General features: G+C 43.9%; 107 protein-coding genes. 41 read left to right on the forward strand and 66 right to left on the reverse strand.

All coding sequences use genetic code 11. The features are described from left to right. Window positions 1-210 precede the first annotated feature (210 nt). Window positions 211-1,134 carry a hypothetical protein gene (locus B5F87_RS10890; protein ID WP_087280939.1) on the forward strand — a complete coding sequence of 308 codons (924 nt, stop codon included), beginning with the start codon at window positions 211-213 and terminating at the stop codon, window positions 1,132-1,134. A 14-nt stretch (window positions 1,135-1,148) separates the two neighbouring features. On the opposite strand, the gene dhaS is transcribed toward B5F87_RS10890, so the two are convergent. Further along, a complete protein-coding gene (gene dhaS / locus B5F87_RS10895; protein WP_087280941.1) occupies window positions 1,149-1,700 on the reverse strand; it encodes a dihydroxyacetone kinase transcriptional activator DhaS in 552 nt (183 codons plus the stop codon). Window positions 1,701-1,995: 295 nt separating this feature from the next. Here dhaS and B5F87_RS10900 point away from each other — a divergent pair, with 295 nt between their 5' ends. The 3 genes from B5F87_RS10900 (at window position 1,996) to B5F87_RS10910 (ending at window position 4,821) form a co-directional block, all read left to right on the forward strand. Next, window positions 1,996-3,168, forward strand: coding sequence for a malic enzyme-like NAD(P)-binding protein (locus B5F87_RS10900; protein WP_087280943.1), 1,173 nt, complete (start codon window positions 1,996-1,998; stop codon window positions 3,166-3,168). A 2-nt stretch (window positions 3,169-3,170) separates the two neighbouring features. Beyond that, a complete protein-coding gene (locus B5F87_RS10905; protein ID WP_087280945.1) occupies window positions 3,171-4,172 on the forward strand; it encodes a GTP-binding protein in 1,002 nt (333 codons plus the stop codon). A 97-nt stretch (window positions 4,173-4,269) separates the two neighbouring features. Beyond that, a complete protein-coding gene (locus B5F87_RS10910; protein WP_242964410.1) occupies window positions 4,270-4,821 on the forward strand; it encodes a histidine phosphatase family protein in 552 nt (183 codons plus the stop codon). A gap of 193 nt (window positions 4,822-5,014) precedes the next feature. Here B5F87_RS10910 and B5F87_RS10915 read toward each other — a convergent pair whose 3' ends face one another. Both B5F87_RS10915 and B5F87_RS10920 read right to left on the reverse strand, forming a co-directional pair. Then, window positions 5,015-5,743 carry a TIGR03936 family radical SAM-associated protein gene (locus B5F87_RS10915; RefSeq protein WP_087280949.1) on the reverse strand — a complete coding sequence of 243 codons (729 nt, stop codon included), beginning with the start codon at window positions 5,741-5,743 and terminating at the stop codon, window positions 5,015-5,017. After that, window positions 5,718-7,592: a TIGR03960 family B12-binding radical SAM protein gene (locus B5F87_RS10920; protein ID WP_087280951.1), complete on the reverse strand. Its 1,875-nt coding sequence runs from the start codon at window positions 7,590-7,592 to the stop codon at window positions 5,718-5,720. The genes B5F87_RS10915 and B5F87_RS10920 overlap by 26 nt, the downstream gene beginning before the upstream one ends. 355 nt (window positions 7,593-7,947) lie before the next feature. Here B5F87_RS10920 and B5F87_RS10930 point away from each other — a divergent pair, with 355 nt between their 5' ends. The 13 genes from B5F87_RS10930 (at window position 7,948) to rsfS (ending at window position 19,829) form a co-directional block, all read left to right on the forward strand. Beyond that, window positions 7,948-8,838 carry a Fic family protein gene (locus tag B5F87_RS10930; RefSeq protein ID WP_087280955.1) on the forward strand — a complete coding sequence of 297 codons (891 nt, stop codon included), beginning with the start codon at window positions 7,948-7,950 and terminating at the stop codon, window positions 8,836-8,838. Between the two features lie 199 nt (window positions 8,839-9,037). Next, window positions 9,038-10,621, forward strand: a complete 1,584-nt coding sequence (locus B5F87_RS10935; protein ID WP_087280957.1) for a glucose-6-phosphate isomerase — start codon at window positions 9,038-9,040, stop codon at window positions 10,619-10,621. 159 nt (window positions 10,622-10,780) lie between these two features. Then, window positions 10,781-11,857 carry a DnaJ domain-containing protein gene (locus B5F87_RS10940; RefSeq protein WP_087280959.1) on the forward strand — a complete coding sequence of 359 codons (1,077 nt, stop codon included), beginning with the start codon at window positions 10,781-10,783 and terminating at the stop codon, window positions 11,855-11,857. A 411-nt stretch (window positions 11,858-12,268) separates the two neighbouring features. Further along, window positions 12,269-13,543, forward strand: a complete 1,275-nt coding sequence (locus B5F87_RS10945) for a ribonuclease E/G (RefSeq protein WP_087280961.1) — start codon at window positions 12,269-12,271, stop codon at window positions 13,541-13,543. A 161-nt stretch (window positions 13,544-13,704) separates the two neighbouring features. Next, complete coding sequence (locus tag B5F87_RS10950; RefSeq protein WP_087280963.1) at window positions 13,705-15,408, forward strand: AAA family ATPase; 1,704 nt, start codon at window positions 13,705-13,707, stop codon at window positions 15,406-15,408. 125 nt (window positions 15,409-15,533) lie between these two features. Beyond that, window positions 15,534-15,842: a 50S ribosomal protein L21 gene (gene rplU / locus B5F87_RS10955; RefSeq protein ID WP_087280964.1), complete on the forward strand. Its 309-nt coding sequence runs from the start codon at window positions 15,534-15,536 to the stop codon at window positions 15,840-15,842. Between the two features lie 2 nt (window positions 15,843-15,844). After that, window positions 15,845-16,174: a ribosomal-processing cysteine protease Prp gene (locus tag B5F87_RS10960; protein ID WP_087280966.1), complete on the forward strand. Its 330-nt coding sequence runs from the start codon at window positions 15,845-15,847 to the stop codon at window positions 16,172-16,174. Window positions 16,175-16,179: 5 nt separating this feature from the next. Next, the gene (rpmA, locus tag B5F87_RS10965) at window positions 16,180-16,461 is read left to right on the forward strand and encodes a 50S ribosomal protein L27 (protein ID WP_087280968.1); all 282 of its coding nucleotides are present in this window, start codon (window positions 16,180-16,182) and stop codon (window positions 16,459-16,461) included. 120 nt (window positions 16,462-16,581) lie between these two features. Beyond that, the gene (obgE, locus tag B5F87_RS10970) at window positions 16,582-17,871 is read left to right on the forward strand and encodes a GTPase ObgE (RefSeq protein WP_087280970.1); all 1,290 of its coding nucleotides are present in this window, start codon (window positions 16,582-16,584) and stop codon (window positions 17,869-17,871) included. 11 nt (window positions 17,872-17,882) lie between these two features. Continuing rightward, the gene (gene yhbY / locus B5F87_RS10975; protein WP_087280972.1) at window positions 17,883-18,170 is read left to right on the forward strand and encodes a ribosome assembly RNA-binding protein YhbY; all 288 of its coding nucleotides are present in this window, start codon (window positions 17,883-17,885) and stop codon (window positions 18,168-18,170) included. A 69-nt stretch (window positions 18,171-18,239) separates the two neighbouring features. Further along, window positions 18,240-18,851, forward strand: a complete 612-nt coding sequence (nadD, locus tag B5F87_RS10980) for a nicotinate-nucleotide adenylyltransferase (protein ID WP_087280974.1) — start codon at window positions 18,240-18,242, stop codon at window positions 18,849-18,851. A 19-nt stretch (window positions 18,852-18,870) separates the two neighbouring features. Next, the gene (gene yqeK, locus B5F87_RS10985) at window positions 18,871-19,455 is read left to right on the forward strand and encodes a bis(5'-nucleosyl)-tetraphosphatase (symmetrical) YqeK (protein ID WP_087280975.1); all 585 of its coding nucleotides are present in this window, start codon (window positions 18,871-18,873) and stop codon (window positions 19,453-19,455) included. Between the two features lie 2 nt (window positions 19,456-19,457). Beyond that, on the forward strand, window positions 19,458-19,829 hold the full coding sequence (gene rsfS / locus B5F87_RS10990; RefSeq protein ID WP_087280977.1) for a ribosome silencing factor: 372 nt from the start codon (window positions 19,458-19,460) through the stop codon (window positions 19,827-19,829). A 136-nt stretch (window positions 19,830-19,965) separates the two neighbouring features. Here the strand turns inward: rsfS and B5F87_RS10995 are convergent, their stop codons facing one another. Continuing rightward, complete coding sequence (locus B5F87_RS10995; RefSeq protein ID WP_087280979.1) at window positions 19,966-20,511, reverse strand: TetR/AcrR family transcriptional regulator C-terminal domain-containing protein; 546 nt, start codon at window positions 20,509-20,511, stop codon at window positions 19,966-19,968. A 144-nt stretch (window positions 20,512-20,655) separates the two neighbouring features. On the opposite strand from B5F87_RS10995, the gene B5F87_RS11000 reads away from it, so the two are divergent. Beyond that, a complete protein-coding gene (locus B5F87_RS11000) occupies window positions 20,656-21,279 on the forward strand; it encodes an ATP-dependent metallopeptidase FtsH/Yme1/Tma family protein (RefSeq protein ID WP_087280981.1) in 624 nt (207 codons plus the stop codon). 2 nt (window positions 21,280-21,281) lie between these two features. After that, complete coding sequence (locus B5F87_RS11005) at window positions 21,282-21,989, forward strand: EFR1 family ferrodoxin (protein WP_087280983.1); 708 nt, start codon at window positions 21,282-21,284, stop codon at window positions 21,987-21,989. A 5-nt stretch (window positions 21,990-21,994) separates the two neighbouring features. On the opposite strand, the gene B5F87_RS11010 is transcribed toward B5F87_RS11005, so the two are convergent. Both B5F87_RS11010 and B5F87_RS11015 read right to left on the reverse strand, forming a co-directional pair. Continuing rightward, window positions 21,995-23,047, reverse strand: a complete 1,053-nt coding sequence (locus B5F87_RS11010; RefSeq protein WP_087280984.1) for a HAMP domain-containing sensor histidine kinase — start codon at window positions 23,045-23,047, stop codon at window positions 21,995-21,997. Then, on the reverse strand, window positions 23,031-23,714 hold the full coding sequence (locus tag B5F87_RS11015; RefSeq protein WP_087280986.1) for a response regulator transcription factor: 684 nt from the start codon (window positions 23,712-23,714) through the stop codon (window positions 23,031-23,033). Before B5F87_RS11015 ends, B5F87_RS11010 begins: the two co-directional genes overlap by 17 nt. A gap of 366 nt (window positions 23,715-24,080) precedes the next feature. On the opposite strand from B5F87_RS11015, the gene B5F87_RS11020 reads away from it, so the two are divergent. The 4 genes from B5F87_RS11020 to B5F87_RS11035 all read left to right on the forward strand — a co-directional run bounded on the left by B5F87_RS11020 (window position 24,081) and on the right by B5F87_RS11035 (window position 27,933). Next, window positions 24,081-24,893 (forward strand): DUF5685 family protein, encoded by an 813-nt coding sequence (locus B5F87_RS11020; protein WP_275532337.1) that lies wholly within the window; start codon window positions 24,081-24,083, stop codon window positions 24,891-24,893. Then, window positions 24,886-25,674, forward strand: a complete 789-nt coding sequence (locus B5F87_RS11025) for a J domain-containing protein (protein ID WP_087280989.1) — start codon at window positions 24,886-24,888, stop codon at window positions 25,672-25,674. The genes B5F87_RS11020 and B5F87_RS11025 overlap by 8 nt, the downstream gene beginning before the upstream one ends. Window positions 25,675-25,702: 28 nt before the next feature. Continuing rightward, entirely contained in the window at window positions 25,703-27,469 is a 1,767-nt protein-coding gene (dnaK, locus tag B5F87_RS11030) for a molecular chaperone DnaK (protein ID WP_087280991.1), read from the forward strand. Window positions 27,470-27,582: 113 nt separating this feature from the next. Then, window positions 27,583-27,933: a hypothetical protein gene (locus B5F87_RS11035; RefSeq protein WP_087280993.1), complete on the forward strand. Its 351-nt coding sequence runs from the start codon at window positions 27,583-27,585 to the stop codon at window positions 27,931-27,933. A 152-nt stretch (window positions 27,934-28,085) separates the two neighbouring features. On the opposite strand, the gene lexA is transcribed toward B5F87_RS11035, so the two are convergent. Continuing rightward, the gene (gene lexA, locus B5F87_RS11040) at window positions 28,086-28,712 is read right to left on the reverse strand and encodes a transcriptional repressor LexA (protein ID WP_087280995.1); all 627 of its coding nucleotides are present in this window, start codon (window positions 28,710-28,712) and stop codon (window positions 28,086-28,088) included. Window positions 28,713-28,948: 236 nt separating this feature from the next. On the opposite strand from lexA, the gene B5F87_RS11045 reads away from it, so the two are divergent. The 4 genes from B5F87_RS11045 (at window position 28,949) to B5F87_RS11060 (ending at window position 31,959) form a co-directional block, all read left to right on the forward strand. Then, window positions 28,949-29,422: a LysM peptidoglycan-binding domain-containing protein gene (locus tag B5F87_RS11045; protein ID WP_087280997.1), complete on the forward strand. Its 474-nt coding sequence runs from the start codon at window positions 28,949-28,951 to the stop codon at window positions 29,420-29,422. Window positions 29,423-29,616: 194 nt separating this feature from the next. After that, complete coding sequence (gene trxA / locus B5F87_RS11050) at window positions 29,617-29,922, forward strand: thioredoxin (protein ID WP_087281000.1); 306 nt, start codon at window positions 29,617-29,619, stop codon at window positions 29,920-29,922. A gap of 11 nt (window positions 29,923-29,933) precedes the next feature. After that, complete coding sequence (locus tag B5F87_RS11055) at window positions 29,934-30,254, forward strand: rhodanese-like domain-containing protein (protein WP_087281002.1); 321 nt, start codon at window positions 29,934-29,936, stop codon at window positions 30,252-30,254. Between the two features lies 1 nt (window position 30,255). Next, window positions 30,256-31,959 carry a CoA-disulfide reductase gene (locus B5F87_RS11060; RefSeq protein ID WP_087281004.1) on the forward strand — a complete coding sequence of 568 codons (1,704 nt, stop codon included), beginning with the start codon at window positions 30,256-30,258 and terminating at the stop codon, window positions 31,957-31,959. Here the strand turns inward: B5F87_RS11060 and B5F87_RS11065 are convergent. The 3 genes from B5F87_RS11065 to B5F87_RS11075 all read right to left on the reverse strand — a co-directional run bounded on the left by B5F87_RS11065 (window position 31,956) and on the right by B5F87_RS11075 (window position 34,636). Next, complete coding sequence (locus tag B5F87_RS11065; RefSeq protein ID WP_087281006.1) at window positions 31,956-32,618, reverse strand: Crp/Fnr family transcriptional regulator; 663 nt, start codon at window positions 32,616-32,618, stop codon at window positions 31,956-31,958. The genes B5F87_RS11060 and B5F87_RS11065 overlap by 4 nt on opposite strands. Before the next feature lie 35 nt (window positions 32,619-32,653). Then, a complete protein-coding gene (locus B5F87_RS11070; RefSeq protein ID WP_087281008.1) occupies window positions 32,654-33,706 on the reverse strand; it encodes a tyrosine-type recombinase/integrase in 1,053 nt (350 codons plus the stop codon). 198 nt (window positions 33,707-33,904) lie between these two features. Beyond that, complete coding sequence (locus B5F87_RS11075) at window positions 33,905-34,636, reverse strand: ATP-binding protein (protein WP_087281010.1); 732 nt, start codon at window positions 34,634-34,636, stop codon at window positions 33,905-33,907. Between the two features lie 276 nt (window positions 34,637-34,912). On the opposite strand from B5F87_RS11075, the gene B5F87_RS11080 reads away from it, so the two are divergent. Continuing rightward, complete coding sequence (locus B5F87_RS11080) at window positions 34,913-36,283, forward strand: family 10 glycosylhydrolase (RefSeq protein WP_158097025.1); 1,371 nt, start codon at window positions 34,913-34,915, stop codon at window positions 36,281-36,283. A gap of 162 nt (window positions 36,284-36,445) precedes the next feature. On the opposite strand, the gene B5F87_RS11085 is transcribed toward B5F87_RS11080, so the two are convergent. The 9 genes from B5F87_RS11085 to B5F87_RS11125 form a co-directional block, all read right to left on the reverse strand. Further along, the gene (locus tag B5F87_RS11085; protein ID WP_242964414.1) at window positions 36,446-37,312 is read right to left on the reverse strand and encodes a nitroreductase family protein; all 867 of its coding nucleotides are present in this window, start codon (window positions 37,310-37,312) and stop codon (window positions 36,446-36,448) included. Between the two features lie 88 nt (window positions 37,313-37,400). Beyond that, window positions 37,401-38,999, reverse strand: coding sequence for an AarF/UbiB family protein (locus tag B5F87_RS11090; RefSeq protein ID WP_242964416.1), 1,599 nt, complete (start codon window positions 38,997-38,999; stop codon window positions 37,401-37,403). 24 nt (window positions 39,000-39,023) lie between these two features. Beyond that, window positions 39,024-39,386, reverse strand: coding sequence for a hypothetical protein (locus tag B5F87_RS11095; protein ID WP_087281014.1), 363 nt, complete (start codon window positions 39,384-39,386; stop codon window positions 39,024-39,026). A 28-nt stretch (window positions 39,387-39,414) separates the two neighbouring features. After that, the gene (locus B5F87_RS11100; RefSeq protein ID WP_087281017.1) at window positions 39,415-39,795 is read right to left on the reverse strand and encodes a diacylglycerol kinase family protein; all 381 of its coding nucleotides are present in this window, start codon (window positions 39,793-39,795) and stop codon (window positions 39,415-39,417) included. 236 nt (window positions 39,796-40,031) lie between these two features. Beyond that, window positions 40,032-41,126, reverse strand: coding sequence for an ABC transporter permease (locus tag B5F87_RS11105; RefSeq protein WP_087281019.1), 1,095 nt, complete (start codon window positions 41,124-41,126; stop codon window positions 40,032-40,034). A 1-nt stretch (window position 41,127) separates the two neighbouring features. After that, entirely contained in the window at window positions 41,128-42,663 is a 1,536-nt protein-coding gene (locus tag B5F87_RS11110; protein ID WP_087281021.1) for a biotin/lipoyl-binding protein, read from the reverse strand. 4 nt (window positions 42,664-42,667) lie between these two features. After that, window positions 42,668-43,537 carry a carbohydrate ABC transporter permease gene (locus B5F87_RS11115; RefSeq protein ID WP_242964418.1) on the reverse strand — a complete coding sequence of 290 codons (870 nt, stop codon included), beginning with the start codon at window positions 43,535-43,537 and terminating at the stop codon, window positions 42,668-42,670. Next, on the reverse strand, window positions 43,534-44,382 hold the full coding sequence (locus B5F87_RS11120; protein ID WP_087281023.1) for a sugar ABC transporter permease: 849 nt from the start codon (window positions 44,380-44,382) through the stop codon (window positions 43,534-43,536). Before B5F87_RS11120 ends, B5F87_RS11115 begins: the two co-directional genes overlap by 4 nt. Next, the gene (locus B5F87_RS11125; RefSeq protein ID WP_087281025.1) at window positions 44,379-46,643 is read right to left on the reverse strand and encodes an extracellular solute-binding protein; all 2,265 of its coding nucleotides are present in this window, start codon (window positions 46,641-46,643) and stop codon (window positions 44,379-44,381) included. The genes B5F87_RS11120 and B5F87_RS11125 overlap by 4 nt, the downstream gene beginning before the upstream one ends. Before the next feature lie 161 nt (window positions 46,644-46,804). Here B5F87_RS11125 and B5F87_RS11130 point away from each other — a divergent pair, with 161 nt between their 5' ends. After that, window positions 46,805-47,473 (forward strand): response regulator transcription factor, encoded by a 669-nt coding sequence (locus B5F87_RS11130; RefSeq protein WP_087281027.1) that lies wholly within the window; start codon window positions 46,805-46,807, stop codon window positions 47,471-47,473. A gap of 35 nt (window positions 47,474-47,508) precedes the next feature. Continuing rightward, window positions 47,509-48,828, forward strand: coding sequence for a HAMP domain-containing sensor histidine kinase (locus B5F87_RS11135; RefSeq protein WP_158097026.1), 1,320 nt, complete (start codon window positions 47,509-47,511; stop codon window positions 48,826-48,828). Between the two features lie 17 nt (window positions 48,829-48,845). On the opposite strand, the gene B5F87_RS11140 is transcribed toward B5F87_RS11135, so the two are convergent. From B5F87_RS11140 to B5F87_RS11175, 8 genes are all read right to left on the reverse strand, one after another. Next, window positions 48,846-49,955, reverse strand: coding sequence for a glycoside hydrolase family 172 protein (locus B5F87_RS11140; RefSeq protein WP_343215758.1), 1,110 nt, complete (start codon window positions 49,953-49,955; stop codon window positions 48,846-48,848). Between the two features lie 39 nt (window positions 49,956-49,994). Next, entirely contained in the window at window positions 49,995-53,561 is a 3,567-nt protein-coding gene (locus tag B5F87_RS11145) for an ABC transporter ATP-binding protein/permease (protein WP_087281031.1), read from the reverse strand. Window positions 53,562-53,687: 126 nt separating this feature from the next. Further along, on the reverse strand, window positions 53,688-54,140 hold the full coding sequence (locus B5F87_RS11150; RefSeq protein ID WP_087281033.1) for a low molecular weight protein-tyrosine-phosphatase: 453 nt from the start codon (window positions 54,138-54,140) through the stop codon (window positions 53,688-53,690). 185 nt (window positions 54,141-54,325) lie between these two features. Further along, entirely contained in the window at window positions 54,326-55,546 is a 1,221-nt protein-coding gene (locus B5F87_RS11155) for a tyrosine-type recombinase/integrase (RefSeq protein WP_087281035.1), read from the reverse strand. 108 nt (window positions 55,547-55,654) lie between these two features. Then, window positions 55,655-55,870, reverse strand: a complete 216-nt coding sequence (locus B5F87_RS11160) for an excisionase (RefSeq protein ID WP_087281037.1) — start codon at window positions 55,868-55,870, stop codon at window positions 55,655-55,657. 146 nt (window positions 55,871-56,016) lie between these two features. Next, window positions 56,017-56,271, reverse strand: a complete 255-nt coding sequence (locus B5F87_RS11165) for a hypothetical protein (RefSeq protein WP_087281039.1) — start codon at window positions 56,269-56,271, stop codon at window positions 56,017-56,019. Window positions 56,272-56,282: 11 nt separating this feature from the next. Further along, entirely contained in the window at window positions 56,283-57,194 is a 912-nt protein-coding gene (locus B5F87_RS11170; protein ID WP_087281040.1) for a hypothetical protein, read from the reverse strand. Window positions 57,195-57,304: 110 nt separating this feature from the next. Continuing rightward, window positions 57,305-57,907: a hypothetical protein gene (locus B5F87_RS11175; RefSeq protein WP_087281042.1), complete on the reverse strand. Its 603-nt coding sequence runs from the start codon at window positions 57,905-57,907 to the stop codon at window positions 57,305-57,307. A gap of 119 nt (window positions 57,908-58,026) precedes the next feature. Here B5F87_RS11175 and B5F87_RS11180 point away from each other — a divergent pair, with 119 nt between their 5' ends. Next, complete coding sequence (locus B5F87_RS11180) at window positions 58,027-59,748, forward strand: hypothetical protein (protein ID WP_087281044.1); 1,722 nt, start codon at window positions 58,027-58,029, stop codon at window positions 59,746-59,748. Between the two features lie 30 nt (window positions 59,749-59,778). Here the strand turns inward: B5F87_RS11180 and B5F87_RS11185 are convergent, their stop codons facing one another. The 8 genes from B5F87_RS11185 to ligA form a co-directional block, all read right to left on the reverse strand. Further along, window positions 59,779-60,387, reverse strand: a complete 609-nt coding sequence (locus tag B5F87_RS11185; RefSeq protein ID WP_087281046.1) for a hypothetical protein — start codon at window positions 60,385-60,387, stop codon at window positions 59,779-59,781. 63 nt (window positions 60,388-60,450) lie between these two features. After that, a complete protein-coding gene (locus B5F87_RS11190; RefSeq protein WP_087281047.1) occupies window positions 60,451-61,506 on the reverse strand; it encodes a hypothetical protein in 1,056 nt (351 codons plus the stop codon). A 387-nt stretch (window positions 61,507-61,893) separates the two neighbouring features. Beyond that, a complete protein-coding gene (locus B5F87_RS11195) occupies window positions 61,894-62,313 on the reverse strand; it encodes a hypothetical protein (RefSeq protein WP_087281049.1) in 420 nt (139 codons plus the stop codon). A 43-nt stretch (window positions 62,314-62,356) separates the two neighbouring features. Continuing rightward, window positions 62,357-62,605: a hypothetical protein gene (locus B5F87_RS11200; RefSeq protein ID WP_087281050.1), complete on the reverse strand. Its 249-nt coding sequence runs from the start codon at window positions 62,603-62,605 to the stop codon at window positions 62,357-62,359. A 107-nt stretch (window positions 62,606-62,712) separates the two neighbouring features. Further along, window positions 62,713-63,036, reverse strand: coding sequence for a hypothetical protein (locus B5F87_RS11205; protein ID WP_087281052.1), 324 nt, complete (start codon window positions 63,034-63,036; stop codon window positions 62,713-62,715). A 45-nt stretch (window positions 63,037-63,081) separates the two neighbouring features. Then, on the reverse strand, window positions 63,082-63,387 hold the full coding sequence (locus B5F87_RS11210) for a hypothetical protein (RefSeq protein ID WP_087281053.1): 306 nt from the start codon (window positions 63,385-63,387) through the stop codon (window positions 63,082-63,084). A gap of 55 nt (window positions 63,388-63,442) precedes the next feature. After that, on the reverse strand, window positions 63,443-63,754 hold the full coding sequence (locus tag B5F87_RS11215; protein WP_087281055.1) for a hypothetical protein: 312 nt from the start codon (window positions 63,752-63,754) through the stop codon (window positions 63,443-63,445). Between the two features lie 13 nt (window positions 63,755-63,767). Further along, the gene (gene ligA / locus B5F87_RS11220) at window positions 63,768-65,753 is read right to left on the reverse strand and encodes an NAD-dependent DNA ligase LigA (protein WP_343215759.1); all 1,986 of its coding nucleotides are present in this window, start codon (window positions 65,751-65,753) and stop codon (window positions 63,768-63,770) included. Window positions 65,754-65,877: 124 nt separating this feature from the next. Here ligA and B5F87_RS11225 point away from each other — a divergent pair, with 124 nt between their 5' ends. Continuing rightward, window positions 65,878-66,132 carry a hypothetical protein gene (locus tag B5F87_RS11225; RefSeq protein ID WP_087281057.1) on the forward strand — a complete coding sequence of 85 codons (255 nt, stop codon included), beginning with the start codon at window positions 65,878-65,880 and terminating at the stop codon, window positions 66,130-66,132. Then, window positions 66,119-67,009 (forward strand): hypothetical protein, encoded by an 891-nt coding sequence (locus tag B5F87_RS11230; RefSeq protein ID WP_087281059.1) that lies wholly within the window; start codon window positions 66,119-66,121, stop codon window positions 67,007-67,009. Before B5F87_RS11225 ends, B5F87_RS11230 begins: the two co-directional genes overlap by 14 nt. A gap of 62 nt (window positions 67,010-67,071) precedes the next feature. Here B5F87_RS11230 and B5F87_RS11235 read toward each other — a convergent pair whose 3' ends face one another. From B5F87_RS11235 to B5F87_RS11285, 11 genes are all read right to left on the reverse strand, one after another. Further along, complete coding sequence (locus B5F87_RS11235) at window positions 67,072-67,395, reverse strand: hypothetical protein (RefSeq protein ID WP_087281061.1); 324 nt, start codon at window positions 67,393-67,395, stop codon at window positions 67,072-67,074. A 69-nt stretch (window positions 67,396-67,464) separates the two neighbouring features. Beyond that, window positions 67,465-67,749: a hypothetical protein gene (locus tag B5F87_RS11240; RefSeq protein ID WP_087281062.1), complete on the reverse strand. Its 285-nt coding sequence runs from the start codon at window positions 67,747-67,749 to the stop codon at window positions 67,465-67,467. Window positions 67,750-67,990: 241 nt separating this feature from the next. Next, window positions 67,991-68,287, reverse strand: a complete 297-nt coding sequence (locus tag B5F87_RS11250; protein ID WP_087281065.1) for a hypothetical protein — start codon at window positions 68,285-68,287, stop codon at window positions 67,991-67,993. Window positions 68,288-68,339: 52 nt separating this feature from the next. After that, a complete protein-coding gene (cas7c, locus tag B5F87_RS11255; RefSeq protein WP_087281067.1) occupies window positions 68,340-69,206 on the reverse strand; it encodes a type I-C CRISPR-associated protein Cas7/Csd2 in 867 nt (288 codons plus the stop codon). Window positions 69,207-69,232: 26 nt separating this feature from the next. After that, a complete protein-coding gene (gene cas8c / locus B5F87_RS11260; RefSeq protein ID WP_158097027.1) occupies window positions 69,233-70,879 on the reverse strand; it encodes a type I-C CRISPR-associated protein Cas8c/Csd1 in 1,647 nt (548 codons plus the stop codon). Then, window positions 70,870-71,547 carry a type I-C CRISPR-associated protein Cas5c gene (cas5c, locus tag B5F87_RS11265; protein ID WP_087281071.1) on the reverse strand — a complete coding sequence of 226 codons (678 nt, stop codon included), beginning with the start codon at window positions 71,545-71,547 and terminating at the stop codon, window positions 70,870-70,872. The genes cas8c and cas5c overlap by 10 nt, the downstream gene beginning before the upstream one ends. A gap of 124 nt (window positions 71,548-71,671) precedes the next feature. Then, window positions 71,672-72,403, reverse strand: coding sequence for a Fic family protein (locus B5F87_RS11270; protein WP_087281073.1), 732 nt, complete (start codon window positions 72,401-72,403; stop codon window positions 71,672-71,674). Between the two features lie 108 nt (window positions 72,404-72,511). After that, window positions 72,512-73,087, reverse strand: a complete 576-nt coding sequence (locus tag B5F87_RS11275) for a hypothetical protein (protein WP_087281074.1) — start codon at window positions 73,085-73,087, stop codon at window positions 72,512-72,514. Between the two features lie 35 nt (window positions 73,088-73,122). Next, window positions 73,123-73,284, reverse strand: a complete 162-nt coding sequence (locus B5F87_RS21190) for a hypothetical protein (protein WP_191532269.1) — start codon at window positions 73,282-73,284, stop codon at window positions 73,123-73,125. Beyond that, the gene (locus B5F87_RS11280; RefSeq protein ID WP_087281076.1) at window positions 73,265-73,480 is read right to left on the reverse strand and encodes a hypothetical protein; all 216 of its coding nucleotides are present in this window, start codon (window positions 73,478-73,480) and stop codon (window positions 73,265-73,267) included. The genes B5F87_RS21190 and B5F87_RS11280 overlap by 20 nt, the downstream gene beginning before the upstream one ends. Beyond that, on the reverse strand, window positions 73,452-73,895 hold the full coding sequence (locus B5F87_RS11285) for a hypothetical protein (RefSeq protein ID WP_087281078.1): 444 nt from the start codon (window positions 73,893-73,895) through the stop codon (window positions 73,452-73,454). Before B5F87_RS11285 ends, B5F87_RS11280 begins: the two co-directional genes overlap by 29 nt. Window positions 73,896-74,043: 148 nt before the next feature. On the opposite strand from B5F87_RS11285, the gene B5F87_RS11290 reads away from it, so the two are divergent. Then, complete coding sequence (locus tag B5F87_RS11290) at window positions 74,044-75,276, forward strand: hypothetical protein (protein ID WP_087281080.1); 1,233 nt, start codon at window positions 74,044-74,046, stop codon at window positions 75,274-75,276. A gap of 49 nt (window positions 75,277-75,325) precedes the next feature. On the opposite strand, the gene B5F87_RS11295 is transcribed toward B5F87_RS11290, so the two are convergent. The 4 genes from B5F87_RS11295 to B5F87_RS11310 all read right to left on the reverse strand — a co-directional run bounded on the left by B5F87_RS11295 (window position 75,326) and on the right by B5F87_RS11310 (window position 77,686). Next, entirely contained in the window at window positions 75,326-75,943 is a 618-nt protein-coding gene (locus B5F87_RS11295) for a hypothetical protein (protein WP_087281082.1), read from the reverse strand. Further along, the gene (locus B5F87_RS11300; RefSeq protein WP_087281084.1) at window positions 75,943-76,911 is read right to left on the reverse strand and encodes a TIGR02452 family protein; all 969 of its coding nucleotides are present in this window, start codon (window positions 76,909-76,911) and stop codon (window positions 75,943-75,945) included. Before B5F87_RS11300 ends, B5F87_RS11295 begins: the two co-directional genes overlap by 1 nt. A 78-nt stretch (window positions 76,912-76,989) precedes the next feature. After that, window positions 76,990-77,376 carry a hypothetical protein gene (locus tag B5F87_RS11305; RefSeq protein WP_087281086.1) on the reverse strand — a complete coding sequence of 129 codons (387 nt, stop codon included), beginning with the start codon at window positions 77,374-77,376 and terminating at the stop codon, window positions 76,990-76,992. Between the two features lie 115 nt (window positions 77,377-77,491). Next, window positions 77,492-77,686: a hypothetical protein gene (locus B5F87_RS11310; protein ID WP_087281088.1), complete on the reverse strand. Its 195-nt coding sequence runs from the start codon at window positions 77,684-77,686 to the stop codon at window positions 77,492-77,494. A 126-nt stretch (window positions 77,687-77,812) separates the two neighbouring features. Here B5F87_RS11310 and B5F87_RS21195 point away from each other — a divergent pair, with 126 nt between their 5' ends. Both B5F87_RS21195 and B5F87_RS20990 read left to right on the forward strand, forming a co-directional pair. Next, the gene (locus tag B5F87_RS21195) at window positions 77,813-77,983 is read left to right on the forward strand and encodes a hypothetical protein (RefSeq protein ID WP_191532270.1); all 171 of its coding nucleotides are present in this window, start codon (window positions 77,813-77,815) and stop codon (window positions 77,981-77,983) included. A 68-nt stretch (window positions 77,984-78,051) separates the two neighbouring features. Next, complete coding sequence (locus tag B5F87_RS20990; RefSeq protein WP_158097028.1) at window positions 78,052-78,192, forward strand: hypothetical protein; 141 nt, start codon at window positions 78,052-78,054, stop codon at window positions 78,190-78,192. Between the two features lie 37 nt (window positions 78,193-78,229). On the opposite strand, the gene B5F87_RS20995 is transcribed toward B5F87_RS20990, so the two are convergent. Next, on the reverse strand, window positions 78,230-78,367 hold the full coding sequence (locus B5F87_RS20995) for a hypothetical protein (protein WP_158097029.1): 138 nt from the start codon (window positions 78,365-78,367) through the stop codon (window positions 78,230-78,232). Between the two features lie 99 nt (window positions 78,368-78,466). Beyond that, the gene (gene tnpA, locus B5F87_RS11315) at window positions 78,467-78,892 is read right to left on the reverse strand and encodes an IS200/IS605 family transposase (RefSeq protein ID WP_087281090.1); all 426 of its coding nucleotides are present in this window, start codon (window positions 78,890-78,892) and stop codon (window positions 78,467-78,469) included. Between the two features lie 98 nt (window positions 78,893-78,990). Between tnpA (B5F87_RS11315) and B5F87_RS11320 the strand changes: the two genes are divergently transcribed. Continuing rightward, window positions 78,991-80,256 carry an RNA-guided endonuclease TnpB family protein gene (locus B5F87_RS11320; protein WP_158097030.1) on the forward strand — a complete coding sequence of 422 codons (1,266 nt, stop codon included), beginning with the start codon at window positions 78,991-78,993 and terminating at the stop codon, window positions 80,254-80,256. A 433-nt stretch (window positions 80,257-80,689) separates the two neighbouring features. On the opposite strand, the gene nrdD is transcribed toward B5F87_RS11320, so the two are convergent. The 4 genes from nrdD to B5F87_RS11345 form a co-directional block, all read right to left on the reverse strand. After that, the gene (gene nrdD / locus B5F87_RS11330; RefSeq protein WP_087281096.1) at window positions 80,690-80,848 is read right to left on the reverse strand and encodes an anaerobic ribonucleoside-triphosphate reductase; all 159 of its coding nucleotides are present in this window, start codon (window positions 80,846-80,848) and stop codon (window positions 80,690-80,692) included. Next, window positions 80,845-81,468 carry a hypothetical protein gene (locus tag B5F87_RS11335; protein WP_087281098.1) on the reverse strand — a complete coding sequence of 208 codons (624 nt, stop codon included), beginning with the start codon at window positions 81,466-81,468 and terminating at the stop codon, window positions 80,845-80,847. The genes nrdD and B5F87_RS11335 overlap by 4 nt, the downstream gene beginning before the upstream one ends. A gap of 213 nt (window positions 81,469-81,681) precedes the next feature. Further along, window positions 81,682-81,867, reverse strand: coding sequence for a hypothetical protein (locus tag B5F87_RS11340; protein WP_087281100.1), 186 nt, complete (start codon window positions 81,865-81,867; stop codon window positions 81,682-81,684). A 111-nt stretch (window positions 81,868-81,978) separates the two neighbouring features. Beyond that, on the reverse strand, window positions 81,979-83,310 hold the full coding sequence (locus B5F87_RS11345) for an NlpC/P60 family protein (RefSeq protein ID WP_158097031.1): 1,332 nt from the start codon (window positions 83,308-83,310) through the stop codon (window positions 81,979-81,981). Between the two features lie 1,026 nt (window positions 83,311-84,336). On the opposite strand from B5F87_RS11345, the gene B5F87_RS11350 reads away from it, so the two are divergent. Further along, on the forward strand, window positions 84,337-85,059 hold the full coding sequence (locus B5F87_RS11350) for a hypothetical protein (RefSeq protein WP_143405246.1): 723 nt from the start codon (window positions 84,337-84,339) through the stop codon (window positions 85,057-85,059). Between the two features lie 42 nt (window positions 85,060-85,101). Here the strand turns inward: B5F87_RS11350 and B5F87_RS11355 are convergent, their stop codons facing one another. The 4 genes from B5F87_RS11355 to B5F87_RS11370 all read right to left on the reverse strand — a co-directional run bounded on the left by B5F87_RS11355 (window position 85,102) and on the right by B5F87_RS11370 (window position 89,070). Further along, window positions 85,102-85,311, reverse strand: a complete 210-nt coding sequence (locus tag B5F87_RS11355) for a hypothetical protein (protein ID WP_087281106.1) — start codon at window positions 85,309-85,311, stop codon at window positions 85,102-85,104. 218 nt (window positions 85,312-85,529) lie between these two features. Continuing rightward, on the reverse strand, window positions 85,530-86,909 hold the full coding sequence (locus tag B5F87_RS11360) for a hypothetical protein (protein ID WP_087281108.1): 1,380 nt from the start codon (window positions 86,907-86,909) through the stop codon (window positions 85,530-85,532). Window positions 86,910-87,249: 340 nt separating this feature from the next. Beyond that, window positions 87,250-88,269, reverse strand: coding sequence for a DarT ssDNA thymidine ADP-ribosyltransferase family protein (locus tag B5F87_RS11365; RefSeq protein ID WP_087281110.1), 1,020 nt, complete (start codon window positions 88,267-88,269; stop codon window positions 87,250-87,252). Between the two features lie 12 nt (window positions 88,270-88,281). Beyond that, window positions 88,282-89,070: a macro domain-containing protein gene (locus tag B5F87_RS11370; protein WP_087281112.1), complete on the reverse strand. Its 789-nt coding sequence runs from the start codon at window positions 89,068-89,070 to the stop codon at window positions 88,282-88,284. Between the two features lie 170 nt (window positions 89,071-89,240). On the opposite strand from B5F87_RS11370, the gene tnpA (B5F87_RS11375) reads away from it, so the two are divergent. From tnpA (B5F87_RS11375) to B5F87_RS11390, 3 genes are all read left to right on the forward strand, one after another. Further along, window positions 89,241-89,645 (forward strand): IS200/IS605 family transposase, encoded by a 405-nt coding sequence (gene tnpA, locus B5F87_RS11375; protein ID WP_242964421.1) that lies wholly within the window; start codon window positions 89,241-89,243, stop codon window positions 89,643-89,645. 232 nt (window positions 89,646-89,877) lie between these two features. Next, window positions 89,878-90,264, forward strand: a complete 387-nt coding sequence (locus tag B5F87_RS11385; RefSeq protein WP_143405247.1) for a hypothetical protein — start codon at window positions 89,878-89,880, stop codon at window positions 90,262-90,264. Window position 90,265: 1 nt separating this feature from the next. Further along, the gene (locus tag B5F87_RS11390; protein ID WP_087281117.1) at window positions 90,266-90,577 is read left to right on the forward strand and encodes a transposase; all 312 of its coding nucleotides are present in this window, start codon (window positions 90,266-90,268) and stop codon (window positions 90,575-90,577) included. A gap of 152 nt (window positions 90,578-90,729) precedes the next feature. Here B5F87_RS11390 and B5F87_RS11395 read toward each other — a convergent pair whose 3' ends face one another. From B5F87_RS11395 to B5F87_RS11420, 6 genes are all read right to left on the reverse strand, one after another. Continuing rightward, complete coding sequence (locus B5F87_RS11395; protein ID WP_087281119.1) at window positions 90,730-91,350, reverse strand: hypothetical protein; 621 nt, start codon at window positions 91,348-91,350, stop codon at window positions 90,730-90,732. Window positions 91,351-91,426: 76 nt separating this feature from the next. Then, complete coding sequence (locus B5F87_RS11400; RefSeq protein WP_087281121.1) at window positions 91,427-92,128, reverse strand: hypothetical protein; 702 nt, start codon at window positions 92,126-92,128, stop codon at window positions 91,427-91,429. 105 nt (window positions 92,129-92,233) lie between these two features. After that, window positions 92,234-92,851 carry a hypothetical protein gene (locus B5F87_RS11405; protein WP_087281123.1) on the reverse strand — a complete coding sequence of 206 codons (618 nt, stop codon included), beginning with the start codon at window positions 92,849-92,851 and terminating at the stop codon, window positions 92,234-92,236. 301 nt (window positions 92,852-93,152) lie between these two features. Then, entirely contained in the window at window positions 93,153-93,302 is a 150-nt protein-coding gene (locus tag B5F87_RS21000; RefSeq protein WP_158097032.1) for a hypothetical protein, read from the reverse strand. Between the two features lie 244 nt (window positions 93,303-93,546). Next, window positions 93,547-101,406 (reverse strand): isopeptide-forming domain-containing fimbrial protein, encoded by a 7,860-nt coding sequence (locus B5F87_RS11415; protein ID WP_087281128.1) that lies wholly within the window; start codon window positions 101,404-101,406, stop codon window positions 93,547-93,549. 303 nt (window positions 101,407-101,709) lie between these two features. Continuing rightward, the coding region (locus tag B5F87_RS11420) for a chitobiase/beta-hexosaminidase C-terminal domain-containing protein (RefSeq protein WP_158097033.1) at window positions 101,710-102,201 on the reverse strand (492 nt) is incomplete at its 5' end.

The following is a 102,201-nucleotide window of genomic DNA, read 5'->3' on the forward strand; positions in this document are numbered from 1 at the left end:
GCCAGATCAGTATGAAAAAGAATACTATGCAGCATTAGATGAAAGAGCTGAAGCTTTAGCAGGGTAACTCAACATTAAAAGGGCATATTTAATTTGTACTTTTTCTTGACATAGGACCATATCAGCAGAATATTAATTGAATCTGTAATTAATAAAACATTGAAAGATATTACTGTGTCTCCCCGCAGGACTGCAAGGAATCTCATTGACATGGGGGTAAATTTTTCAAAAGGCCGTTTTCAAAAGCTCTTTCTTTCTTCTGCGCAGGAATTTCTGCAGAATCAGAACAGTGCTTACTATGACTTGATTACCGACGTGAGCGATCATGTGGATAAAAAGATTATCTCTACTTTTGGAATGAATCTTGGTTATAATGGCTGTACAAGAGGAGCAAAAAAGATTCGTGAGATAAAAAAGAACAGACATTTTCATGTTCCATGGTCTCTTTCTCTTGCACTGGATAAAGAAAAAATGGAAGAAGACTGTTCTGTATACAGGAGTATTATCAGTCAGGGAAAAGCGCTTGGCATTTTTGTTTATCTATTGAAAACAGAAGAAGGGCAGCTTGGAATGCTGCTGCCGCTTCTTGAAGAGAATCAGGATTGTGCTTTTGTCCTGTTTTTGGAAAACACGGAATTACCGCAGTATTTTCTGACGGATATACGTAAGATCAGGAATACGATGATATGTGTGAAAGACAGCGAAAAAGCGGCAGATCTATGTCCCAGGCTGAGAGAAGAGCATCTGCTGTACGCTATTTATTCTTACTATTCAGAAGAAAATGAAGAGTCCATCGTCAGCGGTCGGTGGCTGCATGAAATGATGGCGCTGCATCCATATTTTGTCTTGCTGGCGCCGTTTCCGTCGTGCTGTCCGGAAACTTGCAACCGGGTCTATGAATACATTCTTTCCGTGCGTAATGGACAGAAAGATGCAGTTATCGCCATGGATTTATTGCAGGATTCCTGGAAAATCAATGAAATTATTTCGGAAGAAAGCTGCGATGTCGGATTTAATGCAGATGGCAGCGTACGGGTACATAATCGAAATGGTATCGAGAAGATAAACATGCAAAACATTTTTCACTCCAGTGTGGAAGAGATCCTTAAGGCTGCCGTCCCGGGAAGAAGATAATGGTACCGTATGTACTATAGCGTAAATTCCGGATTTTCAGTGACTTCACGGGAAGCCCGCATGACGGCAATCCTGACAAAACGGCAGAATTCATCAGGGAGCATGGCGTCCTTTTTGGAAAGCCATTTTTTGATGGCGCAGACCAGCGCATCTGTGTAGAATTCCGCATAGGGGTCCACAGATGGTTCGTCCTTAAAAATATCGGCCAGATGTGCAGACATAATGGAAAAAATCAGCGAAAAGAAATATTCTGAAAAAGAATTCTGCCCTTCTACCCGAAAGGTTTTATTATAGAAGTCACGATTTTCATAAAAATAGCTGCACATTTCTTCAAAAAGATTCCAGGAAGTGTCAAACTGCTTTTCAATCGCTTTCTCTACAAATTCTGTATAATAGATCCAGTTGATTAATTCATATTTATCTTTGAAATGGTAATAAAAACTTTTGCGGTTTAATCCGCACTGACTGCAGATACTTCCCACGCTGATCTTTTCGATGGGCTGTACCTCCATGAGTTCTTTCAGAGACTGTGCAAGTGCACGTTTGGTGATATTGGAATCTGACAAAATAATCCCCTCCTGATAATTCACACAAAAATATGATAACAAAAAAGAGGCGGAATTTCAAAGTTTTTTTGAAATTTCTATTAATTATATAGGAATATTATGAATATCCATCAATTAACATAAAAACCTGTATAGAAGAACCCTCCTGCTATATAAAACGCTGTAAGAAATAATTTTAATTGGCCAAAAGATAAAAAGACTTCTGGATTTTCTCGCCGTTTTGCTGTATTGTATATGGGGATGCGGGCAGAGAAAGCTGCCCGCCGAGTATTTTGATTTAGGAGGATTGATATCCATGGATTATGCAAAAGAATCATTAAAAATGCATTATGATCTGAAAGGTAAGATTGAAGTGGTGTCCCGTGCAAAGGTGGATTCCAGTGAGGCGTTAAGTCTCGCTTACACCCCGGGTGTTGCTGCTCCTTGCCTGGAGATTCAGAAAGATGTAAATAAAAGTTTTGAACTGACCAGACGCTGGAACACTGTCGCCGTTGTCACAGACGGTTCTGCGGTATTGGGTCTTGGAGATATCGGACCTGAGGCCGGAATGCCGGTGATGGAAGGCAAATGTGTGTTATTTAAGGAGTTTGGCGATGTGGACGCCATTCCGCTCTGCATCAGAAGCCATGATGTGGACGAGATTGTTAATACTGTCCGTCTGCTGGCCGGCAGTTTCGGCGGCGTGAATCTGGAAGATATTTCCGCGCCTCGCTGCTTTGAGATCGAGAGGAAACTGAAAGAGTGCTGCGACATCCCGATTTTCCATGATGATCAGCACGGTACTGCCGTTATCACTATGGCAGGTCTTATCAATGCGCTGAAAATCGTTGGCAAGAAGCTGGCCGATGTAAAAATCGTTACATCCGGCGCGGGGGCTGCCGGTATCGCCATCATCAAGCTGCTTATTTCCATGGGTCTTAAAAATGTTATTATGACAGATCGTCACGGCGCTATCTATGAAGGAAGAGATAATCTGAATGCCGTAAAAGAGGAGATGGCGAAGATAACCAATCAGTCTCATGAAAAAGGAAGTCTTGCCGACGTCATTAAGGGAGCCGATGTTTTCATCGGCGTTTCTGCTCCGGGAACTCTGACAAAGGATATGGTTCGCTCTATGGCTAAGGATCCTGTGATTTTTGCCTGCGCCAATCCGGTGCCGGAAATCTATCCGGATGAGGCGAAAGAAGCGGGAGCAGCCGTGGTATCCACCGGACGTTCCGATTTTCCGAATCAGGTTAATAACGTGCTCTGCTTCCCGGGCATTTTCCGCGGCGCCCTGGACGTCCATGCAGCAGATATTAACGATGAGATGAAGATTGCGGCCGCTTACGCCATCGCCGGCCTTGTCAGCGACGAGGAGCTGAACCCGGATTATATTCTTCCGGCAGCTTTTGATTCCCGGGTAAAAGACGCTGTGGCTGAAGCCACGAGAAAAGCGGCCATTGAGAGCGGCGCGGCACGGATATAGACATGATTAAAGTAGATTTGATTACCGGTTTTCTGGGAGCCGGTAAGACCACATTTATCAAAAAATACGCAAAGTATCTTATGGATCAGGGCCTTACGATCGGAATCCTGGAAAATGACTACGGCGCCGTCAATGTGGACATGATGCTTCTGCAGGAACTGCAGGGAGATCAATGCGACCTGTCCATGGTGGCGGGCGCCTGCGACGCCGACTGTCACCGAAGACGGTTTAAGACCAAGCTCATCGCCATGGGAATGAGCGGCTATGACCGGGTGCTCATTGAACCGTCCGGCATCTTCGATGTGGATGAATTCTACGACGTCCTCTACGAGGAGCCTCTGAACCGCTGGTATGAGACAGGAAATGTGATCGCCATCGTGGACGGCGGCCTGGAAGATAAGCTGTCAGAGCAATCGGAGTTTCTGCTGGCCTCACAGATCGCGGGGGCAGGTACGATTCTTCTCAGCAAGACTGACCAATGCAGCGAGGAAGAGATCAACCGCACCATCCGCCACATGAACTGTGCCATGGAGGAGGTGCACTGCGAACGGAGATTTCAGGATGAGATCATCTGCAAAGACTGGGACAGTCTGACTGACAGCGACTGGGAGAAAATCACCAGCGGCGGCTATGTCCACGCCTCTTATGTAAAAAAACCGCTGGAAGAGGAAAACGCCTATTCCACTCAGTATTACCTTGGCATACACCTTCCTTCGCCGGAGAACGGTCTGGAAACGCTCATCCGGCAGGTTATGGAAGATCCGTCCTGCGGAAATATTTTCCGCATAAAAGGGTTTTTAAAATGGAAATCCGGTGCAGATCAGGATTTATCGGAAGAATTCTCTGCTCAGCCCGAAGATGCATCGCCGGGCTGGCTGGAGATCAACGCTACCCGCAAAAATATCCGTCTCGAACCCATCGCAAAAGGGCAGGAAGTGCTCATTGTCATCGGAGAGAATCTCAATAAAGAGAAGATAGACTCATATTTTGCTGCGTATGTATAGATTTTTATCAATCGCTTTTGGTTAGATTGGTAATTAAACAATTAACGCGGTCAACTGCACGAGTAAATAAACTGAGAAGGAGGAACGGCACGAAGTTTTGTGCCGAAAGTGTATTATGAAGTTTTATGTGACCCGACACGGTGAGGCGGTTTGGAATGTATATAACAAAATTTGTGGAAGAACGGATGTGGAACTGACGGAAAGAGGACGTGCGCAGGCAGAAGAATTGGCTGAACGGGTAAAAGACTATCATATCGACCTGATAATAAGTTCACCCCTGCAGAGGGCTTTTGAGACAGCACGGACGGTAGCAAACAGATACCATATCCCTCTTCAGATTGACGAGCGTCTCATTGAGCAGCACTACGGCATTTATGAAGGAAAGGATCGGAAAGATGAAGGCTTCCTTGCCAACAAGCGCCAGTTTGCCTATCGGTATCCGGAGGGCGGAGAATCCATGATGCAGATGGCGTACCGGGTCTATGGATTCATTGAAGATGTGAAAAAGAATTACCCGGATAAAAATGTGCTGGCTGTCTGCCACGGCGGCGTCTGCCGGATCATCCGTACTTACTTTACCGATATGACCAACGATGAATTTTTCCATTACTATAAAGAAAATTGTCAGATTGAGGAATATAATCTGTAGGAACGGCGTTATATAAAACATTGACACGCCGGGTTGGCAACGTGTTGTGCCGCGTAAGATTTTGAATACATAAACCGTGTTTATAAAAAAAGGAGAGCGGATTGATTTTCCGTTCTCCCTGATTTTTTGCAGATTTTCATTTTGCGGCGACAAATAGCAAGAGTGATATTTTGCCGCGCTGTCAATATGTCACCTACACATTTCTTTCCACATCGTCCGGCAGGATGGCCGCCGGCACATCTCTTCCCACGGCTCCCAGCGGAAGCAGCTCCCCATCCTTTTTTAGATAGGTCTCCAGACGGTGATACTGGAACGCGAACGGATCGTAATCGTAGCCCAGATAATTGCAGAACGCTTCCATCACAAGCTGCGGTTTGAGATTCTCCGCGCTGCCGGTCACAAGGCGCATAAAGATCTGCTCGTCCTGTTCCCGGATGGCAAGGATCATCGGGGAAATGTCCACTTCCTTTTCGCTGCGCTTGGTTTTCTTGAGAATCGGGATTTGTTCCTGGAAATAGAACGGCTCCGTCCGTTTTAAAAATGCGTCGGTGTAATAATAACCTTTCCGGAAATCCACCAGATAATCGGCGGCAGCAGTCACCGCCATGCAATTTTTCTCTTTTTCGTCAATCTGTTTGAACTCCAGAACAGAGATGCCTTCGTTCATGACAGCGTTCATGCGGTCGAGCATCTCCTGACTGGAATAGCACCAGTCAAAAGACACGTCCACGTATTCTCCCTCACTGGTCATGCCGATGCCCAAAGGAGCGGCAAAGCTCATGATCTGGTGAGGGCTCATGCCCTTGGAGAAGGAGACCGGCAGCTCCGCCCGCATCATGGCCTTATGAAAATATCGCTGTACGTCCAGATGTCCGATAAACTTCAGGACGCCGGTTTTACTCCATTTGATTCTTGCCTTCACGACAGACACCTCCTCCAAAACGACTTGCGCCGCAGCCGGAACATTTTTCCCGGCAGTTCGGCGTTACTTTTTCTTCCATGGCGTTCTTCCATTCTCTCTTTAAAAATTCCTTGGTCACGCCGATTTCGATGAAATCCCAAGGGAAGATCTCATCGAGACTTCTTTCTCTCGTAGTATAAAAATGATAATCCAGTCCGTTTTCTTCCATGGCTTCCATCCAGCGGTCATAGTGGAAATATTCTGTCCAGGCGTCGTACAGACAGCCCTTCTTATAAGCGGAATAAATCACATCGGCGATACGGCGGTCGCCCCGGGCAAGGATACCCTCCAGCACTGTGGTCTTGGCATCGTGGTACTTGAAGGACAGGCTGCGGCGGTTATGCTGCGCCTTGAACTCGTCGTTGACCAGATGCGCCCGTCTGGTGTATTCCTCCTCCTCGCACATGGATGCCCACTGGAAAGGCGTGAACGGCTTTGGCACGAAGAAAGAGCAGCTGGCTCCCACCGATACCCGGCCGTTTCTGTACTGGGAATCCAGTTTGTAATAATGCATGGCCACTTTCTCGCAGAGATGGGCGATGCCCTTCATGTCCTCCTCGGTCTCGGTCGGAAGGCCCATCATAAAGTAGAGCTTTACTTTGTTCCAACCGCCCTTGAATGCCTCCTCGGCGCCGTGGAGAATCACTTCTTCCGTCAGTCCTTTGTTGATCACATCACGCATCCGCTGGGTTCCCGCCTCCGGCGCAAAGGTGAGACTGCTCTTGCGCACATCCTGCACCTTGCTCATCACGTCCAGAGAAAATGCGTCGATACGCAGGGACGGCAGAGCGATGTTGATGTTCTTGCTTCGGAAATTATCAATGAGATAATTACACAGTTCCGGCAGATGACGATAATCGCTGGAGCTTAAGGAACTTAAGGATATCTCATCATTTCCCGTTGCCTTTAAAGAATTTTCTGCCACCCGCTCCAGCATGGAGAGACTTCTCTCCCGGAGAGGCCGGTATACCATGCCCGCCTGGCAGAAGCGGCAGCCTCTGGTACAGCCTCTCTGAATCTCCAGCACGCAGCGGTCCTGGGTCACTTTGATATACGGCACCAGCGGTTTTTCCGGATAAAATGTATTATCAAGATCCATCTGCACCTGACGAAGCACGGTCTTCGGCGCCTCCGGGCAGTTTGGTTCCATGGAGGCAATAGTTCCGTCCTCATGATAAGTCACATTATATAAGGAAGGAACATAGATGCCCGGCACCTGCGCTGCCTTTTTCAGGAACTCCTGACGGCTGCCGCCCTGTGCCTTATGTTCTTTGTAAATGTCCATGAGATCATAATAGACCGTCTCGCTCTCTCCGATATAGAACATATCGAAGAACGGCGCCAGCGGTTCCGGGTTATACGTACACGGGCCGCCGCCGATGACAAACGGCGCATCCTCCCGGCGGTCTTTGGCGTAAATGCCGATCTGCGCCAGATCAAGGAGCTGCAAAATGTTTGTGTAACACATTTCATACTGGATGGTAATGGCCAGAAAGTCAAACATGAACACCGGATCCTGGCTTTCCAGAGCAAAAAGAGGAATCTTTTCCTCCCGCATGACCTTGTCAAGATCCACCCACGGAGAGAAAACTCGCTCGCACCAGACATCGTCCCGGCGGTTCATCTGCTCGTAGATGATCTTCATACCCAGATGGGACATGCCAATCTCGTAGACGTCCGGGAATGCCATGGCAAACCGTATATCCACCTTTTCCGGGTCTTTGATCACACTATTCACCTCATGTCCGATGTAGCGGACAGGCTTTTCGATTTTTAGTAATATTTCATCAATTAACGCTAAATTATTCACTGAATCAACACCTTTTCCTTATGCAATAGGGATTATGTTTCTCTGTCCCATACCTTCGCCACAGCAAATGTAAACAGGACAGTATATTTGCAGATTTCACCCGCCCGGCTCCTGTGATCCGGATGGCAGACGGCAAAACACTGCTGTTTATTGTACTAAATGAGGGAATGTATGTCAATCTGGAGATTTTATCTGCCACGGCAATATTTGTAAAATTTTTGGTAATTGAAATTTCCGAAAACAGCAAAAATATATCAAGTGATGCAGGGATTTTCTGTATTTATTGCCGATAATGTGATATACTATACTGTAAATTCGTATAGTATTGGATTCGATTGATAACGGAGGAAGTCAGATGCAATACCTTTCAGTTGCTGAAATAGCAAAAAAATGGAATATATCGGAGCGCAGTGTGAGAAACTATTGTGCTCACGGGCGTGTGCAGGGTGCTTTTCTTACCGGAAAGACCTGGAATATTCCGGAGAATGCTGAAAAACCAGAGCGTTCCAATAAAAAGAAAGAACACCCACCCACACTACTGAATATCTTACAGGAACAAAAAGCAAGTAAATATTCCGGCGGTATTTATCATAAGACGCAGATTGATTTGACGTACAACTCCAACCATATCGAAGGCAGTCGTCTGACCCATGATCAGACCAGATATATTTTTGAAACCAATACCATCGGCGTAGAGAATGAAGTTCTCAACGTAGACGATGTGATTGAAACCGTAAATCATTTTCGATGTATTGATATGATTATCGACCATGCAAAAAATGCTTTGACCGAGAGGTTTATTAAGGAGCTTCATCTGAATTTGAAAAGCGGAACCAGCGATTCCAGAAAAGACTGGTTTGCAGTGGGGGATTATAAGAAATTGCCTAATGAGGTGGGCGGCATGGATACTGCTCTGCCCGAAGAAGTTGCCGGTGAGATGAAAGCATTACTGACAACGTATAACGCAAAAGAAGAAAAGACCTTTGAAGATATTCTTGATTTCCATGTAAAGTTTGAGAGAATCCATCCGTTTCAGGACGGTAACGGTCGTGTGGGCAGGCTGGTTATGTTCAAGGAATGTTTGAAATATAATATTGTTCCATTCATTATTGAGGATAACCTGAAGATGTTTTACTATAGAGGATTGAAGGAGTGGGACAATGAAAAAGGATATCTGACAGATACCTGTCTGACCGCACAGGACCGATATAAAGCGTATTTGGATTATTTCAGAATTCCATATTAAGTAAAATAATTTTCATCATACTACATTCCATGCATTTTTTTCTTTAATTTTACATTTTGCAGGGGTTCACACGTTGAAATCGGATAATATTTTTAGTATAATAATTACAAACCGTTTTGGTGTGGAGGTTCTTTTTATAAAACAATTGTACATTTTTTAAAAGAAGACTCGCAGCAAAGAACATAAAGGAGGATTACTTATGGTTACATGGAACAACATGGACACTCTGGCATCTTACCAGAAGCTCAGCACGATGAAGGATCGTGTAAACATTATTGAAGCAATGTCAGGCGAAGAAGGAGCAGAGCGTGTAAAACGTTACACAACTCCTATGGCTGCAGGTATGTCTTACAATTACGCTGCAAAAGAAGTGGATGACGCCATCCTTGAGCAGCTGGCGGCTCTGGCAGAGGAAGCGCAGCTTGTGGACAAGTTCGAAGAACTTTATAACGGTGCTGTCATCAATACCGGCGAGAATCGTAAAGTTCTTCATCATCTGGCGCGGAGACAGCTTGGCAAAGACGTCATTGATAACGGAGTTAATAAACGTGATTTTTACACAGGCGTACAGGCAAAAGCTGCTGATTTTGCCAACAAGGTACACGCCGGTGAGATTACAAATGCAGCAGGGGAAACATTTACCACAGTCGTTCAGATCGGTATCGGCGGCAGTGACCTGGGTCCTCGCGCATTATATCTGGCTCTTGAGAACTGGGCAAAAACGAATAACACATTGAAGATGGAAGCGAAGTTCATCAGCAATGTAGATCCGGATGATGCGGCTGCAGTATTAAATTCTATCGATGTATCCCGTTCATTATTTATCGTTGTTTCTAAGTCCGGAACAACACTGGAAACATTGACCAACGAAGCTTTCGTAAAGGACGCTTTAGTGAAGGCAGGACTGAATCCATCTAACCATATGCTTGCCGTGACAAGCGAGACTTCTCCGCTGGCACAGGGAGATGATTATCTTGATGCCTTCTTTATGGATGATTATATTGGCGGACGTTTCTCCTCCAGTTCAGCAGTGGGCGGCGTTGTCCTTTCCCTGGCATTCGGCCCGGAAGTATTCGCTGAGATCTTAAACGGAGCTGCTGATGAGGATAAACTTGCCACGAACAGAAACTTATTACAGAACCCGGATATGCTGGACGCCCTGATCGGTATTTACGAGCGGAATGTACAGGGCTATCCTGCCACAGCCGTTCTTCCGTACTCCCAGGCATTAAGCCGTTTCCCTGCACATTTACAGCAGATGGATATGGAGTCCAACGGTAAGTCTGTAAACCGTTTCGGTGAATATGTCAGCTATCCGACCGGACCGATTATTTTCGGTGAGCCGGGAACCAACGGACAGCATTCCTTCTATCAGCTTCTGCATCAGGGCACAGACATTACTCCACTTCAGTTTGTTGGATTTAAACAGAGTCAGATCGGTACAGATGTTGTGATCGAAGGCACCACCAGCCAGCAGAAGTTATGTGCGAACGTAGCTGCACAGATCGTGGCCTTTGCCTGCGGTAAAGACGACGAGAACAGCAATAAGGCATTCAAGGGCGGACGTCCATCCAGCATTATCATCGGTGAACAGCTGACACCGGCTTCCCTTGGCGCACTGCTTGCGCATTTCGAGAACAAGATTATGTTCCAGGGATTTGTATGGAACTTAAACAGCTTTGATCAGGAAGGCGTACAGTTAGGAAAAGTACTGGCAAAACGTGTACTGGCTCACGACACAGACGGTGCGCTGAAGGTTTACAGCGATTTATTGGATATCTAATCTGATTCGACTGTCAGAAACAGGAATAATTGATTCAGATTCAGTAAGCAAAAGATATAGAAGAATCCGGGCAGATAAACATATGTCTGCCCGGATTTTGTGTGATAAGCCCGGAGGACGGCCGCCGTGCTTGCATCATAAAGAAAGGAATGTCTCCCGATGACGAAGAAAGAAGCCTGCCGTATCCTTGGCGTTGCCGCCGATGCGTCCTTACAGGATATCAAAAAGAGATACCGGCATCTGATGACACAGGTGCACCCGGACGTACATGTGTCCGTGCGGAAGCGCTACGCTTACAGCGCCAGAGAAATTAATATTGCTTATTCTGTCCTGCGGCGGGAAAGAGAGGAAGCGCAGTCCACGAGCAGCGGTCGTTCCGATGAGTTTTCTTCCGACGCTTCCTCTGAACCGGCAGATGGTTCCCGGAAGAACCGTGCAGCGGTTTGGGACGCTCCCGTCAATCCGCAGGCCTACATGGAGCGGGATATCTTTCATTATGCCGAGGACTTTGATGGAAGCATCATCGGACATTTCCCCATAGCCAGAGGAAAGTACCTCTGGAAAACCGAAGAAGATTTTCCGTTGTTTCTTCGGAGTATTTACCTGTGCGGGAAACAGCTTCTGGATGAGATTGATGACAGACTCCATCGGCGGGCGCCTGCCGCATCCCGCCTTGATATCCAGGCGGAACTTACGTATCTGCTGGCGCAGCAGTTTATTCATAGCACAGCGCTGCTTCATGAACTGGCAAAGGAGAAAATCACGGCAGAAGATGGCAGCACCATATTCCGGGTTGCGGCCATGCTGGAGACCGGCGGGGACTATGGCGCGCAAAAAAGCGGGACGCCCCTGGATTTACATTTTGTTACAAAGGCTCCTGTCCGGCATTCTTTTTCACTTAAGCCCGGCGACCTGCTTTATCCTGCCGGCATCCGGAAACACAGGCTTTATCTGAAAAATCGCGGGGGACATGAACTGGGCTATCTGTCCTTCCATGATGACCGCATGTATTATATTGTGGTGCCGCTGCTGGAACAGAGGGGTGTGATGGTGAGAGTGGAATCCGCCGGGACTGCTGGAACGAACGGAAGTTCCCCAAACAGAGAAACCGGAAGCCGACGCAGTCATCCGCTTCGTTTATGGCTTAAGCTGCCGCAGGAGGCGGGACATGTCATGCCGGAGAATCTGAATCTGAAGATTGAAAACCTTCTGAATGAATATCAGGGACAAGTATAAATCAGCTCCTTGTTTAGAGATTCTTATTATAGCAAATGCACGGGAAAGTTGACGACAGGCTCGACTTTCCCGGCCTTAGCTTTAGAGATAGTTTAATTATCCTCAATCTCTTTTTGATTTTCCAAAGATTCTCTTAAAAAACTTTTGAATACTGGCATATCTTCGTTCATAGTAACTCCTTTCTCCGCCAGCCCGGGTATTGCCTGAAAAGAGGCAATAATAATATAATATATTTTTATCATTGTTCGATTATAAAAATATATATTTCTTTCTGTAATAACAGTTTCATTATACTACAAATCATCCGTGAAAAAATAAAAAACTCTAAAATATCTCTCTAAAAAGTGATATAATCATCGAAATTGCTTTCACGCAGCCATTGAAGAAAAAAGAAAGGAACGGGGGAACCAAATGAACAATAAACTGATTATCACCGAAACCTCCGGTGTCATCCGCTACGGGTATTTCAGGGACGGTATTCCCGTGGAGCTCTACTGTGAGCAAAAAGAGCAGGAGAGTCTTGTGGGAAATATTTATGCTGCCCGGGTGGAACGGGTGGCCGATGGCATAGACGGAGCCTTTCTGGAAATCGGACAGAACGGCAAATGTTACTATCGTCTGCCGAAAAGCGGACAGCAGCCGGTGAAGCTGTCGCCGGGCCATGAGGACAGGCTGTATGGCGGCGATATTATCCTGGTGCAGATCACCAAAGACGCTGTGAAGACAAAGCTTCCGGTGGCGGATGGCAACGTAAGCCTCACCGGAAAATATTTCGTCCTGACGTTGGGCGACAAGCGTTCCGGCGTATCAAAAAAAATCCGGAACAGCAGAGAGAGGAAACGACTCTCTGCCGTTGCCGATACTTATATAAAGGATGAATATGGCATTGTGGTCCGCACCAACGCCGAGGACGTTGCGGAAGAAGAACTCAATAAAGAACTCACAGAGCTGACAGCCCGATACCAGGCGCTGATGAAAAAGGCTGCGTTCTCGGAAGCAAGGAGTCTTTTGTACCGGGAGCCGCCGTGTTATATCACACTGGGAAAAGAGCTGCCGGCAGCAGAGCTTAATGAGATTGTCACGGACAGTCCGGAAATATACGAGGAGCTGCGGCAATATTACGGCGATGGATGTTACGAATTTTCTGGCGGCAGTGCGCCATTGCCATCCCATAGTAAAAATCCGGCGGCATGTCAGCAGAAATCGTCAAACGGTATCTGCCGGATCACGCTTTATACTGACGCATACCCTCTGGAGAAGCTGTACCGTCTTGACCATTTTTATGAAACCGCCCTTCAAAAAACCGTCTGGCTGCCTTCCGGCGGCAGTCTGGTCATCGAGCCCACGGAAGCCATGGTGGTCATTGATGTCAACAGCGGCAGCGTCACCAAAAAGAAAAAACACGCCGACAAGATTTTTTATGAGATGAACCGGGAGGCGGCCGTGGAAATTGCCAGACAGCTGCGCCTCCGAAACCTGTCCGGCATCATCCTCATTGATTTCATCAATATGGAGAAAAAAGAACAGAGGCAGGAACTCCTGGCCTTTCTGGCGGAAGAATGTAAAAAAGACCGGGTAAACTGCCAAGTTATTGACATAACAGCCCTCGGTCTGGTGGAAATGATCCGCAGCAAAGGAAGGAAACCTCTTCATGAGCAGATGCGGGATGCGAGGAATTCGTGTTAATGCACCTTATTTATATCATTGTGGTAAAAGTATTCCCGGGGCGGGGATTGACTAGCTGAAAGCTACATGATAAAGTGAAAAAAATGATATTTGGTTTGTTTGAAAGTTGACGCGGCGGTTTGGTTAAACACAGCCTTTGCCGGAGAAAGGGGCGTGGGGAGATGAGGAAAAAACTTCCCATCGGGATTGATGGATTTGAAAAAATAAGGACAAATAATTTTTATTATGTTGATAAGACAATGTTCATTGCGGAGTTGCTGCAGAATTGGGGGGAAGTGAATCTGTTCACCAGGCCAAGGCGCTTTGGAAAGACTCTCAACCTGAGCATGCTGAAATGTTTTTTTGAAATTGGCGGCAGACAAGAATTGTTCGATGGACTGAAAATTTCTCAGGAAAAAGAATTGATTGAGGAATATATGGGACAGTTTCCGGTGATATCTGTCAGTCTGAAAAGCGTGGACGGGCTGAGTTTTGAGGCGGCGTCCGCGGCGCTGCGGAATATCGTCGGCAAAGAAGCCTCAAGATTTCAGTTTTTACGGGAAAGTGTGAGATTGTCTGAAAATGAACGGGAAAGATATGAAGCATTGATTCGCGTGGATCAGGGAGTATTTGCCATGAACGATGAATTACTGGTAGACGGCCTGCTGACACTTTCTCAGCTTCTTTCAAAACATTATGACCGAAAAATAATTCTTTTGATTGATGAATATGACGTTCCTCTGGATAAGGCATTCCAGGCCGGATATTATGACAGAATGGTCAGCCTGATCCGAAACATGCTTGGAAATGTACTCAAAACAAACGACGCGCTCTTTTTCGCTGTTCTTACAGGGTGTCTGCGGATTTCGAAGGAAAGTATTTTCACAGGATTGAATAATCTTAAGGTACACACAGTTTCAGACAGCAGATATGATGAGTATTTTGGATTTACCGATGCGGATGTGTCAGATTTGCTGGACTTCTATGATCTGTCGTCTTATAAAGACATAATGAAAGACTGGTACGATGGGTATCTTTTTGGAAAAATAAATGTATATTGCCCGTGGGACGTAATCAATTATTGTGATACCCTGTTATCTGATGAAGATGCGGAACCGGAAAATTACTGGGCGAATACCAGTGGAAATGATATCGTGCGACGTTTGCTCAAAAAGGCAGATCAGACCACAAAAAATGAGGTAGAGCAGCTGTTAAACAATAAATATATTGTAAAATCTGTCCGCCAGGAGCTGACATACAGAGATATCGACAGTTCCGTCGATAATATCTGGAGTGTCCTTTACTCTACCGGTTATCTGACGCAGTGTGGCCGCCTTCCCGGAAAACAGCTGAAACTGATAATTCCTAACAGAGAGGTTCACGAATTATTCACTGATCTGGTGAAGGAATGGTTTCAGGAAAAAACTCTCTCAGATTCTGCAAAGATTCATCGATTCTGCAGAGCATTTCCTGCAGGAGAAGTTGATATGATTCAGAATATGCTCCATGATTACCTGTGGGATTCCATCAGCATCCGGGACACAGCCGTCCGGATGGACAGAAAAGAAAACTTTTATCATGGTATGATTCTGGGGCTTCTGCGGAGCCAGGAAAACTGGTTGATTAAATCCAATGCCGAGACGGGAGAGGGATACAGTGATATATCCATCTATACGCCGGAACATATCGGCATCGTAATTGAGCTAAAATATGCCCATGATGGAAACCTGGAAAAAGCCTGTGCAAAAGCATTACAGCAGATCAGAGAGAAAAAATATGCCGTTGGCCTTAGGCGGAAAGGCATGGAGAGAATCATAACATATGGAATAGCATTTTATGAAAAAGAATGTATGGTGGTCAGTGGTTTGCAGGAAAAAATGTCCTGATCGGCTGATTTTTTTCTTGACTTTCATTGTGCCGTATGCTAACATGGCAAATGTATGCCGCACAGTTAGGTTGAAAGTTCCGTTTGGACACCAAAACTGGCGAGTAATGTTTTAGGAGGTGCCATATGTACGCTATTATTGCAACAGGTGGTAAACAGTATAAAGTAAGCGAAGGCGACGTGATCAGAGTTGAGAAACTGGGCGTTGAGGCCGGCTCTGCTTATACATTTGACCAGGTGTTGATGGTTGGCGGTGACGAAGTAAAGGTTGGAGAACCTTTAGTTGCTGGTGCAACTGTTGAAGCTTCTGTACTGGAAGACGGTAAAGAGAAAAAGATTATCGTTTACAAGTATAAGAGAAAAACAGGCTACCACAAGAAACAGGGTCACAGACAGCCATATACAAAGGTTAAGATCGAAAAGATCAATGCGTAATCATGATTACTGTTACAATTTACAGAAAGCCTGAGAACCAGTTTAAGGGATTTCAGGTGATTGGACATGCCGGAAGCACAGAGGAAGGAGCAGACCTTGTTTGCTGTTCCGTTTCCGTACTTACCATTAATCTCGTGAACAGTCTTGAAAGCTTTACGGATGATGAATTTGAGCTTATCCAGCAGGAAGAGCTCGGTCTGGTACAGCTTACATTTAAAGAAGCGGCGATCAGCGAGAAGGCGGCGCTGCTGATGCAGTCCTTTGATTTGGGAGTACATTCTGTTGCCGAAGAGTATGATACCTGGTTAAAAGTTATAACGAAGGAGGTGTAACGACCATGATGAAAATGAACCTTCAGTTTTTCGCACACAAAAAGGGTGTTGGTTCCACAAAGAACGGACGTGACTCCGAGTCTAAGAGACTGGGTGCGAAGAGAGCAGACGGACAGTTTGTAAAAGCTGGTAATATTCTTTACAGACAGCGCGGTACAAAGATTCATCCAGGCGTTAACGTAGGACGCGGTGGAGATGACACATTATTTGCATTAGTAGATGGTGTTGTTCGTTTTGAAAGAAAAGGCAGAGACAAAAAACAGTGCTCTGTATACCCAGTAGCATAGGGAACTCTTGTTTATCAGCGGCTTCAAAAGTAACGGTTTGAAGCCGCTTTCTTTATGGATATGAGAATCCTTTATGAAAGGATTTTGTCTTATAAAAAACAGAAAGGAAGTGTATCATCAATGTTTGCAGACCGTGCGCGCATTTTTATCCGTTCCGGCAAAGGCGGGGACGGACATGTCAGCTTCCGGAGAGAGCTGTACGTCCCTGACGGCGGTCCTGACGGCGGGGACGGCGGCAAGGGCGGCGATTTGATTTTTGTCGTGGATCCGGGGCTTAATACGCTTGTGGACTACCGCCATAAAAGGAAATATTGTGCCGGAGACGGAAAGGAAGGCTCCAAGCGCCGCTGTACCGGCGCAAGCGGAGAGGATATGATTCTGAAAGTACCGGCGGGAACCGTCATCAAGGACGCGGAGACCGGAAAGGTTATCCTTGATATGGCAAACCGGACGGAACCGGTAGTTTTATTAAAAGGCGGCCGGGGTGGTAAAGGTAACCAGCATTACGCCACTGCCACCATGCAGGCGCCGAAATACGCCCAGCCGGGACAGGAAGCAAAGGAACTCTGGGTGGATCTGGAGCTTAAAGTCATCGCTGACGTGGGGCTGGTTGGATTCCCGAATGTGGGCAAGTCCACGCTGCTTTCCCGTGTCACCAATGCAAAGCCGAAGATTGCCAACTATCATTTCACTACATTGAATCCGAATCTTGGCGTAGTGGATCTGGCGGAAGGAAACGGTTTTGTTATAGCAGATATTCCGGGAATCATTGAAGGGGCTTCTGAGGGCGTCGGCTTAGGTCTTCAGTTTTTAAGACATATCGAGCGGACGAAAGTAATGATTCATATGGTAGATGCTGCCTCTGTGGAAGGGAGAGATCCAATCGCAGATATTAAGGCCATTAATCAGGAGCTGGCTTCTTATAATCCCGAACTGGCGAAGCGGCCTCAGGTTATTGCTGCCAATAAGGTGGATGCCATGAGTAAGGAAGATTGTCAGGTGATCGTAGAAATGCTGGAAGAAGAGTTCGGATCCCAGGGTATCAGGGTCTTTCCGATTTCTGCTGTCAGCGGCAGAGGAGTAAAAGAACTCCTGTGGCACGTGAACTCTTTATTGAAAGAGCTGCCGGACGAACCCGTTGAGTTTGAGCAGGAATATTTCTTTGAACTGCAGCAGGAAGAACCGGCGGAGTCCATCGTGGTCGCCATGGCGGAACCGGGTGTGTTTACTGTGGAAGGACCGAAAGTGGAAAGAATGCTTGGCTACACTAACCTGGAATCTGAGAAAGGTTTTGAATTCTTCCAGAAGTTTATGAAGGAAAACGGCGTTCTTGCACGTTTGGAAGAACTTGGTATTGAGGAAGGCGATACGGTCCGCCTTTATAATCTGGAATTTGATTACTATAAATAAGGAGAGAATAAATGACAAGTAAACAGAGAGCCTATTTAAAAGGCCTTGCCATGACCATAGATCCGATTTTTCAAATCGGTAAAGCGTCCCTGACGCCGGAACTCATCGAGGGTGTCCGGGAAGCCATTGAAAAACGAGAATTGATCAAAATTTCGGTTCTGAAAAATTGTTTTGACGACCCAAAAGAATTGGCGCAGATTCTTGCAGAAAGAACCCGTTCTGAGGTGGTGCAGGTCATCGGCAAAAAAATCGTGCTGTTCAAACAGGCAAAGGAAAAGAGTAAGATTACCCTGCCGTAGATCATAAAAAAATTTTGAAATATGTACGTTTGCGGGGAATCACAGGAGCGATCATGACAGAGGTGCAGTATGAGTAGAAACAGAAAAATCGGTATTATGGGCGGAACATTTAATCCCATCCATTTTGGTCATCTGTTGCTGGCGGAAACAGCGTATCATCAATTTTCGCTGGATGAGATTCTTTTCATGCCTACAAAGAATCCTTATTATAAGAAGCTCGGCAATTCTGTGACAGAAGAAGACAGAGTACAGATGGTGAAGCTCGCTATAAAAGACAACGCCCATTTCACATTTTCCGGGGAGGAACTGAACCGGGAGGGAACCACCTACACGGTGGAGACACTTAAAAACCTGACGCAGAAGAATCCCGACTGTGAATATTATTTTATTATGGGAGCAGATTCCCTTTATCATATCGAATCGTGGAAAGATACAGAGAAAGTGCTCCAAATGGCGGTCATTCTGGTGGCTGGCCGCGGGGATTTGTCCAGTTCCCTGAACAGCCAGATAGAATATATCGAAAATAAGTACGATGCCTCTATTCATTTTCTTAATTCTCCAAGTCTGGAAATATCATCCAATGATATCCGCAGGCGGGTTCAGACGGGGGAAAGCATCCGCTATCTTCTTCCCCGGGAAGTAGCGGACTATATTTATGATCATGGGCTTTATGTGATGTAGGATAGATGGGAGTGGACAAATGACCAGAGAGGAAATCAAAAAAGATCTGAAAAATCTTTTATCGGAGAAACGATTTGAACATACGCTGGGGGTGGAATATACTTCCGCATGTCTTGCCATGCGCTACGGGGCAGATATGGAGAAGGCAAGAATGGCAGGTCTTCTCCATGACTGTGCCAAATACCTCTCAGCGGAAGATAAGATTTCATACAGTAAAAAATATGGAATGCCCATATCCAAGTATGAAAAAAAGAATCCGGAGCTGCTCCATGCCAAGCTGGGAGCCTGTTTCGCCAATGTGAAATACGGCGTTTCGGATCCGGAGATTCTTTCCGCCATCACCTGGCACACCACAGGCAAACCGGATATGTCCCTGTTGGATAAGATTGTCTATGTGGCGGATTACCTTGAGCCTAACCGGAATCAGGCTCCGAATCTTGCCGAGGTCAGAGAGCTGGCTTTCCGGGATCTGGATGAATGTCTGTGCCAGATTCTTGAGGACAGCATAAAATATTTATCCAATAAAAAAAGCACCACGGATCCGATGACGCGCCGGACGTGGGAATATTACAGAATATACAGGATGAGAAATCAGGAGGTGTAACATTGGAAGAATCAAGGAAAATGACAGAACTGGTGATTGACGCACTGGAAGAAAAAAAGGCGGAGGATATTACCATTTTAGATATCAGTGAGATTTCCGTACTGGCTGATTATTTTGTTATTGCCGACGGAAATAACAGAAATCAGGTGCAGGCTATGGCGGACAGTGTGGAAGAAGCCCTTGGAAGAGCCGGTTATGAACCAAAGCAGATTGAAGGCTACCAGACAGCCAACTGGATTCTGATGGATTACAAGGATGTCATCATCCATGTATTCAGTAAAGAAGACAGGGGATTTTACGATCTTGAGAGAATTTGGAGAGACGGGAAACCGGTGACGATCGAGGAAATCCGCCAGGAAAGAGAGGCAGAGTAATCTGCGGTATATTCCAAACATTATGTGAAGCGCAGCTTCGATTTTTATGATAGTTTTGTCTACATCAAATGTGGCAGCCAGAGAAGTCCGATGCGGACACTGGCTGCCATTTTGTCTGCTATTTATCTGTATATTCTTATGAACGTTCCGGGCTCTCCAGAAGCCGCGACAACAGCCGGCAGATCTGTGCGGTGGTCTTCTCCCGGCTTCCCTCCTTATCGATGGCGGGATGATCCAGAAGCAGCCCGAACAGGCCGTAAGTACAGAAGGTAAGGGTCATATCCATATCCGAGTAACTGATGGAGGTATCCGGCAGCTTCAGCCGGAAAAAGTCCTGCAGAAAGTTCTTCAGGGAACTGATCAGCAGGCGGCTGATAATTTCATGGTATTTAGAAGACAGCAGCTTTTGAATAAATGCGCGGTTATCTTCTGAAAAAACAAGAAACATCGTCATGGCCTCTTCTGCACTGTCGCATTGCAGACTTTTTGCGAGCAGATCTTCCATGCGGCGGTGAAAAATCCATTCCACCACTTCCAGTATATCCTGATAGTGATAATAAAAAGTCTGCCTGGAGATCTGGCAGTGTTCCGCCAGATCCTTCACTGAAATCTTATCCACATTTTTTTGTTTTATTAAGGTAAGAAATGCAGCAGCAATTCGGTCTTTTAATTGTCCAGTCATGTTTGTCACCCTTCATTTCTATGTTTATACTGGTGTTTTATGACAGAAAACTATTTTTGTCAAGACATATTTATGAATTTATAAATGATAACTTTTTATGAATTTTGGTAAAGTTAGATTACGAAACAAAATGGAGGTAAATGCATGAATGAAGTAAAAAAACCGAGAAAACCATTGATTTTTTATTACTGCATTGTCTTAATCTGTCTGATTCTGTTTAATTCCATTGCTGTCCCTTGGCTGATGGAAAGACAGGTTAAGGAAGTCGATTATGGAACTTTTATATCCATGACCGAGAAAAAGCAGGTAGACAGAGTCGATCTGGATTCGCAGGAAAATGTGATTTATTTTACAGACAAAGAAGAGCAGATATATAAGACGGCCATGGTGGAGGATGCAGGCCTGACAGATTTCCAGGCACATCAGATGGAGCATCAGCTGGGAGCCCTTACCGACTGCAACCACGGACAGGGACTGGCAGTGATTCATCCGGCCTACTATCGTCATATCCTGAAGGATGCGGAGGCAAAATTTACCCGGTTCGCAAAAGAAGTGTTTGGCGTAGAGACAGCGGAGGAAGGCATCAATGCGCTGGAAGCATTTATTAAGGAATGTGGTCTTCCGACATCCTGGAGCCAGCTTGCATCCAGAGTCGACATCACGCCGGAGCTGCTTCGCCGGGTGGCAGACACCTGCAACCTTATTCCGAGCGGACCACGCGCCCTTGACTGGGATGAAATCTATGAGATCCTCATGGAGTGTATGTAAAAATGAGAAATAGACGCGGCTATCTTCGGGGCAGTATCGATTCTGTCCTTGAAAAAGCTGCTTTTTATAAAATGGAGGTTAAAACAGAGATGTTATTTTACCCCATGGTAAAGGAATTCTTAAAAAAAGCAGACTTTGACACAGAGTATTTCTATATGGTGCTCACCTACGGAAACCGCCACGGCGGCGCTGCGGAGCTTGCCATGGATTACTGTGAATCCTGCGGCATCCATCCGTCCTATATCAACGTCCTTATGATGGTGGATAACTGGCTTCCGAGCTTCGACATGAATGAGCAGAAATGTATCGATAAAAAGGTGGAAGAACATTTGCGGGTCATAAAAGAAGAGATTGACAGCCGCACAGAGCGCATCTCACCGGTGACGGACGCCGACCGTGACGCCCACCAGCAGTTTCTGGCAGGGCAGGCAGCGCTTCCGGAGAATGCCTGGCAGTATATGATTCAGATAAAAGAGGAGTGCATCGGCTGCGGCATCTGCCAGAAAGTCTGTCCGTCCGGTTCCATCCGTATGGAAAACAGTAAAGCTGTGCACATTCCGGGAAACTGCCAGAGTTGTCTTGCCTGCGTGCATCATTGCCCGCAGAAGGCCATCGGTCTCAGCATTCCGGAAAAGAATCCGGACGCCCGGTACAGAAATGAACACATTTCCCTGCAGGAGATTATGGAAGCAAATGGGCAGGGCGCCTGAGTACGCTACTCTTCCGGCGATGGCAGCCGCACAGTAAAGACGCTGCCTTTACCCGGCTCGCTGGACACATGGATATCTCCGCCGCACAGGTCGAGGATGATCCTGCAGATGGCAAGGCCCAAGCCGTTGCCCTGCTCTTTCCGGGAGGAATCTCCCTGATAAAACTTCTCAAAAATGTGTTTCTTAGTCTCCTCCGTCATTCCGATGCCCCGGTCAGAAACAGTGACGGTGATATAGTTGTGGTACTGGCGCAGGGTGATGGCGACGGAGGAGCCGGGATTGGAAAACTTGACAGCGTTGCCGATCAGGTTGGTCCACACCTGGAACAACAGGGCGGACTGCCCGGTGTAGGATAGTTCCATCAGATCCACATCCAGAGTGATATTTTTTTTGCTCCACTTGGGCTCCAAAAGCACGATGGCCTCCCGGATCTGTTCGTCCAGCCGGTAGCGTACCGGTTCACGCAGGGCGTTCTGATTCTCCAGCCGGGATAACTGCAGAATATTGCTGGTCAGGTCGTTTAGCTTTTCAATATTGAAAAACGCCATCTGAATATATTCATTTCTCTCGTTTTCCGATAAATCCGGATCCTGCAGCAGAGTGACATAGCCGGCAATGGAAGAAAGGGGCGTTTTGAATTCGTGAGATACATTTGCTATAAAATCATTTCGCATGATCTCCACAGAATTCAGCTCCCTTGCCATAAAATTAAAATTGTCAATGGTCGTCCGGATTTCATCAATACTGCCCTGATAATCAATCTGCGAGCTGTAATCTCCTCTGGCAATCTGCCGGGAAGCGCGGCTCATCTCTTCCAGAGGATGGAAGACATTCCGCATCAGAAAGAAGGAAATCACATACCCAAGCAGAAAACAGAGAAGTCCGATCAGAACAAATGTGACGGTGATAGGAACAGTTACCGTGCCGACAGATATCCCATTTCTGGCCAGAAAATATAAAACGCCCGGTATCAGAAAGAAAAAGGGCAGAATGATTACAAAAAAGGTCAGTGTGAACCGTTTGCGGATGTTCCATATTTCTTTATTCCACTTCATCATTTTTCACCACCCGATATCCAAGACCACGTATGGTCACGATCTTAAAATCCACATTATCTTTAAAACGCTCCCGCAGACGGCTGATATGAACATCAAGCGTATGGGAATCTTCATAATTATTCATCCCCCAGATATCATCCAGAAGCTGCTGCCTTGTAAAAATCTGCCCCGGATAGGATAACATCTTGTAAAGAAGCTGAAATTCTTTCTGGGGAAGCATTTTTGTCCCTGTGTTATCCGTCACTGTCCATGTGTCATATTCCATACATGTGCCGCCAAAGGTGAGTCTGCGCTCGCTGACACTTTTGACCCGGCGCAAAAGGGCGTTTACCCTGAGCACCATCTCGTGAATGTCGATGGGCTTTACCATATAGTCGTCGGCGCCGGACTGAAAGCCCACCTGCTTATCGAGAATATCACTTTTGGCGGTGATGATCAAAACCGGCAGGTCGATGTTTGCGTCCCGCAGCTGGCGTATAAAAGAAAAACCATCCATGCCTGGCATCATGATATCTGTAATAATCAGATCAATGGTCTCATTGTCCAGAATATTCAGCGCTTCCGAGGCATTTCCCGCCGGGAAGGTATGGAAATTATTTTTTTCCAGAGTCTTACAAAAAAGTCGTTTCAGACTGTTGTCGTCCTCTACTACAAGTATTTTAAACATATCTGTCCTCCTTGCAAACTGTAACAGTTCAGCCATGTCATCCCGCAAAATATGTATTTATTGTGATTTCTGTGGCATTTTTCTTTATTTCCCGTTATTATAGACAGGAAAGCTCAATTTTAGCTCAACTCTTTCGCTGTCGGAGATATTGTATCATTTTTCTTTCCCGGCAAGCGTAACAAAAAAGTAAGAAAATCTCAATGAAAATTGAGGGTGAGTTGAGATAAATTTGAGGTTAGTATTGTTTAATAAGAATCGTTATTTTCCAATGTGCTGCCATGTCTGTTTTTCAGAGAGTCCTTCTCATAATGAAACGGCGGCCGGAATGAAAGAGAGAAAGGAGCGATTGCCACGTTTGGATATATTATCTGCAATAAAAAGGGGTTGTCCGAAGAGGAGCTGCGGAGATATCAGCAGACGTACTGCGGCGTCTGCCGAAGTTTAAAGAACCGATATGGACAGATGGCGCGGTTTTCCCTTAATTTTGACATGACATTTCTTGCGCTTTTTCTGACGGCCCTTTATGAGCCGGAGGAGAAAAAGGCGCTGTATCGCTGTCCTGTGCATCCGCTGAAGGAAAGAACGATTCTTCATAACAAATACATAGATTATGCGGCAGACATGACGATAGCACTTGCCTATTTTAAGTGTCTTGACGACTGGGAGGATGAGAAGAAGCATACCCGCCTTGCCTACAGCAAAATGCTGCAGGAGAAATATCAGGAGGTAGAGGCCCGGTACCCGCGGCAGTGCGGTACGATCAGGAAAAGTCTTGCGCAGCTTGCCGAGGTTGAAAAACATGCGCCGGAGCAGGCGGATATGGCGGTAAACTTATCCGGAAAGATGTTGTCGGAGGTTTTCGTCTTTGACGCCGATGATTTCTGGAGCGGCAGCCTGAGGAAGTTCGGATTCTCCCTGGGGCGTTTTATCTACCTGATGGATGCCGCCATGGATTATAAACAGGATAAAAGAAAAAATAATTATAATCCTCTTTTTTATATGGAAAGGAAGCCGGAGGAGATGGAAGATATACTGACAGACAGTATCAGCCTGGCCGCCGGTGAATTTGAAAAACTGCCTATCGTGACAGATGAACATCTGATTCGCAATGTCCTTTATGGAGGGGTATGGCAGAAATATTATGCGAAGTTCAGAGGAAAGGAGACCAGACATGGTTGATGACCCGTATAAAGTTCTGGGCGTCTCCCGGGACGCCAGCAAGGAGGAAATAAAAAAAGCATATCGGAAAATGGCAAAGAAATATCATCCGGATCTGCATCCCAATGATCCGGAGGCGACGCAGAAAATGAATGAGATCAACGAAGCCTATGATATGATTAACAATCCGGATAAATATCAGAGGCAGGCGCAGCAGAATGCCGGAAGAGGCGCCTATGGCAATACCGGTAATCCCTACGGCAATCCTTACGGAAACCGGCAGGGCTACGGCGGTTACGGCAGTTACGGAAACGGCGGTTATGGCAATGGGAATGGAGGCTATGGCAGCGGCGGTTACGGCGGCTATGGTTCCTTTGATTTTGATGATATTTTCGGAGGATTCGGGCGGGCCAGCTACGGCCCCGCAGGGCCGACGGTACAGCCAGGTGATAGTGATGTGATCCGTCAGGCTGTTCAAAATATCAATGCCCGGCGTTACGCCTACGCTGTGCAGGGGTTAAACACAGTGGTGAGCAGCGGCAGAAACGCCCGATGGTATTATTTAAGCGCTCTGGCCAACTACGGACAGGGCAATACGATTCTTGCCATGGAGCAGATCCAGCGCGCCGTTCAGATGGAACCGGGCAACGGTGTATACCAGCAGGCCATGCAGACCATGCGTCAGTCCGGCAGTACATACAATGAAACCGGACAGGAGTTTCAGAAGTACGCCGAAGGCATGGGACGTTTCTGTACCACATTTATGATGCTGCAGTTCTGCTGTCTGTGCTGCCGATGCTGATTTGTAAATGATAGATGGAGGAATGAAGATGAGCAGAATAATCGGAATCGACCTGGGAACCACCAACAGTTGTGTGGCTGTGGTGGAAAACGGACAGCCGGTCATCGTGCCGAACAGTTCCGGTGCAAGAACTACTCCCAGTGTCGTTGCATTTACTAAAAAGGGAGAACGACTGGTAGGCGATGTGGCAAGGCGGCAGGCGGCCACCAATCCGGACCGTACCATAAGTTCCGTCAAACGAGAGATGGGTACGGACTGGAGCATCCGCATTGACGGGAAGGATTATAAGCCGCAGACCATCAGCGCCATGGTTCTGATGCAGCTGAAGAAGGATGCGGAAGAGTATCTGGGTGAGACAGTGACTGGAGCAGTCATCACTGTCCCTGCCTATTTTAATGATGTGCAGCGGCAGGCGACGAAGGACGCGGGACGGATCGCGGGCCTTGATGTGAAGCGTATCATCAACGAGCCGACCAGCGCCGCTCTGTCCTACGGCCTTGACCACGGGGAAGCACAGAAAGTCATGGTTTACGATTTGGGCGGTGGTACATTTGACGTATCCGTCATCGAGATTGGCGACGACGTCATCGAGGTTCTGGCGACAGCCGGCGACAACCATCTGGGCGGCGACGACTTTGATGAGCGTATTGTCCGCTGGCTGGTAGCGGAGTGTAAGAATCAGAACAACGTAGATCCATCCGGCGATTTCACCGCCATGCAGCGCATCCGTGAGGCGGCGGAACAGGCAAAGAAAGAGCTTTCCACCGCCCAGAGCAGCAATATCGTGCTGCCGTATCTGATGCAGGCAAAGGGAACGCCGATTCATCTGGAGACAACGCTGACCCGGGCCAGATTCCAGGAGCTGATCCAGGATCTGGTGGAGCGGACCGCCGCGCCGGTACAGCAGGCGTTAAATGACGCGGGCATCGCCGCTTCCGAGCTTGGCCGTGTTCTGCTGGTGGGAGGTTCCACACGGATTCCTGCCGTCCAGGAAAAGGTTCGCATGCTGACCGGAAAGGAACCGTCCAGGAATATCAATCCTGACGAATGTGTCGCCATGGGCGCTGCTGTTCTTGGCAATACATTGCAGGGCAGCTCCTTAAGTGTGGCAGGTTCTGATCTGCTTCTCCTCGATGTGACGCCAATGAGCCTTTCCATCGAGACGGTGGGAGGCGTTGCCACCCGTCTGGTGGAGAGAAATACAACGCTCCCGACGAAGTATTCCCGAGTGTTCTCCACCGCCGCCCCGTATCAGCGGGATGTGGAGATTCACGTTCTTCAGGGTGAACGGCCTATGGCGAAGGATAACAAGACCATCGGAAAATTCCGGCTGAAGGGAATCCGCCGGGCTCCAGCCGGAGTGCCGCAGATTGAGGTTACCTTTGATATCGACACCAACGGAATCCTGAAAGTGTCAGCCAGAGATCTGGATACCGGCAAGGAGCAGTCCATTACCATCACCGCCGATGACCGTATGAGCGACGCGGAGATCGAACAGGCCATCCGGGACGCCCAGCAGTACGCCGGCCAGGATAACTTAAGGAAAGAAGCCATTGCTCTCACCGGCGACGCGCAAAAGGTTTTGAGTCAGGCGCAGCGGGCGTTGAAAAACGGCAGCAAACAGATCGACCGTGCCGTGAAAAAACAGGTAAAGGGTGATATTAACGCCCTTTCCAAACTCATGGGCAAGTTCCGCCTTGACCGGATGACGGAGGATGATCTGACAGCTATCCGTCAGGCAAAATACAATCTGGAACGGTCGGCGGGAGAGATTATCGCGCAGTATGGAAACTGAGGAAGAAAAATTTTTATAGAATATTCCTTGGATGAGTAATACATTTTGAAGAAAAGCATGTGTTCAGGAGGTGCAGAACCATAGATAAATTAAGATGGAAGTTATCCAATTTTATGCAGCAGAGAAACGGCAACGACGAGATGTGCCGGACCGTGTTTATCGCCTCGATCGTCGTGTACGTTCTTTCAATCATTTTCAGAAGTTCACTGCTTTATTGGCTGGCGTTTGTGGGAATCATTTATTCACTGTTTCGTATGTTTTCCAGAAATGTGGCGGCAAGACAGAAGGAAAATCAGCAGTTCCTTCAGTTCTTCAGCCTGCAGAAAAAGCGGTTCAATATGCGGAAAGAATACCGGATTTTTACCTGTAAAGGCTGCGGACAGCATATCCGTGTGCCGCGCAAAAAAGGAAAGGTGGAAGTGACCTGCCCGATCTGCGGAAGAAAGGCCATTCACCGAACATGAAAGACCGACAGGATTTCGTTTTCGTTATACGGAGGTTGTCTATAATGGCGTAAGAAAAAGGAAGCTTTCCTGAAAAATAAAAGCTTCCTTTTTGAACAATATGCAAAAAATAATCTTCAAAACCTATTGAAATTCTTATGGATTAAAAAAACTTATTGAAAAATGCGGAACAGGCCGATAACCTTTCCGACAACGGAAAAAGGAGTGGTCTGAGGTACGATAATTGGTTCCATAGCGTCATTTTCCGGCTGCAGGCGGAAATAACCGTCTTCCTTATAAAATCTCTTCACGGTGACAGAATCTTCCACCAGGGCGACGACAATCTCGCCGTCGGAAGCCGTTGGCGATTCCTCAACAAGAATGTAATCTCCGGAAAAAATACCAACATTTATCATACTTTCACCTTTGACCTTGAGCATAAAAGTCTGTTTGTTTTTTAAAAATTCCGGTGAAATCGGAAAATATCCTTCAATATTCTCAACAGCCAGAATCGGTTCGCCGGCTGTTACTGTACCGACAATCGGTACATTGACAAGTTCTCTTCTGGTCAGATTAAAATTATCGTCAATAATCTCGATAGCTCTCGGCTTCGTCGGGTCGCGTCGGATATATCCGTTCTTCTCCATAGTCTCCAGATGGGAATGAACGGAGGAGGTGGACTTCAGATGTACAGCCTCACAAATCTCCCGCACGGCCGGCGGATAGCCCCGGTTTAAAATCGACTCTTTTATAAATTCAAGAATCTCCTGTTGTTTAGGTGTAATCTTGCCATAACTCATATCAGAACTCCTTTTCAGTCAAACGTATGTTTTGTTCTCTACATTTTAACACTTTATACATAAGAAAACAAGTGTTTTCGAATATGTTTTCGGTTTTTCCACGTAAAAGAAAATATGTTCGAAAAAATGTTCGAAACCTGTTGACAAGAGAAAGTATGTTCGGTATAATGCAAACAAATGTACGAAACATATGTTTGCATATTATGAAGAGTTATGTCATACTGGAGGGATAAGAGATGGAAGGAAGAGCAAGAACTTATAATTGGACACCGTATCACAGTAATACAGAGAAGGCGGACAGAGAACGAAGCATTCATAAAGCATCGTCAGACAGATATGGCGTGAACGTCAGAAGATCCGTGAAAGCGCAGTACGCCCGCCGGCAGGCACGCCAGTCTTCCGGAAGCGGCAGCAAGCTGATCTTTCTGATTGCGGTTTCCGCCATGCTGTTGTTTGCGGGCATCGTTTTCTTTTCAGGTATGACGCCATCCGGTATGTCTGTCGTTGAGGCGAACCAGCAGCTTGGAGAGCTTCAGTACAGAATTATCGAGATTCAGAAAGGTGACAGCCTCTGGAGCATCGCAAAAGAGAACATGAATCCGGGATTTAACGATATTTTCGATTATATCCGCGAGGTGAAGCGATGTAACCAGCTTGACTCCGATAAGATTACCGCCGGGAATTATCTGATGATTCCTTATTACGAATAAGCCGTTTTTGTCGTGTGGTTTTATGAAGATTTCCGCATAATATAATTATATTAGTCTGGCACCTGTACTTTCTGATAAACGTTTATAGAGGACAGGTGCCTTCTGTTTTTCGGCCTTTTGTGATAAAATCACAGAAAAGAATCTTTTCCTGTGATAAGCTGGCATCATCAAGATTTGAACAGGAGGAAAAATAAATGTCAGCATTAAATATAACAAAACAGAATTTTCAGGAGGAAGTCCTTAACAGTGATAAGAAGGTGTTGATCGATTTCTGGGCTGCATGGTGCGGTCCGTGCCGCAGAGTCTCTCCGGTTATCGAGGAGATTGCGGAGGAAAGACCGGACGTCAAAGTATGTAAGGTCAATGTAGATGAGCAGCAGGAACTGGCAGCAGAGTTTCAGATTATGAGTATTCCCGCGCTGGTCGTTATGGAACATGGAAAGATTGTGAACCAGTCAGTGGGTGCGCGGCCGAAAGCTCAGATATTAGATTTGTTATAGGGGAGGCGCCAATGAATCTATTCGATTTTTTCAGAACAGAAGATATTAATGAAGGAGTACGTCAGTTTGAACAGACGTCGGAAGCAGTACTTCTGGATGTAAGAACGGCAGAAGAATATCAGGAGGGGCATATCCCGAAAAGTATAAATATTCCCCTCCATGAGATTTTTGAAGTGGCCGAGATTATTTCTAATCATAACATTCCGTTATACGTATACTGTCAGAGCGGGGCAAGAAGCGGCCAGGCAGTGGAGAGCTTGAAGAAAATGGGATATACAGAAGTAAAAAATATTGGTGGAATCAACCAATACAGAGGAAAGGTGGAGAAGTAACATGAGTAAAAAGATTATTATTGTCGGCGGAGTAGCAGGGGGAGCAACAGCCGCAGCACGTATTCGCAGACTTGACGAGCAGGCAGAGATCATCGTCTTCGAACGTTCCGGTTTCGTATCTTATGCCAACTGCGGACTTCCATACTATATTGGAGGAGTGATTCAGGACAAAGAAGAACTGACGCTGCAGACGCCGGAGAATTTCCGGGAGCGTTTTCGGATTGATGTGCGGGTGCGGCATGAAGTCACTGCGATTCATCCTGACAAAAAAACAGTATCTGTGAAGAATTTAAAGACCGGCGAAGAATTCGAAGAAAACTATGACAAGCTTCTGTTATCTCCAGGAGCAAGACCGGTGCAGCCGAATCTGCCGGGAGTCGGCATTGATAATCTTTTTACATTGCGGACTGTGGAAGATACACTTCGTATTCGTGAATTTGTCCTGAAAGAAAAGCCAAAGTCCGCTGTTCTTGCAGGCGGCGGCTATATTGGACTGGAAGTCGCGGAGAATCTTCGGGAAATTGGCATGGATGTGACTATTGTGCAGCGACCAAACCAGGTTTTGAATCCGCTGGATTATGAGATGGCAACCTTTGTTCATGCAAAGATGCGCGAAAAAGGAATTCATTTGATGCTTGGCCATTCCGTAGAAGGGTTTGAACAAAAAGACGGCAAAACTATGGTCATATTAAAAGACGGCGAACCATTGAAGACTGATATGGTCGTTCTGGCCATCGGTGTTGCTCCGGATACCCGCCTCGCCAAAGATGCGGGTATCTCTCTCGGCATCAAAAACAGCATTGTGGTCAATGAACGAATGGAGACTTCCGTGCCGGATATCTACGCGGTTGGCGACGCGGTGGAGGTTCATCACCGGATAACCGGGCAGAAAGCGCTGATTTCTCTGGCAGGACCGGCCAATAAACAGGGACGGATTGCTGCCGATAATATCTGTGGAGGCAACAGTTCCTACAAAGGTTCTCAGGGTTCTTCTGTCATCAAAATATTTGATATGACAGTGGCGACAACAGGTCTGAATGAACAGGCAGCAAAGCAGGCAGGTATTGACTGTGATAAAGTATATTTGTCTCCGTCCAGTCATGCTTCATATTATCCAGGCGGAACAATGATGACAATGAAAGTTCTGTTTGAAAAAGAGACTTACAGACTTCTGGGCGCACAGATCATCGGTTATGATGGTGTGGATAAGAGAATTGATGTTCTTGCCACTGCGATGGCTGCAGGAATGTCTGCCCTGGAGCTTCAGGATCTCGATCTGGCATATGCGCCTCCGTATTCTTCTGCAAAGGATCCGGTAAATATGGCAGGCTTTATGATCGATAACATTGAAACTGGTACTTTAAAACAGTTTTTCTGGGATGAAGTTGGAGAGCTTCCTGACGACGGCAGCGTCGTTTTGCTTGATACCCGGACGACTGAAGAATATGGAAGAGGGCATATCAACGGATTTGTCAATATCCCTCTGGATGAACTCAGGGAGAGAATTGGAGAGATCAGGAGAGGTCTTCCGGTATATGTAATGTGCCAGAGCGGCCTGCGCAGTTATCTTTCCTGCCGTATTCTGGCACAAAATGGATTTGACTGCTATAACTTCTCCGGAGGTTATCGTCTCTATGAGACGATATACCGGGACTGCGTTGCGGCTAAACAGTCTTATCCATGCGGTATGGATAAAATAAATTAGTCTGTTTCTGCCAGGTTCTGTATTCTTTTGTGGTCAATGATTTCGATGGTCCCCCGGCTCAGACGAATGAGTTGTTCATTCTGAAAATAACGGAGCATTCGTGTGACCACTTCCCTGGCAGTTCCAAGATGGTTGGCAATCTTCTCATGGGTGATTTTTATAATATCACTTTCCTCGATATTGCTTTCTTCCATGAGAAAGGCTGCCAGCCGTTTATCGAAACTCTTCCAGAGTACCTGCTCCATGAGCCACATGACTTCAGAGAATCGACCGGCAATCACCTGATTGACGAAATTAGAGACTGGCAGAGATTCATCCATGAGCTTTTTAAATATATCCGGCGGGATGATCCACAGTTCACTGTCTTTTTCTGCTTCGATAGTGATATCAAATTGTAGATTGCGAAGCATGCAGGAGGCGGAAAACATGCAGGTGTCCCGGTCGAACAGGCGATATATAGTAATTTCCCGGCCTTCCTGAGAGAGGATGTAGGCCCGTAGCTGACCTGAAGAGACAAGTAAAAGACCAAGGCAGTCACTGGAACCGTTATGAATAACGGTTCCTTTTTTTACGGTTCTTTTTACTGCAGAAGAAATCAGGAGCTCCTGCTGGTATGGTGTAAGTTCTTCCCAAAAAGGGAAAAAATCAGAAATATTCATGATATTCTCCATTCTGTTACATTTTATAGTGCGCTCTAGGGTTCCCGAAGCTTCACTTTGCCGGCAGCTTTGCGGCGTCGCTCGTCTTCGATGGCGGCATAATGTTTTTTGGTTGTATTGACGTCTTTATGTCCAAGCACATCTGCCACCAGATAAATGTCTCCGGTCTCTTTATAAAGCTGTGTGCCATAGGTACTTCTAAGTTTGTGAGGAGTAATATTTTTTAAAGTTGTCACCGTCCGAGAATATTTTTTTACCAGATTTTCCACCGCACGAACACTGATACGGCTGCGCTGCATGGACAGGAAAAGAGCGTCCTCGGATCCTTCTTTTGCTGTGATCAGCTCTCGCTCGTCAAGATAATCAAGAAGAGCCTCCCTGACTTCATCACCGAAATACAGGATTACTTCCGAACCTCCCTTGCGCAGAATCCTCATGCCGTTGGTGTCAAAATCCAGATCCTGAATATCAAGGCCGACACACTCGGATACACGTATTCCTGTACCGAGAAGAAGGGTCAGCATGGCAAGATCTCTGGTTTTTGTTTTATTGTGGTATTTCTGCTGAGATTTTGTCAGTTTGTCGCCATTCTCCACAGAATCCAGCAGCTTGGCGATTTCATCAACTTCCAGACGAACAATGGCTTGTTCATGCTTTTTGGGCATATTTAAAAGACTGGCCGGATTATTTTGAATCTTTTGTTTGCGGTAGAAAAATTTATAAAAAGATCGGATGCTTGCCGCCTTGCGCATCCTTCCCCGTTCTTCGTTGGTATGTACTTTATTGTCCGGATCTTCATAAAGTTTGATATAATCCAGATATTCTTCCAGTTGTGTGAGAGTTATTTTATCGAGTACACTCAACGGCCACGATTTTACCGGTCCTTCCTCCAGATCCGGGTATTCTTCCTCCAGAAAACGGAAAAATATGCGGAGATCGTATCCGTAGGCAATTCTTGTACGAGAGGAAGTAGTAGGTTCAATTCCGCGGAAAAATTCTTTGCAAAAATCGGGGAGTTCCCGGCAGAGTTTCCGCAGACGCTTCTCGTTTTCAATGTTGATCTGGTCTGAATAACTGGCCCCCTGCACAGCATCCACCTCCTTGTCAGTAAAGCAGAATCAATGATTTATTTTGATTCTGTCCGTATCAAATGCAAATAACTTCATTAAAACATTATTATTATAACACACTTTATCGGAAATAGAATAAATTTTGCAAAAAGAAAGTGTTATTTAATTAAATAACACTTCTAGAAAAATATCTTTACTTTTATAAAAACGAAGAAACTACTTTTCTGAAACCGGCGGACATTTTGGATTTATGAGACCGTTTACGATAGCTCGGAACATCCGTGCCTTTGCTCCCGGGTTCTCGTGATTTAATTGATTGACCAGATTCTTAGCATATTCACGTTTGGTAGTTCCATCTACCGGACACGGGCTTTTTACAACCGGAAGCTGGTTGGCTTCCACAAATCCCTTTACGTCTCCCTCATACAGATACATCAACGGGCGGATCAGAGTGAGCCCGGTCCTGTCCAGGTATGTGACAGGAGAGAAGGTGTGGAGTCTTCCTTCATAGATCAGAGACATCATCATAGTCTCAATGATATCATCTTTGTGATGGGCGTAAGCAACCTTATTACATCCTATTTTTTTTACGGCTTCATTGAGAGCGCCCTTACGCATTTTGGCGCAGAGAGAACAGGGATTGCTTTCGTTACGAACATCAAAGACAATCTCAGCAATATCAGTTTTGATAACTTCATATTCTACTTTTAATGTATCGCAAAGTTCACGGATTTTTTCCAGATTCAGATTCTGAAATCCCAGATCAACAGTGACAGCTACGATATCAAACTTTTTTGGGTAGAAATAGCGAAGGTGGGCGAGAGCATAAAGCAGCGTCAGGCTATCTTTCCCTCCGGAGATTCCCACGGCAATTTTGTCATTTTCCTCAATCATTCCGTATTCATCGATGGCTTTTCTTGTATAGCTTAATAATTGCTGTAATTTCATTTTTATCGGTTCCTTTCTCAATGCGTAACAATCAAAAAATATACCATGAAAGCGCTGCCTGATAATTGGTATCACCTATTTGGCAGAATGCTTCATGGCGAAACTGCTAAGATGATAGCATGTATTTTTTTTAAATTCAATACATAAGATTTTTTAACGGATATTATTTATGGGGAAAGATGGAATTCAATATATGAGGTCTGCTGAAATTTCATTTTTGTTTTTGTATATAAATCATGGTATAATATGCAAAAGAATCAGCATAAAGGAGGAAACATGAAACATTTTGTACAGAATCTGATTCTTGTCATTTTATTGACCATCCTGCTCCTGTTTTCCTATGCATTTGTACAGAAAAAAACGGAGAAGTTCGGATTTTCAGAATTTTATCAATTTTTGATGAATCATGAATCCGGACAGAATAACGAGAGGGCAGGAGAGAAGGAAGACGCACCGGCGGCAGAAAAACAAAACAGTACATACCGGGCGGTATGGCTTAGTTATCTGGAGTTTAACGCTTATCGCCGCTCTGTTGAGCAAAACAACGAGAATAATTTCCGGAAATTTTTCCGCCGGGTATTAAATCGGAGTAAAAAATGTGGTTTAAACAGAGTGATCGTGCAGGTGCGTCCTTTTGGGGATGCGCTGTATGAATCCGGTTACTTTCCATGGGCAGCATGTATCTCTGGAACACAGGGAACTGATCCTGGCTATGACCCGCTGGCGGTGATGGTGGAACTTGCCCATAAGAAAGGCTTTCAGATTGAAGCTTGGATTAACCCTTACCGGGTGTCATCCGGCAGCGATCTTGATGTTCTTTCTACAGATAATCCGGCGAAAGTATGGGCGCTTTCCGATGATAAGACCCGGAATGTACTAAGCTTTGACGGTGCACTGTATTACAATCCGTCCTCGCAGGAGGTACAGGAGCTTATCATAAATGGTGTGAAGGAAATCGTAGAAAACTATGAAGTGGATGGCATTCATATGGATGATTATTTTTATCCGACTTTCACTGAGAGCAACGTAAATTCTGCTTTTGATTCACTGGAATATCAGAAGGGACTGTCTGCGGGAGCTATTGAGAAGACGCTGACACTGGATGACTGGAGACGGCAGAATGTCAATACTCTGGTGTCTGCAATATATCAGGCCATAAAATCTGCTAATGCTGACGTGACTTTCGGCATCAGTCCGGCAGGAAATCTTGATAACCTGAGAAATGATCTGCAGTATTATGTGGATGTCGATACATGGGTGAAGAGCGAAGGCTATATCGATTATGTGATGCCGCAGATCTATTGGGGATATACCAATAAGGAAGCGCCTTTTGATGAGATACTGAAAGAGTGGGTGGAGCTTGCAGAAGGTTCGGATGTGAAGCTTTATGTGGGACTGCAGATGTACCGGCTTGGAACCAGTGATGATGGTCAAAGTGATTATCAGGAACTGCAGGACGGCGCTTTAATTCAAAAAGAAATCACGCAGCTTGAACATACGCCGGCTGTGGGCGGATACTGTCTGTTCAGTTATCAGTATCTCGATGCAGATAATAAAACTTATGACTATGATTCCAATGTATTTGCTGCAAAAAGAAAAAAGATTTTAAAAGAAACTGTAAAACATCTGATGGAAGGACAGAAATAAAATTCTGATCAGAAATTGAGTATTTAACGGATAAAGGTAAAAATACACTTAACTCTGCGTTAAAGTTGTGTTTTGCGAATAGTTGAGCCGGGCTCTCTTTCATATTAAATAAAAAGGAACATCCACCCTTCTGTGCAGATGTTCCTTTTTATATTCTAAAACTTAAGCTTCACAGGAAGCTACAATTACATATTCATCCGGAATTCCGTAAATATTATCTACCGGTCCCAGTTCCCACTGGATCTTACAGAGGGTTTGCCCAATGACATCTTCAAAGTACAGCATTGCTATACCTGCGTCTATCCGTTCTTCATATTCACTGACATCGTTGTCTTTACGCATGAGCAGGACAATTTTTCCACCGTCAATCAAAAATCTCCACGGCTGACGGTTCATGGTAGACGGCGCTTTTCTTACACAGTCCATCGGTTCATACAACGCTCGTTCCAATAATGTATTTACATCGGCGCCTTCTCCCCATTTGTCGATGTAGACCATTTCCTGCAGAGGCAGAACTTTTGACTGACTGCTTTCTTTTTTGCGCATATCTGCCTGGGAATAATTGTCGCCGGTCTTCAAGGCTCCCAGGGTGATCGGTGCCTTCTTTTTGCCGTATCCGATAGTCAGGATACCCACAACCTCTTTATTTGTGACTATATTCAGCCGGTGTATCACTTTTTCGCTGCTTGTAAAAGTAATCCAGCAGGAATCGACGCCCAGCTCTGACGCCTTCATGGAAATGCTCTCTCCAACATATCCTGCATTTTCCAGATAGTGCTCCTTATTTTCGGATAATAAAATAATATAATGCGGCGCATTGATCAAAATGCCATGATAACCGGCAAAACCGTCAAGCTGACGGTAAACCACATCATTGTCCATGATGCGAATATCCATCTCGATATCATCGACCAGTTTCGGGCAGGTGTTTGCATACTGCGAAAGTTCTTTGATAATCTTCGCATCTACTTTCTTTTCCTTATAATCCCTCACAGAATATTTATTTAAAATAATATTTTTGTAATCCATTTACAGATTCCTCCTCTTTCTTTTTAATTGTCATAGCATATAGCGTTTTGATATTCTTCCCTATTATAGCACAAAGAAGTGCAGGTATCTATTTTCTTGAGAAAAAATGTTTGAGAAAAACATACATGACAATCACAAAAGCAATCAGATATCCCAAAGCGCCAAGGGCCGGTATCCCCAATATTTTGGGGGTCATGTCTGTCGTACAGATAATACTGGAACTGATCAGCAGCGCCATGACCCAAAGACCCATGACGATATTGCGGATCAGCCGCCGTAAAAGTTGTGACAGATCATCTGACACATGCAATTCCAGATTAACCTTTGTCTGTCCCTTCATGTGCCCCTGAAGGATATCGGCGGCCAGGGAAGGAATATCTATGGCGCGGCGCAGGGAACGGACAATACTCCTTACAGTTCCCTTCACTTCTTTTTTCAGATTCTCTTCCTGAAAAAACTGGTCTTTTATGCGCGCAGAAGCAATCTGTACCATATTAATATCGGGGCTGATGGAGGCAAGGATACCCTCCACGTGGGTGAGACCTCTGGCAAGCAGCGTCAAACCGTGAGGCATGACAATCTGATTATTTTTCATGGTTTCCATGAGACTTTTTACCAGATCTGCGATATCAATACTCCCCATGTCAGCGGTGCCGTATTTTGCCATCAGTGCCTGCAGATCGTCATAAAGCTGACTCTGATCCAGTTTGCCCCGAAAATCTCCGATAGCAAGGACACAGTCCTGAATCATGCCGATATCGTTTAAGGCGACACCTTCCACAGCCCGGCTGATGAATTCACGGTCGCGGTCTGTAAGGCGTCCCATCATGCCCATGTCCATCCAGACAATTTTCCCGCCGCGGACCATCACATTCCCCGGATGAGGATCTGCGTGAAAAAAGCCATCGTCAATGACCTGTTTGACAAAATTATCGACAAACTTAGTTCCCACTTCGTTTAAATCATATCCGTTTGCCAGCAGATTAGCTTTATCATCAATGGCAAAGCCATTCACATATTCCATCACAAGAACCTGAGTAGTGGTATATTCCCTGTAAAGGCGGGGAACCCCCACAAAAACCACGTCGTCATTTTTATCAGCGAATTCTTCCATATTGGCGGCTTCCATGAGAAAATTCATCTCTTCCTGGGTTACCCGCCAAAGTTCCGTGAGGACTAAATCCAGATCCACCAGATCTTTGATGGCTACCGGAGGCAGAAGTTTGACTGCCCGCCGTAAAAGTCCGATATCTCTGGACATCGTTTCATAAATGCCCTGCCGCTGTACCTTTATGACAACCTCTTCTCCGTTCTTTAACGTGGCACGGTGCACCTGCGCGATGGAAGCGGAACCCAGAGGCATCATCTCAATATCTGAAAAAATCTGACGCCAGGAATAGCCGAAAGAGGCGTTGATGACCTCTTCTACCTGTGAAAACGGCATAGGAGGAACTTCAGAACGAAGTCTCATCAGTTCGTCACAATACTTCTGTGGAAGAATATCGGAACGGCTGGACATAATCTGCCCCAGCTTAATATAAGTCGGTCCCAGATCTTCCAGTATCTGCCGCAGTTTTTCCGGAGTAATACCCCGGGTGATCGAATTCTTCCTAAGCACCGCTGTCATCTCTTTCAGTCTTCCCCGGTAATTGTCAGAAGTACTGTTGTCTGAGGCATTGTTTTCCATAGGATCTGCTGTATTCTCCTGCATCTACTCTTCCACCACATCCTCACTGGATGAGGTATTACAGCCGTCAGAAGAATCCTCATCCATCTCTTCTCCCTCCGCCCTGGCAATCTGTTCTTTTAGCGCAGCCAGCTGTTCCGGCGTCATTTTATCGATCAAATCCTTTAATTCTTCAGGAGAAGAAGGTTTTACAGAAACATTGACATTAGATTTCATTTTTTCGCGAATATCGTGGCGCAGCTCCTGATTGAGAACCTTTCCCTGCTCCACGGTAAGCTCTCCCTTTTTTACCAAATCGTCAAGAATCTCTTTTGATTTTTCCGCAGTCATCGCTGCAGAACCGATACCCGCCAGTAATAATTTTCTGATGTTTTCGCCTAATTCCATAGTAACTCCTCCTTATTATAAAATGAACTTAAAAAATACCGATAAAATCAAGAACCTTTGGAACAAAAATCACACATCCGATGATAGCCGCCATGATGGCGGATATGAGAACCGCCCCTGCCGCCGTATCTTTGGCGACCTTGGCCAGAGGCTTTCTCTCCTCTGTGACCAGATCCACCACAGATTCCACCGCTGTATTGACAAGTTCCAAAGACAGGATCAATCCGAACAGAACGAGACAGATGCACCATTCCGTCACGGATAAATGTAAAACAAGCCCCGCTGCTATGACAAGAAACATGAAGACACAATGTATCTTGATATTTCTTTCTTTTCTTATACATGTAAATATTCCCTCAAATGCATAAGAAAAGCTTTTATAGAGCGGAGCCTTTTTTCTGTCTGACATATGAATCACCTGCTTTGGCGCGGTTTTCAAATCAGTGTGATCTGACCGGATCTTTGAGAAAACCGCACAATTTTTTAATTATTATATTGTATATTGTACCACAAATTAGACAGTTTGTGCACATCTAAAAAACACGTATTTATGCGGAAAATTCAGTATATAAAGCGAAGCAAGATTGCCCAAAATGATACCATTTAGTAACAAATTAGTAACACAATTTTACTTCCTGATTTGGGCTATTTCTTTTTATTTTTTGTACTTTTTTCAGTTATTTTAAAAAACAAAGCACATCTCAAACTGCTGAAAAAATAACAAATGACAGCCCCGCTTCCGGCAGCCGCGGCAGTTCCCATGAGCCTGAGTCGCTGCAGAGCCATAGGGCTTTTTTCTCCTGACAGAAATGTAGTGAAGTTCTCCGTCTGTTTCTCCGCCCATCGGCTCCAGAAGGAGAAGTCCGACCAGCGGGTGGGGATCATATCTTCCGGAATCTGCGGATGAATTCCCGTCAGAAAGAAAAACAGCCACACAAGGCATAACAACAGCAGCGCAGCCAGAAGAACCCGGACCGGATATCGCCGGTTTTTTCTCATCAGAGAAAACGTTTGTCCCAGTAGGCTGCTCCACAGCGCCACCGGCAGCAAAAAACTGAATGCCGCTGCCAGATCGGATATCCCTTTCTGGCGGCTGATCTCTCCCGTAATCCCATGTCGGACCATAAATTCCTCTATTTGACTGGAGCTGCCCTGCTGCTTTTTACCGTTGCTTCCTTCCGATGGAAACCGCAGGGAAATATGATGAAAGGCGACGGCGCTGCTGCCGCCTCCAGCGACTCCATTTTCAAAAGATACTCCATTTCCAGCGGAGTCATGGTCAAAAACGGCCTCCTGCACCACAAGTACCGGCGTATCCTCCGGAAGAATTCCGCGGATGGTGAAAGTCTCTCCATTGTACTGAAGTTCACTGTTGACAACGTTCCGGCTCCCGAACAGGGTTTCCGCTGTGAGAGCGTCAATGAGGCAGCCGCCGGTATCGTCCTTTTTCAGCACCGGTCCGTCAAAAAGCAGATATGAATCTCCATTCAGCAAAAGAACGGATACATTTTCCTGCCGGTCCCACGCTGTATTTTCCACCAGTGCGTCTTTTTCTTCCTCCCAGAGAGTGAAAAGAAGCGGCGAGTCCTGCTGCTTTTCCAGCATCCGCATCTCTTCGGCGGCGTCTCCCGTGACAGTGTCTCCCGCCAGGAGAATCTCTGCATCGGCGGTCAGAGACAGTCCGGCGGCGGCAATTCTTGCCAGGACAAATAAGACGATGGACAGCGCTGTCATAAACATACTACGAAGTCTCTTCTTCCTCCCTGACCCGGTCGCCGTCCTCGACGGATCTGCTGGAAGAAATGATGATGGTACTGTCTGCATTGATGACCCCTTCCTTTATGGCTGCGTAAGTTTCATTTTTATCAAGGACGGTGACTTCTGTCCGCTGGGCAAACCATTCCTCTCCCAGAACAGATTCTCTTTTCTCCACCGTCAGAATATATTCTTTATTATTTTCTTCCCGCAAAGCGGAAAGAGGAATGGTGGAGGCATATTTTTCTGACTTCTGGGTGACAATCATGGTGGCTGTCTGCCCGATAGATAATCCGCTGTTCGTGAGAGCGTCGCCGGTGAGCAGTACTGAAGCGTCCAGAGAATCAGCACCCGCAGTGGTTTCTCCATCCGCTCCGCTTTCCGTCACGGATTCCAGGGACAGCCCCTCTGCTACCGGAGTCTCTCCATCTAAAGACAGGGAGATTTCCGCATTGTCCGTCAGATATTTTTCATCTTCTTTAGAAAACTGAGCCGTAAACCGTATACCGGCACTCAGATCCGCCATGCGCATGACTGCTTCCTCTGTAGTCATACTGCCGGCTGTCACCGCCACATTGGTGATGACTCCGTCATTGTCCGCTTTGATCTGCCCTTTTGCCTCCTTTATTTTATTCAACTTGCTAAGATTTTTTTCATAAGTGTCTATGGACAGATCGTTGATGGCTCCAGTGTTATCCTTTTCCAGCGGCTTTTTTGCCTCGTCGATGGCCTGCTGCGCTTCACTGAGCGCGCTTTTCTGACTATTTTTGGCGTCCTCATAAGCTTGTTCTTTTTGTTCCACCAGGCTTTTCAGGCTCTCAATGTTGCCGGTATCCGATTGTTTTCCTTTTTTATTTGCTTTTTTCTTATCTTTTTTAGCCTGCCGCAAATCCTTTCTGGCCTTTTCCAGTTCTTTCTTTGCCGCCGATACAGCGTCGGAGCCGGCGCTCTTGGCGTCAGCATAGTTTTTCTCTGCCTGACGAATGGATTTGCTTCTGCTGTCTTCCTGCAGATTTCTGTTATAATCCAGAGCGTCATTGCTGAGCTGCAGAGATTTTATCTCCTTTTCTACCTCGTCAATCTTCTCCTGGAGCTGTTCCAGATTAATTTTTAACAGCACGTCATCTTTTTTTACAGTATCTCCCACATTGACATATACAGATTCCACCTGCAATCCGGACTCCACCGACACAGCAGTTTCCCGGTTCTGTATGGCGGTCCCGGCGGCGGAAATTCTATGTTCGATGACCCGGGCCGCCGGCGCGTCCACCTGTACCCTCGGTACTGTGACACTGTCCGCCCAGCGGGATAAAAATGTAAATAATACCATAATGGCAAGGAAAACTGCCAGCAGCCGGATAGCACGGCTGCGCAGGGACTGCTCGGTCTGCCACTGAAATTCCAGAATCGCTTTGAGACGATGCTGTACGCCGGATAAAGATGTTCGGAGATCGCGGCTTTTTTGGATATTCCGGTTCTTTTTCATGATCTTTAGAAATCCCCCTTTTCTATGTTCTGTCATAATTTCATCCTTTCAGACCGGAAGCGGCAATGCCCTGTTCCAGATAATTCTGTCCCGCCAGAAAGACCAGCAGAGCCGGAAGCAGTGTGATGACAGACGCCGTCACCGCCATACCGGCATTGGACAGGGTAATATCCGGCAGAAATAAAGACAACGGCCACAGCCGCTGATCTTTTAAGAATGTCAGCGGCTGTTCCACCAGATTCCAGTATTCCAGAAAACCGAGCACCGCCTGGGAGATAATACCGGCACTGCCCAGGGGAAGACCGAACTGCAAAAAAATCTGCAACTCCCCCGCTCCGTCGATCCTCGCAGATTCCAGAATTTCCACCGGAATGGAGGAGAAAAAACGGTAAAGAAGAAATACCGGAAATGTGGAAAAAATACCCGGCAGAATGATGGAAAGCTGCGTATCCATGAGACCCATTCCGTTCAGAACCAGGTAATTGGACAGCATGGTAACCTGAAAGGGCATCAGCATCAGCACCATATACAGGGTAAAGAGCAGATTATGGCATGGAAACCGGTAGCGGGCAAAGGCCCAGGCCGCCGGAACTCCTACCAGCAGCTGTCCTAAAAGAATCCCTCCGGTAATTTTCACGGAATTCCAGAACATGATGAAAAATTCCGGCGTATCCAGAAGAATTTCAACATATGACCGCAAAGTCGGATATAAAGGAATCAGAACCAGACGGACAAAGCCGGTGCGCTCCCCGAGAATCGCCCCCAGTACCTGTCCGATCTCCGGGTTTCCCATGAGCGAAGCGCCGAACAAAAAAAGAATCGGATAACAGGTGAGCAAAGCAAAGATTCCAAGAAAAAATAAAAGCATATGGCTGCGAATCCAATTTCCCATGGCAATATCCTCCTTCATATATTGTCTTCCTTCTGCAGTCTGTTTTTCAGCAACAGAATCAGTACGAAAATAATGAAAAATACCAGAACCGCCGCTGCGGACAGTTTGTCCAGGGATAAATCCCGGAACCAGTTTTGAAAAACATGCTGCAAAAGATACATGTGCTCTTCCGGGTAGCTGCCGCCGATGAGATATGCCTCCCGGAATACCTTGAAAGAATTCAGCAGAGAAAGCACCGTGATGGTAAAAAAAGACGGCAGCAGATTAGGCAGGGTGATATAAAACAGACATTCCCGCTCACCCGCCCCATCCACACGGGCAGCCTCATAAATACTTTCCGGAATGGCGGAAAGTCCTGCCAGCCACAATATGACATCATATCCGATGTTTTTCCACAGATAAGTAAATACAAGAATCCAAAAAGAATACTGTGTATTCATCCAGTCTGCTCCGGAGATTCCAAAAAGATGAAGAAAACCGTTGAGCAGACCTTGTCCGTGGAAAAAATATTTCCATAAAAGCACAATGGATGATACGGGAATCGCCATGGGAATCAGGTAAATACTTTTGAAGAATCCCCCTCTTTTTCCTATGCGCCGAATCCAGAGACTTAAGGACAGCGAGGACAGCAGGAGCAGAGGAATACAGATGACTGTAAATCGGATGGAATTGCCGGCGGCCTGCCGGAAAGCGTCGTTTGTCAGGACCGACTGAAAATTGGAAATCCCGACAAACTGACCGCCGATGGCGGAAGTAAACGCCCGCCGCAAAACATCCAGAAAAGGAAGCAGTACAAATATGCTGACTCCCGCCATGCTGGGCAGCAGGAAGAAAACGCCCTTCCATACATTTTTTTTCATCATTCGGACAGATACAGCTGTATTTTCTGCATGGCAGTCTGCACCGTATCCTCAAGTCTCTGATTACCATTTAGATAAGCTTCGCCTTGTTCGATGATCTGTTCCCGAACCACTGTATCAGTGACCGCAGCCGTATCCAGCGAGTCAATGATACCGGAGAGGGCTTTGACATCTTCCTCTGTCGGCACGGTCATATCCAGACTGATCATCTCTCCATCCTCATTGGAGAAAGCCATAGCGCCGCTGGCTCCTTCCTCCTGCTGCATGAGCGCCTCAAAAGCGGTACGGTTTACAGGGAGACCGTTTCCAGATACAGAGCCCACTTCCTCAGAAAACATGGTCTTAATAAAGGCTTTCGCCTCCTCAGCATGTGTACTTTTACTGCTGATTCCGGCTGATAAATACGGAATAAAAATCTTCTGCTCCTGATTATTGAAAAGACCATAAGAAAACGTCTTTCCTTTTGTCTGCTGGTTGACTGACAAAATAGCCATCAGATCGGCATCTGAACCTATGGTTCCAAGATTTACGTCTATATCCCCGATGAACAAATCCAGAGTGCCGCTGCTGCCCACATTGGCAATCCCCTGTGTTTCCAGATCCAGAGCATTTTCTTTGTCGCTGTCCGCGTCGTAAATGGTCTTCGCCGCTTCAAAAAATTTCTGAAGACCCGCCTGATCTACTTTTGTCCCGTCAATCCACCCGGCGCTGTCCGCATCGAACAAATAGCCCAGTAATGTCTTCGCCGAAAGATTAATGACCGGGTTATCGTTCCCGTTTTGCGCCAGAGATTGTATATGAGAAGCGAGACCCTCAACCGTTCCGGCGGCGTCCACTGCCTGTTTCTCTCCCTCTACAAATGGCAGAAGGAAACGGGAAGGCAGTCCGTAATATTTTTCATCCTTTTTATAAACTTCACAGAGATTTTCGAAGAGACTGCTGTCTTTTTTTATCTCTTCCGCCACATCGCTGATATCCATGAGCAGGCCCTTCTCAATGTAATTGTCCACCGGCATGCCGTCCAGAATGATCACATCCGGCCCCTCTCCCGCCATGATATCGGAATTCAGGGTCCGCAGAGCATCATCGGCAGTCACAGCATTATCGCCGCTGCGGCCGATTTTCAGATTGACATAAATATCGGCGTGCTCTTTCTGAAAAGCAGAGATAGCATGGCGGATTTCGGAAGAATCTTCCAGCGCATAGACGGTCAGCTCTTTATCCGGCACCGTGGAGGCGTCGGCGGAATAGGCGTATTTTAAAAGCACGTCTCTGTCTGATTCGTCCTTCGCCCACAGAAGAAATGTATCCTCATTGATATGGAACAGTTTCCGGAAACTCGTATTTGGATTGCCAAGGGAATTAAGTTCTCCGTTGACCATCTGCTCACTGACGCTTCCGCCGGTATTATAGTGATAAATACCCTGATGACTGGCATAAAAAATATCATCGCCATCAGAATCAAAGACCATGGTCTTATCTCCCTGTACATAGGAATTGTCCGTATTTTCTTCTACAACGGCGTCCGGCAGCACGCTGTCCGCTCCGTTTTCTTCGGCGTCCGTCCGCAAAACATGTATTTCTCCTTCGGAAAAATAGAACAGACGGTTTCCGGAAGCATTAAATATCCTGGCATCGTCAGATGTTCCGGCCGTACCGGAAACTTCTCCGGTTTCTCCATTGATCCGATAAATATTTTGCTGTAAATCCAGCGCAAACAGGCTGCCGTCCTCCGTGAACTCTCCTTCGGAGACAAAATTACCAACGGATCCATCCCCGGACGATTCGGTGTCCTTCAGGGGAATGTCCAGTTTTCTGCCCTGACCGTCGGCGGCAAAAAGCCAGTTCTCCATAGAGGAACCGTCTGTTCCGAAGCCTCCGTTGACAAAAATCTTTCCGTCGGCGGAGATGGCGGCAGCATAAGTAAACGGGCAGTTTGCGGCGTCAAGCTCTTTTGGAAGAGCAATTTCTTCCCAGGAGCCACCGTTATTTTTGGAAGAGAAAAGTTTTCTCTCTGTTCCATCTCCTGTGAGAGCCATCATCTCCAGGGAACCGTCCGAAAGACGCCCGATGGTCTCGATCATGGTGATATCCTCCGGCAGAGTCAGCTCCTCTTCCAGAAAACGGCCTTTCGCTGTTTCACCTGCTGAAGTACTTCCCTCTGGCGCGGCATTTCCGCAGCCTGTCAGGGATATTATAAGAAGAAGCAGACATAGCAGCCATAAAATCAATCTATGTCCCGAAAATCTACTGGTTACCTGCATGTATAAGCACCTCCTGAAATGTTATGCCGTTATCTTAGCACAGCAGTCTCTATTTTTTCTCTAAAAGAGTCTCTAATTTTTGTCAGGTTTTAGAGATAGTTTAGAGAAAAATGTGGTATCATACCAATGTTTTGTGAAATAAAAACAGAAAGGGAAAAGCTATGAGAATTCTGTTAATTGAAGATGATAAAAATCTCTGTGACACATTGAAATATCAGCTGGAACGGGAAGGCATCCTGGTAGATGCCTGCACCGACGGGATGGATGGGCTGCACTATATGAAAGAAGACGCTCATGATATGGTGCTTCTGGATCGGATGCTTCCCACCATGAACGGCCTGCAGGTACTGAGGCGGGCCAGGGAAGCGCAGATAAAAACACCGGTCATCATGATCACCGCTCTGGGCGAGCTTTATGATAAAGTGGAGGGGCTGGACAGCGGAGCGGACGATTACATCGTAAAGCCCTTTGAATTTCCGGAACTTCTCGCCCGGATTCACTCTCTTTCCCGCCGCAGCGGCCAGTGGGAAGCCGGCGATTGTCTCTCTTATAAAGATATCAGTTATGATGCAGTGCTCCGCAAGCTGCAAAAGGGACGGCAGCAGATTCTTCTTTCCCGGAGAGAAGGCTCACTGCTGGAATTTTTTATCCGCAACGCCGGACAGACTCTGCCACGCAGCCTGCTGCTCTCCCGGGTATGGGGACCGGACGCAGAGGTGGAAGACGGCAATCTCGATAATTATGTACATTTTCTCCGCCGCCGGTTAAAAACTGTAAACAGTGAAGTATCCTTGATCACCGTGCGGGGCGTCGGTTATGTGCTGGAATAAATCAGATATATTCTGGAATGAAAAGAGGAGAATCCATGAAACAGAATAAGGACAGAAAGAAAAATATTTATCAGAAATTTCACTGGAAACTGACGCTTTTTGCCACGGTGGTGACCGGCTGTATCCTCGTGGGCGCCACCCTTCTCTGCCTGTCTCTTTCTGAGCGGGAACTGGAAAGAAATCAATACATTTCTTTCTTAAATAATGTCAATACCACCTTGTCCCACATGGAAAATCAGGCAGTCATCAGCCACCAGTGGCTGTCCCGTCTGGAAGCCAGCTGTCAGTTTATGATTCAGATTTATGATAACGGTACTCCCCTTTATTATCAGCAGCTGCACCATTCCGGAGGAGAGCTTTCTGTGATGGAAAAAGCTTCTGCGCTGGCAAGAGAAGAACATGGTATGGATATTTTTGCCGCGCCTTCTTCCGATAAACTGCTGCATCACGTGGAATACGCCATGGAAGATGCCGGCGTCACCTATTATGCCAGCGCCGCCACTCTTCCCATGGAAAAGGGATATCTTGGGATTCTTCTTCTCCATTCCACGGAAAATCTTCAGAAAGACATGCAGAAACAACGCCTGATTTTCCTGCTGGCTGATTTGGGCGCTGTGGCGGTTCTTTTTCTCTTTTTCTGGTTTTTTACCGGACGGCTGATCCGGCCGCTCATGGAAAGCCGGGCGAGACAAACCCGGTTTATCTCCGCCGCTTCCCACGAGCTTCGGGCGCCTCTGACAGTGATCATGTCCGCTCTGTCAGCCCTCGAGACGGCATCAGGAAACGACAGGCAAAGATTTATTGCCATGATGCAGTCGGAAGGCAAACGAATGTCACGTCTCATTGAGGATATGCTGTTTCTTGCCGGTTCTGACACCAGATCCTGGAGATTCTCCATGGAGGAAACTGAACTTGATACTCTTATCCTTGACGTATTTGAAAAGTATGAGACTGCGGCTGCAAAAACAAAACGGCAGCTCACCGTCCGTCTTCCGGAACAGGAGCTGCCGCCCTGTCTGTGCGATCCACAAAGAATCACGCAGGTACTATCTATACTTATTGATAACGCCCTCTCCTACACGCCGGAGGACAGCCGTATCACCCTTTCTCTGTCTGCATCCGAACACCGGTTTCTGCTGAAAGTCAGCGACAACGGTCCCGGCATCCCTGACGAGAATAAAGAAAAGGTCTTTGAGCGATTCTACCGGGCCGAGGACTCCCGGACCGGCAAAGAACATTTCGGTCTGGGACTCTGCATCGCCAGAGAAATTGTCGAAGCCCACGGCGGGCGCATCCAGGTGACCGACAACGTTCCACAAGGAGCCGTATTCTCGATCATGCTGCCAGACACATGAGAAATATATTCAGCCTATTACCGCGGCCAGCGGTTCCTGGCCACAGGAAACTCAGCAAATGGCTCATGGGGTTCCGTCTGATACCAGTAAGCCACCGTCGCCACATCATCCTGCCGCTCAAAAAGTCCGCCGTGACTAACACCGATCTGCTGCAGAGTTACTTTGAGTTCTTCCTCGAAGCAGATCGGGTCCAGGATGTGCCAGCGGTACAGACCGCGCATCGGCATACAGTCATCATTGTGGTAATCGTTGTGAATCAGATCGTCCTGTCTGGAATAGTAAGGATAGCCCATATACGGCATAGAATAATTCTGTTCTACCGTTTTACCGTTGATCTGGCGGGCAAAACTCCAGGAACCGCCGAAATAATCCTCTGTTCCCGTACCACAGATGGTCGGATATTCTTCATCACCGTCCAGATAGAACTTTACCTCGCCTTCTCCCCACCAGTATCTCTCCAGAGTGGTGAGCGCCAGATAGGTACCGACATAATGTCCGCTGCCACGGACGCCGTCGAGAATCACATAATCCTCCGCTTTTTTTGTGATTTCCTGCCGCCGCCACTGGGCATGAAAATAGCAGATATCCTCCGGAAGTTCTTCGCAGAGACCGTAATCAATCTGATAGAAAAAAGCAGGAATGGCGTTGGCATGCTGATTTTCCAGAGTGATTCTTGCTTTCTTTCCGAAAGGCATTGGAAAATAACAATTGAATCCCCGGTTGGGAGCTACGGCCACAGGAAGGGAATTGACGATGCATTCCCTTCCAAAGCCGCAGCAGAAGAAATCGCCCAGAGGCGTTTCCACCGAAGGCTCTTCTTCTCCGTCCCAGTACATCCGAAGCACCAGATCTCTCAGCACAAAGCAGTCCGCATCGCTGGTTTTGTTATCCACCGTAATCCAGATGTGTTGAATTACACCCGGGCCGTCAATGTCCGCCAAGGTGACCGTCGCCCCGGAAGGAATATCCTTCAGACACGGGCTGCCTTTCCTGGAAGGGCCCAGCGGGCTTGCCGCCCTGCCGCCCTTTCCCTTTTCTCCGGTGGGATTTTCCGCATTGATGGCGCGGCTTTTCATATGTTTCGACAAAGGAAGCGCACCAAGGCCGCCAAAAAAACTGTTCATCATATGTCTTTCCTTCTTCCTTTCTATTTTTTACTATATTCTTTATTCGGTCCGCAGTGCCAGTACCGGATCGCTCTTCGCCGCCTTCTTTGACGGGATCAATCCGCCGAGAAGAGTCAGACCAACACTTAAAAGAATCAGAATAACCGCAGGAACCGGTGACAAAACGGCGTTAATATCGTTGCTGCCTGCCAATTGATGGATAAGCGCATTTCCCGGAATCAGAATGAGCAGCGTAAGTCCAATGCCCATTAAACCGGCGCACAGCCCGATAATAAATGTCTCCGCATTAAATACCTGCGAAATATTTCTTTTGGAAGCACCGATAGCCCGCAGTATACCAATCTCTTTTTTTCGTTCAAGCACACTGATGTAGGTAATGACGCCAATCATGATAGAAGACACAATCAGGGAAATCGCCACAAAGGCAATGAGCACATAGCTGATGATATCCACGATATCCGTCACCGAAGACATGAGCATGCCGACCATATCCGTATAGGTGATGACCTGTTCATCCTTTCCTTCCGATTCCATCTCGCTGTTATAATTGTCCAGAATATCCACCACATGTTCTTTACTTTCAAAATCCACCGGATAAATATCTATACCGCTCGGCTCGGCAAAATCCGCATAACCAAGAGTCCGGAGATTATTTTCATATGTAGCGCTCTGCGCTGCGCTCATGGATGTCATCAGTTCAGAAAATTCATCAAAATCCATATTCATGGAAAAAGCATTGGCAAAAGCGTCGCCGTCAATATTCATCATATCTCCCATACCACTTCCAAGCTGTGACATCATCTGCTGCATGGCATTGCCCATATTAGCGCCAATCTGATTCATAATCTGAGTCATAACGGCGTTCATCAGTGTCTGAATATCATCGGAATATTCGTCTGTCAGGTCATTCGTCGCTTTTTTTACTGCCCTGGTCAGATTCTTCTGCAGCTTTCCGGTATCAATCATATCAAGAAGCCCGGAATTTAACTGCTGCTGTGCATTGTCCGTCCCCAGATAATCTTTAAAATATTTACCGATATCCGCCGGATTCGGCATTCCATTTTGTGAAGCATATGCTTCATATCCGGCTGAAAGATCTTCTGCCAGTGCTCGGAGCTGTTCCTGTGAAACTGTGATATTTCCGTTTTTATCAATGACCTCACTGCCCCAGTCGCTCAATATCCTGCTGCCGGCATCCGTCTGCAGATACTCCAGTAAATATTCGTCAAACTTATCAGGGTCCGTATAGCCTTTGTCCGCAGCATATTTCTGATAACCGGCCAGCACCTCTCTAAATAAGTTTTTCATATCTTCATCTGACACGGAAAATGTACCATTTTGTGCCAGTATATTCATCAAATTCTCATTAATGATCTCTCTGGCGCTGTCCGTACTCAGGTAATTCATGAAATATTGTCCCAGATTGGCGTAATCAGCTTCCGGATGGGAAGAAATGTACTCCAGATAACCCTCCAGGAGCCTGGACGCCAGACCATTGAATTCATCTGTAGAAACCTTCATATCCACACCGTCAAACAAACCGTCCAGATCCAGGTCTTTCATCTCAGGTAGTTTAAAATTCATCTTATTCGGATCCAGCATTTTTGTCAGGTCAATGGAGCCTCCGCTGCTTCCGAACATGTCGGACATATCAAATTCTCCGGCGCCTCCAAACAGGGAATCCATATCAAAATTGAAAATATCTTTAAACGCATCTTCATTGACCGTGAACATGGAATCCATATTAAAATCTTTGTTTTTTCCGGTTTTTCCAAATTTCTTTCCAGTAAATATGTTTTTCTTTTTATGTGCAAGCTGTTCCTTTACAATCTCGCTGCCGGCAGCATTTTCCACCACATGCTTTGTAAGAGACGGCGGGTAGGCGATGCCTGCATTGAGAAGCAGACCTTTGGCATCCTCCGCCGGCTGCACAATGCCGACCACCTGGATATCTTCTCCGTCCGCCACCAGCTTTTTCATATATTTTTTATTATCTGATTTATCTGTCCAGACTTCGTAATCTTCATCATATTCATAAAAGTCCGCACTGTTGACCAGTTTAAACGTTGTCCCCAGAATATCCTTGTAGGAATAGGAACCCATATCTCCCGGCGTCTCCACGGTTTCCTCATCAATAAATTGCTGAATCATATCGTCAAGCTCCACTGCATCACGAAGTCCCAGTGTATAAAGCATAAAATCGCTGATACTTCCATCGGAAGTCAGAACTACAACACATTCATTATAATTTTCCGGCCATCGCCCCGCCTTTACCTCATACTGATTCTCATAAAGGCTGGTATTTTCCGGCATCTCATAAAATACATCGGTTCCCATCATGGAAGACATCATACTGTTGGAGCCCATGGAGGATCCAAAACCCAGCGCCTCAAAAGACTTATCCGGATTCACCTGACGGATCTTTGTCTTTCCGTCTTTCTCCTCCTGACGGAAAATCTGCGGCGCCACATTATAAGAATATTCCACCGCACTGGTATAATCCTCTATGCCGCTTTCTCCGCTGTCCAGATAAGTTTTCAAAGATTTTAAGTCGTTGGAATCCATGGTTGAAAACATATCTGACACCATCTCAATGACATTGACCTCTCCCTGTTCCTCATCTTTCTGCCCGGAATCTGCTCCAGTCATCATCATCGAGGAAAGATCAAAACCCGTGCTCTGAATCGTCAGCGGATACTGCGATAACGTATCCGTCTCCACGCTTTTAATATAATCATTGACACCGGTAGAAAGAGCAAGTATCAGGGAGATGCCTATAATTCCGATGGAACCGGCAAAAGAGGTCAGCAATGTCCGGGCCTTTTTGGTCCGAAGATTATTAAAACTCAGGGACAATGCCGTCAACAAAGACATGGACGACTTCCCCATGTTTTTATGCTTCAGCTCTTCCTGTTTTGTTTCTTCTATTATAAATGGATTACTGTCAGAACGGATTTTTCCATCCCTCAGATTCACAATACGGGTGGCGTACTGTTCCGCCAGCTCCGGATTATGAGTGACCATGACCACCAGACGGTCTTTGGCCACCTCCTGAAGCAGATCCATCACCTGCACACTGGTATTGCTGTCCAGCGCGCCTGTCGGTTCGTCGGCCAGCAAAATATCAGGATCATTGACCAGCGCCCTCGCGATTGCCACACGCTGCATCTGCCCGCCGGAAAGTTGATTAGGCTTCTTATGTACCTGCTCTCCAAGTCCTACTTTTGTGAGAGCCTGAATGGCCCTCTCTCTTCTCTCGCTTTTTCCCACACCGGAGATAGTCAATGCCAGTTCCACATTGGAAAGAATTGTCTGATGTGGTATCAGATTATAACTTTGAAACACAAAACCAATGGTATGATTCCGATAGGAATCCCAGTCTCTGTCCTTATATTTTTTTGTGGAAATCCCATTAATAATCAGATCACCGCTGTCGTACCGGTCAAGACCGCCAATGATATTAAGAAGTGTCGTCTTACCGGAGCCGCTGGGACCCAGGATTGCCACAAACTCATTATCCCGGAGATTTAAATCCACATGATCCAGTGCCTTCTGGACCAGATCTCCTGTCCTGTACTCTTTACAGAGCTGTCTGACTTGAAGCATTCTGCTTAATTCCCCTCTTTCTGTCTTTACATTTTCTGTTATCGGATCACAATCCCTTTCAGGAAAACAAACATTCCATATATATTCGAGCTCTCCGGAAAAAATACATTTCTTCCCGCTGACACCCTAAAAACCCAGATACTGCAGAAAACCAGTGCATCCCCGGATCAGATCCTCATACGTCTCGTCAAAATTACCGGTATACCACGGATCTGCGATCTCCCGCCGCTCTCCGGCGTATTCCAGAAGCATATGAACCTTATTCTCCGGATCCCGTCTGATAATCCTCATGATATTGCGCACATTCCACTCATCCATGCAGATCAGATAATCAAACGCATCGTAATCCTCTCTTGTCAACTGTCTTGCCCAGCGCCGCTCATTGGGAATCCCCATTTCATCCAGCTTTCGTTTGGCGCCCGGGTGCAGGGAGCGGCCGATTTCCTCCGTGCTGGTGGCACAGGATTCAATATAAAACTCATCTTCCAGGCTCTTCTGCCTGATCATATCTTTTAAAATGAATTCGCACATTGGTGATCTGCAGATATTGCCGTGACAAATTGCTAATACTTTGATCATACCTTATAAATTCTCACTTTCTTTTATTATAGCCCGTATTTGTGCAGTGTTTCGCAAGATACAAGTGTAGCATAACTTCGCATAAATTGGTATATTTTTTCCACCGAAAGTGGTAAAATAGTGGTAAAATCAGTGGCAAATTGAAGGGTTTACCACTTCATTTTATGTTAATATATCATGGAAATCTAAACCGAACCTAAACGCATAAGCTCCTCCCGGGCAACTTCTATACCTAAATGTGTATATGTATTCATGGTTACACCGATATCCGCATGTCCCATTAAGTATTGTAGAACTTTTGGGTACATTCCACTCTTGGCCATATTGCTGCAATAGGTATGTCGGCAAATATGCGGTGTTATATGAGGCAGCTGCAGTTTATAAATATTATTGTGTTTTTCTACAGCATTATTAAACCATTTGTTCCATTCATACCCGAGTGTAGGGCGAAGCCCTTTCTTTGCCCTGTAGTTAAGCCAGATAAATCCCGTATATCCATCAACCACAGGTTCTATTGCAGGTTTTATCCTGGAAGAAACAGCATGTTTTAAGCATTGGTAGACTTCTTGGCTCATAGGTAATGTCCGTATCCCGCTTTTTGTTTTTGGAGCTTGAATATATAAAATGCCACCCCGTTTATATTGTAATTGTTTAGTAATCTTGATTTCGCGTTTTTTGAAATTGATATCTGATATTGTCAGGGCACAGAGTTCAGAGATACGTACTCCGGTTTTAAACAAAAAAAACATCCCATCATAATATTGTGAAAAATGCTCGTCTTCTTTCACAAATTTTAGGAATTTTCTCTCCATTTCTCTGGAGATAGCATCCCTAGTATGGCTGTCATCAATTAAAACATTGGCTAAGGGCCAGTCAAAGGGGTTTTTTATGATCAAATCGTCCTCATAAGCCATTTGGAATGCCGGACGTAGAACGCCCCGGAGAATATGGATGGAATGATATTTTTTGCCATTTACTTTTTGTAGTTTAATTAAAAACAGTTTTGCGTCAGATACATGTACATCACGAATTTTTTTGTATCCGAAGGACTCCTTTTTTAATAAATTTAATGCGGTTCGATGGCATGATTTTGTAGTTTCACGGAGTCCTACCAATGTACTGAGGTAGCGCTCACATAACTCTACCACTGTTAAATTTCCGCCATATGGATCGACTCCTTTAAATAACGCTTTTTTAATTTCCTTTTCCATATCCCGCAAAGCGGGCTTATCTTTTTTTCCAGGAGGAGTTTTGTCACTTGCAACTAATCTCCAACTGTAAATAGACCTCTTCTCTCCGCTCATATCGATGTAGCGATATTCATAAGACCCATCTTTTTTTTGTATTTCATTGGTGTCTAAAATACGTCCTTTCTTATCTCTTCGTTTTTTATCGTTTTTCGCCATACTCTTACTCCTTATATAATAGCAAGAGCTAATCTAACTGCTTTTATTATAGCATTGATGAGCTCTTCCTTTATAGAATAAATTTCTGCGGTTCTACAGCAATAAAAATCAAATATCACTAGTGATATTCAAAAATTTTTCAAAGGCTGTCCGATGAATCATCAATTTTACCCCATTATAAGTAAATAGCCCTTCTCCTTTATGCTCTTCAGCAATCTGACGTATCTTTTTTTGTCCAATTCCAAAATATGCAGATGCTTCGGCAACGGTTAAACAATATTTTTCAGCTGGTTTTAAATGAATCGTTGTTTTTTTACCTTCCATAATGTTCCTCCTTATACAACAAAGAAATAATTTCGGAATTAATATAAAAAAAACAAAAAATCATTCGCTGCTCACGCACGATGGATTTAGGGTAAAATAAAAAACTCGTGTGGTTTTCTTATATACCACACGAGTTTTTATCTTTTTTACAAATGAACAACTCCATCAAGTACATCGAAGAGCTGTGCTCTTATGGTTTGTAAAAATGTATCCTCTGTCTGAGTTTGAAGATTCCAATTTAAAGTATATCTGTATGGAATACCGTTAATGATTGCACTGAATTCACAAACCCTAGAATGATTTTCCGAATAGTCAAGTTTGAAATCAAAATCATCTGTAATACATCCCAATATATCTCCAAACTGCTCTTTAATGAGCGAAATTTCTTCGTGTATGTTCATTCCATTTCCTCCTACTCTGTTACTGGGTATAAGACGATATCTGCAGGCTCTATGCCTTCAATTTCAGCGATTTCTTTTCTTATACCCTCAAGACTATAAAAATGGCAATATGTTCTATATCCAGAGATTTCATCTGGACTGGAAGGAATATAATCTTCATCATGGATGATCCATTCAGTCCCCTCGTTGAAATATTCCATAGAGAAGTTTTCTAATGACTTATCCGTCCACTGGTTTACCGGGTAATAGATCGTATTCCAATCAGATTGACCAGATCCACGAATCGTCATGTAATCCCATGGCTCCCCTTCCACGATAGCGAGAAGACTGCAGATGATCTTATCATTATCTGCTCTTGCATAATCGAAAGACCGGATTAAACTTTTAATGGAGTTTAATTCCTCAACGGAGTATGATTCTCCTCCCTTTTTTGGTAAATTGCAGGTAATATCCGTGTATTCCCATAATTCACCATCATCTAAGGCATCTTTTACACGAGAGAAAGAATCCGTCAGGTGTTCCTTGTAATGTGAGTTTCCGGACACGACAATATTGTCTGGAAAGCAGAGTTCATCATAATATAGTGGAGACTCCTGAAGATCCAGTGATACTTGCTTCGCATACACTTTTCCACCATATCCATGTTCTTCTAGCCACAGCTGGAAATCTTCTGCGGATAACAGGAATTTCATATAATCTTTATCCTTGTATTCCGCATCCATAAATTCGTCAAAACAGGCCCACAGGGAACCATTCCAAAAGCCATGCTCTTCCACATATTTTGAAAAAGATTTGTTGTAATCATGGGCCTTATCCCAATCTGCGACTGTTTCTGAAATGTCATCCATGGTAATGCCATGGGTCAACATCCAATGCATTTGGTATCTGAGATAAGCCTTTTCATGTAAATCATTTGCTTTCATAATATTTGCCTCCTTGATTTATGATTTTTTTTATGAACTCAATATGTCTGGAGAAAAATTAATTTATCAAAAAAAAGAGCGCTCAAAAATAAGCGCTCAAAGTTGTCTTATCACATAAACCCATCCATCGTCATTTTGGTTCTGATAGCCTTGATTTCTGACAGAACAGGGAGAATGGATTCATCCTGTTGATCATGTAAGTGTTTTTCAATAGCATTTTTAAAATCATTGATAATGAATGTGATCTCTGAACATATTTTATTTGATACATTTGTTTGCACAGGCTGATTAGTTAACGCAACATATTTTTTCACCAAATCAATGATTTCCGGGACATAACAATCAAGAATCGTTTCATCTGAAGATGTTATATTCGGATATGCAGTATAAATAGCAGCCAGCAAAGAATTGATTTCTTTTATCGTATGTACGAATTCCTCATTCTTGATATTTTCTGTTGGGATAGAATATTCTTGTTCGCATCGCTCTTTAAACCGTTTAGAGATAGCCTCTTCTTTAATTTGTTTGGATAACCTCTTATAATCTTTACTTACATCTTTTCCAGTGATTTTGCTTAAAACAGATATCCATTGACGGTCTGAACCCCAAAAAGGTTCCGAATCCCGAGTAACCTTTATAGCCCAGATAATGCCAAAAACACAAAGTATTATGAGACTAAAGTAACAAATTATAAAAAAAAGTTCAGCGCTCATATAATTATCCTCCTTTTTATTACTGTTTTTTCTTTTCTAATATATAAAAAACAAAAATTATTTTTCTGTTTCCTTACCATATTTTTTATGAAAAAAATCAAAACAAGGAGGATAAAAACATGACAATGGAAAAAGCATTGATACTGAATGGGTATAAAGACCGAAATAAATTCTCTTTATGGTATCTGCTATACGGGAATGATGGATTAGAGGATTACTTCGAGAAGTATCCTATCGAAAAAATATCTAATGGGAACCATAGTCTTTGTCCGTCAAAAATCAAGGATATCCTTTCAGATGATCCTGAAAGTTTCCTGTCGTATCAAACAGTGGAAGAGATTTTGGCAGATAACCCAATTTTAATCCGTTTAATGGATCCCGAAAACGCAGAAAGGTACTGCACGGAAAAAACACTTCCATTTTTAATGACAGTCCCTGATGATTGGTTCGGAGATTATTTGGCAGCAAAAGACCCTTGGCAGATCACAGAAGAGGAATATTTCCGGGCAACAAATGAACAATTAGAAAAATGTTGTAAAGAACACAGTTCTCTTCTGGAACAGATTCCAGAAAAAAGATGGGATGCTGATTTGGTGCATCGTTTAATGGACAAGTTAGAAGCCATAAATATGTCTGTTGATTATGGACTTAAAATTCCAGAGAATCTGAAAACAGAAAAATATTGGCGAACACTTTGTTCTGTTAACGGATACTATTTCAGACTACTTCCGGATGAGTATCACTATATATTGACCGAAGATTTTGTGCTTCATGCTCTACAGAATAACCGATCTTATGTAGGGTATTGCCATCTTTTGGAAGTGATTCCTGATCAATTAAAAACGTGGAAGGTTTGTTTAATTGCGTGTATCATGCATTTCGCTGCGGTGAAATACCTGCCAAAAAGATTTCAAAACGACACTTTTTATGAGGAACTGATAGAACATAGACAATATGATTTTATCAGTTACATCAAGTTGGATACTATTTCAGCTCCTGTGTTTGAAAAAGCTCTATCAAAAATAGATGTAAAAAGCAGTATCTTATTTCACGATATCAAGAAACTACCAAAGCATTTGTTAACCGAAGGAGTCATTTATGAAATGGCAAGACATGGGGAAATGAATCTCATCCCAACTGTGTATAAAGATAGGAACTTTTATTTGACTGCCGTTCGTTACCAAGGCAGTGATTTAGATAAAGTTCCAGAAAAATACATGGATACGGAAATGTGCCTTGCCGCATTAGAATCTAATGCATATGCAGCACAGAAATACATCCCAGACAGAATTAAAACAAGCAATTTCTGGAAGAAAGTTGTAGAAAAAAGATTGTTTTCCAGTCCGGCAGACTTGCCAGAAGAATTCTGTACAGAGGAATTAGTGAAGGAGACGGCACACTATCTGGATGATATTCCAGAAAAATATTTGAGCGATGATACTGTCCTCCCTATTTTGAAACAAAGAAAAATGGTTGCACCCATGGATCTGAAACGGTATCAGTCGCAGGCCGTATATGATTATGTGATGGGAACATGCCAAAAAAGAATGTATGTCTATTATTTAAAGTTATTCAGAAAAGAATTCTGGAAACAGGAGCATATAGACTATGCATTACAGTATGACCCGGAATCGATAACCATACCAGAGTTGGAAGAAAGAGACATTAAAAAGTCTTTGGACTATTATCCGGAAAACATCATTTTTGCCCCAGATGGGGTTATGATACCGGAACAGACTCTCCAAGACAAAGAAATGAATCCTTCTTCTGATAAAGATGATAAAACGATTATGGCTGCGCCATTTGCACAGCTTTCCATTTTTGATTTTTTGACGACATAATGAAAGCTCCGGATGAAACCGGAGCTTTTTTTAGATTGCTTTAACTTCTAAGGTCATGATGCACTCATTCGCGTGAATGGAAGCGTATGTACTCGTATTCTTGTACTGTAAATTTTCCCTCTCTTTTCCTTTTATACAGGAAATTAAAAGATCAAATTCTGCTTGCAATACAAGTATTGCCATTTCATGATCCATGATCGAGTTTCCTGTTGGGCTTTCTAAGAAGGACTTTTCTTTCCTTCCGTCCGGATAGGAAAATGTCCGTACTACCGCAAATTCAACAGATTCTTCCGGTATATGAATCTGTGTGGTGATATAAAAATCAGGAAACTTTTCAAAACCGGCATCATTAAATGCTTGAGCGAAATTAACATCATCTTCTTCCCAGTAAACAGCCATTATCTTAAAGGCATAATCTGGGTCATGTTCTTTCTCTGGCTGTTCATATTGCTTTGTCATTTCCATTATGGAATCTACAAAAGGTTCATCGGAGATTTCCTCATTCCATGATAAAAAAACATCTGTTCCTTTCTGTTTCACGGTCGGTCTGCTAGACTGGCAGTAGTGATTTATGGAATCCAAAATTTCTTTCGCGGCCTTTTTCCCAAAAGCCATTGCTATACATACGGTTTGTTTCATTGCGCGCCTCCTTTATCGATAAAATTTTCCCACGTTTAACCTTTGGCTAAGTGCGGTGTTTTCTTATTTGAGCCGGATATAATAATATCCGGTGCGTTCATCTTTTTCTCTGTATGGATTATAAAAGCCCATCGTGACCATATCTTCCATATTTGAAGGAAGCATCGTTTTGATCGTGTACATCAACGCCCGGGTTTTTTCATGATCAGAGCAAAGGAACTCTTTTCCGTCCGTCCATAAGAGTTGGTTAGGAGTTTTAGGTAAAAAGCCTAACAGTGCATAGAATAAATGCTGTAAAGCTTTTTTGTCACCGTCTTCCCGATCATGATTATGTTTCGTCTGACAGGGCTGAGCTTCACCCTTTTTCTTATATAAGGATCCTTTTGGGTCGATGATGTAAGAACAATCTCCAGACCAGCGGATCAGATTCGCTTTGTCGGAAGGAGATAGTTTGGCGTAATCAGTGTAGCTGTTTAACAGATTTTCTAAGGAATCAACGCCGGTAAGGAAATCCTCTTTAAAAGCATTGATAATCTGTTTATCAGCCTCGTAGTGGAAAAAGTCAGTATAATACCTTTCTGGACAGTCGCTTTCCTTCATACAGGAAGGGATGATCTCTTCTTGCGAAGCGATGATTTCTGTACCATCCATAAAGCGGATTCGCCATTTTGGAATGATATTGGAGTTTATGGTTTTAGGCGCACGCCCACGTCCGACAACACGAAACCTTTTTCCAGTAAACTGTTTATGTGAACGATTGCCCCAGAAAAAATCGGAAAAACCGTCCTTTTCCAGTTCGTTAAATTTGGAATGGAGTTTACGTACAACAGAACTTTGTTGAATAGCATCTGATTTATTTGTGAATACAGATTTTCCAAAGTCATCAGCGCTTTTATATACGGTTGCAGAACTATTATTTTGCAATTGAGAAAACATCAGTGATAATACAATGCGTACCTGTCCGCCCTTGCATAAACGAACTTCGTCCGCGATTGCAGGGATAATATCCGCGTTCTTCCAAAGAAGGTAAACCTTATCCCCTGGTATACATGGCAACGCAGATTTGGATACCACGGTACCCATTTCATTTTTTATGATAATTTCTTTTGTTTGCTTCATAAAAAACAACCTCCTTAGTTTGATTTACTTTGTTTACTGATTTAATATGTTCGCGGATAAGTGAAAAAAATCAGGATACCCAAAATGGGTACCCTGATGCCTGATTAATACGGATATGGTGCCACCGCACCGTATTTCTCGATTATTTCTTCATTCGTTGCGTCCGGCATACCAAAAATATATTTTGGTTCGTCACATCCAGATCGGAAACAATCTGATACCTTTATCATCCCTTCTGGTGTTAAATTTTCACAACCGGGGGAACAAGGAATCCTTGAGTCAATTTTACAGCTTTGGCACCGACCTTCCAGGCCGCAGTTTCCTCCGCACCATCCTTTAATAGCCATTTTTGAGTCACCTCTTCCTATTTTTGAAATACCCGTGACTTTAGTCATGGGTCATTGACACTTGTTTAATCGTTAATTGTGTCCGTGCCAGATTACATTGCACCATAATCCCAGGCAATAGGATATAAGCCCCGTAAATCAGTGCAGATGTTACGGCATGCTCTGCATCCTCTTCCGCAACATGAAATTCGTTGGAGATTACGGAAGCTTGTTTTTCTACATCAATAGAAGAAATAAATTTTTTAATCTTTTGGAAATCATTTTTAACTTCCTTGGAATATCCCGGCATCCCATAGGTTTTTGTTAAATAATCTGCACGGTTTAAGAGTTTCTGGATATTATGAATAACATCCAGATCACTCTCCGCTCCTCGGAAGAGGATATCCACCGGCGTATTTGGATGCAGCCCCATTGCACGGACAACTCTCTTTTTCATTTCCATTTCCACATTTTCTTTCATCAACTTCATTTCCTCCCTTTTCGTTTGATCATTTATTACTTTTTTAATATGGAAACGAAAACAGCGAAAAAATAAAACCCTCCATCACTGAAGGGTTTGAGTCATTTTTTGTAATATTTTTCATACCATCGCTCTTTCCGTACATATGGCTCTTTTTCGATGGGAACAAATTGGTACGAACATTTTTCTTTGTATTTGCATAAGCTGTTTTCTTTTTGAAAATGTGGACAAGAATTGATGTCCGATTCCAATGTGCAGCGCATGGAAATCCCCCTTTCTTATCTGCTTCCATTGTAGCATATTCCATAGAATGACGCAAACATATGTTTTCTTTATAAAAGAAAAAGCAGGGAAACCCCTGCTTTTCCAGCTACCGTGAAATCACAACTCTGTGCTTGTTCATATATCCAAAATCTGGCGGAACCGGTTTTCTTCATCGGTAGTAAACCCACCATCTTTCAAATGAAAAATGGCCTTTTCTCCGTATTTCTCATTCAGATCCTGAATGAAATTATAAAACTCCTCAAATCTTTCTAAGTCCTCGACCCGGAGCAGATACCGTTTTACCTCTTTGTTGGGGAGGTATGGGATAAAATAATCTTCTGCTGTTATAGGATTCGGGAAAAGTCCGGCAACCTGTATTTTGCTCCGTCTATCATCCTGCATGCTGCAATCAATCATATTGACCACAGCATAATTCATAAATTTCGTATAATCTTTCATTCGTCCTCCTTATAAAAATCATTTCTATTTGATAACATCTTTCCCTTATGCTTCTCGACAGATATCCATAATAGTATCCGCAAGGTTTAAATAAGAGTCAACGCTATATCCATGCAGAGCAGCCAGTAGATCGCCCGTCTCTTTATCTCGCAATTCGCAGTAATGTGTCCATTTACCTTCGTCTTTTTCTAAGCTGATATCTAATTCATTCCCAAATTTTGATTGAAAATCATAGGTATGGATCAACGTTGAAACATGGTCCGGTTTTTCTCCTGCGCCATCCCACTGATATGGATTTACGCTGTTAAGAAAGTCAAGCGCGATTTTTTCTGCACCTTTTCTATCAAACATATATTCCCTCCTATTTGAAATACTCTTTGCCTTTCTTATTTATCTTGTATTCTCTTTATATGACAACCTGCAGCACAGAATCGGATAAATACACTTCCTGCCGTTGATCAAAAGGAATTTTCAAAAGTCCTATACACTGGAAAAATATCCCTTTTGTAGTCATCAACCGTTCAAAAATATCACCGATACAATCCGCACCGTTATCACTGGTATGAAATTCTTCCGCCGCCTGTTCCGCAATTTGTCCTATCTCTTCTTTCCGGTTTTCCGGAATCAGGTACACTGCCGGTTCTACGCCGTATCCACCGGATTCTGATGGATTGTTATAGGTGCCATCAAAATCTAATACCATCAAACTATAATACATAAAACAACCCTCCTTATTGAGCGAATAATTCTAAAAACCGGGATTCAGAAATGATTTCAATTCCCAGTTCTTTTGCTTTTTTATTCTTTCCTGACATGGAATCTACGTCATTGTTGATCAGATAACTTGTTTTGCTAGACACGCTGCCAGAAACATTCCCGCCTTTTTCCTCGATAAATGCCTTCATCTCTGCACGGTTTTTAAAGTGGGATACATTTCCCGTGATGACGAAAGTAAGTCCCGTACAACTTTTTTCAGTTTCATTTGTACCGGTATTTACTACACTGTCATCTGTGACAGTAAGCTCCCCAAGTAGAGCCATGTATTCTGCTTCATGCTCGGAAAACCACTGGCGAATCAAGTTCCAGGTTACATCTCCAATTCCGCTTATCTCCGGGAAGGAATCAATTAATTTTAATAATTCCATTGATTTCTTTTGTCCTGGCTGTAAATTAGCATTAAAATACCCATCAAGAAGTTTCGCCACATCATGCCCAGCATTTGGGATTCCCAGTGCGTAAAAAAGGTTCCGGAACGTGGTGTTTCTTGCTGCTTCAATGGCTTCCATGATATTGTCATAAGATCTTTCACCAAAGCCATCCATCTGCATGATCTGTTCACGGTATCGCTCTAAATGGAAAAGGTCTGCCGGCTCAGAGATAAAACCAGCTGACACAAAGGACTGCAAAGTCGCTTTGGAAACACCAGAAACATTCAATCCGTCCCGGTGTACCAGCCGTTCAAACCGTCCGATATGTTTGGCCGGGCAGTCTGGATTTACGCAATATAAGAATTCGGAATCCTTATTTTTGCCGATCCTGCGTTCAGTGGCTCCACCGCAGACCGGACATTTTTCCGGGATATGGATACTGCATGTAACCCCTGTCAGGTTTTCATCTACCTGCGGAATGATCATATTCGCCTTATATATCGTGATGGTATCCCCGATATTTAAACGAAGATCCCGGATATAAGAGATATTATGTAGGCTCGCACGTCTCACTGTCGTCCCTTCCAGCTCTACTGGATCAAAGATTGCTACCGGGTTGAGCAGCCCACTTTTCGATGCAGACCATTTAATAGCCCGCAAGATTGTTTCTGCGGTATTGTCGGCCCATTTAAAGGCCATGGAATAACGAGGATATTTCCCGGTACTGCCCAGCGAACGGTCGATGTCATTATAAGTTAAGACCAGCCCATCTACCGGGTACGGTAACGACTCCACCGCATCAGAGAAGCTGTCCAGCATCACACGAAAGCTTTCTTTGCTGATCAGCGCGTGGGCAACGACATCGAATCCCTGATCTTCCATCCATTTAAAACACTCCTGTTCTGTATTTGGAAAATCAGGATTGTCTTGTACATATGGATTGACCAAGGAAAATGCTTTGAAGCGCAGGCAACGGCCTGCTGTTTTTTTTGTATCCAGTAATCGCACACTGGAAGCAGCCAAGTTTCTTGAATTGGCATACGGTTCTTCCCCAGCATCAATCACCGCCTGATTAATCTTTGCGAAATCCTTATGATAAATTACTGCCTCACCCCGGATAGTAACATTTCCTCCATAAGGGATCGTTGCCGGGACCCCTGCGATGTACGGCGCATTGTGGGTCACATCGTCCCCGACATGACCGTTTCCCCGTGTCACTAAGCTGGAGAGCTTGTGATCAGCATACGTGGCGACGAGTGTAAGCCCGTCCATCTTATATGATAAAACAGCTCTTTTGATTCCCATCCAGTGCAGGATTTTATCGCGGGCTTTTGTTTTATCCAGAGATAAGGCCGGATACCAATGCTGTCTTTTTGGCAGGTCGGATACGACTTCATAGCCCACCCGCCGGGTTGGACTGTTGGTAAGTACAATTCCCCGTTCCTTTTCCAATTCTTCCAGTTCAGCGTAAAGGGCATCATATTCTTTGTCTGACATGATGCTGTATCCTTCTGAGTAATACGACTTAGCTGCTTTGTTTAAACGTTCCACTAATTCTTTCATGTTCATTGTGTTACCTCCTTAGTTTGAAATTTTTTACATAACTAATATGAGCTTGCCATTTTGTTATTTTTTGCAAGAGACAGAGCAATGGGGTTTTTCATATTAAAAGAAAAAAACAGGAGGTATTGAAATGGAAAAAGCAGGATTAACAGGCGATGTATTTGAAATCCATGACCCGGAAGAAAAAGATTCTATTTATTTTCTATTGAAGGACCGAAGTCATGAGTTTACAATAGGTTTATCAGATGTCTTGGAATGCCTGAAATTTGCAGAGGAGAAAGGAGAAGTACCGGAGCTGCCAGAGGAATGGTGGTATATGCTATATGGTATGTATCCACAACTTTCTGTACACCGGGAAATAGAAAAAAACAATGAGGAGGTTTAAATTACATACTGGCTATACGGAATCCTATGAGATTACAAAAGAAAATTATGAACGAGAAGTCCGGGGGCGAAAAGATTTTACCTATATTGGTGTAGATGGGGTACGCCGGAGTTTCGCTATATGTCCTGCCTGTGATAATCCGATTCAATTGATCGGATTGTATAAGAAACTGGAAAACACAGATCGTCCATATGGCAGGCATTATAACAGGGACACAAAGGTTGCAAAACATAATGAACAAACCTATCGGTTTTGTCCATATGCCAGTCACTCTTATCATGTGACAAAAGAATCATTGAAAGAAGAAATAACTGAATATGAGAAATCCATATATGAAGGCGCAAGGGATTATTTCGATCTGGTGGCATATGTGATAAACCAGGATACAGGGATTTATATTTCTAAAAAATTGGCGGCCAGGATACTAGATGGATATCTTGCCGGACAAGGATATATGTATTATTGGGCGACGCAATATAACCTTCCTTGGATGTTGCTGTACTTTATGGGAGAAATTCCCTGTTATGGGCTATTGGTAAAAAAAGGCTGTGATTTGTGGAAATATTTTTCTACCAGGGAAGATGTCCTGTTGCAGCATAGCTATATAGAGGGATATGACAGACTAGATAAAAGGGATCATTTTTTAAACCTTAATTTAGTTTTTTTACTTCATGATCGCAAGGTCATAGATGACCGGGTAGAAGAAACAATTGAACTAAATGTAACTACAGCAGAAAAAAATAAGCGATTGCCTAGAGTAGAATACAAAAAAACTCTTTCAATCAATGAATATAGGTTTCCAAATTTTGTTTGTAAAGCAAAGTATAGGAATACAGGATTGCTCGCACTGGCAAAGGAAAGGCTGCCGGAGCTATGAACTGCGACAGCCCCTTTTTTGAATATTAGTTAGACGAAATAGGTTACTCTGTTGTTCCATTTTTATGAAAAAATTCGAATCGTGCTGAACCTCGAACATGTATATACATGCTCTGTGATCAGAGGAAAATGTAAGTGTTTTGCCAGATATTCCCCGATAGCAACAATATCCAGCCAACGGATGGAATCTGAATCTGTACAATCAAACGACTCCGCAGAAAACAACAAGTCGCTTTCTTTGCATTTTGTTTTATTATCCTGTACATAGTCAATATACACATATTGTCTTTGATTGACTTCACTCAAAGAGCAACGTATTTCTGTCTCTTCCGTAATACGCCTCATATCGATTTTTTTCATGATCTCTTTTTTACATTCATTTGTCATAACGCCGCCTTCCATACTATTGAAATTCAATTGCTTTCTGTTCTGTCATCGTTATTCATCCTTTCTCTTTCATGCTCTTGGCAATTTTTGTATTGCGATCGTCATAGTTTCTAATTTTTTCACCTTTTTTCTCAAACGGATAGCCTCTTCTGTCCGCATTCTCACGGCTTTCTGTTGAGCAGCTTCTAGTGTCTCTTCCACCTCTGATACAGGTAATAAATAGTTACCTATAGCAGTAGAAAGTTCATAACAAACTTGGGATTCTTTTGTATCACTGTCTTTAAGATTGACTTTTGCCAATATTTCCGCTTCTAGGATTCCTTTATCCAAAGCAAATTTTGTGATATATACCATGTATGTTCTCCTCATTTCCAAATATATTTTCTGATAAACAACCAAACGATCCCCATGGTAGAACAGGAAAACCAAAACTCTACAGTTTCCCTGCTGGCGCCGACAGCAGCGGCAAAGCTTGTGATCATGCCTACTTCGCTAATGTAATAGCATACACATGCGAGTCGGCTTTTTCGCCTTCGATACCAGAAAATTGACGAGATAAAAATAATAAGCATGATGATAAATATTAGGATAGCTGTCATTCTTCATCCATCTCCTGATTTTCGTTTATTTCTTTTTCTTCATCTTTCTCAGTTTTTTTGAATATCAATAAAAATGGGAAAACCCATAAGGTAGTCCCGAGAGTAAATAGAAGCATAGAAGTGCGCTGAAGGAGTTTTGTACGATAAATAAATAGTTCAACTGGGAGATTTGGCGCACAAAAAAGACCTAAATCAGCGATTTGCCAACAGCAGAAGGATGCTGCCAAGAAGGCTGAACTACAAAGGAATAGTTTAAAAGCTCGAGATATTCGTGTCTTATCTATCTTATTCATAGATTCCTCCTTTCTGTTTTTAAACCCCTCGAATTCGAGGGGTTTAAGTTCATTATTTAATGATACATTCCACGCCTGCCGGCATGTCTTCTGTATCGATCTTTACTTCATAATCCGAGAATTTTCTTGCAGGGCCTTCAGATACCCGTTTTACAGAAACTCTGTCAAACAGCTTCCAGGCTTTTTCATTCCCAGTCGCACTTTCATGCTTGAAGACGATCAGATTACGCACTGCCATATCCGGTCGTGCGGAAGATGCGTCATCGTCAAACATGTTCAATAAAGCCTCCATGAGAAGCTCATAGTCTTCTTCTGAGAAACCGGTTTTTTTCGCCTTTTCAGCGGAGATATGCCCGCATACAGTATATACTGCGTATGGAACGATCCACTTTCTTCCCATGGTGGAGGATTTCGCCTCCGCTTCTTTTTCAGAAGCGACCGTGATACGGTCGATCGTGATCGACTGCGGGTCGATAGGGTCTACACTTCTTCCAAAACAGAGCTGTACCGGGCCGTTTACCCGGCCATCTCCCAGATTGTTCTTGGAGAGTGATGTGAGAACAGCTCCAAACGTGCGGATATCAGAGAAATTGTCACAAAGGTATTTCTTGACGATCTCACCTGCCTCGTAAGGTTGTTTCTCCTTTGTTTCTTCGCTGGTAGCATCGATCGCTGCTGCCTCCGGACGGTTTGTCGGGATTCCCGCAGTGATATAGATTCCGTATCCGGCTTCCCCTGTTTTACGCTTTGCCACATAATCACGGATTTTCCGTTTTAAGCAGACATCTGTGATCAGCCCATGTCCGGTCTCGATATCTGTTCGTGGAGCGTTATCCATATCCGGATCGCCGTTTGGGTTTCCGTTTGTTACCTCAATGATCATCATAAAATCTACTTTGTTCTTTAATACTTCACTCATAGTCATTCTCCTTTTTATTTCATATTTCATTTTTCTTTGTTTTCAAACCGTTTCTGCCGGGCGTTGAAGTAACCCAACGAAAATAAGCCACGGTCTTCCAATGACAGCTGCATCGGGATATCTCCGATATCCACTGCCAGATCTGTCACAGCCTTATCAAGATTGGTTGCGTATCCCGGCGATACCCGGAATAACTTATTTTTGTGATGGACATTTAACCGGAACATGACCGGGAATACCATCCCTGGCTGTGTCATGGCTCTTCCAAAGAACCGGTCCCGGAAAGACCGCCCCAACGGAGTATTGGTAAGCCGCGCAGCTTCTTCTTGTGTCTGCTCTAATAACGAGAACAGAGTCCCCATTTTATAAGCTTTTTCCTTTTCCATGTTTTCTCCTTCCTTTAAGCAGTTTTTGCTCAGGTACGCCTGGATGAACGAGGCTTTCCTGAAATTGACTGCATTATTTATCCCGATCTGGTTCAGTACCTTCTGGTATATAGGTTCCGGGTATTTTCTGTCATAAAGGATTGCAGTAAGGAATGCTTCTATCTGCTCCTCATTTAATTCGGAAACCTTCGTTCCCGCCCGTTCGATCTCTAGCAAGATCTGTGTGACGGAAGGGATCCGCAGGTCTGAATCCATCTTCATCCGTAAAAGATGGTTGCTGACCCGTTCCATCAACCCGTTTAAGGTGTCCTGATAGAAAAAAGACACGGAGATCCGTCCGGCATTCCCACGCAGACCAGCAATGTAATACCGGTCTGGTAAAGAGGTCCGTGGCATTTTACCCCGTAAGAGCCTGTTCATAATCTGGTACATAGGTTCTTCGGGTTTTGAAAATCCACCGATCATTTCTTTGGCAAATGTCTCCATTTCAGGATCATCCGACCAGAAAACGATAGAACCATTTTTAAAAGTCAGATGATGTGTCTGATCCATCAGAAGATAATTTAACGCGGTAGTATACGCAAACTGTGTATGCTCCGTCATTAAAATATTTTCCCCATTCTTTTTCCCGTAGCTTTGGAAAGCGACAGGCTTGTACGAGATCAAAGATCCGCCCGTAGGCCGTGCGCCCGGTACACCTTTGATCTTTTGATGGACGGGGGCGAATACCCCAGCCTTTCCGGTAATGGCATCCCGGCAGTACATTCTGCCTTCCTGATTTAAGAATATATCTACAGCAATCTGTTCCAGTTCTGGCTGCCGCATGATATATTCGCCGTTATGGACAAATACCATGGATGAAGCCTTTTCCAGTTTCTTATTTAAGTCTTTATCATCCTTAAATTTATCTGGAAGCGGGCATCCGTTTTTATTTTTCTGGAAATACCGGTAAAGGACCTGCCCTGCCGGGCATTTCACACCTTCCAGTTTCTCCAGATGCAGCGTCCTTGCACTGGAAAAATATCCTGGATCTTCTGTGATACCAAGCATATACTTTGGGTTATCACAGAGGAAATACGGCTTTTTCCCATTGCTCCGGGTTGGCTGGTAAGGGACAAGGAGCCTTTCTGCAGGCTCTTTTTTGTCATGGAATTCGATGTCAACGATATCCCCGTCGTCATTTAAGATGATCTTCCCGGATATCTTGACTTCCGTATACCCGTCTTTCGGGACTAACCCGGCGGCCGCCAATTTTTCATAAAGGTCTACCAAAGATTTTATGAACATGCGGACACCTCCTTCTGAAGTTCCAGCCGGAAAGTCTGCACATTCCGCAGATCCAGACATCCGTTGATCATGACAGCATTGAACATGATCGGAGTATTTGTACGATAATCCCGGTCATAGTGCATAAGCCCCAGTTCCGTGATACCTTCAAATGGTGTCTGGATATCTGATATTTTCCCCTCATAGGCCTGGAAGTTCGCGGCGAATTCCTTGAAACCGAAATATGGCTCACTATGGCATCCACCCTGCCTTAACCGCCTATTAAGGATGCTCATGACCTTACCGGCCATATTGACGCCATGATCTACTTCAACTGATGTCGTGAAATGAGCGTCGATAATATAGTGAACATCTTTCAGCAGCAATGTGTTTCTCTGCTGCCGGAAAGCTTCCGGATTCAGGGACAGGTCTGTTCTATGTGACCGGATGGCAGCCTGAATGGAACGGGATGAAATCTTTTCACTGACTTCATTCCGCTTGATGTTTATTTTTTTGATCGGATTTAATACAAAGATCCGGTCAATGATCCACTGGACGTTTGGGTGCCAGTAGATGGATTCTACAATACCCCTGGCAGCAGATGGGGTCATCACGTCATAAGAGACCCGTTCTGCCCCGAATTCCGGGCGGGTGAAGCAAGCCCACTCACCCCATACTTCAATCAGCATTTTTTATCCTCCTTCATTTGATTTTTAAGCAGAATCAATATGAAAGAAACAAAAAATAATTATTCTAGGAAAATAAAAGCGTAAAAAGAAGAACCGCCCAAATGGACGGTTCCAAGAAATTTTTTCATTTGTCGCAAAGGAAATAAGAGATTTTTTCAACATATTTTGATTGTTCTTTAAGAAATAACTCCTGAAGGATAGAAGTTTCACCAATTTCACGGTATTCCCTTAACCCCTCAATGTATTTCATCCGATACCTATCTTCAATAACGACTGGAACGATATCAGCTTTTAAACATTCACGGAATAGAATCAGACGCCCGGTTCTGCCATTTCCATCTTGGAAAGGATGAATGGATTCATACCTAGCGTGGAATTCTGCCATGACAGGAAGTTTTTTGTCTGGTACATCATGATACCACGCAAGAAGCTCTTGCATTTTTTCTGGTACCTCTTTTGGAAGAGCCGTTGTGTACATGCCAACCATATTGGGGCGTTTTTTGTATTCCCCAATCGCATAGCCATTCGCGCGGTCTTCAAATACTCCACTTTTCAGCTCAAAGTGAAATGTTTTGATGAGTTTTTCGCTTAACGGTTCATCCAATGTATCAATCATCTTATTGAACATCAAGAAATGTCCATTGGTTTCCTCCACATCTTTTGCCCGGTAATAATCATCGTTTTGAGGAAGCATACCGATATCAAACAAGGAAGCGGTTTGCTCCTCATTTAACGTAGAGCCTTCAATCTTATTTGAATTATAAGCCAGCGTCCGCTGGGTATAGGCGTAGATTCCGGAACGATCAAATTTTTTCCGCTCAATCTGGAAACGCTGAATTAATTGATCATTTTTCATAAGAACTAACTCCTTAAACTTTTTGAGTATATTGTAGCACAATATAGATATGTTTACATCCTCATTTTTTGTATCCACGCTTCCCACTGGGAAGCGACCAAAAGAAAACTATTCTGCAGAGAGAAGCATCTGGTCAATTTCTGCGACCCTCTTAATAAGGGATTCCCTTTCTTTTTGCAGGGATTCGATATCAACCGTACATAAAGTGATGCCCTCTTTTCCTTTTTCTAATTCGTATGTAGCTGCCGGCACATCGGCTTTCACCACTGTCCCTGTTTCCCATGTAACACATGGATTATTCCTGCTGCCACCGGAAGGACAAAATTCACCATTTACCAAATATGCCCAAGGGGCTAATTTGACATCAGCATCACGGAATCTCCGGGATGCTAAAGGGAACCCTCCGAGGTAGATTTCTGAATCCAGTGTATCATAGAACAGGTCCATGTCTATTTGGACTGTGACGATAGCCGGTTCCTCTTCCCCATCCGTCCCATAAATTTCACGGAGGAGCTCTTTTACTAAGCTTTCTCTGGAATCAGGGAAAGACCATGCCGAGGACTCCCTATCCCATGATCCGCCCAAAAAGCGTGCTTTTTTTACAAAAAGGGTATTATATTCGCTTTTAACGAATATATTTCCGTTATCTTTTTTTACCATAGTCTTTTTCATAATTTGCGCCATGTTCTTTATACCTCCATTTTTACATCTCCGCTTTATCACTCTACTTTAAATGTAACTATATGCCCAGGATTTTCTTCAATCAGCTTCTTTTTCAGATCCTCCACCATCATATGGTTGTCTAACGCTGCCTGAACAACGTCCACAAGTTTTTTGCCATCGAGATAGGCCCACACAGTCTTATTCTTCTTTCTTCGCACAATCTTCCTCCATCAAATCATTGATTTTTTTAATGATAGTTTCCAATTTTTTGATTTTACGACTCATGCGGGGCGCACCGTAATTAAATTCATACACCTCAGTAATAAGCCTTTTTGCTTCTTGCAGCTTCAGCTGATCATATTCGTCAAAAACATCATTCGTCTCCTTAATGCATGATGACACAGTTTCCAACATAATACCTAACCCCCGTTTCTGCCTCGCGGAGCCATCTTTCCAAAGGTAAAAAACAATCTTCTTCCGTATGGACAGCATCCCCGTAAGGGTCCTCGATACAGGAGCGCAGCGTATAAAGGTTTGATGTTGAAAATTCCCGCAGCGTCATGCTGTCAGCAAGTTTTTTGAACTTAGAATAGTTTTCAGAAAATATCTTTTCCTTTACCGTTTCTGTCAAGATAAATGAATTACCAGAGATAGGCGTACCAAACGACCTTAACCATTTTAAAAACGTTTCGGCATCGGATGCTCCTTCGCTCTTCTCTTCGTTTTTGACATAATCGAATTCTATGCCGTTCATTTCGTAGAAATTTGATTCATCCATAAGCCCCAGATTCTCTGGATCTTTGCTGATTTCATAAATAATGCCTCTCATTTTGTTTAACCTCCTTAAGTTTGATGATAATTGTTACAGTCCTAATATGGATAAGCTGCATAGAAAAAGTTCACGGGAAAAATTCGGGGTATGGTTATTTTTCATATTAGGGATGTAACTGATGTGGTAGCGAAGAAAGGAGCTAGATATGTTTGGAAAAGTAAATGACGGAGTGATCCGGGAAGGGTTCATGACAGAAAAAGAAATGAAAAGATTTTCGAAAGGAGCGGATATGGGGAAAAAGATCCTTCTCTCAAAACATCTGCAGCGGATGAAAGACATTTCCCAGAGTAGGATGAACAATTCCTTCTTATTGATTGGGGAACGAGGAGAAACCAGTAAGAATTTCGTAATCCCGAACATCAAGGAACATAATTCCAGTTATGTTGTCATTGACCCGGAAGGGGAAATTTACGGGCAGGTGAAGGATGACCTGGACGGGTACACGGTGAAATGCATGGATCTCTCTTCTGGGATGAAAGATGGTGCCGTGGCATATTATAACCCATTCCATTATGCGAAAGCAAAAAAAGATGTAATGAATATACTAGAATGTTTGTTAGGCGATAACAGCGGGTTTTTCGGAGGAGCTAAAAATGATTTCCTCGCGGCTTGTATTTTCCATTTTCTGGAACACAATGAAGATTTATCTTTTTGTACTCTTTGGGAATTTGTCAGCAACTTCACCGGCAATGAATTTGAAAAAGACGATAAAGATGGGCTGGCAGTAGAATATTATGACCGGTTCTCCCATACCGCAGTAAGACAGACACAGGAATCAGTGATAAAGGGATGCGTTTCCCTTTTGGAACAGTATCTCTATCTCGATGCGAAGGACCAGTTGGGCCTGGATAAGATGCAGGAAGAACATATTGCCCTATTCATCATCCCGCCAAAGGAGACGGATAAGGCAGCGGATAACGTGATCTCACTTCTTTTATCGCAGTTATGCGATATGCACTCCGGGGTATCTCATGCAGAGAATGTACATGTAAAGCCTGACCATACCATCGAATGCATTTTTATGGACATGAAGCATGAAAAAAATTTTGACTTGCCTTATTATTCGGCCGTTATGCACACTGACGAGGTAAACTTTGTCATTTCCATTTCGGCGGTAAGCCAGTTAAAGGATATCTACGATGATAAGTGGAGGGACGTTGCATATAACTTTGAGACTTGGATCTTTTATAGCACATATGCAAAAGACACACTTGACCTTGTTTGTAAAGAGGCTGGCGGTAAAGTCGGCTTCCAGTTTTTCCATCCATTATTGACCTTAGATGAATTGGATGATCTTGCAGGTCAGGGAAAGTGCTTGGTTCTGCAGTGGGGGCAGAAACCAGCTATTGACGATCCTTTGACAGCAGATATTGAATAATAAGAAATGAATTCCCTCTGGTACACATATGCGCCAGAGGGATTTTTTTTCATTGGTCTTTTTTGTAACAGTAATATATATTTTTACTTGGGGAGAATCCCTGGTTCGGGTCATCACCGCTTACAAACCCTAGCTTCTGCCCAATTTCAGACGGTTCTCCAGAAAGCCGGAGCTTCTTTCTGGTAATGAGCAGTGGGATAGGATGGCTCAAAATGGTGTCAATCCAAACCATCTTTTCCTTCTGATTGCCAATTTTTGGTACTTTACATTGGAAAGGTTTTTGTGATTTTTCGAATTTTTTATCGAAAAAATAGGAAATGCCCACTTCTCTGGTTGTTTGGCAGTAGCGCATGGAAGACCTTGCTCTTAACCCAACAATCATTGCCTTGCATGCATTTTTAAAATCATATTGTTCTTCTTTGTCGCGGACATATTCTACATAATGCTTACCCAAGTACGCTTCCAGAGCAAGGATGACGTAAATATCTACAGAAATTGTCTTATGGCCTATTTCACAAGAAAAATTTCCATACTCATCTGCCGTTTGGAAATGTATTGGGTTTGGCAGATTTGCCGCCTTTGCCAAAGCATTGGTGATGTAGATATATCCTTGCCCACCTCGGATATTTTTTCCATTATCCGCATAGGTAAAGTCAAAACAGCCCATTATCCACGCTCCTTTATATTGATTACTTTCCCTTCATAATATGCCCGCAGGATCTGCAAAGCATTGTTGTCGAGGTTTATGTTTTTGGTCTCTGGACTACAAAGCTGGGCATGGAAATACTCATCCTTTGCCATGCAGTTCAACATAATGTCAATCATCTTCACCTTATATGGGTCGGATTTTCCATGGAATGAATTCCGTTTGGAATTAAAAATTTTGTTGAAAGCTTCAAAATTATTGTTCCCGGCCGGAATAGCGAAAATAACCTTTTTGATGTCCCTTTCAGGAAGGTTGTTTTTGAATATTTGGGCAACTTCCTCCGGGTCTTGTCCAAAGACCCCACAACCCCAGGCGCCTAAGATCAAAGTATCTACCTTTTCATGCTCGGCGATATCCAGCAAAAACTGGATACGGCTGTTTAATGCCGCTGTATTTTCCTGCGGTGAGACACCGCAATATTTACGGGCGGTAGACAAATTCGGCGCTGCACAGGTGATGACATCGGCCACATATGTATTCTCACCATGAAAGAAACGGACATTTGGGGAGTACAGAGCCCGGTTTTTGTACAACCCTCTGTTTTTATGCTCATTGTTCCACTGGTAATATCCTTGACATTGTGCAAGGACGTTGTACAGGAAAGAAGAATGGCAAAGAGATTCTTCCTGTGCCATACTACCTTCGATAAATTTTCCGCCTGGTTCTTTGTAAGAGGCGAAATTCAGTACTGCGGTATGCCCGTTCATGTATTTTGCAATCGCATCCACTGTACTAATATCATCGACCACAACATCAGGCGATCCATACGTTATCCCGCTGAATGAGAAAAAGTCTGTCACAGAGTGATACGTTCTTGTATGCGAAACACAATCTGCGATTTCCTTTGCATAAAGTCGCTGCATTGCGTCAGTATGTGTTTTGGCTCTTTCTTCATTTTCTTTTTTATTCATCCAATATTCTTTTACCATATAAACTCCTCTTTCTTTTTACAAATGAGGAGACCATTTTGATCTCCTTATCGATTGGGTAACAAAACCTTCATCGGATCATCTTGTGGTCAACATAGGCGATGACGTTGGAATCCTTTGTTGTCGGGTTATAAATAAGAAAACTTTTACCTGTTTACCTACTTTTGTTTTTTTGGCATAATCAATGACTCGCCCTTTTTCATCAATCCCATATTCCCCATGGGAAATAGAATAGACCTTTTCAACATAGATAACGAGGTCTCTCATACGCCGACGTAATTTCTTTGGTGTAAGATTTTTGCTTTGGATAAATCTTACCGAAAAGTCTGCTTCCTGCAAAAAATTATCGTTCAGGAATTCATACACCACCTCTTTATTTGTCAGAGCTGATGTCTGTACTGGCATAGTTGCCAATGATACGGCCACCAGTGCCATTCCTACATATTTTTTTACTCCTTTTACCATGTTTTTATCCTCCTTGATTTGATTTTTTTACATTGATAATATGTCCGCATTTCTAGTAAAATTTTGAAAAAAGCAGGACATTCGCCCTGCCTTTCGCGTCATCTGCCATTTCTTATTAATTGTTAAAAATTATCTCTTTGTCATCAGTGACAATCACTTTGTATCCAACGTCGTAACCAAATAAATCGAGTAAATACTCGATTTCTTCTTTCGTCAAATCTTTTTTTGCTTCTTCATCTTCCAATACTTCGTCCTCAGCGACTTCTGCTTCCAGGCAGATATCGTACCATTTCTTTACCATTTTATTCATTTTCTTACCTCCTGCATATTTTGAAATTAATTATTGCATCAGTAATATGCTTACCAAGAAAAAACAAAATTCATGGGAATCATTATATTGAAATTATAAGAAATCAAATACAGGAGGAAATGATACATGAATACAACAAAGGAGATAGACCCAAGATGGTCTGAATACGACAAACGGGTGGCGAAATGTCATCTTGCTAATTATGGAGTTATCTTTTTGGACAGATATGGATGTCCAAATGATAACGAATATGAAGTAGAGGAAGCTCAGAAAGATTCAGGAAGGCATTCTCCATGATTATCTTTTGAAGCATAAATCGGAGGTGAAAGATATGGTATTGACTGAATACGATGAAAAAAAAGACTATGGAATTATTAGCAAAGGAAGAACGGGCAGAAGGACGGTTAGAAACCTTTGTTGAATTAGTCAAAGACGGTTTGTTATCCGCCAGCGAAGCAGCCAAAAGACTGTCTATGTCCGAGAAAAAGTTTAAAACATTTCTGTAAACAACAAAAAGCGGAACTGAGTTCCGCTTTTTGCATTTTAGGAGATTTTTTGATTTCCCCATCGGATGACGGTTCCATCTTCTGTCTTCTCTTTGTACATTAAATTTTCCAGCATGGCTGCATCAATACCGAACCTTTCGTATAATTCTTCATCCGTCACTTCCTGATCTTTCATAAAAAGGTTCAGCTTATCTTTCACCAGCACCATTTTCAGTAAATTGCTTTCAATGAAATCCTAGCAGGAATCTCCCGATAGCATCGGGAGAGGAATGCGTCATTTTGTGTTCTGGTTACGGATATACTTCTCTACCACCTCCTTACTCATATTTCCCAGTGTACTCATATAATAGCTATGGCTCCAGAGATGTCCTCCCCAAAACTGACTGTCCCGGATCTCCGGATGGGATTGAAAAAACAGCTTGGCACTATGCCCCTTGAGGTATTTCACGATGCTGGAAGCTGCGTATTTTGGCTTAAAGCTTATCAGTAAATGGATATGTTCCGGCATGACCTGCATCTCTTCGATCTCAATATCCCCTTTCCTGGCAAGATCCCGCAGGATACTTTCCATCTCGGATATTAATGCTCCTGATGTAAATACAGGCTTCCGGTATTTTGTGACCCATATCAGGTGAAAGTGGAAATTGTATACGTAGTTGCGTTCATATTTCGCTCCCTGGATACGTTCCAAGCGTTTCATATGTATCACTCCCTTCTCCTGTATTATAGATGATATCAGGCTTGTTATCAAGCTGCATATGTGTTATGATATAAGCAGGACAGAAAGGGATGATTGTCATGAAGAAGATGAAGGAACTCCCGTACCATATCGGGCTTAAAGTTAAGATCTATCCATCGAACCAGCAGAAGCACATCATTGCAGTCAATGATGGGGCGAAGCGTGCTGTCTACAATCATCTTGTCGCATGCGGGAACGAAAAATACCGCCTGTCAAAAACAGCGGAGTGCGTTCCTGTTTACCGTGACCGTCTGGATTACCTTTCCTCTGTTACCGGAGATGTGAAGAACATCAAGAACGCACTTCCCTATCTCTGGGGAGAGGATGTGGATGAGCAGGCCATCGCCAACGCCAGGCAGAACTACTATACAGCCTGGAAAAACAGGAAGGAGCTGCATCGCGGCGTCCCTGTTTTTAAGAAAAAATCAAACGAACAGTCCTATCAGACCAATGCCCACTATTATGCAAAGGATACGAAGGATGGGCGTAACAGCAACGTCTGGTTTTTAGATCGTCTTCATGTCACCCTTCCGAAACTGGGGAGGATAAGGATCGGTGGTTCCCGCAGGGAGATCAAAGAAGTCATACGGCGCCAGGAAAGACGGGATATCCGGATCGGCACCATTACGATCCACCGTGATGCAGTGGGGGAATACTGGGCATCTTTCCAGATCGCATCAGAGACCCCGTTCCGTAAAACGCTTCCCCAGACTGGTTCCAATCTCGGTATCGACCTTAACCTTCTGGAACTTGTTGTGGATTCCAATGGGGATATCTTAGAAAACCCAAGGTTTTTGATCCAGTCCAAGGATAAACTGGCAAAAGAGCAGCGCAAGCTCAGCCGTATGGCAGAGCGGGCGAAAAAGGAAGGCCGGAAACTATCCGATTGTAAGAACTACCAGAAGCAGCGGAAGAAGGCCGCGTATTTAAACCGCAAAGTAGCACGCCAAAGGGAGGATTATCTTCATGCGTATTCCCGGCATGAGATCGAGAACCAAGATCTGATCGTCGCCGAAGACCTGAAGGCAGGAAACCTGAAGCGGAACCACAAACTGGCGAGGGCGGTCAGTGATGCCGGCTGGCGGAAATTGCTGACCATGCTGCAGTACAAGGCGGAACTTTATGGAAAGATCGTGATCCTGGTGCCGCCAAAAAATACAACACAGACCTGCAGCCATTGCGGGCATATTATGTCTGGAGACGAAAAACTGACATTAGATATCCGGGAATGGGACTGCCCTTCCTGTGGTACGCGTCATCTCCGGGATGTAAATGCAGCTATTAATATCTTGAACCGTGGGTTAAAGGCTGTTTCACAGTCATGACCATATAGCACGATTGAAATACACACCCTGGTATGGCAACTCACCAGGATAACCGTCCTCTAACTGGCGGACCTCCACCTGTCTTCCTGCGGGATGACAGGCGAGCCTGCTGTATCTGGATAAGCTTGCACGCCGATCCATTCGTAGGTTCGGCTATGTAAGCTCCCGACACCGTCGGGAGTAGTTGACGCAAAGCGATCTTACGCTGGGACTCCGATTCTCTTTTTTCTGCAGTTTCTGTCCTCTGTTTCATGCTGCAGCAGAAATCATTTCCGATATTATCTTCAGCAATCTCAAAGCATCCGTCAAAAGCCTCACCGATGTAACTGTTTTCACCAAGTTCATCTACAATTTTCTTAATCTTATTAAGAGCTTTGCGCTCATCTTCCTTGCTTACGCTTATCGTTCTTCCTCCTCGTATTCTACCTTCTGATCACAACCCAGAAGGTATTTCGTGCTTTACCCGGTCCTTTTCTTCCGCTCTTTTTGCATTATTAAAGCGGTCTACACTTCCTACCAGGTATCCAGTGATTCTGCGGATCCGCTCAAACTGGATATCTTGTCCAACTACATCATTGTTTTTTCTCTTCATGGCAATACCTCCATTTCATAACCCAGGAAATTGAACTGTTCTGCCAGTCCGCAGTAAACGGCGACAATTTCTTCATCTTCATCCAAATCATCAAAGTCATCAAAATCAAGAATCTCCATGAATTCATCCAAACCATATTCTTCCATCTGCTGGCGCAGTGACAAGAATTCACTTGGTTCCCATTCTTCCCGGCAAAATGTATTATTCAAGATAAAATACATCCCTTCTGAACAGGAGTACTGTCCTAGAACCACCCTTTGGAGCGGATCAGGAAGCTCCTTGGCAAGAGGCTGTTTTAAAAGACGTTTCACAGATGCATTAATGTCTGGACCTAAATAATCCTCCAATGCTTTGAAAAGATTTTCTCCATAGCAAATATCAAGGTCAATCACTCCCTTATATACTGGCCGTCCGTCCTTAGACATTTCGTATCCAATATAAGTAACTTCTGGATCATTGTAAAAGTCATCATCGAATATCTCAAAAGAATACATAGTTGCTCTCCTCTTTTCAAATAGCGAGGGGATACCCACACCATTCACTAACAAAAGTTTATCCGCATCCGATAGCCGATCCTCTTCTTTTACCTCAAAATTTTTGAATTTTTTAAGCATACTCATTTGTTTAAACCTCCTTAATTTTATTTTTTACATGATCAATCTGGAAAACGGGATAGAATATTTTTTGGTAGAAAAGCACCCTAAAGGGCTGATTTTATGATAAAAAAATAATACAGATGAAAAAAGCCACAATGAGAAATTTGCTGTTCCTCATCGTGGTCAATTATAAAAAAATCCCCAGATTTTTCCGGGGACTTTTCTTTGTATCTTTTCTTAATAATTTCCAAGTGTTTCTTCACCATGCAAGATATTATTCTCAATCACATGTCGATACCGTTTTATCTGCTTCTCATCCTGTACATCACAGATAAACGGCAGGTCATTGAGTTCGTCCTTTGTTTGGGCTGTCCGCTCAATCATTTCTTTAGTCTTTTCATCAATACCAAAACCGATAAACATAAAGAGAACCTCCTCTACTATTTTTTATTATTATATCACACGGAGAAAGAAAAGAATTGATTTCCCTGCAAAAAAGTAACCTGCCAGCTATACATAGCCGGCAGGAAGAGATCAACTCCAGTGATAAGCTTTATCAAAACGGCTGCCTGGAACATCGGTATTTGTCTTAAAATACCCGATCTTAGTCCCGGACTGCTGAGCCTCAAAGCACATACCATCTGAAATGTAGACAGCAACATGTCCCGGGTGCCATAAAATATCCCCTGGGGATAAATTTTCTGTGGTGACTTCTGTCGCATGGCTTTCCAGATAAGATTTCAGGCCATCAGAATTCCGGTACCCGTCTAAGTATCCGATCTGTGTCAGGCAATAACTAATCAGGCCGGCACAGTCAAACCCGCCATCAGATGGGGACTTTCCGCCATAGATGTATGGCAGTCCTTCATATTTTTCAAGTTCTGCGATAAACGCATTCACTGTAGCCCCATTTCCTGTTGCAGCAGATGTAGAGCCTTTACTTACTGTATAGATATCCATAACCCGTTTCGCAAAGTTTGGGGATGGGGAATAGCCATCTCCTTCAGGGATATCTGCAAAATAAGATGGTACTGCATAAGTATCGGAAAAATATCTTGCGCTGTCTTTGGAATAAGCGCCGCCGTCTGAGCTTGTGTAGAAATAGGTGTATGTATTTTCCGGGACCGTCGCATTTTTCATAACGACTCCTTCTAATACAGTCTGCAGATCAATGATATCACTCTCTTCTGTCGGAAAAAGGTATGGTTCACAGACATCCCCTGCTTCTGCAATAGCGTCGGTGATCCCTTCTTTTTTCTTCGTTTTGAAAGCCTGGCATGCCGTCATATATGCGTCGAACAATGCACGGATGCTTCGGTCTTTCGCTCCTGTATCCAGCAAGCCTTTATCAAAATCAGGGTCAACACAATATCCCATGCTGTCAATCCATGACTTTATATTCGCACCGGATCCATCCTCAAAAATACCACAGTCCTCTGCCAATATTTGGATCATAGCAAGCATAAGTTCCACATAATCTTCCATTTCTGATTCCGCCGCTGTTACATAATTTGATGCGGTCAGAACCCTGCGGATATCTGGCTCCAAAGCCCTTACCTCATCATTGACATCGGCGTTGGCATGGGTACCGACATTGACATCCAGAATAAGTTTATTTTGAAACTCAGACCAATCTGTAAACTGCCAGACAGTGATCGCATCGTCTTTTGTGTCATCATCCCATGTAAATTCCGCATCTAAGCGGTCATATATCTGGTCAGTCCCTGTTGAAGTTTCCGGGTCTCCGGCTTCTGTTGTGGCAGTTTCTGGTGCTTTTTCATTTTTTTTCGCAAAAACGGGGAAAGAAGTTCCTGCTATGGTGATTGCTAATAGCAGGGAGAATATTTTTATCTTGTGTTTTGCCATAGTTAGTCCGCCTCCTTTTGGCATCTGTACATTCTTTTTGTGTAGCTGTTTCACAAATTACATACTTAATATGTATTTTCATAGGAATGTATTTTTTATTTTTATCGTCCCCGAAATAACTTCAGTCGCACTTCTTGCGAGGTGCGACTTGGGTAAGAGTAAGAGTTATATCTTGAGGCTCTATTTACATCCACGCACCTCTCGTGAGGTGCGACATTTTAAGAGAAGTCGGCGGCTCATCCTCGGCAATTCAATTGCCGAGTAGTTCACCGTTGATGAGAAAAATAGGCAATCAGTTATTTACATCCACACACCCTTCGCGAGGTGCGACAAACATCCATAAATTTATCCCATTTATCTGCACAATTTACATCCACACACCTCTCACGAGGTGTGACAGTGGCAAGTATGTTAATGTCAGGATTGTCATTTACATCCACGCACCTCTCGCGAGGTGCGACCTCCGCAATCAATTCTTCTTTTGAATATGTATCAATTTACATCCACGCACCTTTCACAAGGTGCGACTTTATCATCAGGAGATGGATTTTATTCCTATCTGCATTTACATCCACGCACCTTTCGCAAGGTGCGACGAGCGGACAATACAACATCCGTCCAACATTTACATCCGCGCACCCGTTGCAAGGTGCGACAGCAAGATATAGTATTTTACACTATCTTTTTGCTATATCCAGTATTAACATATCGACACAAATAGAGTGATTGACTAATAACACGCCATATGTGCCGCTTTTTAATGCGACCTCTCGGGATTTCTTGTTCGCTTTGAGTTCGCACGAGTTTCTCAGATTATAATATCAACCTCCTTTTTTGAATCATGTTGTGTACATTCTTAATATGAAAACTCTTAAAAAAAATTTGAAAGTAGAATGAAGCGCCCCCAAAAAAATAATCATTCTTTTACAATTTTTCTTTTCTTAATTTTTTCTTTTTTATTTCCATAAAGACATCAACGTAATCGATCTGACAATCAGTGAAAAAGGGAATCTGAAACAAAAAGTATTGTTAACTGATTATGGGATGGTATTCATAAATGGTGATTATGACCCAAAAGCAGATTGGCATTGGCAACAGTTTTTAGTCGCAAATGAGTGCCATGCATTGTTCAAAGAGAACCCTTATCTTGGTGATAAGTGTTTTCTTGCCGCTTCTGACGGCTACGGTATTGACTATACCGCTTATGACACGTGGGAAGAAGCGGAAGAGGCAATGAAAAAAGCTTACAACGACTCAAAGCCGTCAAAATGGGACGAAAGTTGCGAAGACATGTCCTATTGTTATGGCGGGTCCGCATTACTGTATGACAATGGGGATACTGTTTATTCCTGGGAAATTATACGGGCAGATCTGAAATGCCGAAAAAAATCGATGGATTCTGATTGTATTGCCATGATGGGTCAGACGCTTCGGGTTTCCAGAGATACTGCAAATCGAATCCAAAAGGATTTATCCTCATGGGCAGATGTCGCCGATCTCCATGATAGATATGGGAAAAACTATACGGAAAGTTACACTGTCACATTTGCTGATGGCATGCAAATGGATGTTAAATTATGTGGCAGTTCAGATGATGGTTCAGGACAAAATCCGCTTTGGACAGAGGCTGTTTTGTTTGATGAAAACGGTAAAGAGGTTGCCTGTACGGACTCGAAGGATTTTTTCTTTGGTACATGGGAACTGGATTATGAAGGTGTTTGCTACCGTGTAGATGTGATTGAAGAATAATACAGAGGATAAAGAAAAGCGGAGATTTTCCCCGCTTTTTCTTTATTTTTTAAGCTTACTATAATAAGAAGAAATCGTTTCATTCCAAAAACCCTTTTTTGTGTTTTTTGCTTTTTTATACGGTGTATCAAACTGCCCGTAATACACCATATCTTTCCGGCGGTTGTCTAAGGAGAACATCTTCGCTTCTGACATTAAAAAATAATCATGATTAATGCCATTCTGATCATTGTCTGCCCATGTTGCATCCATATGGTACCATTTCCCGCCAATGTATACGACATTCCAGGCATGGTTTGCTTTTCTACTGACCATAACACCATTTTTTATCCCAAATTCGTTTAATAATTTTCATAAATCATTCCTCCTATATTTGATTTTTTTGACATCAACAATATGGGAAAAAAGATAGAGAAAAAATATATGAAAACAGAAAAAAGCGGAACTAAGCTCCGCTTTTTCAAAAAAGTTCACTCCCAAAGATGATCGTATTTGTACCACAACTCCTTTATGTCATCCTCTGACAAAGAATCCTCCATTTCTTTTATAAAAGTATAAGTTTCAGGATGCGTGATCTGAAACTGGTATGGCGCCAGGCGGTAATACGCGTAGCTTTCTGCGAAATATTCATTGGGCGCTGTTTTTGGATAATCTTCAAGGAACCCATCTTTTTCTTTTTCATAGATTTTTTTAAAAGCATCCGTGTTGGATACATACCCCTTCAAATGGTTTAGAAAATGCCCAAACTCATGAAGGACAGATATACAGTCTTTGTTATACATCCCTATCTCACGATCAGTGATGCTGAAATACCCGCCATATCCATCTTTTCCAAGCCGATCATACATTTCTTCTTTTGTTTTGGATTTAAACTGAAATCCAAGTTCATTAAACGCCTGATAGAGCATGGTAGGTATATAGGGCTTCGCTTCTTCCAAGGACTTGATTTCAAAATAGACGGGTTTTTTAACACTCGATCCTGATAAAGAGTATTTTACACCTGGCGCTATCACACAGATGCTCCCTTTTTTTACTGTACCGTTGATGGTGACATTGACAGTAGTAAGTCCAGGTTTCTTTCCGATGATATTTCCATGGGTGTCAATTTCTGCGATAGAGGGATCCTCCGTGGAAAAATCCAGATTGTGGGAAGATGCAAATTCACTCGAAATAACATTTTGTGTTGTGTTTTGACATACAGTAGTGGTATACGGAATCACATTCCCTGTATAAATACGGCAGGTATAATCCGTATGCCCGACCGTAGCCGTAACAGTAGTATACCCAGACATACTTATTGGTTCGATTGTTACTTTGTTCCAACTTTTCACTTTTATAGAAAAATCATTGATGTTAGATAAATTCCACTTTATTTTTTGTTTAGTGCCAGATAACTTCAGGGTAATAGGATCATTTGTGACTGCTGTGGTCTTTGATAAGCGAGGGGCTTCGACAATAACTTTATAGCATTTTCCTTTTTTATTTTTGATATATGTTTTTCCTGCTTTTTTTGCAATCAACTTTTTATTTTTCACAGCAGCAATTTGGGTACTGTTCCATTTACCTTTGCCAATTTCTTTGTAATCTCCAACAGCTAAACGGATTTCTTTTGCTTTTTTAACAACAACCGTGATCTCTTTTTTGTTATTTTTTACAACGGTCTTCCCTTTCTTTTTTCCTATCAGCTCCTTTTTCCCTTTGATCTTTGCAATTTTTTTATTCTGGCTGCCCCAAGTTCCTTTAGGAAGTGTAATATGCTCCCCCTTGGCTACATAAATGGTTTTTCCTTGTGCTACTGGACAACAAATAAAAAAAGCTGCCAATGGCAACAGATAAATAATTTTTCTCATTTCCTTTGCCTCCTATCTATTTTGTTAGTTTGAAATAATATGAAAATAGAAAGGGCTTGAAAATAAAAACATCCTCTCCAAAGCTGGCTATCCAGCCAAACACAGCCAATCATTCCGAATCTCCGGGTGGAAGAAAGAATAGATTCTCCTGGAGCGCAAAAAGAAATAATTTCTTTATAAACAAAGAAACCGGTACAGTTGCGTCACACAACTATACCGGCTATACGTCAGTTTACATTCTTACATTAACAATTATTGTGGTTTGATGAAACTATTTCACTTGTATAGATAAGCGCACACCCCGTCTACAATCTTTGATTTAGGCGGGGAGGGTTCACTATTACCAGAATTCACTATATGGTACATAAATTTCGTTTTTATACATTTCACAATCATCGAATGTTACCTTTATACGTATAAAATAAGCTTCTTCTGGAATTTCTAAATTATCAACTTCGCAGCCCCGTATCTTTGTATAATTAAATTGTTCTGAAAGATATACAGTATTTATAATTTTTTTATCATCCGTTAAATAAGAAATTTCAATACTCACGACAAAATCAATGATCTCTTCCTCATGAGTATATCTTTGTTCTGCATCATTAAATATGATATAAAGATCAGAATCATCCATATAAACTTCCTTAATAAAAATACCTGTATGATTACTATTGAAACATTTTAATTTTGGTCGAAAGATAATTTTTTTCTTGTATTTTTCATACAAATTTTTAGAACGTCTTTGAAGCAGATACAATAACATATCTTTTTCTGCCACTGATCTACATAAAATACATTGTAAAAAAGGCTCCAAAGGAAATCCTTTTTTATTAATGATTTCGGATAACCTATAGTATTTAATGTCGTTATCGCAGGAAGAATCATACCAACCATCATGATATATTTTATCAAAATTGAGTTCTGAAAATGCATCAACTCCTGTTTTAATATTATGGCGACCTCCAGCCAATCCTTTTTCCGCAAATTTTGTTCCAGGATAATTTAAAATTTGGGCTGAGTTTAAGCAAAAAAATACAGGAACAGGGCAATCGGCCTCTAATTGTCTTAGTATTTTGGGTTTATAGCCTTCATTATGATACTGTGTTGGCGTAAGTGGGCGAAAATATAATCTGGCATATTTTTTATTTTCATTTATTGTAGCATCGATTACCATTCTACTAGCGTTATCATTAATCATTCTATTTGTGTTTTTTATTTTTTCCCTGCTCATAATCCATCCATCAGATAAAATGTTAACCGCATTATGAATATCAGTAAAATGATAAAAAAAATTAGGCCACCAATTTATAGATTTTGGCAATAATTGAGCTTGCCTTTTCAATATCTCTTCATAAGTCATAACACATCTCCTTTAATCCGCTATATATTGATAAGCATTTGGTTTAGAGCCAAAATGCTTACCATCATTAGAAATGATAACTTTAGCTAAATAGCCCAACTTTCTGGATATTTCTAAAAAAGAATCTGCAAATGTTTGATACTCGGTAGGGATATCTTCTTTAGTAATAATCCCTCCGTCTCTTATAAAATTCCATAAATCACAAATCTGAGAATTATCCATTTCTTTCAATTCTTTAATATCATGAGAATTAATCCAATTAGAAAATCTACATTGAAATTTCTCAAATCCTGTTAAACCGGCCTCTCCATTCAGCCATTGATCTATTTCTGTTTGATTCAAATGTTCTGGCACCGGATCATTATAAATATCAACATAGATATAAATTTGTAAAGGGATACCCCTTAAATATTTTTCCATTAGTGGACGAACATCATCCCAATTTAGATTTCCATTTCCACACCCCAAGCGAGGAAAAGCAATTGAATCGGCCCCTAATCGATCCCAATTATCCCTAAATTTTATTAATCCTTTTTCAATATAATCTAATTTTGAAGGATTTCTCCAATGTTGTTTTGTAGGAAAAAGCAAAACCCATTTTTTATTTTTTTTCCATAAAAATAAAGAACCAACTGTCATTTTTTTTGTATCGCATAAATTCTTATACGCCACAAACATTTCAGGATATCTCTTCTTAAATTCTAAAGCAACTCCTTTACCCATAACACCTACTGTATTAACGGTGTTGACTAGAACTTTTGCAGGGCTTTCAAATAAATCTCCTTTTACATAAGTAATCATAATTCTTCTTCCTTTCTTGTTAAATAGGATACCATATTTTTATCATAGTTCTCAATATTTTTCTTAATTTCTACCCTCCCTGTTTTGATTTTTTGTACATCCAATATGAAATAAATACTTATTATATATTTAAGAATAAGAGCGGGAATTCCCGGTTACTTGTATCCGGGATGAAAGCGACCAGATTCCAGTATCTATATTATAGTTATCCTATGAGTAAATATATTCACGCAAGGATTTGCGTTTACAATCTGAATTACCATATCGTATGGTGTGTCAAATACCGCAGGAAGGTCTTAGATGAGGAAATCAGTTCCCGTCTGTATGGGATCATCCAGGAGATTGCTCAGGAGAAAGGGTTCCACGTTGCCACATGTAAGGTAGGTGATATGGACCATGTACACTGTTTCCTGTCCCTCCCTCCAAAGACGTCTGTGACCCAGGCTGTCAAATACTTAAAGGGGATCAGCGGGAACCGGCTCTTTACCGAGTTCCCTTCCCTCCGGGAACGGCTATGGAAGGGACAGCTGTGGAATGGCAACTATTTTTGCGGAATCCATCGGCTCCACCAGTGAGGAAAACGTCCTGCGGTATATTGAGTGCCAGAAAAATTGCCAGCGGTAGCGTCAGGGACAAGGAGGAGGTTCTTATGGGAAAGAAGTTCGCCGGACAAATGGATAGGGGGAAAGCAGGGGCCGTGGAACAGCCGGCCTATCGGTTTGAGGGCTTCCCATCCCAGGGACAGGTACACCTCCTTTCCCAATTTATAAGCTCTGCCCGGTTCTTATGGAACCGGATACTTGCTGATTGGAAGGGATGGACTCCCTTGCCCTTGCCAATGTACAGCGGAACTTCCAGCGGGTAGTAAAAGAATTCTTTTCCGGAGAAAAAGGATGCCCGAAGTTCGAGAAGAAGCATGCCTACCCGGATACGTACACGACAAACCTCTCCAACCGGAAACAGCCGAACCTGCGGCTCTCCGGCTGCCTGTTAAAACTCCCGAAGGTCAAAGACCCGATGCGCCTGCTGGTCCACCGCAAGGTCCGGAAAGGTGGGCTGTTCAAAAACTGTACCGTGACCCTGGGACCGGACGGCCGGTGGTATTTCTCCCTGCTCTTTGAGTACCCCAAGCAGGAGGTTCCCAAGAAGGCAGCAGGGAAAGGACCAGGGGGGATGGAAAGCCATCGGGCTTGACATGTCCCTGCCGGAACTGTATGTGGATTCGGACAGCAGTACGCCGGCATACCTAAAACCGTACCGGAAGCTGGAACGTAAGATCGCCCAGGAACAACGGAAGCTGTCTCGGATGGAAAAAGATTCCAGGAACTACACGAAGCAGCTCGGGAAAATCGCGAAGCTCCATGCGAAAGCCAAGCACCAGCGGGCCGACTTCCTCCATAAGCTGTTATACCGTCTCACAAGCCATTATGACATCATCTGCATCGAAGACCTTGACATGGCAGCGATGAAAAAAGCCCTCTCTTTTATTGTTGCAGCCATGGCATAATATGTCACCCGGTCAGACAGGAATAACCGAAGATCTCGGATCTGGCTTTCGGGTCGGTGAAGGTTTCGGAAGCTCGGTAACTTGTTGCCGAGTAGTTCACAAAGTTAATTTCACTTTCAAAAATACCTCGCCCATGGTGGACGAGGTAAATGTTACTTTGTATAGTAATTAACAACCTTCTGTATTATTTTCTTATCTTTACACCTTGTATCTTTTGCAATCTGCCGGATCAATTTTTCATCGAATATTTCAAAACTTTCTGCGTAATGGATCCTCCGTTTCCAGGATGGGTGCGTGCAACTATCTCGATCCTTTTTCTTTTGGGATCGTTTAAATTGCATAGCAGTTATAAGACGGGAACGGCTTTGCTCCAACATCTTATCTTCTGCCCCAAAGTCTGCATGTATCTCATTGACCCATGCAATGAACCGTATATTGAGGAAATGTCGGAACGGGCTTATGTCCTTTCCTTCTTGGTGAGTCAGCTCATGTCCGATGGTACACAGAAATGCATTCTTAACATCCGCATTGTCCCCGCGCAGTATAAGATAGGCTGCCCATTCCTGATAGACACGGATTGGGGAGGATTGAAAGAATCCTGCACAGGCATTCAAAATATTGCCGTTATAAGAATCGAACACAAATTTTATGTGAATATTTTTCTGTGAAAATGACCTTTCGATATCAACAAGTCGTTGTTCTGTATCCTCGGGGAATGGGATACCCCATTGGGCGGATCTCTTTTTAATATACTTCACTATTCTTTTATCCATTTTCTCCCTTTCTGTCGCTTTATTTCCTTAATTATGAAACAATTTCCGGAAAAATAGCAAGAGAAAAAAATGTGGATCACATGACAATTACCAATATTAATTCAATCAGGGTAACAAAAACCATCGGCTTCACAACATAATATTCGTCAAAACTACTGTGGAACCGCAGGATACATTCATGGAAATAAGGAAAAAGATTCCATAAATGAAAACCAAGACAAACCACAAGGATAATTCTGAAAACAGCTATGGGTAGGAAAGAAGTTCCCAATAATACCAAAATATGAATGAGGGAACGAATCCATGTCGGGGCAGGTTCACCACCAAACGATTTCTTCTTTACAAAGTTCTCAAACAAGGAAAGAAAAGCAAGGAAAAAACACACAGCAATACAGATACGCATCAGGAACAAGTGACCAGCGGAAGCAAAAAAGCCGGTGAGGATAGCAACTCCAAAAGGGATATTGCCAAATACGGCGGAAAATAAATCCCAAGGCTTCTTTTTCACCATTCCGTAAACAAACCAGACAAGAAACAGGATGAGGTTACAAGTTATTATGGCGAAAAGATATTGAGGAAAAATATTGCGGAAGAAAATGATTCCAGATAAAACCGCTAAACAGTTTCCCAGTAACATCGTCACAGAAAGAGCTGCCGCATATTTTTTGGATTCTTTTTGTCCGTGATAATAATGGTCGCTATTTTCTCCAATATAAAGCAGTCCGAAAATAAACCATAAACACGTCAGGACAAATACTGTAATAAAATACTTCACCATAGTCAGATCATCTCCTATCTCTCAAAAAATACATTGTATGTATTTAATATGATAAGAGAATCTATTGCAAAAAAAATCCCGCCCATTTCGGGCAGGGAGTGAACGTCATTTCGTATAATGATCAATGACTTTCTGTATCAACTTTTTGTTTTTGCACCTGGCGTCTTTTGCAATCTGCCGGATCAATTTTTCATCGAATGTTTCAAAGTTTTCTGCGTAATGGATCCTCCGTTTCCAGGATGGGTGAAGACGGTCATCTTTGTCTTCCCCTTTTTTGGAGCGCTTGAAATTCATGGAATTGAGCAATAATTGGCGATTGCCATGCAAAAATTTATTTTCGGATAAAAAGTCCGCATATACCTCATTGACCCAAGCCACAAATTTAACAGAAAAGAGATGAAGATAAGGCGGTATATATTTTTCTTTGTGGGCTAACTCATGCCCCAAAGCAGCCAAGAATGCATTTGTTACTTCCTCATCATTACGCATGAGCAAATAAGCTATCCATTCTGAAGAAAAAATAACCTTTGAGGAACGGAATAAACCGGCATTGGCATTCAATTTTTCCGGATGTTCAAATCTTTTCGCTGAAAAGCCAATATTTGCGCCTCTTTCCTTGTATTTCTTCTCAATAGCCTTGATAGCCGCTTCTGGGGCAGCTGGCAAATTTATGCCCCATTCCCGTGAACGTTTTTCTAAATGTCGCAGTACTTTTCTTTCCATCAGATAAATAAACTCCCAAGTGAAACAACAAAACTAATATACCTAATCGATAAAGAGAGATTTTTGAAATTATTTCCATTATACTTTTTGTAAAAACAAATAGCAAGGAAAATATTTTCTCTCAAAACCAAGAGATAAATACTGCGACATTTTGTAGAAAAGAAGAATAACAAGAATATAAAGAAAATAATTCATAATTAATCAGAATAAAAATGATAGAATCAAAACAATGATTTCCGATATAGTTATCACAAAATAATACCGCAAATAAGAAAGATTTTCTGGATCATCCGACTTGAGATTAAGGCAGAACCGGAGAAACATATAAGTAAAGTTTGCAATAATACATATCAGTAAAATAATGCGGAAGGGCATGATACCCAAAAAAGTTGCTATCATAAGCAAAAAGAAATTGGAACTCACTGGCGATACCGAACTTCTGATAAGCCATTGAGTTTCCTCTTTACTCTTTTTTGGAAAAAACTTCAATTTTAGTAAATAAATAATGTAGATTGCAAGTAAGACGATAAACAGCACTCTCACAGTAGAAAGATAATCTTTAAACAAAAAATCGAAAAGAGTAATTGAATACATTCTCATTTTAATCCCCTTAATATTTAAAATACCCCGCCCATTCCGGGCGGGGTTCGTATGTTTAGATTGCTGCTTCAGGGAGAAGATTTCCCATTCTGCGTTTACAGTTTCAGTCCGGTGTTGCCTTTAGCCGCTTTTTTCTTATAGAAGTATACGCCGCCGGCAACAACAAAGATGATCACAGCAGCGATCAGGACACCGATCAGGATATCGGAGGTCTGTACACTGCCAGAACCTTTGTTGCTTCCACCGGATGTTCCATTGGATCCACCAGATTTATCAGAGCTGTCTTTCGACTTATCTGTTTTGTCTGTTTTATCTGGTTTATCCGGTTTCGTGATTTTGACAGTATTGGAATCACCTGCCGGGTCTGTGTTATCCGAAGTCACTGTGACAGTGTTCTTCACATCCTCACCGATGAGGGATTTGTCTGTGAATGCCACATCGTAGGTTACTGTCATAGACTGTCCGCCTGCCAGGGATGCACCAGTAGCAATAGTAAATCCGTTGCCGGACTCATTCATGGTGATCGATACCGGGGTGATGGCATTGCCATCCGGTCCAGTCACTTTGATACTGCTCTGGTCGATCGTCATACCCGTTGTATCAAATGCGTCTGTGATAACGACATTTTCAGCCGTGGTATTTTCCCGATCGTTGGTGACAGTGATGGTGTAAGTTCCGGTCTCCTTGCGCTCGTAAGAATCCTTATCAGATGTCTTTTCCACAACAAGGCGGGCTTTTTCACCTTTATCTACATTGACTTCTTTTTCCGTTTCTACCCATGGGTTTAACGGATGGTCGACCTCATTGGTCGGAACAAAGGTGCCCGGATCCCATGTAGATGGATCCTGTGGGTCTTCCTCTCCTGCCGTCTTCACAAGCGCCACGTTCTTGATGGTATCCTCTTCGGCCGCATCTGCATTAACGGTCACCTGGAAGCTGACATCTACTGTCTCGCCTGCCGGGATAAGATCAACGACAAAGGATACATACTGTTTCTCACCAATAGTGACAAGCGTTCCACCGGAGCCGTTCACGTAAGTGGTCAGTGCCGGGATCTCATCCAGTACCAGGACATTGGATCTCTCCTCTGCGCCTGTATTGGTAAGGGCGATATGGTAAGTGATCGTATCGCCAGCTTTTACGACAGTGCCATTAGCTGGATCCGCTGTCTTTAATGCGGTAAGCCCCTCTTCCACGATCACAGGTGTCACTTCGTTATCTGTTTCAGCCTGTGCGTTGTCCGATTTCGCTTTTGCGATATTCTTCACAACCTGTCCTGCGAGGGATTCTGCTTCAAAGAGGACATCGTAAGTCACAGTGATCGACTCATCATAGTTAAGGTCCATGCCGGTTTCGATGTAGTAAGATGTGTCTGTCGCTGTGATAGCAACAGCATCTGTCACATCAGCACCGTCCGGTCCATAAACACGGATAGTATCGGCAAGGATCTTCGCACCTTCGATCTGCAGCTCATCTTTGATGACGATATTTTTTGCAGTCTTATCTGGGCGTGTCTGTTTTGTCGTTACGGTGTAATGTCCCGTTTCCCCAACCGCATAAGTATCTTTATCCGATTCTTTTTCGATTGCCAGGGTCGGGATACCTTCATCAACATCGACCTCGTGCTCATCATCTACCCATGGGTCTAATGGATGTTCTGTTTCATTTGTTGGCACAAACAGATCCGGATCCCAAGGGTTTTCTGGGGTCTCTTCGGTGGACGGCTGTACCAGTGCCACGTTCTTGATGATATCATCTTCGGTCGCCTGGTCAGAAACAGTTACCGTAAAGGAAACAGTTTCGGAAGCGCCAGCAGCAATGGATGGAATCGTAAAGGTCACATAATCGGTACCGTCTACATTCATGATCTCGCCGCCGGAACCTTCTACATAAGTGGTAAGTGCCGGGATTGCATCCATGATATAGACATTTGCCTTATCTTCTGTTCCATTGTTTGTCACAGTGATATGGTAAGTGATGTCCTGTCCTGCTTTTACAACAGCGCCTGAAGCTGGATCTGCGGTTTTTACTGCTGTCAGGTTTTCTCCGACATCAACAGGGATCACTTCATTATCGTCGGTGACAACTGCGTTATCGGATTTCGCCTTTGCTGTATTGATGACGCTTTGTCCAACAAGGGAACTCTCAGTGAACGAAACATCATATGTCACAGTGATCGTCTCACCGTAAGCCAGATCCCGTCCTGTTTCGATGTAATAAGAGGAGTCTGTGTACTCAATCTTCACATCACTGGTAATGTCTGTACCTTCGGTATCCAGTACATGGATGGTATCACCTAACAGTTTGGCCCCTTTATCATCCAGGGAATCCTTGATGACGATGTTCTTTGCGACACGATCCTCGGTTGCCTGTCCGACAACAACGGTATAGTGTCCGGTCTCACCGATCTCATACACATCTTTATCAGATGTCTTATCGATCGTCAGGGTCGGTGCCTGTACCTCTACAATGTTATCATCCTCTACCCAGATGGTCAGTGGATGGGTGATCGTATTGGTCGGAACAAAGGTTTCCGGGTTCCATGTGGTATCAGCAGCCGGGTCATCCCCACCTGCCAGACGTACCAGAGCGGTATTTGCCACCTGTCCGGATGCTGCATCCGTTACTGTCACAGCGAAGGAAATACTCTGTTCCCCGCCTGCCGGCAGTGTATCGATGGTGAAGCATACGTAATTCATGCCGCCGATCTCTTTCAGCTCGCCGCCGGATCCTGCGACATACTCTGTCATAGCCGGAACCTGATCCATCACAAGGATGTTGGAGAGATCTTCTTCCGTCACGTTTTTCGCTGTGATGGTGTAAGTGATCTGCTGTCCTGCTTCTACTACAGTACCCGGAGCCGGGTCAGAATTCTTTACGACCTCAAAGAGGGCATTGCCTTCTTCGTCTGTGTAAGTGACTGGTGTCACGTCGTTTTCTGTTGTAGTCGTCAGGTTATCTGCAGTTGCCTGTGCGACATTGCGTACCGTATCATTTGCGGATTCGGAAGTGAATGTCACATCATAAGTAACGATAAACTTCTCCCCGTAAGCCAGGTTCATACCAGTATTGATCTGGTAGCTGGTCTCGTCGGATGTGATCTCTACCTTATCGGTCAAGTCGTTGCCATCCGCGTCCGCCAGTTTGATGGAACCTTCTACGATAGAAGCACCTTTATCCTCAATAGAGTCCCTGATCACGACATTCATAGCAGTCAGGTCTTCTTTGGTCTCCGTCACTTCTACAGTGTAATGTCCAGTGTCATTCACATCGTAAACTTCCTTATCAGAAACTTTTTCGATGGACAGCTCCGGAGCTTCTACGGTGACGGTATTTGTATCGGAATCACTACCAATATCTGCCGTAACATCAACGGTGTTTGGAACTTCCTGTCCAACTAAGGATTCGTCATCAAAAATCACATCATACGTTACAGTAAATGTATCTTCTTTTGACATATCCATACCAGTTTTAATAGTATATCCAGTCTCATCGGCAGTGATCTCTACCTTATCAGTGATATCATTTCCGTCTGTGTCAACGATCTTGATGGTATCCGGCAGTAACGATGCGCCTGCGATACCCAGTTTATCGGAGATGACGACATTTTTCGCTACAGCATCCTCTGTTGTCTGACGAACGACTACCGTATAGTGAGCAGTTTCGCCTAAGCTGTAGATATGCTTATCAGATGTTTTCTCGCCATCTGGTGTTGGCAGCGGCACTTTTACGGTGTTGTCTGCCTGTACTTCTTCTGCATTATCCGCATGGGATTTTGCGATATTCTGCACATCGTCATGACCGGCCAAAGCGGCATCTTTGAAAAGGACATCATAAGTCACTGTAAAATATTCATTCTGTGCAAGATCGCGGCCCGTATTAATGACATAATTATCACCATTGGCGATAATTTTCACAGATTCCGTGATATCTGTACCTTTTGTATCTGCAATTTTGATATTGCTGATCTCAGTACCGGAGATTGCCATAGCATCCTCGATCACGACATTGCGGGCAACTGCATTATCTGTCATCTGAGTCACCTTAACGTTATAATGTCCGGTATCCCCAACATTATATACCTGTTTGTCAGATTCTTTTGTGATCTCCAGACGGGCATCCGGATCAGTGACGGTTACGGTTTCTGTGGACTGTTTTTCCGGTGCATTGCTGCCCCAGGTTAAAGCAGTATTTGTGATTTCCTGTCCAATCGCATCAGCACGCATGGTAGCAGTATAATCAACCGTGATCTTGTCAGAATCCGTAATGTCCAGGCCGGTTTCGATTGTGAAACCATCCTTCGCTTCTGTGTATGTGATCTTCACCTGATCTGTGATATCCTGATCATTCAGCTTTACAACCATGGAATCCGGATCGATCTCTGCGAAATCTGCCTGAGCAAACTGGTCTTTGATGATGACATCTTCTGCCGTTACGCTCTCCCGGTTCTCTGTGACTTCGATATGGTAGTTGACTTCTTCTCCATAATAATAGGTCTTCTTGTCTGCTTCCTTACCGATGTCAAGATCCGGAGGGTTCGGGGTGATGGATTCATCTGTCGTAACCTTCAGTGCTTCGTCAGAAACAGCAGTAGCCACGTTATCGATCTGTTTTCCAGCAAGGTCTTTATCCGTGATGATCATCTGGTATTCGATCCGCATGGAAGTTTCTTTCGTTACACCAATGTAATCCGGGTTCCAGGAATCCTGTTCTTCCGGTGCTTTTCCATTGGCAATATCCCAGAGACTGTAGTTGGCATCTTTGACCAGATGTTTCTTTGTCGTCAGTTTAAACTGATTGTTCTGGATATCAGAAGAATAATTTTCTTCTGTCTCTTTGATGACTTTTCCATCGGAATCCATTAATACGATGCTTGCTTTCTGCAGCTTCACACCTTCTGTCAGGATATCATCGGTGAACACAAGGTTTCTCGCGATGGTACCAGTCTGACGGTTGCTGACATCGATGGTATATGTCACGGTATCGCCTACCGCATAGTCCTCGCTGTCGGCTTTCTTGGTGATCACCAGACGCGGGCTGTTGATATAAACGAGAGCGTCAGCCTTGACGGTCTTATATTTGCCGTCCACTTTGACGATGTTCGCTGCTGTCGCAGTGGCGGTGTTACGGACTTCCATACCGTTGACATCTTCTGTCGCTTTTGCGGTATATTTGATCGTCAGCTTGCTTCCAGCTTCAAGGTAAGTGTCGTTTAACACGAAACCGTTGCCGCTCTTTGTCAGCGTGATGACCGGAGTCCGGTCTTCGGTCTCATTATATTTATCCTCGTTGAGCTGGTTGGTCACATCATCTGTACCCGCAACGTGGTACTTGAAGGTGGTGCCATCCCCGCCGGCGGAGGTAAATTCTTTCTCGGTGCCGTCCTTAGCTGTCTCTACGATGGTAATATCATCATAGTTTAAGATCATGCCATCCGGCAGTGTCAGGTCATTGATGACTACATCTTTAGCCACAGTGCCATCTACGCCAGAGGAAGTGACATCGACAACATACTGGACTAACTCATTGCCGGTCTCGTCTTCGTAAACACGGAACTCATTGTCAGCACGGTTGTCATTCTTTTCCTCTTTATACGGATTGACATACTTCTTATTGATCGCAAGATCTGCAGTGTTGATGTAATACTCGGAATCATCCTGTACGGTCGCTGCATTATCGCAGGTTGCTGTTACCACGTTCTGCTGCTCCTTGCCGTTGCCGTTATCATTGGCAGTAGCGGTGAAGGTGATGGTCGCTTCAGAGTCCGCCGGCATATGGTTGATGGTAAATACCCAGCCGTTGTCGCCGGATTTCTGTTTTTCCGTGGTGATGTTCCGGGTCTCCACTTCGTTCCTGAGATCAGGGTTTAACTGGTTCGTCGGGTCAGCGGTGCCAGCTACATGGTAATCCACGGTCTTCGGCAGCCCGGTGATCTGTACAGAATCATAGTTAAGGGTCATGCCGTCTGGAAGGTTATCAGTAACGACAACGTTGTTGGCAACGCCTTTTGTGTTTTTCACTTTTACGGTAAAGGTGGCCTTTTCTCCAACCTCATACTCGTATTTGTCGGATACCTTGTCAATGGTGATCGCTGCGGTATTGATATATGTCTCCGCATCGTCATCGGCATGGCCGGAAGCGTTCTTGATGTTCATACAGGTTGCGCTGGCTGTGTTATACAGCTCTTTGGCGTTTCCTGACTCCAATGCCTTACATGTCACGGTGACAACCAGTGTCTCATTCGGGTTTAAGACCGCCGCATTGACGGTGATGTTCTGCCCGGATACGCTGTTTGTGGCTGTGACACCGGAGGTGGATACACCAGTGATCTGTAATTCCGATGGGATCGCATCGGTAAAGGCTACTTTGTATGCCGGGGCACCCGGGGTGATATCTGTGACCTTCATGGTGTACGTCACGGTATCGCCGACTTTATATTCATACTTATCGGCTACCTTATCCAAAGTCAGCTCTGCCAGTGGGATCTGGACGGCTGTTGTGGTCTGGTCGGTATCGTTGCTGTAAGTACGTCCGCTGCTCACTGCTGTGACATGTCCTTTGTTCGTAAACACCAGGTCTGATCCGGACTGATGGTTATGTCCGGCTGCGTTCATCGCGGTCTGCACGTCTTTGACGGACACGTTGATATCCATCGAGATTTCTTTCCCATTGCCATTTCCATAGAAGGAAGCGTCATTGAGGATCGTGGAGTTTGCCGTCGCCACGACATTATTCCCAGCGGTCGAGATACTGAATGAGCTTGTCACATCATCGCTTCCGCTATAGATCCGTACTGAATTGATCTGTAAGCAGGTATCGATCTGGTCGCTCATCACGAATGAATCGTAATAAAACTTTTTGACTTTACCCGACGGGACCATCTGGGTCACAGAATAGGTCCAGGAATTAGCGGTGCTCTCCACACGGTTCTGTCTCACATCAGTCTCTGCGCCGGCAGTCTTATCCCACTTGATATTGTCGGTATCGCTCACGACTTTAAACGGCGCCGGGGTTGCGATATCCGCCATGGACTGCGCGGAGAATGCAAAGTGTGCCCAAGAAGTCATTGTTCCACCGTTATTTGTTGATCTGGTATGTTTACTTCCGTAAATGAATTTATAGCTGGAAGCAGAATAGGTACCGCCGGCAGCCGTCTTTGCAGAGAGAGCCAGATCACTGGCAGAATCATACTCCTTATCATCCGGCTCAAAATAGATGTTCAGATTGTTTTTCTGTACATAATTGAGCACGGACTTTGGATGTGCATACTGATTGATGGTCTTATTTCCGGAGGAAAATCCGAAATACTGATTGGCATCAATATCAGAAACTGTGAAGTTACTGTTGACTGTATATGGGGTGTTAGTCCCAGCTACAAAGTATTCCACGGTCATCTGCACTTCTTCTACACCAAGGATATTGATGGACGGTGTAGCACTGGTATTCTGCAGCCAGATATAGTTACCATCATTTCCGTTGGTTTCGATATCACTCAAAGTAACTTTTACATCCACCATATCATAGGCTCTCTTTTGAGTGTTATAGATCCGGAAATTTGTTCCGGTCCAGCCGCAGGTGTTATTCTTTGATGCATCGAAAATGTAGAAGTTGGACAAGTCCATGCTGTCTCCACTCTCTGCATACTTTTTCCTACAGGCTTCGCCACCATCCCTGTCCTGGGTACCGAACGGAGTCACTACAGTGCTACTTGTCGTTCTTACCTTAAAGCCATAAGCATCGTCTACCACGAAAGCCTGAACACCATCATCCGGATCATAGGAAGAATATTCGCCTTTGTTATCTCGGAATGAATTCATCCCATCTCCGCCTTCATGAACTGGATCATTCCCACTAACACCAACCGCATAGGCTGGAATCACAGCGGTAAAGACCATGGCAAAGGCTAACAGGAACGATACAACCGAACGGAAGATTCTCTTTCTCTTTTTCGTCATAAAACCTGATTCCTTTCTTTACAATGTTTAGTTTTCAAGGTACAAGGGGTATCAAAGTAAAACTGGCGGATCTCTCATCAGACCACTCCTTTCTTCTTTTTCCGGGGAAAAATATGCGTTCCCCGCCGTCGCTATCGAAAAAGGGAAGGAAAATTCCTTCGCTCTGTTCTTTCGACGTATTTAATATGAAAATAATGTGTTCTGGAATTTTAAAAAGAAAAAAGCCGGGGATTTCCCGGTATCGATTGATATGAAAAAGAAAAAAGCGGAACTGAGTTCCGCTTTCTGATAATGATGTTTGATTTAATCATCGTAGACACCATCATTAGTATAAAGATGACCATTTGTAAAATAATCTAACGCCACCAGTTTTCCATTTTTATAAATGTGAATCTTGATCGTTGGAGTCTGGGAAGTCATCTTAAAATGAACTTCGTTACCAGCGTCTGTGCTGTTGATCGTTGGAGTGCTGCCATCGGTAGTATAAGTTACCTTAATGCTGGCATCGTTTTTGTATTTATCCTGTCGCACGATATCGTAATAACAGTAAAATTTTCCATTCTCTGGAACTGAACGAATTCCCCAATCATCCAAATACTCAAATACAGCTGATGCACTTGGGTAGGAAATTGCAGCACTATATCCAGCTTTTTCTCCACTATTCCGTACTAAACCATAATCTTCATACTTCTGGTTCAGCGCCGCTTCCTGCTGCTTCACTTCCTTATCCGTAACAACCGTGATCGGAGTGTTATTGTTGTTATTATTGGACGTATTGCCCTTCGCCGGTTTCAC

Source organism: Eubacterium sp. An3 (assembly GCF_002159465.1).
Classification (GTDB): Bacteria; Bacillota; Clostridia; order Lachnospirales; family Lachnospiraceae; genus Anaerobutyricum; species Anaerobutyricum stercoris.

Excerpts from the sequence above, each read along its gene's own strand:
- cas5c (WP_087281071.1), bottom strand. The coding sequence starts at position 71,547 with ATGCTGATTGAAGTATGGGGTGAGTGGGCTTGCTTCACCCGCCCGGAA.
- B5F87_RS11145 (WP_087281031.1), bottom strand. The coding sequence starts at position 53,561 with ATGCTTCAAGTCAGACAGCTCTGTAAAGAGTACAGGACAGGAGATCTG.
- B5F87_RS11140 (WP_343215758.1), bottom strand. The coding sequence starts at position 49,955 with ATGATGAACAGTTTTTTTGGCGGCCTTGGTGCGCTTCCTTTGTCGAAA.
- B5F87_RS11270 (WP_087281073.1), bottom strand. The coding sequence starts at position 72,403 with ATGAAAAATGATCAATTAATTCAGCGTTTCCAGATTGAGCGGAAAAAA.
- B5F87_RS11190 (WP_087281047.1), bottom strand. The coding sequence starts at position 61,506 with ATGAAGCAAACAAAAGAAATTATCATAAAAAATGAAATGGGTACCGTG.
- B5F87_RS11365 (WP_087281110.1), bottom strand. The coding sequence starts at position 88,269 with ATGACTTATGAAGAGATATTGAAAAGGCAAGCTCAATTATTGCCAAAA.
- dnaK (WP_087280991.1), top strand. The coding sequence starts at position 25,703 with ATGAGCAGAATAATCGGAATCGACCTGGGAACCACCAACAGTTGTGTG.
- B5F87_RS11100 (WP_087281017.1), bottom strand. The coding sequence starts at position 39,795 with ATGTCAGACAGAAAAAAGGCTCCGCTCTATAAAAGCTTTTCTTATGCA.
- B5F87_RS11010 (WP_087280984.1), bottom strand. The coding sequence starts at position 23,047 with ATGATGAAGTGGAATAAAGAAATATGGAACATCCGCAAACGGTTCACA.
- B5F87_RS11250 (WP_087281065.1), bottom strand. The coding sequence starts at position 68,287 with ATGAATAAGATAGATAAGACACGAATATCTCGAGCTTTTAAACTATTC.
- B5F87_RS11135 (WP_158097026.1), top strand. The coding sequence starts at position 47,509 with ATGAAACAGAATAAGGACAGAAAGAAAAATATTTATCAGAAATTTCAC.
- B5F87_RS11160 (WP_087281037.1), bottom strand. The coding sequence starts at position 55,870 with ATGGAAGGTAAAAAAACAACGATTCATTTAAAACCAGCTGAAAAATAT.
- B5F87_RS11300 (WP_087281084.1), bottom strand. The coding sequence starts at position 76,911 with ATGGTAAAAGAATATTGGATGAATAAAAAAGAAAATGAAGAAAGAGCC.
- B5F87_RS11095 (WP_087281014.1), bottom strand. The coding sequence starts at position 39,386 with ATGGAATTAGGCGAAAACATCAGAAAATTATTACTGGCGGGTATCGGT.
- B5F87_RS11355 (WP_087281106.1), bottom strand. The coding sequence starts at position 85,311 with ATGGATGCAACATGGGCAGACAATGATCAGAATGGCATTAATCATGAT.
- nadD (WP_087280974.1), top strand. The coding sequence starts at position 18,240 with ATGAGTAGAAACAGAAAAATCGGTATTATGGGCGGAACATTTAATCCC.
- B5F87_RS11360 (WP_087281108.1), bottom strand. The coding sequence starts at position 86,909 with ATGAGAAAAATTATTTATCTGTTGCCATTGGCAGCTTTTTTTATTTGT.
- B5F87_RS11345 (WP_158097031.1), bottom strand. The coding sequence starts at position 83,310 with ATGGCAAAACACAAGATAAAAATATTCTCCCTGCTATTAGCAATCACC.
- B5F87_RS11210 (WP_087281053.1), bottom strand. The coding sequence starts at position 63,387 with ATGTTTGATAGAAAAGGTGCAGAAAAAATCGCGCTTGACTTTCTTAAC.
- B5F87_RS10900 (WP_087280943.1), top strand. The coding sequence starts at position 1,996 with ATGGATTATGCAAAAGAATCATTAAAAATGCATTATGATCTGAAAGGT.
- B5F87_RS11230 (WP_087281059.1), top strand. The coding sequence starts at position 66,119 with ATGAGGAGGTTTAAATTACATACTGGCTATACGGAATCCTATGAGATT.
- B5F87_RS11115 (WP_242964418.1), bottom strand. The coding sequence starts at position 43,537 with ATGAAGGAGGATATTGCCATGGGAAATTGGATTCGCAGCCATATGCTT.
- B5F87_RS10995 (WP_087280979.1), bottom strand. The coding sequence starts at position 20,511 with ATGACTGGACAATTAAAAGACCGAATTGCTGCTGCATTTCTTACCTTA.
- B5F87_RS11235 (WP_087281061.1), bottom strand. The coding sequence starts at position 67,395 with ATGACAAATGAATGTAAAAAAGAGATCATGAAAAAAATCGATATGAGG.
- B5F87_RS11205 (WP_087281052.1), bottom strand. The coding sequence starts at position 63,036 with ATGAAAGATTATACGAAATTTATGAATTATGCTGTGGTCAATATGATT.
- B5F87_RS11165 (WP_087281039.1), bottom strand. The coding sequence starts at position 56,271 with ATGAACATACACGAAGAAATTTCGCTCATTAAAGAGCAGTTTGGAGAT.
- B5F87_RS11310 (WP_087281088.1), bottom strand. The coding sequence starts at position 77,686 with ATGAATAAAATGGTAAAGAAATGGTACGATATCTGCCTGGAAGCAGAA.
- B5F87_RS11035 (WP_087280993.1), top strand. The coding sequence starts at position 27,583 with ATGCAGCAGAGAAACGGCAACGACGAGATGTGCCGGACCGTGTTTATC.
- nrdD (WP_087281096.1), bottom strand. The coding sequence starts at position 80,848 with ATGAAGAGAAAAAACAATGATGTAGTTGGACAAGATATCCAGTTTGAG.
- B5F87_RS11065 (WP_087281006.1), bottom strand. The coding sequence starts at position 32,618 with ATGAATATTTCTGATTTTTTCCCTTTTTGGGAAGAACTTACACCATAC.
- B5F87_RS11370 (WP_087281112.1), bottom strand. The coding sequence starts at position 89,070 with ATGATTACTTATGTAAAAGGAGATTTATTTGAAAGCCCTGCAAAAGTT.
- B5F87_RS11025 (WP_087280989.1), top strand. The coding sequence starts at position 24,886 with ATGGTTGATGACCCGTATAAAGTTCTGGGCGTCTCCCGGGACGCCAGC.
- B5F87_RS11400 (WP_087281121.1), bottom strand. The coding sequence starts at position 92,128 with ATGGTGAAGTATTTTATTACAGTATTTGTCCTGACGTGTTTATGGTTT.
- B5F87_RS10905 (WP_087280945.1), top strand. The coding sequence starts at position 3,171 with ATGATTAAAGTAGATTTGATTACCGGTTTTCTGGGAGCCGGTAAGACC.
- B5F87_RS11200 (WP_087281050.1), bottom strand. The coding sequence starts at position 62,605 with ATGGAAGCAGATAAGAAAGGGGGATTTCCATGCGCTGCACATTGGAAT.
- B5F87_RS11415 (WP_087281128.1), bottom strand. The coding sequence starts at position 101,406 with ATGACGAAAAAGAGAAAGAGAATCTTCCGTTCGGTTGTATCGTTCCTG.
- B5F87_RS20995 (WP_158097029.1), bottom strand. The coding sequence starts at position 78,367 with ATGAAAGATCAGGAAGTGACGGATGAAGAATTATACGAAAGGTTCGGT.
- B5F87_RS10940 (WP_087280959.1), top strand. The coding sequence starts at position 10,781 with ATGACGAAGAAAGAAGCCTGCCGTATCCTTGGCGTTGCCGCCGATGCG.
- trxA (WP_087281000.1), top strand. The coding sequence starts at position 29,617 with ATGTCAGCATTAAATATAACAAAACAGAATTTTCAGGAGGAAGTCCTT.
- B5F87_RS11240 (WP_087281062.1), bottom strand. The coding sequence starts at position 67,749 with ATGGTATATATCACAAAATTTGCTTTGGATAAAGGAATCCTAGAAGCG.
- B5F87_RS10930 (WP_087280955.1), top strand. The coding sequence starts at position 7,948 with ATGCAATACCTTTCAGTTGCTGAAATAGCAAAAAAATGGAATATATCG.
- tnpA (WP_087281090.1), bottom strand. The coding sequence starts at position 78,892 with ATGAAACGCTTGGAACGTATCCAGGGAGCGAAATATGAACGCAACTAC.
- B5F87_RS11085 (WP_242964414.1), bottom strand. The coding sequence starts at position 37,312 with ATGGATTACAAAAATATTATTTTAAATAAATATTCTGTGAGGGATTAT.
- B5F87_RS11090 (WP_242964416.1), bottom strand. The coding sequence starts at position 38,999 with ATGGAAAACAATGCCTCAGACAACAGTACTTCTGACAATTACCGGGGA.
- B5F87_RS11390 (WP_087281117.1), top strand. The coding sequence starts at position 90,266 with ATGTCCCTGCCGGAACTGTATGTGGATTCGGACAGCAGTACGCCGGCA.
- tnpA (WP_242964421.1), top strand. The coding sequence starts at position 89,241 with ATGAAAGCGACCAGATTCCAGTATCTATATTATAGTTATCCTATGAGT.
- yqeK (WP_087280975.1), top strand. The coding sequence starts at position 18,871 with ATGACCAGAGAGGAAATCAAAAAAGATCTGAAAAATCTTTTATCGGAG.
- B5F87_RS10950 (WP_087280963.1), top strand. The coding sequence starts at position 13,705 with ATGAGGAAAAAACTTCCCATCGGGATTGATGGATTTGAAAAAATAAGG.
- B5F87_RS11080 (WP_158097025.1), top strand. The coding sequence starts at position 34,913 with ATGAAACATTTTGTACAGAATCTGATTCTTGTCATTTTATTGACCATC.
- B5F87_RS11285 (WP_087281078.1), bottom strand. The coding sequence starts at position 73,895 with ATGAGAGGCATTATTTATGAAATCAGCAAAGATCCAGAGAATCTGGGG.
- B5F87_RS11125 (WP_087281025.1), bottom strand. The coding sequence starts at position 46,643 with ATGCAGGTAACCAGTAGATTTTCGGGACATAGATTGATTTTATGGCTG.
- ligA (WP_343215759.1), bottom strand. The coding sequence starts at position 65,753 with ATGAACATGAAAGAATTAGTGGAACGTTTAAACAAAGCAGCTAAGTCG.
- B5F87_RS11150 (WP_087281033.1), bottom strand. The coding sequence starts at position 54,140 with ATGATCAAAGTATTAGCAATTTGTCACGGCAATATCTGCAGATCACCA.
- B5F87_RS11075 (WP_087281010.1), bottom strand. The coding sequence starts at position 34,636 with ATGAAATTACAGCAATTATTAAGCTATACAAGAAAAGCCATCGATGAA.
- B5F87_RS11295 (WP_087281082.1), bottom strand. The coding sequence starts at position 75,943 with ATGGGCTGTTTTGACTTTACCTATGCGGATAATGGAAAAAATATCCGA.
- B5F87_RS21000 (WP_158097032.1), bottom strand. The coding sequence starts at position 93,302 with ATGGCTTATCAGAAGTTCGGTATCGCCAGTGAGTTCCAATTTCTTTTT.
- B5F87_RS11275 (WP_087281074.1), bottom strand. The coding sequence starts at position 73,087 with ATGGCGCAAATTATGAAAAAGACTATGGTAAAAAAAGATAACGGAAAT.
- B5F87_RS11015 (WP_087280986.1), bottom strand. The coding sequence starts at position 23,714 with ATGTTTAAAATACTTGTAGTAGAGGACGACAACAGTCTGAAACGACTT.
- rplU (WP_087280964.1), top strand. The coding sequence starts at position 15,534 with ATGTACGCTATTATTGCAACAGGTGGTAAACAGTATAAAGTAAGCGAA.
- B5F87_RS21195 (WP_191532270.1), top strand. The coding sequence starts at position 77,813 with ATGAATACAACAAAGGAGATAGACCCAAGATGGTCTGAATACGACAAA.
- B5F87_RS11305 (WP_087281086.1), bottom strand. The coding sequence starts at position 77,376 with ATGGTAAAAGGAGTAAAAAAATATGTAGGAATGGCACTGGTGGCCGTA.
- B5F87_RS11175 (WP_087281042.1), bottom strand. The coding sequence starts at position 57,907 with ATGAGCGCTGAACTTTTTTTTATAATTTGTTACTTTAGTCTCATAATA.
- B5F87_RS11395 (WP_087281119.1), bottom strand. The coding sequence starts at position 91,350 with ATGGATAAAAGAATAGTGAAGTATATTAAAAAGAGATCCGCCCAATGG.
- rpmA (WP_087280968.1), top strand. The coding sequence starts at position 16,180 with ATGATGAAAATGAACCTTCAGTTTTTCGCACACAAAAAGGGTGTTGGT.
- B5F87_RS11005 (WP_087280983.1), top strand. The coding sequence starts at position 21,282 with ATGAGAAATAGACGCGGCTATCTTCGGGGCAGTATCGATTCTGTCCTT.
- B5F87_RS10935 (WP_087280957.1), top strand. The coding sequence starts at position 9,038 with ATGGTTACATGGAACAACATGGACACTCTGGCATCTTACCAGAAGCTC.
- cas7c (WP_087281067.1), bottom strand. The coding sequence starts at position 69,206 with ATGAGTGAAGTATTAAAGAACAAAGTAGATTTTATGATGATCATTGAG.
- B5F87_RS11405 (WP_087281123.1), bottom strand. The coding sequence starts at position 92,851 with ATGGAAAGAAAAGTACTGCGACATTTAGAAAAACGTTCACGGGAATGG.
- B5F87_RS11060 (WP_087281004.1), top strand. The coding sequence starts at position 30,256 with ATGAGTAAAAAGATTATTATTGTCGGCGGAGTAGCAGGGGGAGCAACA.
- cas8c (WP_158097027.1), bottom strand. The coding sequence starts at position 70,879 with ATGTTCATAAAATCTTTGGTAGACCTTTATGAAAAATTGGCGGCCGCC.
- B5F87_RS11120 (WP_087281023.1), bottom strand. The coding sequence starts at position 44,382 with ATGATGAAAAAAAATGTATGGAAGGGCGTTTTCTTCCTGCTGCCCAGC.
- B5F87_RS11110 (WP_087281021.1), bottom strand. The coding sequence starts at position 42,663 with ATGACAGAACATAGAAAAGGGGGATTTCTAAAGATCATGAAAAAGAAC.
- B5F87_RS11155 (WP_087281035.1), bottom strand. The coding sequence starts at position 55,546 with ATGGCGAAAAACGATAAAAAACGAAGAGATAAGAAAGGACGTATTTTA.
- B5F87_RS11045 (WP_087280997.1), top strand. The coding sequence starts at position 28,949 with ATGGAAGGAAGAGCAAGAACTTATAATTGGACACCGTATCACAGTAAT.
- B5F87_RS11195 (WP_087281049.1), bottom strand. The coding sequence starts at position 62,313 with ATGAAAGAAAATGTGGAAATGGAAATGAAAAAGAGAGTTGTCCGTGCA.
- B5F87_RS11185 (WP_087281046.1), bottom strand. The coding sequence starts at position 60,387 with ATGAAACAAACCGTATGTATAGCAATGGCTTTTGGGAAAAAGGCCGCG.
- B5F87_RS11290 (WP_087281080.1), top strand. The coding sequence starts at position 74,044 with ATGTTTGGAAAAGTAAATGACGGAGTGATCCGGGAAGGGTTCATGACA.
- B5F87_RS10890 (WP_087280939.1), top strand. The coding sequence starts at position 211 with ATGGGGGTAAATTTTTCAAAAGGCCGTTTTCAAAAGCTCTTTCTTTCT.
- B5F87_RS11320 (WP_158097030.1), top strand. The coding sequence starts at position 78,991 with ATGAAGAAGATGAAGGAACTCCCGTACCATATCGGGCTTAAAGTTAAG.
- B5F87_RS11170 (WP_087281040.1), bottom strand. The coding sequence starts at position 57,194 with ATGAAAGCAAATGATTTACATGAAAAGGCTTATCTCAGATACCAAATG.
- B5F87_RS11340 (WP_087281100.1), bottom strand. The coding sequence starts at position 81,867 with ATGTTTATCGGTTTTGGTATTGATGAAAAGACTAAAGAAATGATTGAG.
- obgE (WP_087280970.1), top strand. The coding sequence starts at position 16,582 with ATGTTTGCAGACCGTGCGCGCATTTTTATCCGTTCCGGCAAAGGCGGG.
- lexA (WP_087280995.1), bottom strand. The coding sequence starts at position 28,712 with ATGAGTTATGGCAAGATTACACCTAAACAACAGGAGATTCTTGAATTT.
- B5F87_RS10960 (WP_087280966.1), top strand. The coding sequence starts at position 15,845 with ATGATTACTGTTACAATTTACAGAAAGCCTGAGAACCAGTTTAAGGGA.
- B5F87_RS11335 (WP_087281098.1), bottom strand. The coding sequence starts at position 81,468 with ATGAGTATGCTTAAAAAATTCAAAAATTTTGAGGTAAAAGAAGAGGAT.
- B5F87_RS11280 (WP_087281076.1), bottom strand. The coding sequence starts at position 73,480 with ATGTTGGAAACTGTGTCATCATGCATTAAGGAGACGAATGATGTTTTT.
- B5F87_RS11105 (WP_087281019.1), bottom strand. The coding sequence starts at position 41,126 with ATGTTTATGACAGCGCTGTCCATCGTCTTATTTGTCCTGGCAAGAATT.
- B5F87_RS11180 (WP_087281044.1), top strand. The coding sequence starts at position 58,027 with ATGACAATGGAAAAAGCATTGATACTGAATGGGTATAAAGACCGAAAT.
- B5F87_RS11000 (WP_087280981.1), top strand. The coding sequence starts at position 20,656 with ATGAATGAAGTAAAAAAACCGAGAAAACCATTGATTTTTTATTACTGC.
- B5F87_RS11225 (WP_087281057.1), top strand. The coding sequence starts at position 65,878 with ATGGAAAAAGCAGGATTAACAGGCGATGTATTTGAAATCCATGACCCG.
- B5F87_RS20990 (WP_158097028.1), top strand. The coding sequence starts at position 78,052 with ATGGAATTATTAGCAAAGGAAGAACGGGCAGAAGGACGGTTAGAAACC.
- B5F87_RS11215 (WP_087281055.1), bottom strand. The coding sequence starts at position 63,754 with ATGTATTATAGTTTGATGGTATTAGATTTTGATGGCACCTATAACAAT.
- yhbY (WP_087280972.1), top strand. The coding sequence starts at position 17,883 with ATGACAAGTAAACAGAGAGCCTATTTAAAAGGCCTTGCCATGACCATA.
- B5F87_RS11130 (WP_087281027.1), top strand. The coding sequence starts at position 46,805 with ATGAGAATTCTGTTAATTGAAGATGATAAAAATCTCTGTGACACATTG.
- B5F87_RS11055 (WP_087281002.1), top strand. The coding sequence starts at position 29,934 with ATGAATCTATTCGATTTTTTCAGAACAGAAGATATTAATGAAGGAGTA.
- B5F87_RS10945 (WP_087280961.1), top strand. The coding sequence starts at position 12,269 with ATGAACAATAAACTGATTATCACCGAAACCTCCGGTGTCATCCGCTAC.